Consider the following 115,343-nt stretch of genomic DNA (forward strand, 5'->3'; position numbering starts at 1 on the left):
ACCTTTCGCAACGTCCACCTCCTCGGATCGGAAGCGCGGCCGGACGGTGAGGCGATCCTCCAATGCGGTGCTCGGGAACCATGCATGGCGACCGCTCCCGGGCATCGGCGGGCTTGGCAACCTCAGGCTCCAAGCCTGAGGGCCGGTCCTAACGGGACCGGCCCTCAGGTTCAGTTTTCGAATGAACGAACTCGGCGGCTCAGTGGCCAGTGGCGGCGCGGCGCTTCTCGTACGCGTCCACGAGTCGGCCGAGCTTCGCGAACTTCTCGGTGTAGGTGAACGGGTAGATGCCGGGCGGGGTCGCGGGACGTCCGGCGTCGATGTACTGCGTGCCGAGGTTCGAGAAGACGACGATCACGTAGTGGCGCCCGCCCTCGCCGCGCAGGGCCCGGACGATGCCCGCGTCACCCGCCGAGTTGTTCACCCAGCCGGTCTTGTGCGCGAACGAGACCTCGGCCTTCTTGTTGCAGGGACGGACGTCGCGCCCGAACTTGTTGCCGTCGACGGTCACGGTGCCGTCCGCACCGACCCACCGCTTCGGGGCGGCGTTCGGGAGTCCGGCCGCCGGGTACTTCCCGCCGCACCAGTTCGTGCTGGACAGCATGTCGTTGAACCCCTGCTGCGCCAGCTCGGCACGGAAGAACTTGCGCGACGCCGGGCTCAGCACATCATCGCTCTTCACCGGCTTGCCGCTGGGAGCCGTCCACACCGTGCCGGGCGCGCCGTTGATGAGCGTCAGCAGCTTGGCGGTGTCGAGCGAGCTCATCGTGATCTCGTTCGACCACCGGCCGCCGTTGGACGCCCTGGTGCCCTTGAGCTGCAGCGTCTCAAGCCCGAGGTCCTGGAACGTCTGGTTCAGCGGGTCGATGGCCTTGTGATCGTGCAGCAGCTTGATCAGCGCGCAGGACGCGGCGTTGGACGACCAGGTGAGCGACGCGTCCACGTACTTGCGGACGGTGTTGCTGCTGGCCTCGCCGCACAGCGGGCTGATCTCGGTCGGCTTGTAGGCGTAGGTCTCGTCCAGCGTGATCTCGCCCTTGTCGACGAGCTGCAGCACCCCGAAGCTGACCATGAGCTTCAGAACAGAAGCGGGGTAGTCGAGCATGTGGTCGAGCGGCGCGCCCTCCCTGCCCGGCACCACGTCGATGGTGCCCTGCCCCTTGTTCTTGTACCAGCCCGCGTCGTCCCACTGGCGCCACCGCACACTCGTGGTGGACAGATTCCGGTCGACCGGCACGATCACGCCGTCCTTGTAGGACGGGCTCATCAAAACGGTGCCGGACGACACGGGACGGCCGCGCTTGTCCAATTCGATGATGGTGGCGTCCATCTGCGGCTGCTGCACGATCGGCTTGGGATCGGCCGCGGCGAACGGCCGCGCACGCTGCGCTTCCTTGTCCACGGGGTTCCCCATGGTGCGCAGTTGTGCCGTGCTGGGTGGCGCGGTGTCGAGAACCTCCTGAAACCGCAGCTCGTTCATGATGAGCCGCAGCCGCTCAGCGACTGGGCTCATCTTCCGTGCATCAGCGACATTGGCCGCCTCCACCTGGACCGGCCCCGCGGAACACCCCGCCAGGGCCGCTGCGGTCAGTACCCCTATGGCCCCGTACATCCACTTGTGCTTCACCGGTTTCCCCTTCCCCGTCGGCGAAGTTGATCAGCATAGAGGGGACAAGCGTCAGGGGAAAGCGATGTCCGAATCTTGGACTTGAAGTTCCGACCGGACGAGTTCCAGAAGCCGTCCCACCCAGTTGCGGCCTGTTCCCCCGTCCGTGTTCCAGTGGCGCGACTCCATGCCCGTGTATGCGATCGGCGCATCGCGCGTTCCGAGCAGCACTTCTGCCAGCTCAGGATGCTGCCGGTATTTCGCCCGGATAAGTCCGGCCATCACCGCCGTCCGGATTCGCGGCCAGTTCTCGACCCGGGGAGCCGTTTCCGCGAGCTTCCTGGCATCGAAGCCTCTCTCAGCTGCACGAATCCGCTCACGAACCGCGGAATCCCCCGTGGACAGAGCCCAGTAAGCATGCGCGACCGACGGATACGAGACACCCCCGACCTCGATCGGTGACGGATAGTCATTCTGCAGGACGACAATCCCTGGATCCTCAGGCCAGCCCTTAGGGAAAACAGTTCCACCTACATAAATGGTCCCGGCAACCGGCTCTTCTCCATCATCCGCAGGCCGCTGCGCCGCCGCCTCAGCCCTGTCACGGGCACGCCGAGCAAAGTACTCAAACGCCCACTCCCGCTTGGCCTCAGTGACGACGTCCTCGTCCCGAGCCCGCCCCCCAACAGGAGGCTCACCAATATCACTACACAGATAAACGAGTGGACGATCCTTGTTGTCCATGTCCCCCAACGAATAATGACGACGATGCTCGGGAATAGCCAGATAAGCCTCCCGCAGGGCCCGCCGGTCGTCCTCCTCCCGCGATTCCAGATACCGCTCGAGCACAGCCCGGCACCGACCAGCAGAATCCGGACGCCCGTTGAGCCGATCCAGGTCGTCGGCCACCTCCCCCAGGAGCATCTCCGCCGTAAGCCCGAACCTGGCTTCCGCAGCCTTCCAACTCCCAAGCCCGTACGCACTGACCTCCGCCCCCTCGGGCACCTGCGTAACAACCCATCCGCTTTCGAGCTTCTCCCGAAGCCCATCCAAATCAACCCAGTCCCAGCAGTTAATGGCCCCGTCCGCAAACACCAGCAGATCCGTAAGATGATAAGAAAAGTTATGAATAAAGATAGGACGAGCAACCCCTTCAACACGCCGCCCATCCACAACCCGATAAACCCGATTCGACAAGACGCCCAAGCCTCCTTCACTTCCCCGCCACCAAACCACGCCCACCCCCTCAACCGCATCCCCACCCCCAGAACACAAGCAATAACCAACCCTCACCCCAACAACGCCGCAGCTCACACCCACAACACACGCCTCCCACCCAGACCCCCGACGCACCACCCGGCCCTCACAAAGCGCTCAACCAGACCACCCGAGACCGCAACAAGCCACCAAGGTCCCCACACGAGACGACCGCCGACAACGCCACCGTCACTCACACACAACGGTCACCCAAGCGATCCGAGACCAGAACAACCTGCCGAGGCCACACGAAACGACCGCTGGCAACACCGCCGACACTCACACACATAGCTCACCAAGCCCGGAACCTCCGCGCCACCCGGACCTGCACGCGACACCCAACCAACCAAAACCACAAAGCCCGCGGATAACACCGCCGACACTCACGCACCAAGCCCGGGGCCTCGACGCATCACCCGGACCTCCACACGACGCTCGACCCGAACCGCCTAAGGCCGGCCACGTAGCAACCCGCCGCACCATCGGCAGGGCCTTTGAGCACCCAATGAGCTTTAGCCGCGACATGCCCGGGGCTCTACGCGATGCCTAGCCGATCGTCGCCGGGGTCCTGGCCACAGGTGTTCGCCGCAACAGAGTTGGTGCGCTCGTTCACGGCGGTCGCTCGAATCTCATCTCCTAGGACCGCACGGCGGGCGGGGGCAAGGTGGGTGTGGACGAGTCTGGAGGTCGGGGACGAGGTGCTTGAGGGCGTCGTCGTCGGGGTTTCGGCAGGTTAGCGGCGGATAATGGTTGGGCTGCTTCGTCGGGCTTCGCGTAGGTTACGGGCGTGCGTGATGTGTTGGGGCTGCCCAAGGCCCATCTGCACGTCCATCTGGAGAGCACTGTGCGGTGGGCCACGCTTCGGGAGATCGGCGCGGCCAATGGCGTGCCAGTGCCTGACGACGCGGGCGCCTTCGGAAGCTTTGCCGCCTTCTTCGCGCAGAACGACCTCGTACGAGCGTGTCTGCGGCGTCCTGCGGACTTCCGGAGGGTCGCCTACGAGTTCTGCGAGGACGAGGCAGGGCAGGGCGTCCGGTACGCCGAGGTGTCCTTTACCGCGGCCGGCCATGGCGAGCGGCTCGGTGACCTCGACATGCCGCTGACGGCCGTCCTGGAGGGTCTGGACGCCGGGCGCGAGGCGTTCGGGATCGAGTGCCGTGTCATCCTCGACCACTCCCGGCGTCGCTCCGTCGAGCGCGCCTGGCGGACGCTCGACCTCGCACGCCGGCATGACGGCGTCGTCGCCGTAGGGCTCGCCGGTGATGAGGCCCACCCCGGTGACCCGTTCAACGAGGTGTTCGCCGCCGCGCGAGACGCGGGCCTGCATGTCGTGCATCACGCGGGAGAAGGCGAGGGCCCGGCGAGCATCCGCCAGGCGATCGGCCCTGGCCGCACTGAACGCCTCGGGCATGGCATTCGCGTCCTGGACGACCCGGACCTTGTCGCCGAGGTCCGCGAACGCCAGATTCCCCTGGAGGTGTGCCCGTCCTCCAACGTCGCCCTAGGCTTCGCCCCCTCTCTCGAAGACCATCCCCTTCCCCGCCTCCTGGACGCGGGGCTGATCGTGTCCCTCAACACCGACATCCCCGCCCTGATCAACACGCCGCTCGCCACCGAGTACGCCCGCGTCCGCGACGCCTTCGGCTACGACGACCGAACCCTCGCCGGTCTGGCCCGTGCGGGTGTCGAGGCCTCGTTCGCGCCGTCCTCGACCAAGTCCCAACTCCATCTGGGAATCTCCGCCTGGCTGTCGAACCCCTAGGGCTGGAGGGTGATGCGGGGGGCGTTGCGGATTTCGCGGAGGAAAGGGTCGTTGTCGTCGTGCCATTGGGCCGGTGTGCGAACGACGGGATGCACCGGGAGGGCAAGGCGGGCTGCGGCTTCTTGGGCGGCGTCGAACGCGACGTCCGGGGGGACGTGCCCGATGATCAGAACCTCGACGTCGGCCGGGTGGACGCCCGAGGGGTGCTCGTAGCGTTCCGCCCAAGCTCCGAAAATCTGGATCTCCTGGACGGACGGCAGCCGCCCGAACTCCTCCGCCACCACCGCCGCCGGGCCGAAGGTCAGCATCAGGAGGTGGGCGAGGGGCTCGTACAGCGGGCTGTCGCCGTCGCGCCTGACGAGGCGTCCGGCCATGGTGCGGCGCAGGGCGAGGATGCCCGCCCGGGCCAGGCGCTCCACCTCGCGCATCACGGAGGCGAGGTCGGTGTGCAGCATCACCGCCAGGTCGAGCATCGACATCTCGCGCTCCGGCCCCAGCAGCAGCCGCGCCAGGAGTTCGCCCTGCAGGCGCGACCGGAAGATCGGAAGCTGGGCCGGCGCGGGAGATCGGACGTCCCGCAGGAACGCCTGCGCGACGTGGGCCTCGCGAGCGCGCCCTTCCCGTCGAGACTCCGCATTCGATCGCATGTTCGAACACTATGGGCCACCTCCGACATCCACGGTCGCGTACGGCGGCGGCCGAAGGCAGTAGAACCGCGTTCTGTGGATTACGCCCCGGCGCCGGGCGAGAGAGGCTCCTCCGGCTCTGGGAGGAAGAGACAGAACGGGTGTCCGACGGGGTCGAGGTAGACGCGAACGTCCTCAGCGGGCTGGAAGTCGGCCAGGACGGCACCCGTCGCTTCCGCGTGCTCGCAGGCCGCGTCCAGGTCGTCCACCTCGATGTCCAGGTGGGCCATGATCTGCTGGGTGTCCGCAGAGGCGGGCCATGTGGGCGCCTTGTAGAGAGGCTCCTTCTGAAACGACAGCCCGGTTCCGCCATTGGGCGGTCGTAGCTTCACCCAATGTGGCTCGTCCTGCACGACCGTCCACCCCAGAAGGTGCCTGTAGAAGGTCGCCAGGGCGTGCGGGTCAGGGGCGTCGAGGACGGGGGCAGACAGAACCATGCGCGGCGGGTGACCCATGTCGGCTCCTGCAAGTCGTTCGGATATGCGAACGGACCCCGCCAGCCATACGGCAGCAGGCCGGTGGCGCAGGCGGCCCGTGCACTCTGACAGCCGTAGACGCATGCTTCCCACAGGGACGTCGGCGATGCGACCGCAGCCTCACCGCAGCCACCAGCCACAGCGCAGCCATGCGCGCGCAGGACCCAGGTAGGCGCCCGGAGGGATGTGTCCGGGCACATGACCGCCGCAGAGCTGCCAGGCGGGCACAAGCCAAGCACCGACGCCAGGCAGCCCGCCCGGAGCGCCGGATACGTGACCGAAAGGGCGTCGAGTGTCGGGTGTCGGGTGTCGGCCAGAGGGCGCCGCCATCCGGGAGAAGGGGTTCTGGGGTTCGGCTCGGAGGCGTCGGGCGTGCGTTCAGAGAGTGCTGGCGGGCGGGCCAAGGGGCTGGGCACGCGGAAGGGCCCGCACCGGGTTGAACCGGTGCGGGCCCTTCCTGGACGTTCTCAGTCCTTGTTGAAGTTGACCGCGCCCTCGATGGGCGGCGGGCTGTCGGGGACGGTGGTCGGCTTCGGCACGCCCTTGAACGTGAACTTGGCGGTCTCCACCGTCGCGTCCTTGTTCTCGGGGTCGAAGCCTTCCGCGCCCACGAGCACGATCTGGCCGGCCTTCAGCTCGTTGTAGAGGATCTTCTCGGAGAGCTGGTCCTCGATCTCGCGCTGGATGGTCCGGCGCAGCGGCCGGGCGCCGAGGACGGGGTCATAGCCCCGCAGCGCCAGCAGGTCCTTGGCCTCCTGCTGGAGCTCGATGCCCATGTCGCGGTCCTTGAGCCGGTCGTCCACCTTCGCGATCATCAGGTCGACGATCTGGATGATCTCGGCCGGGGTGAGCTGGTGGAACACGACCGTGTCGTCGACGCGGTTGAGGAACTCGGGGCGGAAGTGCTGCTTGAGCTCCTCCGACACCTTCGCCTTCATCCGGTCGTACGAGCCCTGCTCGTCGTTCTGGCGGGCGAAGCCCATCGACACGCCCTTGGAAATGTCCTTGGACCCCAGGTTCGTCGTCATGATGATGACGGTGTTCTTGAAGTCCACGACACGGCCCTGCGCGTCGGTGAGGCGGCCGTCCTCCAGGATCTGCAGGAGGCTGTTGAAGATGTCCTGGTGGGCCTTCTCGATCTCGTCGAACAGGACCACCGAGAACGGCTTGCGGCGCACCTTCTCGGTGAGCTGGCCGCCCTCCTCGTACCCGACATAGCCGGGCGGGGAGCCGAACAGCCGCGAGACGGTGTGCTTCTCCATGAACTCGGACATGTCGAGCTGGATCAGCGCGTCCTCGTCCCCGAACAGGAACTCCGCGAGCGTCTTGGACAGCTCCGTCTTACCGACGCCGGACGGGCCGGCGAAGATGAACGAGCCGCCGGGACGCTTCGGGTCCTTCAGGCCGGCGCGGGTACGCCGGATCGACTGCGAGAGCGCCTTGATGGCGTCCTCCTGGCCGATGACGCGCTTGTGGAGCTCGTCCTCCATGCGCAGCAGCCGCGTGGACTCCTCCTCGGTCAGCTTGAAGACCGGGATGCCGGTGGCGGTGGCGAGGACCTCGGCGATCAGCTCGTCGGTGACCTCGGCGACGACGTCCATGTCGCCGGCCTTCCACTCCTTCTCCCGCTGCGCCTTCTGGCCGAGCAGCTTCTTCTCGCTGTCGCGCAGCGCCGCGGCCTTCTCGAAGTCCTGCGCGTCGATCGCGGACTCCTTGTCGCGCCGGACGTCGGCGATCTTCTCGTCGTACTCGCGCAGGTCCGGCGGAGCGGTCATCCGGCGGATGCGCATCCGCGAACCGGCCTCGTCGATCAGGTCGATCGCCTTGTCGGGCAGGAACCGGTCGCTGATGTAGCGGTCGGCGAGCTGCGCCGCGGCGACCAGCGCGCTGTCGGTGATCGACACGCGGTGGTGCGCCTCGTAGCGGTCCCGCAGGCCCTTGAGGATCTCGATCGTGTGCGACAGCGACGGCTCGGCGACCTGGATCGGCTGGAAGCGCCGCTCGAGCGCGGCGTCCTTCTCCAGGTACTTGCGGTACTCGTCCAGCGTCGTCGCGCCGATGGTCTGCAGCTCGCCGCGCGCCAGCATCGGCTTGAGGATGGACGCGGCGTCGATCGCGCCCTCGGCGGCGCCCGCACCGACCAGCGTGTGCAGCTCGTCGATGAACAGGATGATGTCGCCGCGGGTGCGGATCTCCTTCAGAACCTTCTTCAGGCGCTCTTCGAAGTCACCGCGGTACCGGGAGCCGGCGACCAGCGCACCCAGGTCGAGGGTGTAAAGCTGCTTGTCCTTGAGCGTCTCGGGCACCTCGCCCTTGACGATCTTCTGCGCGAGCCCCTCGACGACGGCGGTCTTGCCGACGCCGGGCTCGCCGATGAGCACAGGGTTGTTCTTGGTACGGCGGGACAGCACCTGCATGACCCGCTCGATCTCCTTGCCACGCCCGATCACCGGGTCGAGCTTGCCCTCGCGCGCGGCCTGCGTCAGGTTGCGGCCGAACTGGTCGAGGACGAGGGAGGTGGAGGGAGCCGACTCGGAGGGACCGCCGGAGGCGGCCGGCTCCTTGCCCTGGTAGCCGTGCAGCAACTGGATGACCTGCTGGCGCACCCGGTTGAGGTCGGCGCCGAGCTTCACAAGGACCTGGGCAGCGACGCCCTCGCCCTCACGGATCAAACCCAGCAGGATGTGCTCGGTGCCGATGTAGTTGTGGCCGAGCTGCAGCGCCTCGCGCAGTGACAGCTCAAGGACCTTCTTGGCACGCGGAGTGAACGGGATGTGGCCCGACGGCGCCTGCTGGCCCTGGCCGATGATCTCTTCGACCTGCTGGCGCACCGCCTCAAGGCTGATCCCCAGGCTCTCCAGAGCCTTGGCAGCGACACCCTCACCCTCGTGGATCAGGCCCAGGAGGATGTGCTCGGTGCCGATGTAGTTGTGGTTGAGCATCCTGGCCTCCTCCTGGGCCAGGACGACAACGCGCCGCGCGCGGTCGGTGAACCTCTCGAACATCTCGTCGCTCCTCACAGAGCGGTTGGGCAGAGTCCGGAACGTCCGGAACTGTCCTTCCGCATGCTAGCCCGCCCCGAGGAGGCCGCCCGGTGCACTCCCACCAGGAGACGTTCCCCAGCTATGCGCTGTTCAGTCTCATCCAACTACCGCAGCGGCGCGTCATGTTCCCGCTACGCCCCAAGCGAACGAGGGCTTTCCGCAGGTGGATCAAGGCGCGGGGCCAGAGTGTCGTATGGGGGCATTGGTCCACCCGCGCGGCGGATTTACCTCGTCTGGCGCACGCGCAAACCGCCCGGCCGCTACGCCACAAGCGAACGCCGCCGAGAGGACTCCTGCGGCCGGACGACGCCGCTGAACGAACGCCGGGCCCATGCCCTGCTCCACCAGGGAGACGGACCGCACTCTGGACACGTGTCCAGAAGCCAACTCACGGGCACCTTTGGCTGGGACGGACCGCGCACATGGAAACACCTACCGTAGTCAATGGGTGGACCAGGCGGCCCAGGAGGACGGACCGCGCGCGGGGACACAGCTCTAGCAAACTTCGGGGGTCTCCTCGCGGGCACGTGAACGCAACATCGACCTGCCCGGGGTGGAGGTCCAGCCGGTGTCGCCGCGTGCGCGGGGACGTGCTCCAGCGGGCGGTCCGCTTCGCAAGTGCCGGGGCGGTGTCCCCGCGTGCGCGGGGACGTGAACGCCGCAATCGCGTGGACCGAATTTGATCTAGGTGTGTCCCCGCGCGCGGGGACACAGCGAGTCTCCCCGACCGCGACCTCGCTCCCCCGCCCACGTGCCTGCGCACACGGGGACACGGCCGACATCGCCCCGGACGCGCGCCCGCGCTCATTCGGCACGTGTCCCCGCGCGTGGGGACACGTGCAGCCTGCGGGCCTTGGCGCGGTGGTTCCGGACCACGTGTTCCGCGCGTGGGGACACGTGCGGGGACACACGCGCGGGAACGTCGGCACGTGCCTGCACGCGCCGGGGGCATGGCGCGGGGTTCGCGAGTTAGCTTGCAAACCCCTGGCACGTGCCTGCGCGCGGGGGGACGCGTGGGGGACACGTGCCGGACGGAGCTTGCACGCCACGCGGAGCCCTAGCTGAGTCCAGCGGACGAGCGCGCATGCGGGGGCGCGTACAGGGTGCGTGGGCGGTGGACGTCGCGACCGTGGCCGATCCAAGGACGGGCCGCACCGGGTGCGCGTCTGGGTGATCGCTCGCAGTGCGTGCCCGCGCGGGCGCGCGTGGCGCCTCACTGGCTTGGGGTGGTGGGTCGGCGGGAGGGCGGGCCGCGCGCGTGGCGGGGCGTGTGTGGGGCCGTTCGGTTTCGATGTTCCAACGGGGGCGTGTGAAGCGGCCGAGCCCGTATAGGGCTCTCTTGGAAACGACGCCGCGGACAAACTGATCAAGTGAAGGGCGGCGGCAACCCAAACGACGCCGCGCGCGAACTCGTCGGGCGTACTCGGCTCGCGTACGGGAGCGTGAACGGATCGCGCGGAAACGACGTACGGGCGGATCGGTCAAGTGAACGGGAGGCGCGAGCGAACGCCTCTCGCGAACGGGTTGCAAGTGAAACGGTGCCGCGGACGAACCGGCCGAACGAACCGGAGCCTCAAGGACGCCTCAAGCGAAACGGGCCGGGGGAATCGAAGCCGGGGAACGAGGCGGGCAACGGGCCAAGGAACGAACCCGGAACGGCGGCACAGGCGAACTCGAGCCGACCGAACTTCGCGCGAGGGAACCGGCGAAGTGAACCGACTGAAGTGAACCGTCAACGGGGGCCTGCAGGCGAACGGCCCGTCTCGCGAACTGAGACGGGCCGCTGGTGGCCGAGGGTCAGTTGGCCGCCTCGTACTGCTCGATCACATGTGCCGGGATCCTGCCGCGCTCATTGACCTTGATGCCATTGTTCTTGGCCCAGGCGCGGATCTCTGCGCTGCGCTCGCGGCTGGACGCGCCACGCTGCCGGCGACGGCGCGACGCCGTGCCCGCCTTGCGCGACTTCTCCACGAACGGCTTTAGAGAATCCCGCAGCTTCGTTGCGTTGGCGCCACTCAGGTCGATCTCGTAGGAGGCGCCGTCGATCGAGAACGCTACGGTCTCGTCCGCCTCGCCACCGTCGAGGTCGTCGACGAGAAGCACCTGAACCTTCTGTGCCATGGGGACAGACCCTTTCGGCTTGAGCAAACTGCATTCGGTTGACAAACATATACCGAGAAGCGCGCGGATGACAATTCCGCCGCCGTCCTTCGGACCGGCACTGCCCGGCGAAGTCCCCTTCCAGGCCGTGACCGGGTGTAATCGCGTGGTCGTTTCCGGCACGTCCGGCGGCGCGCCAGGGTCTGCCGGAGGCCGCCCAGCGAATTTTTTCAAGGCGGGGCCGCCGCGCGGATTTCGGACGGGCCCTGTGTCGCGACGCACCGCGCTGACCTGCGTCGATGGTCCCACATTGACCAGGTTTGCGGACGGCTCGGCTTTCACCGGGTAGGGCCGTCCGGGGCACAAAAGGCTCTGCGGACATCCTTAACGGCCGGGGCACACGGACACCGCGGCCACCGATTAACTCTGAAGTAACGGGGGTCGGCGCACCGCGAGCGGGAATGCGACCAGGAGCCGCCGACACCCGGCGTGGCGCCTGATCACCGCACCCGCCGAGCGATGTCGATGGATAACGGCCGGTCCGCCCGCGCCGAAATCTGTTGCCACCGCCCCGTGACGGGAAGTCACCGGCCGGGCTCTCCGCGTGGAAGCGGCGGGTACTCGACCATCCCGAAATCAGGAGATTGCGACACAATCCCACCTCCGCCCCACTTCTTCAACCCGCACCGGAGGGAGGTCCCGGAGCCGCGTGGTGGGCTCCTCCGATGGCTAGGAACACGCGGAGTGAAAGGCCCGTTCCAAGCGAGACGGTGTCCCATCCGGAGTAAGTCCTGAGTCCTATGCTGGTCGGGACACAGGGCGAAGACCAGGGACACGGAAGCGGCCCTTCAAAACGGAGGACGCGTCCGGGACGAGACACATCTCACTCCGATTCGGGGCCGTAACCGGAGCGAGCTGGCATTAACCGGCCGAACGCCGGGCGTCCGAAACAGAGCGAGGATCTCCGCGAATAGACGGCATGACCGGACACGCCCCCTCCGCGCGCCGCGGGATCATGAGCTTGATGCGGCCGTGCCTCACGGACGAGCGAGCCCGAGAAGGATCTCAGAAGGCCGACGAATCAGTGGGCGGGCGTTTTACGACCAGCGTCCCGATGAGCCTGTCATGGACGGCCTGGCGGCGTGTGCCCTCGTACAGGGCAGCCGCGTTCGCCAACCAGAAGATGCTCAGGAGGAGCCCGGCAACGGGAATCGGACGGGCCGCGATCGGTAGCGAATAGACAGCGGCTCGCACAACGGCACGCACAACGTCCAGACGGGCCTGCCCACCGATCAACACACGAACCGTCTCGGCGGCGTCCGGCGTCGGCTCCTCTTCGCCTTCCGGCCCTTTCCGTAGATCGGCACCGAGTACCGGCTCCGCGCCCGCATCAGAATCCTGCGTGGGCCATGCCTCGTCTTCCGACGTTTGCGCCCGCCCGCCGTCCTGGGGCGTCTGCGCCAGCGCGCCGCCCCGCGTTCGTTCTGGACCAGCATCGGACGGTGGCCTCACCGCAGAGGCGGCTTCAGGAGCCTCCAGGGGGACAGGTCCAGAGCCCGGCTCGGCCTCCGCGGCGAAGGCGACCTCCGCGACCACCCCAGGCGCCGCCTCCGAGACGGCCTCAGCAGCCGCCTCAGCGGACAACTCAGCGTCCGTGCCTGCTCCAGCCTCGGTTCCCGCTGACATCAGTTCAGAGCTCGTCTCAGCGCCGGTCCTTCCGGATGTCGAGAAAGGGGCGGCGGCCGTGCCTGGGACGGCGATGGCGACTTCTATGCCGGTATGCCGGCAACGCGCTTGCCGAGTGTCCGGCCCCAGAGGGCGAGTTGGATCGCCTCGTAGAGCAGCATGCAAGCGGCCAATGCCGGTGGGGCGACGACGTCCACCGAGGGCCCGGACACCACTGCGCGGACGACGAGCATGACGGGCACACCGACGATGAGGGTGTCGACGATGCGAGCCAGGAGGCGCTGGCCCGGCTCGGCGAGCGTTGCCTCCCTCACGGGCCTACTCCGCGTATTCGGCGTACTCGTCGTATCCGACCCGCTCATCGATGACAAGAGTCCCGGCCAAGCGGTCGTGGAGGGCCTGGTGCAGGGGCTGGTCCCAGATCGCCCAGAGGTACGCCATCAACGCGCCCGCCCAGACCAGAACCATCCCGTACGCGGCGTAGTCCCAGACCATCACTGCGATGGCGAGGAAGAAGAAAACGCCGATCTGGTAGCCCACGTGGACGATCCCTGCACGCCAAATGGCTTGCGTGGTGGTCAGCGGTTGCCCGGCTGGTGCCTGAACGATGCCGATGCCCATGATGCGCTTGCCGAGCGTCCGCCCGGACATGGACAGCTGGACCGCCTCGTAGAGAAGCGGCAGGACCGACAGGACACAGAAGAGGGTAAAGATGATGGGCCAGTTCCACACACCCCCCTCGTCCTCGGTCTTGCTGCCGGCTTTGCCCAAGCCGAACGCACCGACCGTGATCGGCAGGACGAGCGCGAACCCGAAGACCGCAACAAGCCCGTTGTCGATAAGCCGCGCGGCTGCACGGCGGAGTATCGGCGCCAGTGCCGGCTCGCCGCCTCCGTACTCGTCATAGGACGCGTCGTACTGCTCGTTGTACGGCTCGTCGTACGCCGGTTGCTGCCCCCACTGCTGCTGTTGTGGCGGCTGCTGCTGCCATTGCTGCTGAGTGGGCCTCTGCTGCGGTGGCCTTTGGGGCTGCTGCTGCGGCTGCTGCGGTTGCTGCCTAGGAGGACCTTGGTACGGAGGTGGCGGGCCGTAGGAGCCCTGCCCCTGCTGCGGTGGGTACCGCCGCCCGCGGTCCTGGGAATCGCTCATCGGGTCAGTCCTCCAGGCGAAGCAACATCCGGGTGTTGCCCAACGTATTGGGCTTGACCCGATCGAGGTTCAAGAACTCTGCAACGCCTTCGTCGTAGGAGCGGAGAAGCTCCTCGTACACCTCTGGCGCTACCGGAGTCCCCAGGATCTGCTGGAAGCCATGGCGCGCGAAGAACTCCATCTCGAAGGTAAGGCAGAAGACCCGCCGCACGCCGAGTTCCCTAGCGGTCTCCAGCAGACGGGTGACAATTCGGTGGCCGATGCCGCGCCCGCCGTACTCCTTGTCCACGGCGACTGAGCGGACCTCCGCGAGGTCCTCCCACATCACGTGCAGCGCGCCGCAGGCGACGACCCGTCCCGGTGTCCCGTGCTGCATGTCCTCGGCGACCCAGAACTCCTGGACGTCCTCGTACAGCTTCACCGTGGACTTCTTCAGCATGCGTCGACCCGACCCGGCGTACAGATCGACCAGCCTTCGGATCTCCTGAACGTCGGCGGTACGCGCTCGCCGGATCACGACCTCCACAAACAGGCGAGATTATCGAACGTTGCGCCTTTACCGACTGCCGGTGGGTCTCTGCATGCGGCGACACCAAGGCCAAGTGACTAGATATAAGCGACTAGGCATTGCCGACCGGCGCCTAAAAAGTGAGCAAGAACACACGGAGGTGACGGGGGCGCAGCGGACGGACCGGCGTGGACGTGCGTCACCACCTGCGATTTCACAGGTTCTGGTTGGCATCCAATGCGGCTTCCGTTAGTGTCCTGCGCTGACGTCGGCCTACCGCAGGACGGAGGCCGCACCGCCGAGTCCGCGGGTCGCAACCAGCGCCCCGAGGAGCCGGGGACCCACTTCCGGAGCGTTCGGGGATCGCCCCCAAGGCGCACACCGCGAGGGGTGAATCCGTAGCCCGTGTGGAACCGATCCACACGCGCGCCTGCGGACGGGCTGCTCCAGCCCCAACCCGTCAGCTAACTCGGTAGGCGGACGAGGAGAGGAGAATTCGTGGAGCCATCGCGCCCTGCTTCCTTTTCACGATCTGCTCGTTCGAGCTCCCGGCGACCGTCGCCGGGCCGGACGACGACCGCCCGGCTCCGTGTGCGGGCGATCACCGTGGCCGGTGTCCTCGCCGCCGCCGTCACGGTCGCACCACTCACGACCGGGGTGGCGCACGCCGACCCTGAGCCGTCCACCAAGGAACTCAGAGCGAAGGCCCTCAAACTCGCCGACCAGCTGGAGCAGCTCACCGAGCAGTACAACGGGCTGAAGGTCAAACTCGCCCAGTCGCAGCGTGCCGCCAAGGTCGCCACAGAGAACGCCCAGCGGCAGGAGAAGACTCTCGAGAGCATCCGCCAGAAGGTCGGTGAACTGGCCGCCACCAGCTACATGCAGGGCGGTTCCGACCCGACGGTTTCGTTCGTCGCCTCCCAGGACCCGCAGTCCGTCCTCGACCAGGCCGCCACGCTCAACTACTTCGCCAAGCGGGACAGCAGCAAAGTCCTCGGTCTGATGCAGGCCATGCAGGCCGCGCAGCGCGCCCGCAAGTCCGCGGACGAGCGCGCCAAGCAGGTACAGGCGCTGCGCACACAACTCGACTCGCAGCGCAAGAAGGTCACCGCCACCTACGAGAAGGTCCGCGGGACCCTCGTCAAGAGGGACCCCACCCAGCTCGCCAAGCTCCCCGTCGTCGGCACCGGTAAGGGCGCGCAGGCACTGCGCTACGCGATGAGCAAAATCGGTGTCCCATACGTCTGGGGCGCCGCAGGGCCGAACTCCTTCGACTGCTCAGGCCTGACGATGTGGGCCTACAAGCAGGTCGGCATCAACCTGCCGCACTACACCGGCGCCCAGTGGAACGCCGGCACCCACGTGTCCCGCAGCGAGCTCCAGCCGGGCGACCTGGTGTTCTTCTACTCGGACCTGCACCACATGGGGATCTACGTCGGCGGCGGCAAGATGCTCCACGCGCCCCAGACCGGCGACGTCGTGAAGATCGCGTCCATGTCCGGACGCCCCTACGCCGGCGCCGTCCGAGTCGCCTGACGGGCGGTCGGGGTCACCTGGCTCCAGCGCCTGCCGACGCGACTCGAGGCATCCGGCGATCACGTCCCAGGAACGGCGATCACGGGACAATCGCCCTCGAACGCGACAGCACTCGAACACCACGCACATCATCTCGCCATGCGGGCAGGATCGGCCCCCATCCACCACCGCACAAGGCCGTCCCGGCGCGGCACGCATTACCCGACTGTTCTGAGTACGTGCATGGGCGTCCTCCAGGTTCGGCATGGACGGCATCAACCTCGTCCAACCGCAATTCCCGCACGCACGGCGTAATGGCGGCCGTCAAGGCGGCTCTCCTGAGTTCCCCGCCCGGACGGCCCCACGACGCTCGGTGGATACCCCTGAGCGCTCGCGTACGGGCCGTGTGACAGTTGTCACGGCGGTCACTGGGGGCGACTGGGGGACGCTCGCTCGGAGGGGCGAACGGCCGCCTGAGGCCGCCTGAGTGCGCGGAGCGCCAGGGGCGCGGAGGCACCTAGGTCGAAGGCAGATGCGCGAGCGCGGAAGCGGGGGAGCGTCCGGCGGCAGAGTCCCCGCGACCTCGTGAGCTGGCGCGGGGTGCGGCGGGGCGGGGCGCGTGTGCGTGTGCCTCGTGAGGGCGACCTCGGCCGGATGTGGACGGGTGCCGAAAAAATTGAGAGCGCGCTTAATCCAGAGCGCGCTCAAGGGGATCTACGGCGTGGTTTGAACACCGTCCGCGGCGACGCCTCCTGCAGGGACCTACCTGTCAGGACGCGGGCGCCGCCGCTGCGGGGTCGGACGGGGGGTTCTGAAGATTCGCCGCCTGGGTTCTTGTGACGCTCGCCGTCCCCGGGCGAGCGTCCTGGGGGTCGCTGCTAGATGAGCTGCCTTCGGGCCGCCCACACCACGGCCTCGATAGGGGTGTTGACCTCCAGCCGGTCGCAGATGGTCCGCAACCGGCGTCGCAAGGTTCGTGCGCTCAACTCCAGCTTGCGTGCCGCCACATCGGCGGTGACACCGCTGGCGATCTGGGCGAGCAACCGGATCTCCTCCTCGCTCAGCCCGAAATCGTCGGTGCCACGACGTGCGAGTGTGGCCTGTTCCACTCCGTCCTCCCTCGTCCGTGGTGATGACCGCGGGGATGCAGCCGTCCGCTGCACAGGCACGGGTTGGCCTCGATCTGTACGCGCGTTGGGTTGCCGGGTCCGGAGCCCCTCCGGACTTAGATCATCGGGTTCCTGTTCTGTCTCACGCGCTTGGCCGGAGGTGGCCGTTGGGCCGATTGCTGGGTCGCACGGGGGAACTCCGGGTGACGATTCACTCGTTGGCAATCCGAGGGAGACGGGATGAGATCGCCAGTCATCCGTGCCCGTCCCTTCTCGTTGGACTCGCCCGATCTTGTCTTGGTCGAAGATCGTGAATCGTTTCAAGCTACGCTTCGGCTCGGAACGCTAGGCGGCCGGATCCGGCCCGTCAAGCGCTGGTTCAGTGCAATGTGCGTGCCGATGGTCGCGGTCTGTGACCGCGCATTCGCGGATGCACTTTGCAAAACTCCACTACCTGGGGAAACAAGCCTGGGACGGGACGAGGAGCGAGTTGCCACAGACCAGTATTCGTGAGGTCGCGAGGCGTGCTGGAGTCTCAGTTGGGACCGTTTCGAATGTCCTAAACCGGCCAGACCTCGTGGCCGAAGCTACCCGTGACCGTGTTCGCGCGGCGATCGAAGAGCTCGGATTCGTCCGGAACGAGTCCGCTCGCCGGCTCCGCAGGCGCCCCGAACGCACCGCCGGCGAGTTCGGCGACGAGCCGCGCCGCGCCTTCGGCGTCGTCGTCGAGGACCTCACCAACCCCTACGCGACCGACGTCGCCAAGGGGGCCGAGGCCGCGCTCAACGCACTCGGCCATGACGCGCTCTGGCTCTCCAGCGACCACTCCGCCGCCAAGGAACGGCGATCGGTGGAACTCCTGGAGGAGCAGAACGCCGCCGGGATCCTGATCATCCCGGTCGGGCTCGGTTCCCGTGACATCGCCCAGCTCCGCGCCGCCGGGATGAGCGTCGTGCTGATCGACCGCGACTCCGCCGAGGTCTGCTCCGCCCAGGTCGACCATGTCGCGGGCGGTGAGATCGCCGCCGCGCACCTGCTCGGCATCGGCCGCGAGCGGATCGCCTTCGTGACCGGCGTCCCCGAGCCGCAGCCCTGCGTCGAACGCCGCGACGGCGCCGCCCGCACCATCGTCGAGGCGGGTTTCGGAAAGCCCCCGACCCTGATTCAGGAGGCGCTGAGCCCCACCGAGGGCCAGGCCGCCGCCCACGAGATCCTGGCGATGACACCGCAGCCCGACGGCGTGTTCTGCGCCAACGACCTGCTCGCGATCGGGTTGATCAACGAGCTGCTCCGGCTCGGCGCCCGCGTCCCCGAGGACATCGCCGTGATCGGGTACGACGACATCGAGCTCGCCGCGAGCGCCGCCGTGCCGCTCACCACCATCCGGCAGCCCCGCCGCGAACTCGGCTGGGAGGCCGCCGAACTGGCGCTGGCCGAAATCGGCGAGGGCCCGTCCCATCAACACCGCCAGGTGGTTTTGAGACCCGACCTCGTGATTCGTGAAAGCGCCTGAAAGCGTTTGACCGTCCGGGCATCGCCCGGAAGGCCATGGCCATGGACCGCTCTTTTCTGCGAGCCCATGGCCTTTTACATGGCCGGCATCGAGGGCCAGGCTGCATCACATTCAGGAAGTCGTTAGCCGCAGCGGATCGATTCCAGTGGGCTCGAACACCTCGCCGCGGACGTACGCCTGAGTCGACCACCCAACCCCTACGAACACGCCATCGCCCCAGGCGACCAGGCACGCGTGCACTCGGATGCCCGGCGCCCAGGCACGGAGCGTCCGGGCATGGAGCGCCAGGCATGGAGCGCCCTGGCACAGAGCATCCGGGCAGGAGCGCCCAGCGGCGGCTGGGCGTGGGGTGCCCCAGCGGCGGCCCGGGCGCGGGGATGACCGGGCCAGGCGCGGACCCCTCCGAGTGTTATTCGGGCTTGACCAGCGGGAACAGGATCGTCTCGCGGATGCCCTTGCCGGTGAACGCCATGATCATCCGGTCGATACCGGCGCCCATTCCGCCGGTGGGCGGCATCGCATACTCCAGGGCGCGCAGGAAGTCCTCGTCCAGCTGCATGGCCTCGGGGTCGCCACCGGCGGCCAGCAGCGACTGCTCGGTGAGCCGGCGGCGCTGCTCGACCGGGTCGATGAGCTCGGAATACGCCGTGCCCAGCTCCGTCCCGAAACCGATGAGGTCCCACTTCTCGGTGAGCAGCGGCTCCTCGCGGTGCTGGCGGGTCAGCGGCGACGTCTCGACCGGGTAGTCCATGACGAACGTGGGCTGGACGAGGGTGTGCTCGACCAGTTCCTCGAACAGTTCCTGGACGAGCTTCCCCTGCCCCCACTTCGGGTCCCAGGAGATACCGCGAGCGTCGGCGAGCTTCCGGACGTGCTCGATCGGCGTGTGCGGCGTGACCTCCTCGCCGAGCGCACCCGACACCGACCCGTACAGCGTGATCCGCGGCCATTCCGGCACGCCGAGGTCGACCTCGACGCCGTCATGGACGACCACGGTGGTACCGAGGGCGGCGACGACCGCCTTCTGGTACATCCGCTGGGTCAGGTCGGCCATGTCGTTGTAGTCGAGGTATGTCCCGTAAGCCTCCAGCATGGTGAATTCGGGGTTGTGCGTGGAGTCCGCGCCTTCGTTCCGGAAGTTCCGGTTGACCTCGAAGACCTTCTCGATGCCGCCGACGACGAGCCGCTTCAGATACAGCTCGATCGCGATGCGCAGGTAGAGGTCCATGTTGTACGCGTTGATGTGCGTGGTGAACGGACGTGCCGTCGCGCCGCCGTGGATCGGCTGCAGCATCGGCGTCTCGACCTCGAGGTACCCCTCGTCATGCCAGAAGTCCCGCACCGCACGGACGGTGTCGCTGCGGAGCCGGGCCATCTTCCGGGCCTCGTCGTTGACGATCAGGTCGACGTAGCGCTGCCGGACCCGCGCCTCCGGGTCGGTCAGGCCCGCGTGCTTCTCCGGCAGCGGCCGCAGGCACTTGGACGTGATCGCGAACCGGTCCGCCATGATGGACAGCTCGCCGCGGCGGGACGTGATGACCTCGCCCTCGACGCCGACGTGGTCGCCGAGGTCGACGTCCCGCTTCCAGGCGTCCAGCTGCTCCTGCCCGACCTTGGCGAGCGACAGCATGATCTGGATCTCTCCGCCGCCGTCCCGGATGGTCGCGAAGCACAGCTTCCCGGTGTTGCGGATCAGCATGACGCGACCGGTGACGCCGACCTTCTCGCCCGTCTCGGTGCCCGGCTCAAGGTCCGGGTGTTTCGCGCGGACGTCGGCGATCATCGCCGTCCGCGGGAAGGTCACCGGGTAGGGATCGATACCGCTCGCCCGAAGCCGGTCGAGCTTCTCCCGGCGCACACGCATCTGCTCCGGAAGCTCGTCGAAGGTCTCGTCTGTCACGCCCTAAAGGCTATCGACCCCGCCGGATGCCCCGCGAACGACTTACCGCCACCTGCTGAGGGCCACGCTCGTGACAAGCACATTCGACGCCGCGATCAACGGACACGATCGACGAACGAGACCGACGGACGAGACCGACGGACGAGACCGACGGACGCGCAAGGGCCCGTCCCAAACGAGTGCGCATGCAGGTTAGGGCATGCCTCAAAGTCGCGTCAGAACGCTCGCCTGGCGTCTAACACCAGGCCAGCTCCCGAGCGAGCGCGACGACGCGTCACCAACACCCGTCAATGCTCGCTCGTGACCACTCCGCCGTCCCACCGCCACCCGGCTAAGCGAACCGAACGCTCGCGCGTAACCGAGGGGCCCACGGCGGGACGCGCTCAGACGGTGTTGCGCTCGTAGATCAGGCGCAGGCCGATGAGGGTGAGCCACGGCTCGAACGCGTCGATGCTGCGGGACTCCTCCAGGACGAGGGGGGCGAGGCCGCCGGTGGCGATGACCGTGACCTCGCCGGGGTCGGCGGCGAGTTCCTCGGACATCCGCTCGACGATGCCGTCCACCTGCCCGGCGAAGCCGAAGATGATCCCGGACTGCAGCGCCTCGACGGTGTTCTTGGCCACCACGCTCCGCGGCCTGACCAGCTCGATCTTGTGCAACTGGGCACCGCGCGACGACAGCGCGTCGATCGAGATCTCGATGCCGGGCGCGATCGCACCGCCCACGTACTCGCCCTTGGCGGAGACGGCGTCGAACGTCGTCGCGGTGCCGAAGTCGACGACGATCGCGGGACCGCCATGGGTGTGGACGGCTGCCAGCGCGTTCACGATGCGGTCGGCGCCGACCTCCTTCGGATTGTCCATCCGGACGGGGACGCCGGTCTTGACGCCGGGCTCCACGATCACCGCCTGCACGTCGCCGTAGTAGCGGCGGCACATCTCCCGCATCTCGTGCAGGACGGACGGAACCGTGGAACACAGGGCGATGCCGCTGATGTCGGTCTCGGCCAGCAAGGGGCTCTGCTGGACGAGCCCCTGCAGGACCACCGCGATCTCGTCGGCGGTGCGGCGCGGATCGGTGTTGATCCTCCAGTGCTCGATCACCTCGTCGCCCTCGAACAGGCCGAGGACGGTCTGGGTGTTGCCGACGTCGATGGTGAGCAGCATCAGGTCCCCGCTGATCAGGTGAAGTCAAGGCCGATGTCGAACACGCGCGCCGAGTGCGTCAGCGCGCCGACGGCAAGGTAGTCCACGCCGGTCACGGCGACGTCTCGGGCCCGGTCCAGCGTAAGCCCACCGCTGGCCTCGAGCTCCGCCCGCCCCGCGACAAGCCGTACCGCCTCGGCCATCTCGGCGTCGGTCATGTTATCGAGCAGGATGCTCTGCGCGCCCACTGAGAGGGCCTCTTCGACCTGGACGAGAGTGTCGCACTCCACCTGGATGTGGAGCGACGGGTACACGGCGCGAATGGACTCGTAGGCCTTGGTGACGCTTCCTGCGGCCGCGACGTGGTTGTCCTTGATGAGTGCGGCGTCGTACAGGCCCATCCGGTGGTTGACGCCTCCACCGCAGTGCACGGCGTACTTCTGCAGTGCGCGCAGGCCAGGCAGCGTTTTTCGCGTATCGCGGACCCTGGCCTTGGTACCGGTCATCGCGTCCATCCATTTCCGGGTGACCGTCGCGATTCCGGACAGGTGGGTCAGCAGGTTCAGGGCCGTCCTCTCAGCGCGCAGCAGCGCCCTGGTAGACCCGCTCACCGAAATGAGCACCTGTCCTGGGACGACCCGTTCCCCATCTTCGACCTTCGCCTGGTAGGCCAGGTCCAGGACCTCGAACACGACGCATGCCACAGGAACACCGGCGACCACGCCGTCCTCACGGGCCCTGAGGTCCCCGGCTGCGGTGGCCTCTGGCGCGAAGATCGGCATGCTGGTGACGTCGACTTCGCCGTCCTCTGCCAGCGCCGTCCGGACGAGGTTATCCACAGCTTGTGGATCGAGCCCGGCGTCGCTCAGCTTCTGCGACAGTTCCGGTGTCATGAGCGCTTTCCTTCCAGAGGTTCGTAGGTGGTCGTCAGGACGTTCCCTTCCAACCGCGTCACCAGATGCCCGCGCCAGTCCTCGTCGCGCCGGTCGGGGAAGTCGTCTCGCCAGTGGCTGCCCCGCGTCTCCTCCCGCCGCCGCGCCGCCGCGACGATCGCGGACGCGACCGTGTGCAGATTGGTGGCCTCCCAAGCCTCGACCCCCGGTTCCGCCCCCGGTGTCGCCCCTGGCTCGAGCCCCGATTCCGCCGCCTCCCGAGGCAATGCGGCCAGTTCGCGAGCAGCGGCCTCCAGCCCACCCGCCCCGCGCAGCACACCCGCGTAGGACGTCATGATCCGCTGAATCTCTCCCCGCGCCTCGGCCCCGACCAATCCGCAATCTCCCCCGGAGCCGCCCACCATGCCCGTCCCGCGCGCTCCCCCAGCAACCACCAATCCACCCATGGCCGAATCGTCCGCCCGCGCATGCGCACTCCCACTCGCGCCCACAGAGGCCGCTCCCAATTCGGCCTGAAGAGCAACGGCGATGCGTTCGGCGAAAACGAGACCCTCCAGAAGGGAGTTGGACGCCAGCCGATTCGCACCGTGGACACCAGTGCAGGCGACCTCGCCGCAAGCGTAGAGGCCGGGTACGGACGTCCGTCCGTGCAGGTCCGTGCGAACGCCCCCACTCGCGTAATGCGCAGCGGGGACGATCGGGATCGGCTCGGTCACGGGGTCGATGCCGTGGTGCCGGCAGGCGGCCAGAATGGTCGGGAACCGCTTCTCCCACATCGTGGCGCCGAGGTGCCGACCGTCCAGCAGCATGTGGGACGCGCCGGTCTCGCGCATCCGGTTCATGATGCCCTTGGCGACGACGTCCCGCGGAGCGAGTTCCACGAGGTCGTGACGTCCGACCATGAACCGTTCCCCGGAGTGGTCGACGAGATACGCGCCCTCGCCCCGCACCGCCTCCGAAATCAGCGGCTGCTGCCCAAGTGCCCCCTCGCCGAGCCACAGCACGGTCGGATGGAACTGGACGAACTCAAGATCGGCGACATCGGCTCCCGCCCGCAAGGCGAGCGCGACACCATCGCCCGTGGAGACCTCAGGGTTCGTCGTGGCCGAGAACACCTGCCCCAGTCCCCCGGTCGCGAGCACGACCGCACGGGCCCGAACGGCACCGACACCACCCGGCTGCCCTTCGCCCATGACGTGCAGGGTGACGCCTGCCGCGCGTCCACTGTGGTCCTTCAACAAGTCGAGGACGAGCGCATGCTCAATGACCTCAACACCAGAGTCCTTGATAGCGGCGAGCAACGCGCGACTGATCTCCGCGCCGGTGGCGTCACCGCCCGCATGAGCGATCCGGCGCCGGTGATGGCCTCCCTCCCGGGTCAGCGCGATCTCCCCACCACCAGAACGGTCGAACGCGGTACCCAGTTCGATGAGCCCACGAACGGCGTCCGGCCCCTCGGACACGAGCGCCCGGACCGTGTCCTCGTCACACAGCCCAACCCCGGCGACGAGCGTGTCCGCGAAGTGCTCCTCGGGACTGTCGTCGGGCGCGAGCGCCGCGGCGATCCCGCCCTGCGCCCAGCGAGTCGACCCCGCGTCCAGAAGGGCCTTGGTGACGAGCAGCACCCGCCCATGCGGCCGGCACCGCAACGCGGCGACCAGCCCCGCGATACCGGACCCGACAACGACGACATCGGTCTCGGCGATCCAGCCTGGATCGGGCGCGACGAGAACGGAAGGGATCATGAACCCTCCTCGGGATCGATTCTCGTCATTATGACCCTAACCTCCCCCCAACCCGAACGCCCACCCCCCACATTTCACGCAACCCCCAGAAACCAACACACAAACACGCCCACCCCACGACCACCCACCGCACCGGCCAGATGCATCCCACAAGCCAAGCCGCTCGATCAAAGAGCAACCACACACAGGCGAGGCCGCCGCACCACATCCACGAGCACCACATGGGACAGGGGCCCCCGACGACGAAGTCCACCGAACCAGGTCTGCGGTCTGGCAGGTTGCCCGGAGCCTGCTCAGCGAAGGGTCTGGTCTCCGCGGATTTGAGAGGTGCCTGGGACGGGGGCAGCCGGGTCGGAGTCCAGAGCGATGATCCTGTTGGATCGATCGACGTGGACGACGCGAGGGACGAACTCGCGGGCCTCGGCGTCGGTGAGCTGGGCGTAGCTGATGATGATGACGAGATCACCGGGCTGGACGAGCCGGGCGGCGGCACCGTTGATGCCGATGACGCCGGAGCCGCGCTCGCCGGCGATCAGGTAGGTCTCCAGGCGGGCGCCGTTGTCGATGTCCACGATCGAGACCTGCTCTCCTGGCAGCAGGTCGGCGGCGTCCATCAGGTCCTGGTCGATGGTCAGCGAGCCGACGTAGTGCAGGTCCGCCTGCGTCACGGTGGCGCGGTGGATCTTCGACTTGAACATCGTCCGGAACATCAGGACTCCTCAGGAAACTGGAGGGGGACGTTGTCGATCAGGTGGGTGGCACCGACGCGGCCGGCAACGGCCAGAACGGCCGGACCCGCGTAAGGCGGCGTTATGGCTGTGAAGGTCGCGGGGTCGACGAGGACGAGGTAGTCGAGGAGGAGCGGCGGGTCGGCGGTCGCGGCCTTGTCGAGGACGACGTTCGCCGCGGCAATCACCGCCCCGGGTCCGCCAAGCGAAGCGTCGGCGCCAGCGCGAAGCGCGCGCGACAGGGCGAGGGCGGTCCGGCGTTCGTCCTCGGAGAGGTACCGGTTACGGCTCGAGAGGGCCAGCCCATCAGATTCCCGCACCGTCGGACCGCCGACGATCTCGACGGGCACGTTCAGATCGGCGACCATCCGGCGGATCATCGCGAGTTGCTGCGCGTCCTTCTCACCAAAGACGGCCACATCGGGACGGACGAGGTTGAGCAGCTTCAGCACGACGGTGAGCATCCCGTCGAAGTGGCCAGGCCGGCTGGCGCCCTCGACGACCTCGCCCATCGGGCCTGACTTGATCGTGACCTGCGGATCATCCGGATACATCACCGAACGGGATGGCGCGAAGACGAGGTCAGCACCCTCGGCGGCACAGATATCGAGGTCGGCGGCGAGTGTCCGGGGGTAACGGCCGAAATCCTCGTCCGGGCCGAACTGGAGCGGGTTGACAAAGATGCTGACCGCGACCGCGTCCGCCCTCCGGCGGGCCAGCCGAATCAGGGAGCGGTGACCTTCATGCAGCGCCCCCATGGTCGGAACGAACGCCAGGGTTCCTTTGACCCCAGATCGGGCCTCGATCAGCTCGTCCCGTGTCCGGGCGATCGTCGGTGTCATCATGTCCCCTTCACGTCCGCCGTCTCGGAGGGCGTCGGACCAGTCACACATACCGGACTGCCCGCCGCCGGAGTCCGGATGCCAGCGGACGGTGACCTGTCGGCGACTGTCGGACTTCCCGCGTGCACGGCACCTACCGCAGCTGTTGAGGCGGCAGCCAGCTCTGGGGCTCCGGCTGATGCGTGCAAGCCAACGGCGGCTGCGTTTTCTGTGGGTGTCGAGCGAGTTGCGCGTGGCGGGCTGGCCGCGAGCGGTTGCCCGCCGATGGAGACTGACTTGCGGGTGTGAGCTGGGGATTCGTTGGGTCTCGAGTCGGCTGCGGGCGGCGTGGGGTCCGCCGGGGACCAGGTCATAGGCGGGGCTTGGGGTGCCGAGGATTGCGTGGCGGCCGGGGCGCCGACGGCTGGGTTCGGTGGTTGCACGGTTTGTCCTGGTCAGTCGGCCAAGGCTTCTAGGAGGCGTTCGGCGTCCTCGGGCTTGAGCATTCCGGCTGCCAAGGCGCGGTCGGCGGTGAGGCGGGCCAGGGCGATGTAGGAGCGGCGGCTCTCGGGGGACACCTTTGCCAGTTCGGCGACGTGGTCGGAGACCGTTCCGGCGTCGCCGCGGGCGACCGGGCCGGTGAGGCCGTCGATGCCGAGGCGGAGGCCGTTGTCGAGGGCGGCGCCGAGGAGGGGGCCGAGCATCCGGCCGGGTTCGGCCACGCCGGCGAGGCGGAGCAGGTCCATCGACTCGACGACCAGGGTGACCAGGTGGTTCGCGCCTCCGGCGAGGGCCGCGTGGTACAGGGGGCGCATGTCCTCGGTGATCCAGACGGGTTCGCCGCCCATCTCCACGACGAGCGCCTCCGCGACCGGGCGCAGCGGCTCGGGAGACGTGACGCCGAACGAGATGCCGGCCAGCCGGTTCACATCGTCCGGGCGGCCGGTGAACGTCATGACCGGATGCAGGGCGAGGGGGAGGGCGCCGGCTCGGGTGAGCGGGTCGAGGATGGCGGTTCCGTAGCGGCCGCTGGTGTGCAGGACGAGTTTGCCCGTGACCGGGACGCCTGCGGACACCAGGCCGGACGCCAGTTCGGGCAGCTCGTCGTCCGGCACGGTCAGCAACACCAGGTCGGCGGCCGCCACGACCTCCGGCGGGGTCGCGACGTTCGCGCCGGGGAGGCGTTCCGCCACGTGGGTCCGCGACCGCTCGGACACGGCGGTGGCGGCGACCACGCGGTGGCCCGCGCGGGCCAGCGCGGCGCCGAGCGCCGTGCCGACGCGGCCGGCGCCGACGACGCCGACCGCGAGCCGAGCCGGCCTGTCCTCCGGGCTCGGCTCCGGCCCGTTTCCGGGCGCGGCGGAAGAAGGCGTGGCGTGTGGGTCCATCGGTTCGTTCCAGTCCTCAGGTAGGTACCGGACGTGCGCGAACCAGGGTACCCGCGGGCCTGGGTCACGCCGCCCGGCGGGTGGCGGTGGGGGGCGGTGGTCGCCGCCCCGCACCCCATTCAGTCATGCGAGAGGGACTCCACGATGGACGTTCTCGCGGCGCGCCGCGCGGGCATCACGGCGGCGGCCGTCCCGGCGAGGCCCGCGAGGACGACGAACGCGACGACCTGCAGGTAGGGCAGCGAGAAGACGGAGTCCGACGCCATCGCGTTGGTGGCGGCCCAGCCGAACACCACGCCGAGCACGACTCCGGTGACCGCGCCGATCACGGCCATGACCAGGGCCTCGACGGACAGCATCCGCCGGAGCTGGCGTTTGGTGAGGCCGAGGGCGCGCAGCAGCGCCGACTCGCGGGTGCGTTCCACGACGGAGAGGGTCAGCGTGTTGGCGATGCCGAACAGCGCGATGACGATCGCCAGGCCGAGCAGCCCACCGAAGATCATCAGAACCATGTCCACGGCCTTCGTCATCGACTCCTTGAATTCGGCGCTGGAGATCACCTTCGCGGCCGGATAGGGCTGCGCGGCGCTCTCGACGGCCCGGCGGGCATCGGACGCGGCCACGTCGTCATGGGTGTTGACGTAGATCGTCGCCGGGTCGCGGGCACCGAAATACCGGGTGAAGTCGGATTCGGGGACGACGATTCCGTCCAGGCCGGCGCCCGGCGCGTAGATCGCGGCGATCTTCACTGGGACGGTGCCGTGCACGCTTCTCACCTGGACCGTCTTTCCTACGGCAAGGCCGAGGGTTTTGGCCGTGTTCGCGTCCACCATGGCGGTTCCCGGCTTTTGCGCCGCGTCCAGAGAGCCCTCCGTCATCTCGGGTTTCACGATCGTGCCGAGGGCGGACGTGGTGACGGCGGAGACACCCTCGTCCTTCCCGGCGGCCTTGGTCTGCCGGTGCAGCTCGATGACGTCGGCGACTTCGGGACGCTCGCGCAGGGTCGCGGCAAGCGCGCGCGGGACGGTCCCCTCGAAGTCCTGCGTCTGGATCTGGAACTCGACGGGGAACTGTTCCTCCAGCTTGTGGGTCGCGGTCGCCTTCCCGCTCGCCGCGACCACCGCGAACAGGCTCATCAGCCCGACGCCGACGGTCAGCGCGATCGTGGTGGTCGCGGTGCGGCGGGGGGCGCGCTGCGCGTTCGCCACCGCCAGCCGTCCAGGCACTCCGCCGAGCCGCGCCGGGGCCGCACCCGCGAACCGCCCGAGCGGCCGGACCAGCGCCGGCATCGCCGCGATCACCGCGAGGAAGAACACGCCGCCGGCGAGCGCGACCACGAACATCGCGGCCTCGCCCTTCGGCATGGCGAGCGAACCGGCCGCCCCGATGACCAGGCCCGCGATGCCGAGGAGAACGGCGATCACCGTGCGCGGCACGCCGAGGCGGAACCGTCCGCTGCCGGGCTCCAGTTCCGAGCGCAGCGCGGCGACGGGTGCGACGCGCGTCGCCGCGCGGGCCGGCAGGAGGGCCGACACGACGGTCACGATGACGCCGACCGCCAGCCCGATCATGATCGTCCGCGGGGCGAGGGACGTGCCCGACGGCCCCGCCGGGGCGAGTCCGGGATCCAGCTGCCTGATCCCGACGAGCGCGCCCGCGCCGAGCCCGACACCGGCGACGAGGCCCAGCAGTGAACCGACCAGGCCGACCACCACGGACTCCACGACCACGCCGCCGAAGATCTGCCGGCGGGTCGCGCCCACGCAGCGCAGCAGCGCCATCTCCCGCATCCGCTGGGCGATCAGGATGGCGAACGTGTTGTAGATGACCAGGGCGGACACCAGCATCGCCACCAGACCGAAGATCAGCAGCCCGGTGCGGATGATCTTCGTGTCGGCACCCGCCGCCTTCGCCAGCTTCGTCCCCAGCTCCGCACCGCTGTAGACGCGGCCGGACGCCGCCCCGCCCGCGTCACCCGAGTCGCCGGCGCCGCCGGCCCGCGCGGACGCCTGCACGGCCGCCTCGATCGCCGCCCGGTTCCCGCCCGCGACGTCGATCTCCTCATACGTCCTCTCGCCGGTCATCGACTTGGCGGTCGCGGGGTCGAAGCCCACGCCGCCACGGAAGCCCGCCTCCCGGTCGATGCCGAAATCGACCAGTCCGACGACGGTGAACCGGTGCGGCCGGTTCTTCTCGTCCAGGACCGTCACCATGTCGCCGACGGCGTAGCCCTCCCGCTTGGCCAGTTCGGTGTCGAGGACGGTCTCGGCTCCGCCGGACGGAGGTCGCCCCTTGTCGAGCTCGTAGCGCAACAGCTTCCCGGACGGCACGGACATACCGACAGTGGGGAAATCGCCGACCGCCTTACCGTCCTTGCCGACAAGGGCTGCGTCGCCCTTGACCATGCCGTGCACGTCCGTCACGCCGGGTACTGCGCGAACCCGGCTGAGCATGTCGGCGCTGAGCCCCTTCTCTGCGTCGTCGTCGGGGAGCACTGCGAAATCGACCTTGTCGGCGGAACGCGCGAACGTCTTGGCGACGCCCTTGTCCATCGTGTCGGTGAGGACGAACGTCCCCGAAATGAATCCGACGCCGAGCGTGATGGCGACCGCCGTCAGCAGAAACCGCAGCTTGTGGGCGCGCAGGCCCGCCAGTGCCGTCCTCAGCATCACGCCCCCAGGTTCTTGAGCCGGTCGAGGACGGCCTCGGGCGTCGGCTGGACGATCTCCGACACGATCTCGCCGTCGCGCAGGAACACCACCCGGTCGGCGTACGAGGCGGCCACCGGGTCATGGGTGACCAGCACGATCGTCTGCCCCATCTCGCGGACGGACGCGCGCAGGAACCCCAGGACCTCCGCGCCCACCCGCGAGTCGAGGTTGCCGGTCGGCTCGTCCGCGAAGATCACTTCGGGGCGGGCGACGATCGCGCGGGCGCACGCCACCCGCTGCTGCTGCCCGCCCGACAGCTCGCTCGGCCGGTGCCGCAGCCGGTCACGCAGCCCGAGAACGTCCACGACCTGGCCGAACCACGCCCGGTCGGGTTTGCGGCCGGCGAGCTCCAGCGGGAGCAGAATGTTCTGCTCGGCCGTCAGCGTCGGCAGCAGGTTGAACGCCTGGAACACGAACCCCACGCGGTCGCGGCGCAGCATCGTCAGCTGCCGGTCGCCCATCCCGGTGATCTCGGCGTCGCCGAGGACGATCCGTCCCGACGTGACGGTGTCGAGCCCCGCCAGGCAGTGCATCAGCGTCGACTTCCCCGATCCGGACGGCCCCATGATCGCCGTGAAGGCGCCCTTCGCGAACCCGACGCTGACCCCGCGCAACGCATGCACGGCCGCATCACCGGACCCGTACACCTTCGACACGTCCTCGGCCGTGACCGCCGGCACGGCTACGGCCCCGGGGACGCCCCCGGGCGGATCGGTGAACGTGCTGGTCACGATGGCTCCTTCAGGCTCGGCCATGGCTCGGACTGGTCGATGACCACGCTAGAAATCGGCGCCGCGCCTGCCATCCGTCCGACGGCCACGATCCCCGTCAGCCTCGCGGCTACGAACCGCTTCCTTGTACGACTTGAGTCGTACGAACCGGTCAGACCTCCGCCCACTGACCCGCACCCGGGACACCCCACCCACCCTTGCCGGGCACGCCCGTGCCTGCCCGCCGAACACACTCGTGCCTGCTTCCCTTGCACCCTTTTCGTGCGTGCTTGCCTGGGCGCGCTCGGACGTGCTTGCCCCGACAGCCACCCACCTGGCAATGGAGCCAACGGAACGTGTGCTGGAACGCGGAAGCGCCGGAGACCCTTTCGGGTTCCGACGCTTCAGCGACGGGCGCGAACGCCCGGTTCATCAGGACCAGCGAGCCGTCCCAACGCGGCACAGTAGCCGCGCCTTTCGGCTCCTGGTCAGGATGAAGAGTTCAGTTCTTGACGGACGCACCACCCTTGCAAGCGGCCTGAGCCTCGCCGAAGACCCCGACCGCAACGCCGCAGACGTTCACCGGGATCGAGATCGGCGCGATCACCTGGGTGCCGCCCAGGATCGAGTTATCGCCACTGGTCTTGTTGTGGTTGAACGAGCCGTGACCTTTGCCGTGGCCCTTTCCATGGCCACCGCCGTAGACGCCGGCGTACGCGGGCGTCGAGGCCAGGGCGGCGCCGGCGACCGCGAAGCCGAGGATGCCGGTGGCGGCAAGCTTCTTGAACACGAGAGTCCTCCCGTACGTGGGCTCAGCAGGCCCGATCTGACAATTGCCGACGTCGCGCGATAAGGCGGCGTCGCGTACGGTAGTTACCCAGCTACTTTCTGCTAGATCGTTCTCAACCCCCATGATGATGGCAAATGGTCATCACGGAGTGACAATCTCACTACCCGGGGTCGTCCCTTTGGCCGCTTTTGACCAGGCCTGTCTCATAGGCGAACACGACCGCCTGGACCCGATCCCGCAAGCCGAGCTTCATCAGGATCCGTCCCATATGCGTTTTGACGGTGGCCTCCGAGACGTACAGCCGCTCCGCGATCTCCGCGTTCGACAACCCGCGGGCCACCAGCATCAGCACCTCACCCTCCCGCTCGGTGAGGCTCTCCAGCCCCCTGCCCGCCTTCTCCTCCGCGTCCGGCAGATGCACCGCGAACCGGTCCAGGAGCCGCTTCGTCGTGCTCGGCGCCACCACCGCATCCCCCGAATGCACGGCCTTGATGGCCTCGATCAGCTGCGCCGGTCCCGCGTCCTTCAGCAGGAATCCACCGGCCCCGGCCTTGATCGCCGCGAACGCGTACTCGTCGAGGTCGAACGTGGTCAGGATGACGACCTTCGGCCCCGACCGCGCCACCACCCTCCGGGTCGCCTCGATCCCGTCCATGCGCGGCATCCGGACGTCCATGAGCACCACGTCCGCCTCCGTCCCGCGCAGCAGTTCCAGTGCCTGCACACCGTCGCCTGCCTCACCGACGACCTGGATGTCCGGCTGCGCGTCCAGCACCATCGTGAACCCGGCCCGCACCAGTTCCTGGTCGTCGACCAGGACCACACGGATGGGCGCCACGCCGTCCATCTCCGTCATGCACACTCCCTATGGGACGACCTTGTCGGTCGGTTGACACTCACGCTGTCAATCAGAACGACACTCACGCCATCGATCGGGCAACGCTCGCGCAGCCGTCGGCCAGAGCGGCGCTCGCGCCTCCGGTCAAGCGAGGCCCGCACCTTTGCTCAGACGACCGTCGTACGGCCGGTCAGATGAGGCCCTGTGTCTGCACACGCGAGACTCTCGCAAGCGGCCAGCCGAGCCCCCTCCGCACGGAACAAGGTTCGCGCCTGCGCACACACGAGGCTCAGGCGCTCGGCCTCGTCCTCTCACGCCGCGTCCACCTCCTCCCGTACCGGGATCCGTGCGACGACCTCGAAACCGCCTCCCGGACGCGGCGCCGCGCGGACACTGCCCCCGTACACGGCGACGCGCTCCCGCATCCCGGCGAGACCATGGCCCCGGCCGTCATCGGGGGCCGCGGCGCCACGACCGTCATCGTCCACCCGGATCTCCAAGGCGTCGCCCTCGTACCGCAACCGGACCGACACGGCCGCGCGCGGACCGCCGTGCTTGAGCGTGTTGGTCAACGCCTCCTGGACGATCCTGAAGACCGTCAGCTGGCGTCCCTCCGACATCACCGCCGGTGTCCCGTCCACCGTGAACGTCACCGGAAGCCCGGACGCACGGACCTGCTCCACCAGCTCGTCGATCTGCGCCACTCCCGGCTGCGGTGCGAACACTCCCACATCGTCGTTCTCGCGCAGGACACCCAGGAGCCGCCGCATCTCCCCGAGCGCCAGCCGGCCCGTCGAGGAAATCGTCTCCAGGGCCTGCCTGGCCCGCCCCACATCGGTGTCGATGGCATAGGACGCGCCATCGGCCTGGACCACGATGACACTGACGTTATGGGCCACGACGTCGTGAAGCTCGCGGGCGATACGCGCGCGCTCGGCGGCCGTGGCCATCTTGACCTCGTTGTCGCGTTCACGCTCCAGCCGCTCGGCCCGCTCCTCCACCGAGCGTAGATACGCACGGCGCGTTCGCATGTGCAGGCCGAGTAGCCACACACCGGCCACGACCACCGCCAGCATGGCGAACGTGTACTTCCTGTCGTCGGCGCCATCCGGATAACGCCACGTCGCCATGGCTGCCCCCACCCCCGTGCTCAACACCGCCGCCAGCCCCCACCGGAAGGAGCAGCCAGCCGCGACCGTGTAAAGGCCCATCAGGACGGCGGCGTTCGCCAGCACTGGGATCACGTTCAGCACGCACTGGACGAACGAGATCAGCGCGACCACGGCGAAGACCGCGCGCGGGAAGGTACGGCGCAAGACGAGGGGGGCCATCAGAACGACCGTCATCAAGGCGTACGTTCCCTTGCCGATCCCGTACGAGTCCCCCAGCAGCCCGGGGAGGGAGAGGAACAACAGGGGCGCCGCGAAGAACGCGTCGACCAGGGGCTTCCTGCCCCGCAGCCAGTCCCACGCCCGCACGACCATGCGGACAGCGTACGTACCCGCAGCTCAGCCCCGGATCAACCGCAGGTCGGACCCCCGTCCACCTCAAGGATGGCAACCCACCCCCAGCCCCGTCGCCCGGCCCTTGTGTCGCCGGCTCGCCCGCCGGCCCCTCGACGACACCCGCCAACCCGGACCAGACCGCATCGGCTGAGTGCAGACTGCGGTCGGCTTTGGCGTTCGCATCGGCTCGTTGACGCTTGCCTGGTAGCCGTTTGCTCGGTTCTGCCCTTGTTGTTCTGGTGGGACGCCGATGGGGGTCTCGGGATCGCCGTCCGGGCGCCGTGGCCCACGGTAACGTCACCCTCGTGGAGGCGTTGGTTACCGAGTGGCTGCCGTGGCGCACCGCGATGGAGCGGGCACTGTACGGAGAAGGCGGTTTCTACCGGCGTGGCGAGCGTCCCGCCGAGCATTTCCGGACCTCGGTGCACGCCTCCCCGCGGTTCGCCCTCGCCGTCGCACGTCTCCTCGTCGAGGTCGACGCACTGCTCGGGCGGCCCGACCGGGTGGACGTCGTCGACATCGGCGCGGGGTCGGGGCGGCTGCTCAGCAACATCCTGGCCTGCGTACCGGCCGATCTGGCGTCCAGGCTCGCGCCGACCGCGGTGGAGATCGCGCCGCGTCCACCCGACACCCCCTCACAGATCGTCTGGCGAAGCCGGCTGCCGGAGCGCATCACCGGTCTCGCCGTGGCCAACGAGTGGCTCGACAACGTGCCCTTGGACGTCGTCGAACGCACCCCTGACGGCGTCCGTACCGTGCTGGTTCAACCGTCCACGGGCACCGAACGCCCTGGGCCCGCACCGTCCGACGAGGACCGCGACTGGCTTGAGGACTGGTGGCCCCTTCACGAACCCGGCGACCGCGCCGAGATCGGCCATCCGCGTTGCGCCGCCTGGGCCGCTGTGGTCGGACGCGTCTCGCGGGGCCTCGCGCTGGCCGTGGACTACTCGCACTATCGCGAGTCGCGTCCCGTGTACGGCACGTTGACCGGCTACCGCGACGGCCTTACCGTCCCCGCCGTCCCGGACGGCTCCTGCGACGTCACCGCGCATGTCGCGCTCGACGCCTGCACCGCGGCCGGCGAGCGCGCCGGCGCCACGTCCACCCTCCTGACGACCCAGCGCACCGCCTTGCGGGCGCTCGGTCTCTCCGGTGCCCGCCCACCGGTGGATCTGGCCCACCGCGACCCCCGCTCCTACGTGGCGGCCCTCTGCCACGCCGGCGAAGACGCCGAGCTGACCGACCCGTCCGGACTGGGCGGCTTCGGCTGGCTCGCTCAAACCGTAGGCATCCCCCTCCCAACCGTCCTGTGCCCGTAGCCACCATCTCTCCCTGACCTGCCCGCGGACGGGACCCGCTCCAGTGGCTGGCCGGGGCCTGTGGTCAGCGTTGGGTCTGGAGGTTGTCCGGCCCCGCTGGTCGCGGGGGCAGCTCCGCATGGTCGACGGTGTAGGACACGCTGGCGGCTTCTACGACGATCAACGTTCCACGTGGAGAGCCTTCAGGCCGCGTAGGACGAAGCCGGGCTTCCATTGCGGTTCGGCGGACAGACGGAGGTCGGGGGCGGCGCGGAGAAGCGCTCCATAGGACTCGGCGAGCTCGATCCGCCCGAGCGGGGCACCGAGGCAGTAATGGATGCCGAGACCGAACGTGATGTGCGGATTCGGGTCACGCGAGAGGTCAAGCCGGTCGGGGTCGGGGAACACCTCTGGGTCGCGGTTGGCGGACGCGAACTGCAGCGCGACCTCGGCCCCGCGCGGAATGGGAACGTCGCCGACGGTGATGTCCTCCAGGACCCAGCGCTCGAACATCGGCGCCGGTGTGTCATAGCGCATCAGCTCTTCGACGGCCGTGGGGATGAGAGAAGGGTCGGCCCTGAGTCGTTCCAGTTCGCCCGGGTTGCGGAACAGTGCCCACCAGCCGTTGCCGGTCGCGTTGACGGTCGCTTCATGACCGGCGTTGAGCAGCAGCACGCAGGTACCGATCAGCTCGTCCTCGGTGAGCCGGTCGCTCCCGTCCACGACGTGGGCGAGGGCGGTGATGAGGTCGTCGCGCGGCTCGTCGCGGCGGGTGCGGGACAGGCGGCGCAGGTACTCGGAGAACTCCGCGGCGGCGCGGACGGCCGTCCGCTGAACCTCCTCGGGCGGGTTCAGCTCGTACATGCCGCAGATGTCGGCGGACCACGGGCGCAGGAGGTGCCGGTCCTGCACGGGGACGCCGAGCATCTCGGCGATCACATTGACCGGCAGCGGTTCGGCGACCTCGGCGAGCAGATCACCGCCGCCCTTGGCGGCCAGCGCCCCCGCCAGCTCACCTGCGAGCCGCCTGATGGTCGGACGCAGCCCCTCCACCATCCGGGCGGTGAACGCCTTGGACACGAGGCGCCGCAGCCGGGTGTGCGTGGGCGGTTCCATGTCCAGCATCCCGGCTCTGACGAGGTCCCAGAACGGTTTGAGGAAGTCGGCCTCTGGCTCTTGGCCGAACTCCTCGTGGCCGGCGATGTGGAGGTACGTCCGTCCGAGCCGACGGTCACGCAGGAGAGCGTTCACGTCCTCGTATCGGCTGATCACCCACTGGCCGGTGGGTTCGTCGAAATACACGGGACGGTCGGCGCGGAGCCGCTCGAACGCCGGGTAGGGGTTCGCCACGAACTCCGGAGACCAGGGGTCATAGGCCAGAACACTCATGTCTATCGATGTTCGCATCTCACGCACTTCCCGGCCACACCTTTCCTCGCCCGACCTTCGTGAATTGAGAGCATCGACGTTCTAGGTGCGCCGATACCGCCGGCACACGCTCCACGTCTCGTTTGAAAGGGTGATGCACGCCCACTTGCAGACGAGCGCCGTGCAGCACGGCGAACTGGGTCGGCGACCTCGTGGCGCGTCATGAGCGCCCTGTTGTCCAATAGGAGTCCCATCCTCGTGCGGCCGCCGCGCACGATCTCGAATGTGATTCCACTTTGCCGACGCACGAGCGCAATGAGCGCCCGCCGACACCCGACGGCCAGACAGCCCGCATTCTGCGCGATCATTCGATACTCCCCGGTGAGGCGACGATGGGCGGTCGGCCCGCCCTCCCCCCGGCGAGCGGGCCGACCGGAATCCATGTTCGACGAGCGCGGCCGAACCCGGAAGTAGAACGTGATTCTGTGGATAACTCGGTCAGCGGGCCCAGCGGGTCGGGTCCCCGCCGGCTCGGCGGGCGGCCCGGGCCCGGCGCGCGGTCGATTCCACGATGGCGCGGGCCTCGCCCAGTTCGCGGTCGGTCGCGGCCACCTGCACCGGGCCGGGAGGCGCATCGACATGGACCGTGGCCAGCCCGAACAGGCGCTGGAACGGGTTCATGGTGAGCCGGACGCTCTGCGCGCGCGCGTGGGCGATCACGTCGGTGCGCCGGCAGGGCCAGCCGTGCCGGGTCACGAAGACCACGTCGTCTGTGCCGGCACCCTCCGCACGGTCGATCGCCACTGCCTTGGACGATGCCGGAATGAGCGAGACCGCGTCGACCTGGGTTCCGGGGAACACCTGCGAGACGAGATGCATGGCGACGTGCCGCGGGGCCACGGGCAGGAGGGTCGACGACAACGCCTGGCGCTCACCCGCGTAGCCCGCCACGGTGACCTCGACACGGGCCCAGCCGAGGGAGCGCCAGATCGCCGGTTCGACGATGCTGACCGCCTGGACACGTCCTGGAGGGAGCGTCTGCATCCGGGTTTCCAGGAGGCCATAGCGGAGCCGGATCCCGTCCGGCGACATCGCGACCGTGAAGTTGGCGTACATCACGAGTGGCGCGATCACGGCCCGGATGAGCGCGAGCAGGACCGGAATGGTGACCGCCAGAATGCCGCCCTCTGTGTACATCACCAGGAACAGCAGGGACGCGAAGAAGAGCAGGACCGTCCCAAGGACCGGCAACCGCACGACGAGCGACCCGAGCAGGGCTCCGAACGGAACGCGCCACACGTGCCGTTCCGGTGCCTCGGGTGTGTGGCCGGGCAGACCGGCCGCGCGCGCCAGCAGTTCGGCACGCAATTGCATGGCTGAATGCCGTCCCAGATAGCGGAGCGCAATCTCGCTGTGCGCGCCTCCGGCGAGTTCTACGCGCACTTCTGCAAGGGCGAACACACGGGTGACCAGAGGACGAACGAGATCTATGGCCTGGATACGCGAAAGCGGGATTCGACGCTTGTTCTTGCGGAGTACACCGGTCTCCACGACCAGGTCGTCACCGTCAACGCGGAAACGTACCGCGAGCCACGTCCAGAGGCCCGATCCCACCGCGATCAGGCTCATCGGAATGCTCACGATGAGGAATCTGACGATCACATCCGGAGTGAACGCCAGCGTTATACCGTCCCCCGTCTGGGTCAGCAGCAGAGGAAAGCCGAGCAAGACGAAGTAGATGATTAGGAAAATGAACGCGCGCAGTGGTGCCGTCGCCCAGTGGAGCCTGTGCGTGCCCTCGGAGAACCGGATCGGTGGACGAGAATCGTGCGGTGGACCGTAGCCGTAGGGAGGACGCGGCGGCCCGTACGGCTGGCCCGGAGGCGGAGAACCGTGGGGTGGCGGTTGCGGGCCATAAGGCGGGCGGCCGTTGGGCCCGTACGGCCGCCCGTGCGGGCCGGGCTGACCCGATGGGCCATAAGGACCGGGCCGGCCTGGCGGGCCGTAAGGGCCGGGCTGACCTGGGGGGCCGTGAGGGCCGGGTTGCCCAGGCCGACCATGCGGGCCGTGCGGGCCGTATGGGCCGGGTTGGCCTGGCGGGCCGTATGGGCCGCTCATAGGCCCATACTCCGTTCCTCGCCCTTCTGGGCAAGGCGGTCTCGCAGAAGGGCGGCCTCCGAGGCGGGCAGGCCGGGGATGGTGGCGTCCGTAGCGGCGGCGGCGGTGTGCATCCGGACGGTCGCGATGCCCATCCACCGCTCCAGCAGTCCCGCCGTGACGTCCACGAACTGCATCCGCCCGTATGGGACGACGATGAGCCGCTTGACGAGAACCCCATGGGTGACGATGAGGTCGTCCGCACGCTCGGCGTAGCCGAACGCCCGGCGGTCGAGTTCGGCCACCAGCCAGGTGAGGATGGCCAAGAACCCTACTGCGGCGACCCACATGGCGGCCGGGACCACGCCACCGTTCCTCCATACGATGAACCCGCCCACGCCACCCACCGGAATCGCCCAGAGGACGGCGCTGAGAAGCCTGTGCAAGGCATGGCGTTTCGAGATGGGGGACCAATGCAGGCCGCCGCCTGCCGCAAACGCCTGGTCCGCGCTGTAGACGGGCTGCCCGGACGGCCGATTCCGGTCCGGCGAGTAGTGCGCCGGTACCTGGCCCTGACCGGGAGGGCCCGGCGGTTGACTGCCGTGTCCTGGGCCGGAAGGCGTGGGCGGATGCGCCGCGCCCTGGGCTCCAGAGTTCGCGGCGGGCTCGAATGGCGGTTCGCCGTGGCTCGCGTTCATTGCCTCCTAGTCAATCGGATAACGAGTACCGCTCGCCATGCGACCATGAAGCGGTGACCGGAGCGGCGGAGACGCGACCATGACCACCGAACGGATCGTCGGTATCGGTGCGGGCGCCAAGGAGCTCGCCACCGAGGACATGACTTTGAACATCGGCCCCCAGCACCCGTCCACGCACGGTGTGCTCCGGCTGAGGCTGACCTTGGACGGCGAACGCATCTCGGCGGCCGAGCCCATCGTCGGCTACATGCACCGGGGAGCGGAGAAGCTCTTCGAGGTGCGGGACTTCCGGCAGATCGTCGTGCTGGCCAACCGGCACGACTGGCTGTCGGCGTTCTCCAGCGAACTCGGTGTCGTCCTGGCCGCCGAGCGCATGCTGGGCATGGAGGTCCCGGCCCGTGCCGTCTGGGCGAGGACGCTCCTCGCAGAGCTCAATCGCATCCTCAACCATCTGATGTTCCTCGGCTCGTACCCGCTAGAAGTGGGTGCCATCACCCCGATCTTCTACGCGTTCCGTGAGCGTGAGACGTTGCAGCGGGTAATGGAGGAAATCTCCGGTGGGCGCATGCACTACATGTTCAACCGTGTCGGTGGGCTGAAAGAGGAGCTTCCGGCCGGTTGGACGGCGCGCGCGCGGAAAGCGGTGTCCGAAGTCCGGGGCCGTATGAGCGACATCGACGACCTCATCATGGGCAACGAGATCTTCCGGGCCCGGACGAGAGGCGTTGGAGTGCTCACGCAGGAGCAGATCCTGCAGTACGGGGTGTCCGGGCCCATCGCACGCGCGTCCGGCCTGGACTTCGACCTGCGCCGCGACGAACCGTACCTCGCCTACGGGGACCTGGACGTCCGCGTCGTCACCCGGTCGGAGGGCGACTGCCTGGCCCGGTTCGAATGCCTGCTGGACCAGGTGCACGCCTCCCTCGACCTCGCGGACGCGTGCCTCGACCGCCTGGCCGAGCTCCCGCCCGGCCCCATCAATCAGCGGCTCCCGAAGGTTCTGAAAGTTCCGGAGGGTCACATCTATGCCTGGACGGAGAATCCGCTGGGCATCAACGGCTACTACCTGGTGTCGCGTGGCGAGAAGACACCGTGGCGCTTGAAACTGCGTTCTGCGTCGTTCAACAACATCCAGGTCCTGAAGGAGCTACTGCCCGGCAACCTGGTCGCGGACATGATCGCCATTCTCGGCTCGATGTTCTTCGTCGTGGGCGACATCGACAAATGACGGGCCCGGGGCCCTGCGACGACCGGACTGGGTCAGGCGCGGGACGCTCCACGGTTGCGTTCCTCTTCGTCCGGGTCCTTGGGCACGCGGCAGGCGTACTCCAGGAAGAATGCGGCGGCGACCAGGACCGCCGCGGCGAGGAACGTCCCGCCGCTGACGAAGAAGTCCTGCCGTGGCGTCGCCTTGTCGAGCGACGAGGCGAGGCTGGCGGCGAACCCGGCGAAGATGCCCGCTATGACCGCGGCGGAGTGCGCGCTGGCCTTGCCCAGGGCGGCGAGCCGCGCGACCGCCATCGGTTCCAGCGGTTTGGGCGAGGTCTTGCGGCGCTCTTCTGGCCGGCGTGCGGCGTCTGGCCTGCGGCGGAGACGGCGTAGCACGTTCAGGCCTGTGAAGGCCTCACCGAGCGCCAGCAGCAGCAGGGTGGGGACCGCCGTCCACGGCAGCGGCGGCAGCGACAGATAGGCGGAACGCAACACCGCCCAGGTGATCACCGCTATGACGACCACGAGGGCGACGAGGAACAGAGGGCGGGACGGCTTCATGCAGGCTGCTGAAGGGCCAGGTCCTCCCGGCGGCGAACGGTCGAGGGACCACCCTCCGACTGTTTGGCCTGGGCGAGGTCTCCGACGCGGCCATGCCCGGGAAGCAGGACGTCCGGTTCGATGTCGGCCCACGGGACGAGCACGAACGCGCGCTCGTGCGCACGCGGATGCGGAAGCGTCAGATCGGGGTCGGTGGACGAGACGTCCCCGAACACGACGATGTCGATGTCGAGTGTGCGCGGCCCCCAGCGGACCTCGCGTTCCCGCCGCATCGACGTCTCGATGTTCAGCACGCGTTCGAGGAGGTTCTCCGGTGGCAGCCGCGTGTCGGCGATGAGGACGATGTTCAGGAAATCGCCCTGCTCCGGCAGGGTCTCGCCAGGGGGCGCGTACGGGGCGGTCTCGTAGACGGGCGAAAAGGCCACGAAGTTCAGCCCTGGTGCGTCGAACAGCGCGTCCACGGCCTCCTGGATGTTGTCCAGGCGGTCTCCGAGGTTGCTGCCGATCGAGAAGACGACGCGGTGCTCGACCAGCATGTGGCCGCCGGTGGCGGTGCGGTCGGGCATGCGGTCGGACGCTGTCATGGGCGACTCCTCCTGATCTTCACGGCCACGTCCGTGAAGGGGTGCGGCACCGGGGCGCTCGGCTTGTGGACGGTGATCTCCACCTCGGAAACCGTCCCATCTTCCAGACAAATTGTCGCCAACCGGTCTGCCAGTGTTTCGAGCAGGTTGACGGGTTCTCCCTCGACCACGGCGACCAGGCGGCCGGCGAGCGTTCCGTAGTCGACGGTACGTGAAAGGTCGTCCCCGGCGGCGGCTGGGCGGGTGTCGAGACCGAGGACCGCGTCCACCACGAACTCCTGCCCGAGCTCGCGCTCCGCGGGCAGGCATCCGTGCCGTCCGCGCGCTCTGAGGCCGCGCAGCTCGATGCGGTCGAGACTCATTCTTCCTCTGCATCCGCGACGTTGAGGACAGGGGAACCGTGGTGAAGCAGGAGCCTCCACTCACCGTCCGCCCGTACGAACACGTTGGTGGCCACGATGCTTCCCCCTGCGAGGAATCCGGCCTCGGTGTCCTCGTCGGCGGTGAGAACGTTCTCCTTGCACGTCACCACCGCGTGGTCGCCGTAGACGTCGGTTTCCACCTCGGTCAGCACGAACTGGATGTAGGTGGTGTTGGCCATGATGAGCGCCCAGGAGCGCAGCACCTCTTCGCGTCCGCGCAGCATCGTCCAGCCGGGGTGCACGCAGGAGACGGCTTCGGCGTACGGGCCGTCCGCCCACACGTCGGACATGCGGTCGAGGTCACCGGCTTCGAACGCCGCATAGAACTCGGCGTGGACCTCGTCCACGTCGGCGCGGTTCACGGCATGGCTCATGGGCGGCGGCTCCCGTGGTGGGCGCGAACGTCAGCCGCGGCTTGGCCAGGACCGTCTTCGTCAAGGGGACGGGCCGCGCGGATGGCGGCCGCCACACGCACGGCATCCGCGTTCGGGCGGACGCGATGGACCCGCACACACCACGCGCCGGCGGCGGCGACCAGCGACGTGACGGCCACAGTGGCGTCGTCGCATTCGAGGAACGGACGGGGAGTCCCATCGGGCTCGGCCAGAAGCCTGGTGAGGAAGTTCTTGCGGGACGCCCCGACCAGGACGGGATAGCCGAGCGCGGTGAAGGCGTCCAGATGCGAAAGCAACGACCAGTTGTGCCCGGCCACCGGATTCTTACCGAAACCGAGCCCTGGATCGAGCACGATCATCGACGGGTCGACGCCCTCGGCCAGGACGGCGTCGACTCTGCTCAGAAGTTCGTCGCGCACCTCGCGCACCACGTCCTCGTAGACGGCGCGCGACTGCATGTCATGGCTGTGACCACGCCAGTGCATCACGACGTAGGGGACGCCTGCCGCGGCGACGACCTGCGGCATCTGGGGATCGGCCAGGCCACCGCTGACGTCGTTCACCAGCCGTGCGCCCACACCGAGGGCGGCCTCCGCCACTTCGGCGCGCATTGTGTCGACACTGACCGGCACGTTCTCGTTGTTGAGCGCTTCGATGACGGGAACCACGCGACGCAGCTCTTCGTCCCGCGACACGCGCTGCGCCCCGGGCCGGGTGGATTCACCGCCCACGTCGACGATGTCGGCGCCCGCCGCGACGAGGTCCAGCCCGTGAGCGATGGCCTTCTCCGGGTCGAACCAGGCTCCGCCGTCCGAGAACGAATCTGGGGTCACGTTGACCACGCCCATGACGAGGCAGCGCCCTGGTGCGGGCAGCCCCGGAACGGCGGCAATGGTCATGCACCCAACCCTATGCCTTGAACTCGCCCGGCCGGGGCGCGCCTCCGCTCGCCCACCCGGCCGAGCCGAAGCGGCGGCCCGGCCCGTCCGCCGCACCTGGCCGGGCGGAGCGGCCGCGCGCTCGCCGCGCCCGGACAGCCGCCCGATGGCACGCGAACGGGCCTCAGCGCAACGCTGAGGCCCGTTCACGCGTTCGATGCTGCTAGGTTTGGGCGGACGGTCAATAGCGCCCGAGAATCAAGCTCATCGCCTCGGAGCGCGTCTCGGCATGATCGCGGAAGTCGCCGCGAACCGCCGACGTCACCGTCTTCGCGCCCGGCTTCCGCACCCCGCGCATCGTCATGCACAGGTGCTCGGCCTCGATCACCACGATCGCGCCGCGCGGCTCCAGCACGCTCATCAGCGCGTCGGCGACCTGGCTGGTCAACCGCTCCTGCACCTGCGGGCGCCGCGCATACACGTCAACCAGGCGCGCCAGTTTCGACAGTCCGGTGATCTGGCCCTTCTTGTTGGGCGTGTACCCGACGTGGGCCACCCCGTGGAAGGGCACCAGGTGGTGCTCGCAAACGGAGTACACCTCGATGTCCTTCACCAGGACCATCTCTTCGTGGTCGGCGTCGAACACCGTCGTCAGCGCGTCCTCCGGCTGCTGCCTCAGGCCCGCGAACTGTTCGGCGTACGCGCGCGCGACCCTGGCCGGAGTCTCGCGGAGCCCGTCGCGGTTAGGGTCCTCACCGATGCCGATGAGGATCTCCCGAACGGCCTTCTCGATCCGGGCATGGTCGAACCCTGGCGGCTCCTCCAGGATCCGTGCCTCGCCTTCGACGAACGCGCGGCCGGCCTCACGCGCGGCCTTCGCCGTCTTGCCGGAGGACGGTGTCCCGTCCTCCGGCTCCACGTGCGCCGATCCTTCGTCCTGCGAATGAGCCAACGCGGTCAGCTTTCGCCCTGGGCCGGGTCGGCGACCTCAGAGGTGACGCCGCCCTGGCCGTTGTTCTTGGTCAGCTCGGTGACGTCCTGCGGGCCGAGCAGAGCCAGTTCCTTGGGCGTCATGATCGGCGGACGGTCCGACGGGAGCCGCTTGCCGTAACCGGTGTAGGAGTTCTGGTGCGGCCGCTTCTGGATGGGCTCGAAGATTCGCAGCACCATCTCCTTGGAGAGGGTCTCCTTCTCCATGAGGTTGACGACGAGCTCGTCCAGGACGTCCCGGTACTCCACGAGGATCTCCCACGCGGTGTCGTGCGCGGCCTCGATGTAGCGGCGGACCTCGTCATCGATCGCGGACGCGATGTCCTCGGAGTAGTCGCGCTCGTGCCCCATGTCGCGGCCCAGGAACACTTCACCCTGGCCAGAGCCGAACTTGCGCGCGCCCAGACGCTCGCTCATGCCGTACTCGGTCACCATGTTGCGGGCGATCGAGCTCGCCTTCTCGATGTCGTTGGCGGCACCGGTCGTCGGCTCGTGGAAGACCAGTTCCTCTGCGGTGCGCCCGCCGAGCAACATGGCGAGCTGGTCGTTCATCTCTGAACGGGTCGTGAGGAACTTGTCCTCCATGGGGAGGGTCATGGTGTAGCCCAGGGCCCGTCCACGCGGAAGGATCGTCACCTTGTGCACGGGGTCGGAGTTCGGCAGCGCGTGCGCCACCAGAGCGTGCCCGCCCTCGTGATAGGCGATGATCTTCTTTTCCTTCTCCGACATCACGCGGGTCTTGCGCTCCGGCCCGGCCATGACGCGGTCGATGGACTCCTCCAGGGTGTCCATGTCGATCAGCTTGCGGTCGAAGCGCGCGGTGAGCAGCGCCGCCTCGTTGATCACGTTGGCCAGGTCAGCGCCGGTGAAGCCCGGGGTGCGGCGCGCGATGATGTCCAGCTCGACGTCCGGGGCGAACGGCTTGCCGCGGCCGTGCACGCGCAGGATGCCCTTGCGGCCCTCCAGGTCAGGACGGTCCACGGTGACCTGGCGGTCGAACCGGCCGGGACGCAGCAGCGCCGGGTCGAGGATGTCGGGACGGTTCGTCGCGGCGATCAGGATCACGCCGCCCTTGACGTCGAACCCGTCCATCTCGACCAGCAGCTGGTTCAGGGTCTGCTCACGCTCGTCGTGACCGCCGCCCAGGCCCGCACCACGGTGCCGGCCGACGGCGTCGATCTCGTCGATGAAGATGATCGAGGGCGCGTTGGTCTTGGCCTGCTCGAACAGGTCGCGGACGCGGGAGGCACCCACACCGACGAACATCTCGACGAAGTCCGAGCCGGAGATCGAGTAGAAGGGGACACCGGCTTCACCGGCCACCGCACGCGCGAGCAGCGTCTTACCGGTACCGGGCGGGCCGTACAGAAGCACGCCCTTAGGGATTTTGGCGCCGATCGATTGGAACTTCGCCGGGTTCTGCAGGAAGTCCTTGATCTCTTCCAGCTCTTCCAGGGCCTCGTCGGCCCCGGCCACGTCGGCGAAGGTGGTCTTCGGGGTGTCCTTGGTGATGAGCTTGGCCTTGGACTTGCCGAAGTTCATCACCCGCGAGCCGCCGCCCTGCATCTGGTTCATGATGAACAGGAAGATCAGCACGATGACGACGATCGGCAGCAGGCTGAACAGCAAGTTCAGGAAGAAGCTCTGCTTCGGCACGTCGACGTTGTAACCACCGGACAGCTTGCCCGCGTCGGCCTGCTTCTGCAGCTGCTCCTGCAGGCGAAGGCCCTGGCCGTCGACCCAGGAGGCCTGCTGCTGCTTGCCATTGGTGAGCGTCAGCTCGATCCGCTGGTCCTTGTCAATGATCTTCGCGGACTTGACCTGACCCGCGTTGATCTCCTGGACCACCTTGGAGGTGTCGACCTTCTCGTAGGAACGGCCGGGGTTGACGCCCCACATGACGAGGGCGACCAAGAGGCCGAACAGCAGGATCCACAGCAGCGGCCCGCGAAAGTAGCGCTTCACGTCCATTTATCCGGTTACCCCTCCGGGGCCCCGTCCCTCCTGCTCAACGTCTGTGTACGATCCTCGTCCGTCCTGGGGGACGGACGCCGGGGCGACCAACAATGCGTCCCACGAGCGGCCCGACGCCCGGGGGCTCCGGAACCGCCGTGGCGGCTTCCCTCGTGTGGCTCCCCGACCCGAGGGTCCGGGACAACGACGGTACACCGCAGGATGCAGCAGACGCAGCCGACGCCGTTCTCCTGCATCCCATCCATATACCCGTCAACGACCTTTGCAACGATTCGTCACGGTCCCTTTGTTCCCTGAGGCCGCCCCAAGGCCCCCGCGACGTGCTAAGGCCCGCCGCGGACGCGCTAGGCGCCACCGCCGTACACGTGCGGGGCGAGCGTTCCGACGAACGGCAGGTTCCGATACTTCTCCGAGTAGTCGAGCCCATAGCCGATGACGAACTCGTTCGGGATGTCGAACCCCACGTACCGGACCTCGACCTCGGTCTTGACCGCCTCGGGCTTGCGCAGAAGCGCGCAGATCTCCAGCGACGCGGGGTCGCGCGAGCGCAGGTTGCTCACGAGCCAGGACAGGGTCAGGCCCGAGTCGACGATGTCCTCCACGATCAGGACGTGCCGGTCGAGGATGTCGGTGTCGAGGTCCTTGAGGATGCGCACGACGCCTGACGACTTCGTGCCCGACCCGTACGACGACACGGCCATCCAGTCCATCGAGGCGGGCGAGTGCAGTGCCCGCGCCAGATCGGCCATGATCATGACGGCGCCCTTGAGGACTCCGACGAGGAGCAGGTCCCTGCCCGCGTAGTCGGCGTCGATCTGCCCGGCGAGCTCCTGCACCTTGGCCTGCAGGTCGGCCTCCGGGATGAGCACCTTCGCCAGGTCCGTGCCCAGGTCCTTCTCGTCCACAAACCCCACCCTCATCGCTCAGACCTCGCCCGTCCGGTGGGACGGACATCACCGCGCGCCGTTTTCGCCGTTCACGCAGCGGGCGCGCCATGCGAGGCTCGTGTGACGATCCGCACACGGCGCGATGTCAAACCGGGCCGAACAGCAGCTTCCCATACCGCCGAACGGCTCGAAGCCCCCCGGGCAGATCCACGTGCCGCTGGCCGTGCCAGGCCGTGACCAGCCGATCGACTGCATCGACATGGACGGCCGCGAGCGTACCCGGTGGACTTCCCGCCTTGACCGCCGCCACCCGCATTACACGAGTACGAACGGCTCTGGGAAGTTCTTCGAGCCCTTCCAGGCGGAGCGCCACGGTGTAGCCGTCCTCCGGGGCCTCCAGGTCGTCGTAGGCCTGGGTGGCGAGTTCGTCGAGAGCGTCAGCGTCAGCGCGCAGCATCTTCGCCGTGCGGGCCAGGGCTTCGGTCACACCTGGGCCGAGAGCCTTCTCCAGTGCCGGCAGAGCCTCGTGGCGTACGCGCACGCGCGTGTAGGCGGGATCAACGTTGTGGGGGTCGTCCCAGGGTTCGAGGCCCATCGCCTCGCATGCCCTGCGGGTGGTGGCACGGTCAAGGTCAAGAAGGGGTCTCAGATAGCGGACGCTCCGCTCCCCCTGGCCCTGGCCTGTGGCGACATGGCGATTGAACGCGGCCGGCATGCCGGACAGCGATCGGGCCCCGGAACCACGCGCCAACCCCAGCAGGACGGTCTCGGCCTGGTCGTCCTGCGTATGCCCAAGGAGAACGGCCGCTGCGCCCAGCCGGCCGGCGGCCTCGTCGAGCGCTCTGTAGCGGGCGTCGCGAGCCGCGTTCTCCGGTCCGCCCGGCCCATCGACGGTGACCGCGATCGATCCGGACGGGTCCAGGCCAAGGTCAGCCATGGTTCGGACGACGCCGTCCGCACGCTCTGCGGAACCGTCCTGTAGGCCGTGGTCGATCGTGACACCGGCGGCCGGGCGTCCCGCCCTGGGCGCTTCAAAGGCCAGTGCCGCGGCGAGTGCCAGGGAGTCGGCACCGCCGCTGCACGCGGCGACCACCAGCGCGCCCTGGGGAAGATCGGCCAGAGCGCGCCGCACCGCGAGACGTACCGCCGCCACCGCCGGATCAGGGCCCATGAGAAACCTCTACCACCACGCGGCGTTCTGCGCGCGGCGGCGCTCACAGCCGCTCCCGGGTCAGCGCCTAGGCCGGGGCGTCGCTCTCGTACGGTCGGGCTGCGTCTCGTAGGGTCGGGCTGCGTCTCGTAAGGTCAGGCCTCGTTGGCCTTAGGCGGCACGTCGAGGGCGCGTGGGCCGACGACGCGGTCCATCCACAGGGCCGGCTCCTTGATCTCGTCGTGCGTGGGCAGCGTCTCTGGTGACTGCCACACCTGGTTGAACCCGCTCATGCCGACCTCGGTGACGACCCGCCGGACGAACCGCGAACCCTCCGCGTACTGCTTCATCTTCAGGTCGATGCCGAGCAGGCGCCGGATCGTCTTGTCGAGTTTCGAGCCGCCGTCACGCCGTCCCTGGAAGCGTGACCGGATCTGCTGTACGGACGGCACGACTTCCGGGCCGACGGCGTCCATCACGTAGTCGCCATGCCCTTCGACCAGTGTCATCACCGCGGTGAGACGGTCGAGGATGGCGCGTTGCTCCGGGCTCTGGATCGCGTCGATGAGGTTGGCGTCGCCACCGCGCACGGCGTCCGCGACCGCTTCGGCGGCGTCGCGGATGCGGTCCAGCATCACGCCCGGGTCAAGGTCGGACGCGAGAAGGAACTGGGTCATCTGGTCCTGCACGTACTCGCGCAGCCACGGGACCCCGGTGAACTGGGCGCGGTGCGTCTCTTCGTGCAGGCACACCCATAGGCGGAAGTCATGCGCCTCAACACCGAGTTCCTGCTCCACCTGCACGATGTTGGGTGCGACCAGGGTCAGCCGTCCTGTCGGCGCACGCCCGGACGGGTCGGGCGGCAGGAACAGCTCGTACTGGCCGAGGACACGGCTGGCCATGTAGGCGAGGATCGCGCCGACCTGCATCCCTGTGACGCGAGAGCCCACGGCTTGGACGACGACGTTGCCCGCACCACCGAGCGGCCCTGGCCCGCGCCGCTCGGACATCTGCTCCATCAGGGGTTCGAGCACCACACGGAAGCCGTCGACGTTCGCCCGGATCCAGCCGGGCCTGTCCACGACGGTCGCGGGATCCGGATCGAGTTCGGAGGCCATGCCCGTGAAGTCCCGGACATGCCCGTGGGCGATCTTCGACAGCGCGCGCAGCTCCGCCACGACCTCGCGGGCCTCGGCGTGGCTGACCTGCGGTCCCGGCCTGACGAGGCGGGTCCCGGCCTGGACCGCCACGTTCCAGTCGATCATTGAGGCGCTCATGTACTCCACCGTACGTTTCGGACACGGCGCCGGAGCGCCCCTGCACAGTCGTTCAACGAACAACCGTTCTGGTTATCTCCCGTACGGCCTGGCCCACACACCACCCCAAACCGCCAGGTGTCCGTAAGAGCAGCCAGATGTCCGATTGAGCGGTCAGCCACAGCCGCAGGCCGCGATCGCCGCCGCGAGCTGGTCCAGCTTTCCCGGATCGACCGGGCCCTTACCGTCTCCCGCCATGAAGGCGAAGGCGAGCAGCCCGCCGTCGGCGTCGTACGCAAGCCCGGCGAGCGTGCTGACCCCCGCCAGCGTGCCCGTCTTGGCGCGCACCATGCCCGCGCCTGCGCGGCTGGCCGCGCCGGTGTAACGCGGCGGGCTCAGCGTCCCCGAGAAGCCGGCGATCGGCATGCCGGTGACGAAAGAACGGAGCTCCGGGTTCTCCTCACCTGCGGCGATCGCGACGAGACGTGCCAGTGCGATGGGCGTGATTCGGTTCCGCGTAGACAAACCGCTGCCGTCGTTGACCGAAACCCCCTGCGCGATGCCCAGCTGGGCGAGGACGCGCTGGACGGCCTGCGCGGCGTCCGCGAACGTCGCGGGCAGGCCCAGCTTCATGGCGACCTGCCTGGCCACAGCCTCGGCCACGTCGTTGTCGCTGTCGGTCAGCAAATGCTCCACGAGCGCGGACATCGGCGGTGACTGGACCGCGCCGAGCCGCGCCGCCCCCTTCTGCGCGACGGTGCTACGACCCACCTTCGCGCTGACCCCGTACCTGGAAAGCAACCGGGCGAACTGCTTGACGGCAGAGGCCGCCGGATCGGAGACCCTCGTCTTCCTGGACGGGTCAGACGGAGCCACCCGGCCTTCGTCAACCGCTAGTGCGGTGACGGGAGCGACCTCCCCGTCAGGCACGTAGTTGGGTTTCCACCCCGCTGCTGTACGCGGGCCCTTGTAGGCGGACGTGTCGTAGTCAACGCGCACCCGTCCTACACCCGATGCCTTCAGCGCGGTGGCCGTCTGCCTGGCCAGGTCGGAGAGGGACGCATAGGGCGGATGGCCCGCGTCGGGGCGCGGAGGGAGGGCCGTCAATGTCGGGTCTCCGCCGCCGACCAGTACTATCCCGCCACCGGCACCCTGCACGACCTGCGTGGTGATCCTGTGCGCGGGCCCCACCGAGGCCAGTGCGGCCACCGACGTGACCAGTTTCGTGGTCGATGCCGGTGTCGCCGGCCGGTCGGCGCGCCACTCGAACAGTGGCCGCCCGGTCGCCACATCGATGACCACGGCGTTTATCTTCGCGCGCGGGCCGCCGATCAGCGCGGAGAGCCGCCCGGCCAGGACGGACGCGTTCGGCGGCCGTCCGTCCGCGGGATCGGCCGCGGGAAGCGCCGCGGACACGGGCGCCCGCACGAGGTCGCGAGAGGCCACGCTGGGCGGCTGCGGGGTCAGCCGCCGGTCAGGTGTGAGTTTCACCACTGCCGACCCGGCGGCGATGGCGAAAACGTTAAGGAGGCACAGCGACAGGACTGCGAGGGCACGGGCCCGTCCAGGCACGTGACCGCCCCTCTCCCACTCAGCACTCACCAACGTGCGACATCCTTATATAAGGGAAACACTCACCTGTGGGGACGGCCTCGCCCACGGGCTCCCGAAAGACTATTCACTGCGCGCGCGCAGGGAGCGGAGGACATCTTGGATTTCGACGTCACCATTGAGATCCCGAAGGGCCAGCGGAACAAGTACGAGGTTGACCACGAGACCGGGCGCATCCGGCTCGACCGCATGCTGTTCACCTCGACGCAGTATCCGGCCGACTACGGGTTCATCGAGCACACCCTCGGTGAGGACGGCGACCCCCTGGACGCGCTGGTGCTGCTGCAGGAGCCGACGTTCCCGGGCTGCCTCATCCGCTGCCGCGCGGTGGGCATGTTCCGGATGACCGACGAGGCCGGTGGTGACGACAAGGTCCTCTGCGTCCCCGCGACCGACCCCCGCATGGAGCACCTGCGCGACATCCACCACGTCGCCGAGTTCGACCGCCTGGAGATCCAGCACTTCTTCGAGGTCTACAAGGACCTGGAGCCCGGCAAGTCCGTCGAGGGCGCGAGCTGGGTGGGACGCGTCGAGGCCGAGCAGGAGATCGAGCGTTCCCTCAAGCGCGCGGCGGATCAGGGCGGCCACTGAACGTCGCCCTCAGCGGCCGACATGCCGCCTGGCGGCCTCCTGGGCCGAACCGGCTGCGCCAAGCCGGACGTGGTCAACGGTGCCGAATCCGCTCCCGCGCCGATGTGACACCGCGAAGAACCCTTCCGCATGGAGTCCCTGCGGAAGGGTTCTCGTCTTCGCGCCGGACGTGTGCTGATGTGTGCTGCTGTGCGCGGCCTTAGAGGGCGGGACGCGTCGCACCGATGAGGTCGTCTCGGTGGACGCTGGATATGCGCACCCGCGCACCGGTGTAAGGCGCCTCGACCATCCGCCCCCTGCCGACGTAGATGCCCACATGGTGAATGGTGCCGGGATCGGACGTGTCGGTCGCGAAGAAGACGAGGTCACCGGGGCGCATCTCGTTGAGGGGTACATGGGGCCCGGACGTCCACTGCGTGCCCGTCCAGTGGACGAGCCGTACACCGGCCTTGTGCCACGCGTACATCGCCAAGCCGGAGCAGTCGAAACCGATGGTTCTCGCCCCCTGCGCCACGCCGTAGCTCGGTCCGGCCACGGTGCCGCCGCCCCACGAGTAGGGGGTGCCGAGCCATTTCAGTGCTGCTCGCACCACGACTGCGCCCCGTGCCGCCGCGGGCAGGTCCCCGACGGGTCGTTTCGAACCTATGAATTCGGAACGAATCTTGTGCGATTCGACCTTTTCGAGTGCCCGTTCCCGCGCGCGCTTGACCTGGGCTGCGTGTGCCTGTGCGCTCCCAAGCCGACGCTCGAGACGGCGCTTTTCCGCCTCGATGCGCTGCACTGACGCTTGCTGGGTGGCAACCGCGTCCTGTGCCGCCTGCCTGGCCTCGTCGGCCCGTTTCGCCGCCGTGCTTTGCTCGGCGAATGCCGCCTGTGCCTGGCGGCGGAAAACGTCGGCGACGTTCCTGGCCGCCTCGACCCGTTCGACCATCGCGGCTCGTTGTTCAGCGAGCAACTCGACCGTCGCGGCACGATCCATGGAGCCCTGGGGGCCACCGCTGCCGGTAAGAGCCAGTGGCATTTGGTTGTAGCCGGTGTTGTAGCGGTAGGCCTGCGCGGCGAATGCGGCCAGTTCCGCCCGCTTCTCCTCTAGCCTTCGGTCGGCCTCGGCCACTCGCACCTGAGTGTCCTTGTACGCCTGCTGCGACCACTGCAGTTTGAGCCGCTCGCCGTTGTATTGCTCAATGGCGGCCTCTGCGGCGACCGCGAGCCGGTCCAGTTCGCCGTCCGCCCGGGCGAGCATGGCCTTGGTCCGTCCTACCTCGGCGGCCCTTTTCCTGACGCGGTCCTGGCTTCGTTCAACGTCGCGGGCGCTGGGGCCTGGGTCGGCAGCGGCGGGACGGGTAAACGCGGCCGACGACTGCATGCTCATACCGAGCGCAAGACTCGCGGAGAAGGCGATCAGCGGCAGCACCGCACCGCGGAGGGAGGACGCACCGCGGAAGGGCGACGGGATCGCGCGACGGGTCTTTGTTGCGCCAGGTGCCATGCGCACGTCCTCCCCCTGGCGTGCACTGCTTAGCGCAAACAATCTCCTACGAGGAGTAGTTGACTCGGGCAATGACAGGTACGTCCGCCCACGCCGCCGATCAGGTACTGGGCGTCGTGCCCGTACTGGGAGCGGTAGACCTGGTCGGCGAGGACGGCTCCGTTGACGGAGGCGGGTCCGGCGACGGATCCGATCCGCCGCCGGACGGAGGCGGCCCAGAAGGCGACGGCTCTGGGGACGACGGCGGCTTGGACGATGGAGGGTCGGAAGACGGGGGCCGGGACGACGGAGGCTTGGGCCTGGAGGGCGGCGGACTGGTCGGCCGCTGCGTGCCAGGCGGAGTGGACGGTTCTCCAGGGGCGGGACTCGTCGGCGTAGGCGAAGGTGTCGGATCCGGGTTTGGAGCGTCGGGGCGCCAGGTGACGTGCACCTGTTTCCTTCCCGGGAAGAACGTGATGGTGCCGCCGCCACGGGAGCCCGGCTGGCGCGATACGTGCACGCGCACGGTCACGCTTTGACCGGCCCTCAGATATCCCGACATGGGGTCGGCTCGCACAGGTGCGCGGCTGTTCGCCTGCCAGGATACCGGGCCACCTTCCGCGCGCAGCTCGACGGAACCGTCCGCGCCTCCTGCCAGATCCAGGTAGAGCGGGGAGAGCACCAGCGCGCCCTTAGCCCGGGAACCCGTCGAATCGACTGCGGGGCCGGACGGCACCGATGATGCCGGCAGGGCGGTCGGCGGTGCGGACGAGACCCGCGAGCCCAAGGGGAACGTTGCGGACACTGGAATGGAGTCCAGGTGCGTTCCAGCATCCGGACGGTCCGCGGGCGGCCCTCCTAGGCCCGGCTCCCGCGAAGCGCCAGGGAACGCGGTCGGACGCGGACCGGCCGCCATGCCCGTGTCACGTCGCCCAGCGTCGAACAGCCCATAAATGGAAGCGACCCCGCCCCCGGCAAGAAGGGCTATCGCCGTGAGCACCAGGACGACGCGAGTGGCATGGGCGCCAAGGCCAGTCGACTTGGGGGCGCCTCCTCCGGTCAGGGGCGCCTTCGGCCGGACGTCCTTCCTGCGGAAGCGACGAAGCCGGACAAGCCCTCTCGGCCCCGCACCCTTGAGCGGCCCCACCGGCGGTCTGGACTGGACAGGGAACCCGTCGGCGGTGAACTCCGCGACCCGGCTGGCGACGAAGAGTCTGTAGCCGACGAGCTCCGAGTCCATGAAGCAGCTCATGACCCGGTGCCTCAGTTCCGCCGCAAGGTCGGCGTCCGGCAGCAACCCGTACACCTTGGCGGCCGACACCGTGCGCGGACGGAACGCTCCGCAGACGGAGCATTCGTCTGCGTGCCTCATCAGCCGGCCGTTCAGGTCATGGTTGAACGCGCCGCGCCGTTCCCTCAGAAGCCGGGCACGCTGGGAGCAACCGTAGGGCCCCTGATGCGCGAGTATCTCGGCGGTCAGCGCCTCTTCCAACTCGGCGTGCGCGCAATCGAGCGCCGCCTGGGCATCCTTCAGCGGCACGTCGAACACCGCGGCGAGGTCGGGCACGGACAGTTGGTGCCTGACTCTCAGCTCCAGAATCTCCCGCGACATGGGCCGCAGCGCCAGAACCGCCTGCCAGGCCATGATGCGCTGGTCGACGTCCTCCTGGTCGTGGCTGGCCACCGGCACGTCCGGTGCCTGGTCCCTCGACGGCATCCGCCGCGCGCACTCCAGCCTTGCGATGGCGTAGAGCCACGGCCCGAACCGGTCCGGGTCGCGCAACTTGCCGATGTGCGCCTCGGCCACGATGAACGTGTCGCGGAGCGCCACCTGTGCGGCATCCCTGCAACGCAACTGGAACCAGCAGTAGGCGTAGAGGCGGTCGGCATGGGCGTCGTACACCGCGGCGGGGGCGTCGGCGTCTCGCTCACGCAGAGCCTCGACCAGGAGATGGTCGTCCATGGCACAGAAGGTAAGGGCTGCCGTCAGTATTCAGCGACTATTTCAAGAGATCAATCACTGATACTGAACTTCATTCCCCCGCTTCGCTCCCTCTTTTCCGAACTGTCGCAGAAGTGGAGTTCATGGCGCTTTGCCCAAACTTATGGATACACAGTCGATCATTGGACGACCAGGCTGTTATGTCGGAGAGAGACGGAGCTACTACACAGAGCGAAGGGTAGAGAAATCCACAACCATTCCGAACAAACTTGACCGTCCGCAATTGATCACGAGAGCCCACGCACCCTTCGGAACGGCACTCCCATTTGCCGCCACCAGACGCCCAAACCAACCAACAACACCCCCACGCCACCGATCGGGGCAGCGCACACGACTCCCGGAGTTGATCTTGAAATTAACTTGACACTGTAATCGCGACAGTGTCATCATCGGACTCATGGACGGCAACTGGACGATCACCGAGCTGGCGGAGCATGCCGCCGCGGCCCTCGCCGCGGACGGGTCCGCACAGGTCAGCGGCCGGGTGCGCGATCTTCCCAACGAGCGGCTGATCCGCTGGTACACCACGATCGGCCTGGTCGACCCGCCTCTCGGCCGCCGTGGCCGCACCGCCCTGTACGGCCCACGCCATCTCCTGCAGCTGGTCGCGGTGAAACGCCGTCAGGCCATCGGCCGCTCGATCGCCGAGATCCAGATCGAGCTCGCCGCCGCAACCGACGCGACCCTCGAACGAATCGCCGCTCTTCCACCCCACCCGGCCCCGGCCTCCGTCCCCACCCCGAACCCCGCGCCCGCCTCGCCGGGCGGCCGCCGTGCCGATCCCCCGGGCGCCGCCGCCACCGGTGCGGCAGATCCCGCCACTGCCGCGGAGCGTGACCTCGCCGCGGAACCTGACGCCGCCGCCCCCGCACGCCGCCCGGCCGGTTTCACCACCGCTTCGACAGCCTCTCCAGGCGCAGAAACCGCAACGTCCAGGAACTCCACGGACGAGCCGACGAACCACGCCGCCGCCTCAGAAAGCCCAATAAACCGGGAGGAGACAACAACCGACCATCACGAGAAGACCTCCCGCAGAACCTTCTGGAACACGCGTCCCGACGTCTACTACGGACCGGCGACCGTGGCCGACGACTACGGCACACCTCTTCCACCGGTCATCCAGGGGGTCCGGCTCGCGTCCGGTGTCACCCTCCTCCTGGACGTCCCCGTCCTGAACGGCGATGACCTCGCCGCCATCGAGAACGCCGCGCGGCCGCTGCTCGACGCGCTGCACCGGCGCGGTCTTCTCGTCCCCGCAGAAAGCCCCGCGTCCCCGTCCGCCGACCCTTCCCGGAGGTCCCAGTGACCGTGCGCATACTGCCGTTGCCCGAGACCGCGCCACCGGAGCCCGAGCACGGGCTGGGCGCGCTCACCACCGACAAGGGCAACCTGCCGCTCGACTCCGTCGACGTGCACGCGTCGATCAACGGGCTCGCCGCCGGCATCGAAGTCGTCCAGGGTTTCCGCAACCCGTACGACACGCCACTGGAAGCCACCTACGTCTTCCCGCTGCCCGACCGCGGCGCCGTCACCGCCATGCGGATGGAGGCCGCCGACCGGGTCATCGAAGGGACCCTGAAAGAGCGCGGCCAAGCCCGGCAGGACTACGACACCGCGATCGCCGCCGGTCAGCGCGCCGCCATCGCGGAAGAAGACCGTCCGGACGTCTTCACCATGCGGGTCGGCAACATCCTGCCGAGCGAACGCGTGACGATCAGGCTCGCCCTCGACCAACCGTTGCCGCACGAGTCATCGTCCAGCGCGACGTTCCGCTTCCCGCTTGTCGTCGCGCCCCGCTACATCCCGGGGACGCCGTTGGAGGGCGAGCGGGCCGGGCCAGGAGTCGCCGACGACACCGACGCCGTGCCGGACGCCTCCCGAATCAGCCCGCCCGTCCTGCTGCCGGGCTTCCCCAACCCGGTCCGGCTTGCCGTCACCGTCGACATCGACCCCGCAGGGCTGCCACTGACCCAGATCCGCTCGGCGCTGCACGTGGTGGCCGAGGAGGGCGATGCCGGGCGCACCACGGTGCGGCTGCAACCGGGCGAACGCCTCGACCGCGACTTCATCCTCCGGCTCGACTTCGCCGCGCACGAGAGCGCGGCCCTCACCCTGATCCGGGACGAATCCGGCGAAGAGGGAACGTTCCGCCTCACCGTGCTCCCCTCGGGGGCGACGCGGCCGAGCCCTCGTGACGTCGTGCTCGTCCTCGACCGTTCCGGCAGCATGCAGGGCTGGAAGATGGTCGCCGCCCGCCGCGCCGCCGCCCGCATCGTCGACACGCTCCGCAGCGAGGACCGGTTCGCCGTCCTGTCCTTCGACACTGTCATCGAACGCCCCCGCGACCTCGGCACCGGGCTGGTGGACGGCACCGACCGCAACCGGTTCCGCGCAGTCGAACACCTGTCGGCACTGAGCGCGCGCGGCGGCACCGAGATGCTGGCCCCGCTCGACGAAGGGTGCCGCCTGCTCGGTGACTCCGTCCGCGACCGGGTGCTCGTCCTGATCACCGACGGCCAGGTCGGCAACGAAGACCAGCTCCTCGCCCACCTCGAACCCCGGCTGTCAGGCGTCCGCGTCCACGCCGTCGGCATCGACCAGGCGGTCAACGCGGGCTTCCTGAACCGGCTCGCCGCCATCGGCCAGGGGCGCTGCGAGCTGGTCGAGTCCGAAGACCGCCTGGACGAGGCGATGGAGCACATCCATCACCGGATCGCCGCGCCGCTGGCGACCGGGCTCTCGCTCCACCCCGAGGGCCTGGAGATCATCCCCGGCACCGTGGCGCCGGGCCGGCTGGGCGCGCTGTTCCCCGATGTGCCGCTGGTGATCGCGGGCCGTTTCCGCGGCGCCGCGTCGGGCTCGCTGACCGTCCGCGGGACCGCGTCCGGTGGAAGCGCCTGGGAGCAGCGGGCCACGGGCACCGTCACCAAGAACCCGGCAGCCACGTCCATCTGGGCCCGCGCGCACCTGCGCGACCTCGAAGACCGCTACACGGCTCGCGGCCCCGACGACCTGGAGCAACGCATCGTGGACACATCACTCCGCTTCGGTGTCCTGTGCCGTTTCACCGCGTTCGTGGCCGTGGACAGCCGGGTCGTCACCGACGGCGACGCCCCGCACCAGGTCGTCCAGCCAGTGGAGACGCCCCGAGGCTGGGCGGCACCGACGCCCGCACCCCCGCCGAGCGCGATGCGTGCCGCCGCCTTCTCGTCAGCCGCCCCGCAATCCCTCTCGGCGGGCGCCCCCGCCCCCCTCCCGGCTCCGGGATCCCCACCTCCGTTCGGATATGGCGCGGCCCCGCCCGCGCGAGGCACCAGTCGCCCCCTCGACCGGCAATCGACCGCAGGCGGAAGCCCGCCGTCACGACGCCGCGCTCGCCCGGCATCCGCCGCCATCGGGTTCCAGCAGGAACTCGGCAACGTGCTCGATCGCCTCCGCCAGGTTGCCGACACGCATGATCAACGCGTCCACCACCTGCTGAGCGAACTCCTCCCCACCCTCGAGTCGATCATCCAACGAATGGAGGCACAGCAACTCGACACCTCGTCCCTGACCTCGCTACGTGACGACCTCCGCCGCCTGCACCCCACGTCGGACGAGACCACCGTCAACGACCTGTGGACCCGCGCACTCCAGGTCCTCAGCGACTTCACGGGAAAGCCGACACCCCGTCGCCCCTTCTGGAAGCGCAACACCTAGGACGTGTCTAGAAGCGCCTCGGCCATGCGTAGGCATCCACCTCCACCCAATCCAGCGACCCCGAAGCAGACGGAGGTGACACCTGCAGGCGTCCGGCCGGGCATGGCGGCAACCTGACCATGGGTGCGGGGACGCACTCTGAGTGAGTGCGTCCCCGCGTCCTGCGACAGAGTCAGGCGTGCTTGGGGCGGTAGCGGCGCAGCAGCGGCACCAGGTTCAGCGCCAAGCCGACCACGGCGACGGCACCGACCAGATTGACGCCCGGGTGGAACTCGCCGAAGCCATCGCCGCCGGCGGCTGTCCCACCCGCGACCAGAGCGGTGACCACGGCCAGGACCAGGGCAGCACCGACCTGTCCCGACGTCTGGACGAGTCCGGACGCCAGCCCCTGCTCGGAGTCGTCGATCCCGTCCGTCGCCTGCCCCATGATCGAGCTGAACCCGAACGCGAACCCGCCGCCCAGCAGGAGCATCGTCGGCAGGATCGTGACCAGGTAGTGCGGGGCGTTCCCGGCCGTGGCCAGGAACCATCCGTAACCGAGGGTCAGGGACGTCATGGAGCTGATGATCAGGCGAGGCGTCCCGTACCGGTCGATGAGACGGCCGACGAACGGGGAGCCGAAGGCCACGACGAGTCCGGCCGGCAGCAATGCCATGGCCATCTTCAGCGGCGACCAGCGCAGGACGTCCTGCAGGTAGAGCGTCATCATGAACTGGAAGCTCAGGTACGAACCGAAGAGCGCGACGATGCTCAGATTGGCCCGGACGATCGATCCGATCCGCAGGATGCCGAGCCGGATCAGCGGGTGCCGCACCTTCTTCTCAGTGACAAAGAAGGCGGCCAGAAGTGCCGTCGCCAGGGCGACCGAGCCCAGCGTGAGCGGGTCCAGCCAGCCCCGTTCGGGCGCGGAGACGACGGTGTAAACGGCGAGCAGCATGCCACCGGTGAGTGTCACGGCGCCGACGATGTCGTGGCCGCCGCCGGCCGCCGGCTTGTCCCGCGGGATCAGCGCAAGGCCCGCGACGAGGGCAATGAGGGCGAGGGGCACGGGCGTCAAGAACGTCCAGCGCCATCCGAAGCTCGTCAGGAGGCCACCGAGGATCAGGCCGGACGAGTATCCGCTGGCGCCGAACACCGAGAAGACCGACAGCGCACGGTTGCGTGCGGGCCCTTCGTGGAACGTGGTCGTCAAGATGGACAGGGCGGTCGGCGCGGTGAACGCGGCGGCGAGACCCTTGACGAAACGGGTGGCGATCAACAACGTACCGTCGTTCACCAGGCCGCCTACCAGCGAGGCGACGGCGAAAACGGCCAGCGCGGTGAGGAACACCTTCCGGCGGCCGAGCAGATCGGCGGTGCGTCCGCCCAACAGGAGCAACCCGCCGTAACCAAGGACGTAACCGTTCACGATCCACTGCAGCGATGTGGTCGAAAGGCCCAGCTCGGCACCGATGGACGGCAGCGCGACGCCCACCATCGAGACATCGAGGCCGTCCAGGAACAACACGGCGCACAGGACGGCGAGGACTCCCCACAGCCGGGGAGTCCAGGTCTGTTCGGCCGGTGCGCTCTCGGTGGCCGGCGCACCGACGGTGGAGGCAGGTGAGGTGTCAGTGATAGTCACGTCGAAGGACGGTACATGCGCATGCATCAAATGTCCACGCACTAAATTCTGCAGAATTTAATTCGGATGCATCAGATGCGCGCGCATGCTAGGATCCGCGACATGAAAGCGGAGGCTGCACTCGTCGACCGGTGGCGCGAGCTGGCGACCTGCTACAACACGGTGGCCTGCGCCCTCGACCGCGCTCTCCAGGACGCCCACGGCCTCAGCATGAGCGAGTACGAAACGCTCGACCGCCTCGTTGACGCAAACTGTGAGAAGCGCCGCATGCAGGAGATCGCCGCGGCCATGTACCTCAGTCAGAGCGCCCTCTCACGCACGGTCGCCCGCCTGGAGAAGCACGGATACGTACAACGCGGCCTCTGCGAAGCCGACCGTCGCGGTGTCTTCGTCGAGATCACCGACGCGGGCCGGCGATGCCACGCCGAGGCCCGCGAAACGCACCTGAAGATCCTCGCCAAGCACCTGACACCGGTGTCCTGACGGCGTTCAAACTCCCGGACTCCTGGCGCACAGCCACCCACCTGCCGTTCCACCACGGCCCACACCTGAGAGCAGCTCACTTCGCTGCACCGCTCGAACACCCCGGCCGCGACGCCCCCGACGCAAGCAATCCCACCCGGCCTGGACATCACCCGCTGGCGGGGGTGCGCCAGACGACTGTGACGAAGCTGGACGAGCAGCGCGCTTACTTGCCCAGGACGCAAGAAGGCCCAGATCAGCGACGCACGGTCGTCACCACACAAGGCGCATCGCGCGCGCCGCCCCAGGCCGGGCTCCAGCTCACGATCTGCGGCACAGCTCGTGTCAGCTTGGTTCGACAGTGCCGCCCCCTTCAAAAGCGCCCCATTCGTCGAGGCGCTGCACACCGGAGAAGGTCGTGTGGTTGAAGGCGGCGGTGTGGAGGTGGCAGTGGGCCAGGGTGAAGTCGGTGAGGGTGGCGCCCGTCAGGTCGAGGGAGATGTTGTCCCAGGGGACGTCGGCGGTGGGCTGTAGGTGGGTGTGCAAGAGGCGTTGTGCGGTGAGGCGAACCTGGTGCTCTTCGTGCGAGTCGGGCGCGGGCGGCCCGTCGGTTGAGGGGCGGGTTGGGCGGCGCGGTAGCGGGCGGCGGGCCGCCGGGCCCGTTCACGGTGTTCTACTTCCGGGCCGAGGCTGCGGGGCGGGGTGTAAGGCATGCGCAGGTAGGCGCAGGTAGGCGCAGATGATGTTGACGATGGTCTGCCGATGCCGCTCGTTATCGTTGGCCAGCCGTTCCAGGGTGTACAGGGCGGTAAGGCGAACCGTGGCCTTGTCGGAGCCGAGTTGCTCGGCGGCGACGTTGTACAGCTCGGTGACCCGCCGCTCGGCGGCATCCAGTTCGTCCAGGGCGGTGGCCAGCTCCTGGTGCTGCCGCCGGAACGCCAGCATCAGGCCGACCGCGGCACCCGCACCCGCACCCGCGGCCAGGCCGGTGCGGACCGCGTCCACCCGGAGCCTGGCCCGTTCGGTACCCGCCTGGCGTCGTCGGCGACCCCCAGCAGCCACGCGGTGGTCACCCAGATCGCCGCAGCCGCGGCCGCGCCGGCTGCCAGCACCAGAACCCGGCCGCCAGCGGCCTTACCCGCAACGGCCTGTCGGCGCGCCGATCCAGCGCGCGCTCCAGCCTCGCCATGCCCGTCTTAGTCCTCGTCCGACGCGTCCGCTCGCAGCCAATCAGTCAACAGCCTCCCGATGGTGGCGGCCGTCGGTGGCCAGTTTTGGCTGCGACGTCTGAGTCGAATCGATCGATTCTCAGACAGCTAGAACCGGGTGTACTTTCCACCCTCGCCACCGCCCGGATCTGTGACTCCGACAGGCCAGTCACCCCGCGCAGGTTCGCGTCTTCCAGGTTCGCGCCCCTCAGGGCCGCGCCGGTCAGTGCCCGCACGCCGCAGGTCCGCGCGCGTCCATCAGGTGCGCGTCTCCTAGGTCAGCGCGCCACAGTGGCCCTCCGCTCCCGAACGTGTCCCCAGCCGCCAGGTAGCGATGTGCGGTTAGGGTGGTCAGCTAGGCGGGGGGTGAACCGTACGCGCGAAAACCGATGGCCCGTGGTCGCGCACTCGGATGATCCTGGAGGGATGAACCTTGAGAACGCCGCGCGGGACTGGCGGGCCGATGGCTTCGTGATCCTCCCGGAGTTCATCCCCTCCGAGGAGCTGACTCCGGCGGTGAGCGAACTGAGCCTGCTGTTCCCCTCCGCCGAGGGCTTCCATGAGGGCACCGACCCGCGCCGCAGCCGCTTCATCGGCGACGAGTTCGCTGGAATCGACACCTTCCCGTTCGCCAGTACCGAGATCAGCCTGCTGGCGGTGAACCATCGCATCCTGGCACTCGCCCAGGCGCTGCTGGACGCCGCAGACGCTGGCCGGCATGGCGCTGCGGTACCCGGAACTCGACCTCACGCCCTGGTCGGCATCCGCTCCCGCACCACGCAGGTCTTGATTGCGCTCCACGCCCCCGTGGGTGCTGTCGGGATTGGTTCGATCCCCGGACACTAAGAACCGGGTGCGCTCGTCCACCCTCGCCACAGCCCGGACCCTCCTGCTCCAAAACGCCGGTCTCGCCGTAGCTTCAGGATTCCCGGGCCATGCCGTCGGGCAGCCCAAAGGGCCACCGCCCGGTCGCCAAGTCGAGCACGATCGTGCCGCCCTCGAACCGGGCACCGCGGTAGACAACCTCACCGCCCTCGAAGCGGGCAGCGCGGATGTCGGCCAGGCCGCCCACGAATCGGGCGCGGTGGAAGGAGATGCATGCGTTGCTGAAGACGGCGCTGCGAGAGTCGCCGCCGTCGAAGACGACGCCGGTGAAGTTCAGGTAGTGGCCGCGCCAGTAGACGTCGGTGTGGCCGTTGAGGTGGTTGCCGATGACCCGGATGATGGTGTGGCGGACCTCGCGGGCCTTCCGGTAGGCGGCGCGGGTCTCGGCGTGCGCGGCCATGTCCTGGCCGTCGGCAGGGATCTCTCCCGGGTCGGGCGTGTACGGCAACCGCAAAACGGCGCACAGCACGTCGATATAGGTCTGGCGGCCCTGTTCCAATCGTCGGCGAGTCCGGCCATGGCGTACACGCCAGCCAGCCGCACGGCAGGCTCCTCATGGCCGAGCTGGGCAGCGGAGGCCCGAACCGCTCATTGAACACCTGGGTCAGGTCATCCTGGGGCCCGCTGGCGCTCATGGGCCTGCTGGGCCGGATCCACCCCCTGCTGGTGGATGTGCGCGTGTTCCTGCAACCACTGACGGCGAGCGTTGAGAAACAACGCGAACCCGCCCCCCGCACCGAGCCCGACCGTCAGCGCGGTCCGGATCACGAACTCTACCGCGACCTCCTGACGGGCGGTGGCGAGGGCGGCAAACCGCTCGGCATCTCGACCGTCACGCGGACGCACGCGATTCTCCGCAAGTCGTTCGGTGACGCCGTCCTGGTCGACGAGCTCATACCGGCCAACCCCGTCGAGCGGGCCAAGCGGCCAAAGGCGACGCTGAACGAACCGGGCTCGGTGTGGACGGCCACGCAGCTCCGGACGTTCCTGGCTGCCGTTCGTCAGCATCGGCTGTTCGCCTTCTACCACCTGGGGGCATACACGGGTGCACGACGCGGGGAGTTGCTCAACCTGCGGTGGTCGAGTATCGACCTCGACGCGAAGCAGATCACGATCAGCGGCTCCACGGGCATCATCGCTGGCAAGCGCATCGAGGGGGCCACCAAGAGCGGGCGTTCCCGTGTCGTCAGCATCGACGACGAGACCGTGGCCGTCCTGCGGGAGCACAGCAGAGACCAAGCGGCTGACAAGCTCCTCGTCGGCGAGAGGTGGCGCGGCACGCAAGACGGCTACGTGTTCGCGACCGGGTGGGGCAACCCGATCCATCCCGACTCTGTCGGCTGGCTCATGACCAAGACCATCCGGGCCTACAACGCGCCGAAGGAGGGGCCGCGTCCGGCTGAGCAACTGCCCCATGCCCGGGTGCACGACCTGCGGCACATTCACGCGACCACGCTGCTCTTGGCTGGCGTCCCCGTCCATGTCGTGGCCGTTCGGCTCGGGCACGCCGATCCGGCGATCACGCTTCGGGTCTACGCGCACGTGATCCGGTCGGCCGAGGTGGCCGCGGCGGACGTGTTCGCGCGGGTCATGAACGAGGCGGCCTAGACGTCGCTGCTAGCAAGCCTGTTAGCAAAATGGCCCCTTCCAAGATCGGAAGGGGCCTTTGACGTGGGAGCCGCCTATCGGAATCGAACCGATGACCTATTCATTACGAGTGAATCGCTCTGCCGACTGAGCTAAGGCGGCGTGCCGTGCGGGGCACGGCGGGTTGCAGTCTACCGGGTCTCCGGGGCAGTGCGTACACCGGTTATTCAGCGGCAGGTGGTGCCGTCCTTGGGCGGGTCGGTGGTGATCAGGTACTTGTCGGCGGCGTCGGTGATGCAGCTGTTGCCCTGCAGATAGGCGGTGTGACCGTCGCCGTCGAGGGTGAGGAGGACACCGTTGGAGAGCTGCTCGGCGAGGCTCTGGGACCACTTGTACGGTGTGGCGGGGTCGCGGGTGGTTCCGATGACGACGATCGGTGGGGCGCCCTTGGCGGTGATGGGTTTCGGCTGTTGCTGGTTCTGGACGGGCCAGTAGACGCACGGCAGGCCGCCCCAGACGACGAACGGACCGAAGCGGGGGGCCGCCTTCTCGGCTTCGGTGGCGGACTTGCCGTAGGTCTTGAGGTCTGGCGGGTTGGGTTTGTCGACGCAGTTGATGGCCATGTTCGCGTCGGTCTGGGTGCTGTAGGTGCCGTCGGGCTTCCGTTCCACCATCTCGTCGGCGAGGGTCAGGAGCATCGTGCCGTCGGCGTTCTGGATTGCCTGGGTGAGGGCTTGGCGGAGGACGGGCCAGTACTCCTTGACGTAGAGCGCCCGTGCTATCCCCATGGTCGCTAGGGATTCCGTGACCTTGCGTGAGTCTCGGGTGTTCTTGAGCGGTGTTTGGTCTGTCTTGGTCAGGAAGGACGAGACCGTGGCCACAACCGCGTCGACGGAGTTGCCGAAGCGGCAGAAGCCTGCCTTGACACAGTCGCCGGCGAAGGCGCGCAGGGCCGTCTCGAAGCCTTTGGCTTGTTCGATCAGCATGTCGGTCGAGGACTGTCTGGGGTCGACTGCGCCGTCCAGGACCAGGGCACGGACGTTCTTGGGGAACTGTTCGGCGTAGAAGGCGCCCAGGTAGGTGCCGTAGGAGGCGCCGTAGTAGGTGAGCTTCTGGTCGCCTAGGGCGGCGCGTAGGACGTCCATGTCGCGGGCGGCGTTGACGGTGCCCACGTATGGGAGTTCGGTTGCCGCCTTGGTCTTGCAGTTGTCGGCGAACTGCTTGCCTTTGGCGGCGAGCGTGGCTGTCTCTTTCTGGTCGTCCGGGGAGGAGTCGGTGGCGAAGAAGTCGTCGAGTTGCGCGCCGGTGTTACAGCGGACGGGCTCGCTCTTGGCGACACCGCGGGGGTCGAAGCCGACGATGTCGAACTTGCTGCGCAGGTCGTTGCCGAACGTCCGGGCCGCCTGGCGGACGAAGTCCGTACCGGAACCTCCGGGACCGCCGGGGTTGATCAGGAGGGAGCCGATGCGGTCGGACTCATCCTCCGCAGGGAGCCTGATGACGGAGATGCCGACCTTTTCGCCAGACGTTTTGGTGTAGTCGAGAGGTACCTGGACGGTCGTGCATTGAAATCCGTCCTTGCAGTCCTTCCAGGACGGTTTCTGCTTGTAGAACGAGTCGAGGCCGGTTGGGACGCTCGCTGACGCGGTCGCCCTCTCACCGTCGTCGTCGCTACATCCGGTGACCGTCGCCATCGTCAGCACGGCGGCCACGCTGATGAACTTCGCTGCCCGCAACTGGAGACCCCGTCTCGTCGTAACACTACGTACGTCGTCGCCTACGGTACGTTGACACGGCCGCTGGAGCTACTTCTGGCCGTAGTCGTGTTCTATGCCGTCGAGCAGCCAGTTGAGACCCCGCTCGAAGTCCACGCGCCCGTAGAGGCCCCTCTCGAAGACGGGCTTGAGGTGCGGGAACTCTCCGCTCTCCAGGAGCAGGCGGATGTACTCGCGCTCCAGGAGGCTGGTGTGAGCGCGCTCCAGGCCGTTCTCACCGATCTCTTGGACGTGCTGCTCTCGCAGCGTGTAGCCCAGCATGTAGTGGTCGACGGTGGTGATGATGGCCACCATGCTCTCTGGGTCGTCAGTGAGCCGTGCGGCGGCGGCCAAGGACTGCTCTGCGTGACGCAGCCCGTTCGGCCCTACACGCGGGGAGCGGTGGGAGAGCTCGAACATCCAGGGGTGCTTGAGGCCTGTCTCGCGTTCCTTGTGGGTGATCTGGAGGAACGCCTCGCGCCAGTCGTCCGGCAGATCGCCCTTGACCAGCGTCTCTTCTGCGACCTCGTCGTACATGAGGTCGAAAATGTCCTCTTTCGCGTCGATGTGGGTGTAGAGGCTCATCGCGCGCACGCCCAGCTCGCTCGCGATGCGGCGGATCGACACGGCGGCCAGGCCTTCGGCGTCCGCGATCTTGATCGCGGACTCGACGATCGCCTCCCGCGTCAGCTTCGGGCGGCGCCCGCCGCGGGGACGCGTCCACACGTCGCCTGACCTCGCTGAACCTGCCACGACAAAGATCCTACGCGATACAGCGTATCGATACGGTGTACGGGTGGCGCGAGACGGTGTATGGTGATGCCGATACGGTGTACGGATTCAGGGAGGCGGCCGGATGACCAGCGCAACGACCGCACCTCCTGCCGACCGGGAGGGCATCGACCCGCACCTGCGCAACCTCGCGGTCGTCGTGCTGCTCGGCGCGATCATGACGGTCCTCGATTCCACGATCGTCAACGTCGCGGTCACGGCGCTGGGCAGGGAGTTCGACACCTCGCTGTCGACGATCCAGTGGGTGGTGACCGGTTACACCCTCGCCCTGTCCATGGCGATCCCGCTGTCGGGCTGGTCGGTGCAGCGGTTCGGTGCCCGGACGATGTGGCTCGTCTCGCTGGGGCTGTTCATCGGCGGCTCCCTGCTGTGCGGGCTCGCGTGGTCGACCCCCTCGCTGATCGCGTTCCGCGTCCTGCAGGGCCTCGGCGGCGGGATGCTGATGCCGGTCGGGCAGATGATGCTCGTCCGGGAGGCCGGGCCGGCGCGGATGGGCCGCGTGATGAGCATCGTCTCGGTCCCGGCGATGCTCGCGCCGGTGCTCGGTCCGCTGCTCGGCGGCGTGATCGTCGACAACCTGAGCTGGCGGTGGATGTTCTTCGTCAACGTCCCGTTCTGCGCGATCGCGCTGTTCGCCGCCTTGCGAATGCTGCCGCGCGACACCGACCGCAGCACGGACGCCCGGCTGGACGTCGTCGGCATGCTGCTGCTGTCCCCCGGTCTGGCCGCCCTGGTGTACGGGCTGTCGGAAGCCGGTAACGGGACGAGCCTCACCGGCCCGGGCTTCCTTTTCAGCGTCATCGCCGGAGGCGTCCTGGTCGCCGCATTCGTCGCGCACGCGCTGCGCAAGGGGCAGGGAGCGCTCATCGACCTGCGCCAGCTGGGCACCCGAGCGTTCACCGGCGCCACCGGAGGGCTGTTCCTGTATTGCGGCTCGGTGTTCGGGTTGATGATCCTGATCCCGCTCTTCGCGGGAATCGTCCGTGGTGAGTCGGCCCTGGAGGCGGGCTGGCTACTGGCGCCGATGGGCATCGGCGCGATGGTCACGATGTCGGTGTCGGGGCGGCTGGTCGACAGGTTCGGCGGACGATGGTTCGCCGTGGGCGGCATGCTCTGCGTCCTCGCCGGTGCGTTGGCTCTCACCACGCTCGCCCCGGAGACCGGCTCCGGCATGATCATGGGGGCGATGTTCGTCGTCGGGCTCGGCCACGGCATGATCACCCCCAGCCTGATGTCGATGGCCTACCAGGGACTGCCGCGCGAGACGGTGCCCGCGGCGACGACCGGCGCGACCATCCTGGTCCGCGTGGGCAGCTCGTTCGGCACGGCGGCGACGGCGGTCGCCCTGCAGATAGCCATCCGCGGCGAGATCCCCGGCGCGGACGGCGGCCTGTCCGAGGTCGCCGCACGGCACACGGCGGAGACGCCTGCCCTTCTGACCAGCGCGTTCACCGAAACGTTCTGGTGGGCGGCGGCGATCCTGCTCCTCGCCCTCCTCCCGATCTTCGCGGTCCCCCGCACCGTGACCGGATCCGGGCGAGTTTCGCGAAAGAGGTAAGGAGGCGGCATAGGAGAAGGGGCGACGGGGTTGGCCAGGCATGAGCACATCGCAGAAGACGAAGGTCCGGATCGAGAAGAGCGGTAAGCGCGTCCGGGCTTATCTCGGCGGCCATCTGGTGGCGGACACCACGGGTCCGTTCCTGGTGTGGGAGGTCCCCTACTATCCGACCTACTACTTCCCTGCGGCGGACGTGCGGGCCGAGCTCGTCGAGGACGGGCCGGGCAAGCGGTCGCCGAGTCGAGGTGACGCGACCGCTTACACGGTGAAGGTGGACGGGGCCGAGGCACGGGGCGCCGCCGTCCGGTACGCGGAGTCGCCCATCGAGGAACTGCGCGGTCTCGTCCGCCTGGACTGGGCGGCGATGGACGCCTGGTTCGAGGAGGACGAGGAGGTCTTCGTCCATCCGCGGGACCCGTACACGCGCGTGGATGTACTGGCCGCTTCGCGTCATGTGCGGGTCGAGGTCGACGGGGTGACGGTCGCGGAATCGTCCAGCCCGAGGCTGCTGTTCGAGACGGGCCTGCCAGTGCGTTACTACCTGCCAAAGACGCATGTCCGGATGGACCTGCTCGAACACACCGACACGGTGACGCACTGCCCCTACAAGGGCACCGCGGAGTACTGGTCGGTGCGCGCGGGCGAGAACGTCCATGAGGATCTGGCGTGGTCGTACCCGACCCCGCTGGACGAGAGCCGCAAGGTCGCCGGGCTGGTCTGCTTCTACAGCGAGAAGGTCGACATCTTCGTCGACGGCGTCCGGCAACCCCGCCCGACTAGCAAGTTTGCCTGATCAGGCATCACAGTGAGCTGCCTGTTCCGTCAATGTTTCGATTCAACAGTCGAATGGACCCAACTCAACCCTGACCCAACACAAGGAAAGCTATACGGCCTGGCCAGAGGGCATATAGCCGACATAACACAGGTCACCGAATAGTCCTTAGGAAGGTCAACTCCGTCGTTGACAGGTACGGCACCCGCCCGCCTGCCCGATAGGCGACCGGTGCCGTGTTGGCGGCGACCAGGTGGCGCACCGCCGCCGCCTGGGCCCGTCTCGCCGCAGGGGCACGCGAGGGGACGAATCGTCTCGCGTGGGGCTTGATCGTGAAGCGGATGTGCCCATCGCACCCTGGCGAGACGACACAGAGCCGCGGAGCCGGCCGGCATAGCCCTTGACCGTGAAGGTGATGCGCCCGTCCCGCCGCGGCGAGACGACACAGGGCTGCGCGGAGGCAGATCTGCCCGGCGCAGCCTCGACCATGCAGAGATGCGCCCCGTCCCACCTCGGCGAGACGGCACAGAGTCGCGGAACCCTTTGGCGCAGCCTTGAACATGAAAGGAATGCGGCCCGCCTCACCTCGGCGAGACGACACAAGGCTGCGCAAAGACGACGGAGCCGCCCGGCGCAGCCTTGAGCATGAACGGGGTGCGTCCATCTCGCCGCGGCAAGACGGCCCAGAGCCGCGCAGGGACGTAGCCGACTCGCGGCGGCTTGACCGTGATGCTGAGGCGCCCGTCTCGCCTCGACGGGACAGCACGGGTACGCGGAGATGAAGCCGTCCGGCGCGGGCCTGACCATGAAGGTGACGCGCCCGCGCTGGCGAGACGGCGCAGGGCCGGGCGGAGACGGCAGAGCCGTCCGAGGGCGAGCCTTGACCGTGAATGCGATGCCTCCATCCCGCCTCGGCGGGACGGCACAGGGCTGCGGAGCTGTTCGGCGCAGCCTTGAACGTGAAAGGAATGCGGCCCGCATCGCGTCGGCGGGACAGCACGGGGCCGCGCGGAGACAGAGCCGCCCGGCGCAGCCTTGACCATGAACGGGGTGCGTCCATTCCCCGTCGGCGAGCCGGGAGAAGCCTGCGCGGAGACGGAACGTCTGGCGCGGGCTTGACCGTCAAGGTGCTGCGTCCGCCTCGCCTCCGCGAGATGGCATGGGGCCGCGCGGGAGCGGAGACTGCTGGCGTCGGTTGACCATGAAGGGGATGCGTCCGTTTCGCCTCGGCGGGATGGCATGGGGTTGTGCGGGGGCGGAGGCGGCTGGCGTCGGCTTGACCGTGAAGCGGGCGCGTCTGCCCCGGCTCGCGGGGTGGCACGGGGCTGTGCGGGGGCTGGTGTGGGGTTGGCCGGGATGGTTTTGCGTTCGTCCCGGGTCGGTGGGGTGGGTGTGTGGTGGCGTGACAGTGGTGGATGGGACATTCTGTGGTGGTGTGATGCCCGTCGCGTTTTACGGTTGGGGGCTTGAACAGGTCCTTACGGCTTCGTAGGTTACGCAAACGTAAGTTAGCGTTCCTTCGGGAGGGACCTTGGCCACCTCTTCGCGGCGATACGTGGCGGCGCCTCGTGTGACACGCCGGGGGCTTGAGGCGGCTGTACGGCATCTGACCACGCCGCTCCTGCCCGAGGACTATCTCGGGCTGTTGAACCCGCTGTGGTCGACGGTGGAGCTTCGGGGGCGGGTCGAGGCTGTTCGGCATGAGGCTCCGGATGTGGCGACCCTGGTGATCAAGCCGGGGCGTGCGTGGCGGGGGCATCTGCCGGGGCAGTGGGTCAAGGTCGGGGTGGATGTGGGCGGTGTCCGGCATTGGCGGACGTTCTCGCTGTCGTCCCCGCCACGGCGGGACGGGCGCATCACCATCACGGTCAAGGCCACGGCAGACGGCTTCGTCTCCGGGCATCTCGTCAGGGTGGTCCGGCCCGGTGTGATCGTGCGGCTCGGGCAGGCGGACGGTGAGTTCGTCCTGCCCGCGAAGGTGCCGCGCAGGCTGCTGTTCGTCACGGCGGGGAGCGGGATCACGCCGGTCATGGCGATGCTTCGGCGGCTCGGCGGCTCGTCCGATGTCGTGGTCGTTCATTCGGATCGGACGGCCGGGCAGGTCATCTTCGGTGCCGAGCTGCGTGCCATGCGAGGGGTGAGGCTGCATGAACGGCACACGTTGGTCGAGGGACGGTTGAAGCCGTCCGACCTGGCGGGGATCTGCGCTGATTGGGCGGAGCGGGAGGCCTGGGTCTGTGGGCCCGGGGAGATGCTGGACGATCTCGTCGAACATTGGCGCGCTGCCGGGGTGGAGGACCGGCTGCGTGTCGAGCGTTTCCAGACTGTCTGGGGCGAGGCGGGCGGTGACGCTCAGGGCGGGCGTGTGACGTTCAGCAGGAGCGGTGTGGTGGTCGACGCGGATGGCGGTACGCCGCTGTTGGTGGCTGGGGAGGACGCCGGTGCGTTGCTGCCGAGTGGGTGCCGGATGGGCATCTGCCGCAGCTGTGTCGGCCGCCTGTGCTCCGGGAAGGTCCGGGACCTGCGGACCGGCGAGGTGCACGGGGAAGAAGGCGACATCGTCCAGACCTGTGTCTCGGCCGCGGCCGGGCCCGTGGAAATCGAACTCTGAAGGAGCACGAGGATGACCGCCACGACCATGAGCGCCGCCGTGTCCACGACCGGGCACCTCAGGGACGACGACTACGAGGCCATCGCCCGTGAGCTGGACGCGCTCCGCGAGGAGATCATCGGCGGCCTAGGGGAGCGCGACGCTGCCTACATCCGCCGGGTCATCCGGTGGCAGCGCGGCCTGGAGATCGGGGGGCGGGCGCTGCTGATGGCGTCCTCGCTGCCGCCCGCCTGGATCGCCGGGACCGCGACGCTGGCCGTCGCGAAGATCCTGGAGAACATGGAGATCGGGCACAACGTCATGCACGGCCAGTGGGACTGGATGCGCGACCCGAAGATCCATTCAACGACCTGGGAATGGGACAACGTCTCCCCCTCCGACCAGTGGAAGCACACGCACAACTTCGTCCATCACACGTTCACCAATGTCCTCGGCAAGGACCGGGACGTCGGCTACGGCCTTCTGCGCGTCTCGCCCGAGCAGGAATGGAGCCGCGCCCACCTCGCGCAGCCGCTCTACAACGTGCTGCTCGCGATGTTCTTCGAGTACGGCGTCGCGATGCACGACCTGGAGGTCGAGGAGATCCAGGAGGGCACGGACGACAAGGAGGTGACGAAGGCGAAGCTGCGCGCGATCGGACGCAAGATCCTCCGCCAGTGGGGCAAGGACTATGTCGCGTTCCCGCTGCTCAGCGGTCCGCAGTTCCTTTCCACGCTGGCCGCGAACTTCACCGCGAACGTGGTGCGGAACGTGTGGGCGCACACGGTCATCTTCTGCGGGCATTTCCCCGGCGACATCGAGGTGTTCGAGGAGGAACGGCTGGAGGGCGAGACGAAGGGGGAATGGTACGTCCGGCAGCTCCTGGGGTCGGGCAACATCGACGGCGGTCGCCTGTTCCATCTGATGACCGGGAACCTCAGCCACCAGATCGAGCACCATCTGTTCCCGGACATGCCGAGCAACCGGTTCGCCGAGATCGCGCCGCGCGTCCGGGCCCTGTGCGAGAAGTACGGCGTGCCGTACCACACGGGTTCGCTGTCCAAGCAGGTCGGCAGCACCTGGAAGAAGATCTTCCGCTACGCCCTTCCGAACGGGAAGACGGCCTCGGCCGTTCGGGCTGCCCGCTGAGCTCGCGAAGGCGTCCGGCCGGCTGCCATGCCATGCCATGCCACCGCTAGACGGAGGCTTAGGCGCTGGGCGCTGCGCTAGTCCTAGGCGTTGCTCCTAGCGCTAGGGCCGACCCCGGGCGCAATGGCCGACCCCGCGTGCTGGGGCCGACCCACGGGTGCCGGTGCCGGGTGCAGGGTGCCGGTGCCGGTGCCGGTGCCGGGTGCTGGGGGCTGGGTGCTGGGAATGCGGTGGTGGCGGGCGCCGGGGTCTGGAGGCGAGGGTGGTCAGCCTAGGGCTTGGGCTACGGGGACGTAGAGGCGGGACGGGTCGCTGTTGATGGGAGCGCCGTATTCCATGACCGTGGTGGTGAAGGCGGGTCGCAGGCCGTGTGCCTCCGCCCACGCGATCAGTTCCGGGTGGCGGTGGTCGACGTCCAGGCGCACTGGGCCTGGTGGGACGACCTCGTCCACGAGGGTTAGGGCGGTTTCGGTGTCCTGCGCGATGACCGGGCCGACCAGGGTCCTGTCCTCGTTCCACCAAGCTCCTCCGAAGCCGGCGATGCCGTGCCTGCGGCGGATGACGCGGAACGATTCGCAGAAGGACGGGAGGCCCTTGACGACCTCCGAGCGGTCGGCGCCGAAGACCTCTGTGTCGAGTTCGTGGACGGCGGGCATGTCGCTCGCCTCCACCGGGACGGACACTCCCCGCTTGGACAGCCCCTCGGCCACGCCCGTGTACGCCGTGCAGAGCGCCACGGAACGAAATCCCAAACGCTCGTACAGCGGACGGCCATAGTCGGTGGCGGTGAGGCAGAGACTGGCCGTCTCCGTGGTGTCCATGGCGTGCCGCATCAACCGTCCGCCCAGGCCGCGCCGCTCGTAGCGCTTGGCAACGAGGACCATGCTTATGGCGGCGACGTCCTTGCCGTAGGGCGTCGATATCACCGTGCCGGCGAGTTCGCCGTTCCCGTCGTCGATTCCGTAGACGTCGCCGACGGAGAACAGGAACCGCCACTTGCGGTCTTCGCGTCCCCAGTCGCGGTCTTCGGCGAGGCGCAGGCAGGCGGGGAGGTCGTTGATTCCGAGCGGCCGCACGGGGGTGTCCGGCAGCGGTGAGTCCATGGTCGGACGCTAGATCGGCAACGTCCGACCGCACAACCGAATTAGCCGCTGGCGGGTGTCGGCGGCTTGCGAGCGGCCGGGGCCGGGTGGCCACCGGTCTTCGGCTGCCGGTCGGGTGCCGGCCGGCCGTGCTGGTTCAGATGGCGATGGATGTGTTCAGTAGACCTCGGCGCCGAAGGCGTTCAGGACCTTGTCGACCGGCTGGAAGAACGTCGACCCGCCGCTGGAGCAGTGTCCGCCGACGCCGAATCCCAGACCGAGTGCCAAGGGACCGGAGAGGAAGGGCCCCGCCGGGGAGTCGCTGGGCTCGGTGCAGATGGTGGTCTTCACCAGTCCGGTGATCGTCCCTTCGGGGAAGGTGACGCTCGTGTTGAGCGCCGTCACGGTGCCGCACTGCTTGCCGGTGTCGGGGCTGATGCGGCAGACCTGCTGGCCGATCTTCGGGTTCTGCACACCGAGGACGTCATGCGATCCCGTGGGGGTGCCCACGCTGCCGGGCCTTTCCACGTGGGGGCTGACATAGCGGACGAGGGCGGTGGTGCCGTTCGTCACCGACACGACGGTCCCGAGTTTCATCATCAGCATCGGATCGGCGTAGAGCTTCAGGCCCACCTTGGCGCAGGCGCCCGTGGTGAGGAAGTAGTAGCTGTCGGCCTTGCGCACGTTGAAGCCCAGGGTGCAGCGGATGCCGTCGCGCGCGAAGATCGTCTCCCCGCCCTCGGGGTCCGGTGGGCCGAAGAGGCTGTGCGGCTCGTCCGGGTCCGGCTCGGGGTCGGGCTCGTGGGCCGGTGGAGGGGGGTCGTCGTCCGGCGAAGGGTCCGGGTCCGGCGTCGGGTCGTCGTCCGGCGACGGTTTCGGGTCCGGCGTACGGCCCTGGTCAGGCCCGGGGTTGGGCTTCGGTGCCGTGCCGGGGCCGCCGGGGGCGGGCGCGGCGACGACCGGAGGGGCGACGACGGACGCGCGTCCGTCCTCGTTCCGGCGGGCGTCGCCGTCCCGGCCGCGACCGCGCGCCGGGTCGGCACCGGAGGCGCGGGCACCGTAGCCTCGCGCGGACTGGTCCGCGGAGTCGCTTTCCGGGACGGGTTCGGTGTCGGGCACGGGCTCGGACTCGGGAGCGGGAGCCGGAGCCGGGGCGGGAGCGGACACGACATCTGGCGCCTGGGTGATCATGTACGGAGCCGCGGCCACGATGATGGCCGTGCCGCTCACCAGCATTGTCAGGGGGATGGGTCTCACGGGGCCTCCTGGGGATGGCGGGTGAGGGGGGAGTCGGCCCAGGATGACGACTTGCCGGAATAGTGCAGAAAGGACGACATCCGCAACAAGGGGGGAAACTGCCAAGATTTTCGGTTGCCGTCTATCAAATGCCAGGCGAAGACCAGTGAGATCGATGGAGGCCGTTGGACATTGGACAAGGACCGGGCCTGCATTAATAGCCAGTTGCCGCCAATTGCGTCACTGACCGTGAGCTCCGGCATGCCATTTGGAGTCGGGGCGGCTCATGGGCAGGCAGCCGGGCGGGTGACCGGGCGGCCGGGCGGGTCGCTCGGTGATGTGGACGGGCGTCGTCTGGACGTTCGTCCTCCGGCACCTCAGTACACGTTGACGTCGTAGGCGCTGAGGATCTCGTTGATCGGCTGGTAGAAGGACGTCCCACCGCTGCTGCAGTTGCCGCTGCCGCCGATCCCGACTCCGAGCGCCAGGGTGCCGGTGAAGTAGGGCGCGCCGGGGTTGTCGCCGGGCTCCGCACAGATGTTCGTCCTGGCCAGGCCGGTGATCGTCCCTTCGGGGAAGCTCACGCTCTGGTTGAGCGCCGTCACGGTGCCGCACCGCACGCCGGTGGTGGAGCCGCTGCGGCAGACCGGCTGGCCGACGGTCGCCTTGCCCGCGGCCGTGATGTCTCGGGACCCGGGGAAGCCAAGCACGCTGCCCGGCCTCTCCACATGCGGTTCGACGTAGACGACGAGCGCCACGGCGACGTTCATGACCGAGACGACGGTGCCGAGTTCGACGGTCAACCCCGGGTCGGCATAGATCTTCTGTCCCGATTTGGCGCAGCCACCTGCGGTAATGAAGTAGTAGGTGTCGGCCTTGCGGACGTTGAAGCCCAGGGTGCAGCGGACGCCGCCTTTCGCGAAGATCGGCTGGCCGCCCTCTCCGCTGGGCGGGGGCTTGGCGGCGGCGGCGCGCCCGCCCCCTTCCGTCGCGACGGCGTTGGGGACGGTTGCGGACGCGGCGGGAGCGACGGCGACCATGGCGGCCGTGGCCATGGCGGCTGTGAGGATCATGGAAATGCGGGGTCTCACAGGGCCTCCTGCGGAAGTGGCGGGGGGGTGGGATGCCCAGGATGACGACTTGCCGGAATAGTGCAGAAGAATGAAGGTCCTTACAAGAGGACGAATGTGCCAAGGATGATGGCAGTTTTGTATCAACTGCCATGCCATGGGCGGTGAGCGCGAGGAGCTCCGCGCCTGTCGGCGGACGGCGGCGCGACGCAGCGCGGTGCGGTGCGGTGCGGTGCGGTGCGCTGGTCAGGGCTGGGGGTCGTCCTTGGCGGCGGGGTCGTACATGGCCTCGTGTTGCTGGCGCGGCGAGCACACAGAGGCGGACGGGCAGGAGCAGCGGCCGCCGCTCGCCAGGCGGACGGTCACCTTGTCGGACGGGACGTTGCGTCCCACCACCTGGCCAGGGCCGTTAGGGGTGTCCACCCGAGAGCCCAGCGCGGGCATCGATTCGTGTGCCTTGACGTAGAGCGGGTGCTCGTACTTGAGGCAGCACATCAGGCGCCCGCACGCGCCCGCGATGCGCAGCGGGTTCACGGGAAGGTCCTGTTCCTTCGCCATGCGGACGGACACGGGCTCGAAGTCCTTCAGGAAGGTGGCGCAGCACAGGTCGCGGCCGCAGGGGCCGATGCCGCCCTGGAGGCGGGCCTCGTCGCGAGGGCCGACCTGGCGGAGTTCGACGCGGGCCTTGATGCCGCGGGCCAGGTCGCGGACGAGGGCACGGAAGTCGACGCGGTGCGGGGCGGTGAAGTAGATCTTGAAGACGTTGTCGTGGTCGAGGAAGTCGACGCCGATGACCTTCATGGGGAGGTCGTGCTTGCGGATGAGGCGCTTGGCGATCGAGCGGCCCTCGGCGCGGCGGCGGCGGTTGGTCTCGTCGCGGGCCAGGTGCTCGTCGGTGGCGGGGCCGGCGCATTCGGGGAGGCCGCCGATGTCGTCGGAGACCCATTGGGGCGCCCAGACGCATTCGGCGACCTCGGGGCCGGAGTCGGTGGGGACGAGGACCTTGTCGCCGACCTTCGGGCTGTGCGTACCGGGGTCGAGGTAGTAGAGCCGGCCGTAACGGGTGAAGCTCACTGCCATCACCATGCCCACGGTTTCGCTCCGTTCGCCCGGTTCCGTGCGACCCACTTTAGGCCGTCCGGAAGCCGGGCTCACCAGGCCGCGTCGGCGAAATCCTGCCCTGGGACGGCGGTGTCGGCCGTATAGAGGTCTCCGGCGGTCGCCAGTAGGGCCTTGCCCGTGTGCGCGGTGTCGAGGCTGGTCAGTTCTTCCTTCACCGTCTGGTTCCACAGAAGCCTGGCGGGTTGGCCCGCCACACTGAGCGCCTGCACGGACATCTGCGAGTCCTTCACGATGCCGGCGAATACGGTCTTGCCGTCACGGCTCAGGATCGCCGTGGTGCTGCCCTTGGGGAGCGTCAGGACGGCCTTGCTCAGCTTCAGGTCGCCCGTCGCGCCATCGGTGTTGAGCGTCCGGAGCTGGTGCTTGGACTCGGCGACCTCACCGCCCGCCGAACGGGCGACCGGGCTCCACACGAACGAGAGCATCGGGCCCGACCAGGACAGGCTGCTCACGCGGGCGGGCAGCTTCGTCGTCCACACCCTATGGACGCCGGTGCCGGCGGCGACGACGTCCACGCGGCTGCGGGCGCGCTGGTAGGTGACGTAGGCGATGCGGCCGCCGTCCGGGCTGACGGCCAGGTCCGACCATGACGTGGACACGCCGGGGACGGTGGCCTTCGGAATGTCCTTGAGGTCTTCGGGACGGCCGTCGTCCTGCAGCGTGAGGCGGTGGAACGTCACCGCGCGGTCGGCGTAGGACGCGACGACGTACGAGCCGTCCTTCAGCGCCGCGACGCGGTGGAAGCGGCGGCCCTGCGGCGCGGCGACGGGCAACCCGACGTCCTTGCCGCTGCGGACGTCGCGAACGATGAGCGCCGTGCCCGACGCGGCGACGCCGACGACGAACCGGGGCTCGGTCTTCTTGGCCCCGGCGGCGGGCGCGGCCTCGTGCTTCTTCTCGGTGGCGCGCTGCTGCCGGTGGACGACGTCCATCCCGCCGGCGACGACCAGCGCCCCGGCCGCGGCGATGGCGACGGGGATGAGCCCCCTCCAGGGTGGATTCTCGCGCCTGCCGTCCATCGGGCCGTCCCGCACCTGCCTTTCCGCTGCTCAGTAGACCTATCACACGCCACGGGCCGGGCGAGTCCGTCGCGCCCTGTGATCATTCCGCTTCGCGTCCGTGCCGCCCGTCGTTTCTACCTCATCTCCATCGCGACAAAAACCCATGAACGCGGAGTTACCACATCGAAGTGAAACCGGATCGGGCGTGTCAGCCAAGCGCCGTGTCAGCCGAGCGCCGTGCGGGCCGCTTCGATCAGGGAGGCGCGGTACGACGCGCCGAACAGCGCCACATGCACGAGGAGGGGATGCAACTGGTGCAGCGGGACGCGGGCGCGCCATCCGGCGGCGAGCGGCGCGGCCTCGTCGTAGGCGGCGAGGATCCGGTCCAGGTGCGGCGTTCCGAACAGCGCCATCATGGCGAGGTCGGTCTCGCGGTGGCCGCCGTGGGCGGCCGGGTCGATGAGCAGCGCGCGGCCGTCCGTCCACAGGACGTTGCCGGACCACAGGTCGCCGTGGATGCGGCTCGGCGGCTCGGGCGGGCCGGCGAGCGTCTCGATGTCCGCCATGACGCGTTCGACCAGGCGGACGTCGGCGGACGACAGGTGGCGGGCACCCAGGCGCAGGAACGGTTCGAGGCGGCGTTCGGCGTACCAGCCGGGCCAGCCCCAGCCGCCGCCGTCGCCGGCCGGTACCGGGGTGTTGTCGAGCGGGAGGTCGGCGATGTAGCCGTCCCAGGGGGCGCCGTAGGCGGCCGGGCGGGCGGTGGTGTGGAGCGCGGCCAGCTCCCGTCCGAGCCGTTCCGCGGTGGACGGGTCAGGCGGCGCGGACGTCAGCCACGGCAGGACGAGCATGTGCTCGTCCGCCGCGACCACGTCCGGAACGGGTGCCCTGACGCCCGGCTCGGAAGCGGCGGCCTCGGACAGCCAGCGCAGGCCCGCCGCCTCCGCCGCGAACACGCCGTCCAGGTCGCCGCTCCCGTTTCCCACGGATTCGGCCGCGGCCTTCACGAAAACGTCGCGGCCGTCGGCCAGGGACGCGCGGTGCAGCGTCCACGAGTGGCTGGCCCCCAGGCCGTGCAGGCCGTCCACCCCGACCCCGAGAAGGCGCTCGACCCGATCACGCAGGCCGGACGGCGCCCCGCCGCGCACGCGGCTCAGCGCTCCTTGAGCGCCGTGCGGATCTCCTCCAGGAGACCGGGAACGGCCGCCTCCACCTGCTCCAGGACGAGATCGAAGTCGGCCCGGCCGCCGTAGTACGGGTCGGGAACGTCGAGGTCGGCCGCGTCGGCGTCCGGGTCGAACTCGCGCAGCAGCCGGATCCTGCCGCGGGTCTCCTCGTCCGGTGCCATGGCGCGCAGCGCCTGCCGATGGCCCTCGTCCAGCGCGACGATCAGGTCGTAGCGGCCGAACCAGCCGGGCTCGAACTGCCGGGCTATGTGCGCCGACCGGTATCCGGCACGATGCAGTGCCGCGACCGTCCGCTCGTCGGCCTCGTCGCCGGCATGCCAGCCGCCGGTTCCGGAGCTGTCCACCTCGACATCGAGCCCCTCGTCCTCGACGTGCTGGCGCAGGACCCATTCGGCCATCGGCGAGCGGCAGATGTTCCCCGTGCAGACGAAAGTGACGCGATACGGCATCTCTCCATCATGCACGAGGCGCGAGGGGCTCGATGACGACCTTGTCCACGCCGGGGAGGCCATCGATCGCGGCTTTCACCGCCCTTGCGGCCCCGTCGTCCGCGACCTCCACGCGGAAAGAGTCGGCGAGGTCACCTTTCCGGGTCTTCGCCACGAAGTCGTCGTTGCCGGCGAAGCGCTCCTTGAATCTCGCGTACGCCTGCTCCTGCGACTCGTAGGTGAGGCGCCGCACCTGCGGCATGGCCTCCAGCCGCCGCTGGACGTCCTGCTTCTGGAGCTCGCTCGCGGCCTGCATGCCGCAGGCGGAATTGGAGGTCGTCGGAATGCACAGGAACACCGCCACCCTGCGCTCGCCGGCCACCGCCGCCGCGTTCTTCTCGGACCGGTCGCCGAACGTTCGATCCAAGGCGACGTAGCCGCCCGCGAACACGCCCCCAATGACCAGGACGAACACGGTGACCAGGGCGCCCACGACCAGCGGGCGCGACAACACCCCGGGCGACGGCGACCGGTCCGGGAACGGCGGCGGTGGCACGTCCGCCGAGTGGACGGTCTCCCCGACGTCTTTCAGCGCGTTCGTCAGGCGTTCTTCGGGTCCGTTCATTGCTCCTCCTTAAGAATCCGGGCCAGCGCGGCGATCCCCCGGGATGTGGTCGACTTGACGGTGCCGCGGCTCACCCGCATCGCGTCGGCGATCTCTTCCTCGGACAGATCGCAGAAGTAGCGCAGGACCAGGGCCTCACGCTGCCGGACGGGAAGCCGGTGCAGCGCCTCCATGACCTCCCGCCGGTCCTCCGCGACCATCGCCGCCGCCTCGGCCGACCAGACGGGCGGCTGGTGGACGGTGCGGAACGGCCTGCCGCGCCGCCGCAGCACCGTCCGCGACCGGTTCAGGACGGCGGACCGCACGTACGTGAGCGCCTTGTCGCGGTCCTTCAGCCGCGACCACCGCTTGTAGAGGCCGGCGAACGCGTCCTGGACGACGTCCTCGGCCGTCCCCCGGTCCCCGACCATCATCAGCGCGAGGCGCATCAGCCCCAGCGCGTGCCCTCGGTAGAGATCGGTGACCGCCGACGTCGCATCGGTTGACATCGCATCGGTGGACATCGCATCGGTGGACATCGCATCGGGGGACGTCGCGTCGGTGACGGGCGCCTCGCGCGGATGGTCCGGGGGGTGATCGGCGACCATCGGCTCAGCCCCGCTCATCCGAGACGCCTCGATGAGGCGGCCCCCAGGGGCGATCGGATGAGCGGGTCCGGTCCTTCATTTCTGAGAAGTTGACCTTCCATGTACCAGAGACGCCGTCGGCCCTCGCAGGTTGCTTTGCCGCGAAGGCGAAAGAAAGCGAGCAAGGCGGGCTCGACAAATTAGCGAAGCGGCCCAGGACCGGTCTCGGTCCTGGGCCGCTTCGCTATGCGATACGGGTCGGGTCAGCGACGCCCGCGTTACGGCGTCAGTGGCTGACGGCGTTCAGGGCGTCGACGATGCCGTTGCCGAAGAACCCGTTCCGGGCCTTGGAGCCCTCGCAGGTCTGCGTCGACGTGTTCTTCACCCACTTGCCGTCCACCAGCGTGTACCAGACGTACTCGTAGGCGCGCGGGCTCGGGCATTCCTTCGCGGTCGCGGTGCCGCGCAGCACCCCTTCCACGGCCCGCGGGTCGAGGGTGAGGCCGCCGCGGCCACGGTCGCTCTTGCCGTACTTGCTGACGATCAGCGCGGCGACGCCGACGGCGTGCGGCGACGCCATCGAGGTGCCCTGGATCGACTGGTAGTAGGCGCAGTCGTCGCCCTTGCAGCTGCGGATGATGTTCGGCGTCTTCGGCGTGCCGTCGGGGTTCAGCTCGCCGCGCTCCTTCGCGAGGCGCGCGGGGTAGGCGGCCCAGACGCCGGCGCGGTCGTCCGGCCGCTGGTCGGCCGTGTCGACCTTGTCGCCGCCGGGCGCGGCCACCGCGACGTACCCGTTGCCGTAGCTGCTGAAGTACGACTTGCGGGTGCTCGGGCCGGTCGAGGAGACCGGGATGACGTGCTCGCCCTCGGACGGCATCGACACGCAGCTCGCCGGGATCGTCCGCTCGTACGGCTTCTCACCGGGGACGGACGGGAAGTCGGGGCTGGTGTCGTCGATGTTCGTCTTGGTGTAGTCGACGCGCTCGTTCCCGGCGGCGGCGACCAGCGTGACGTCCCGCTCGTGCGCGAAGTCCAGCGCGCGCTGCACGGCCGTGGCGATCGTGCGCTGCTCAAGCTGGTCCTGGGGGCTGTCGGCCGGGTTGTTGCCGCAGTTCCAGAGCCACGGGTCGACGTAGTACGACATGTTGACGACGTCGATGCCGTTCTTGGCCGCGTACGTCAGGCCGTCCACGGTCGGCTGGGTGAAGAAGTAGCCGGAGTCCTGGCCGACGCGCAGGTTGACGATCGACACGTTCGGCGCGACACCGGCCATGCCGAGCCCGTTGCGCGGCGAGGCGATGGTGGACGCGACGTGCGTGCCGTGGTCGTTGTCGTCCCAGTCGTTGGGGTCGACGCAGCCCTTGAACTCGCACGGCCCGTCGACCTCGTTGCCGTCGGCGTCGGTCGGGATGTCGGTGGTGAAGTTACGGCTGAGCTGCCGGTTGAAGTTCGGCTTGATGTCGGGGTGGTCGCCGTCCACACCGGTGTCGAGGACGCCGACCAGCACGCGCTTGTCGCCCGGCTCCTTCTTGTACGAGCCGTCCGCCGTCGCGTGGATCTGCTTCATGTCCCACTGCAGATCGGCCAGCGGCTCCTTGTCCTTGGACGGCTTCCCGGCGAGGGACGCCCCGCGCTTCGTGCCGACCAGCTCCTCGACCTTCGCGGACTTCTTCTTCGCGGTCTTCGGCGCCTCGCCGATGATCCGGTTGTGCGCGGCGCCCACCAGGGCGCGCTCGTCCATGGCGTCCTGGATGAACGCCGGGTTGCCCGACCGGACGGTCGCGACGCCCACGTCCCGGTTCTCGTGGACGATCTCGCCCCCGGCCTCCCGCACCGCACGATGGGCTTTGCCGGTGGACACGCCCTCCTTGTAGAGGACGACGTATTCCGAAACCTCACCCTTCGTCTGCGCCGGGTTCGGAGCCGCTGACGCTGGGAACGCGAGGGCCGTCACCGTGGTGACGGCGCACGCGGCGGAAATCAAGGCTCGCCGCAAGGCAGACCTCCTGGCAGTGGGGGGAGCGGGCCCGCGATCGGGGCCCAAGCGAGGAGCAAGGTACGTATGTTCCCATTGAGAGATGCGAACGGTTATATAACGAAAAGGGAGACCTCTTGTAAGGCGCCGATTTCGGACGTCCGGACGGGAGTACACGGCCGTCCGACCAAGGGACTCAGGGGCCGGAACCCGAGTTCAGCCGGTGCGCAGGGCCAGGGTGAGCGCCTCGACGGCGAGCTGCGGGTTGACGTTCAGCTCCAGCCGCTCCCGGCACTCCATGATCGCGTCCAGCCGCCTGAGCGTGTCCTCGGGACGGCCGTCCGCCGCGGACGTCCGCAGCTCGGCGGCGAGATCGACGTTGCACAGCTCGCTTACGGCGCCGAGCTGGAGCGTCAGGACGTCCCGGTAATAGGAGGCGAGGTCGAGCAGCGTCCGGTCCAGGGCGTCGCGCCGCACCCGGGTCGCGCGCGACTTCTGCCGGTCCGCGAGCTCCTTCAAGGCGCCTGCCGTTCCGCGCGGCATGCGCCCCTTCTCGCTCTCTCCGAGCGCCTTCCGCAACGCGGAGGTCTCCTCCTCGTCCAGCTCCTCCGACTGGACCTGGGCCTCGTCCGCGGCGGCCTTCACGATCGCCTCCGCGGCGGCCACCGCCGAACTCACCGACGTCAGCCGGCGCGGGACGGCCATCACCGCGGCGCGCCTGCCGCGCGCCTCGGGGTCGGTGGCGAGCCGCCGCGCCTGGCCGATGTGGCCCTGCGCCACGCGCGCCGCCAGGTCGGCCGTGTCGCGGTCGACGCCGTCCCGCTGGAACAGCGCGTCCGCGACGGCGGCGACCGGTGGGGTGCGCAGCGTCACGACCCGGCAGCGGGACTTGATCGTCACCAGAAGATCCTCCGGCGACGGTGTGCACAGCAGCCAGATCGTCCGGGCGGGAGGCTCCTCGATGGCCTTCAGCAGCACGTTCGTGGCCGTTTCCGTGGCCCGGTGCGCGTCCTCGAAGAGCACGATCTGCCAGCGTCCGCCGCTCGGCGATGACGCGGCGCTGAGGACCAGCTTGCGAGCTTGGTCCGCGCCATAGGAGAGCCCCGTCGGACGGACGACCTTCACGTCCGCGTGCGTGCCCTGGAGGACCTGGTGGCAGGACGGGCAGTGCCCGCACCCGCGCGGCACCTCCTGGCACTGCAGCGCCGCGGCGAAGGCCCGCGCGGCCGTGGTCCGTCCGGCGCCGGGGGGGCCGGTGAAGAGCCAGGCGTGGGCCAGGCCCGCGCCGTCCGACGCCGCGGACGTCAGTTGTGCGACGACGGGCTCCTGCCCCACCAGGTCATCCCAGACGCTCATGAGTACGAGGCTAGCCGGGTCAGAGGTCGGTGATGATGGGGAACGTGCTCGTCACGTCCTCGGTTCCGGCGGGGATCGGGTCGGGGAGGATCTCGCGGATGCGGTACTGGATCTCGCGGCTCAGCTCGCCCTGCGGGCGGCTCGCGTCCAGGATGAGGTAGCGGTCCGGGTCGGCCTCGGCGAGGGCGCGGAAACCGGTGCGGACGCGCTCGTGGAAGTCGTGCGACTCGGATTCGATGCGGTCGGCGGGCGCGGACAGCCGGTCGAGCCCGGCGCGGGACGGGATCTCCAGCAGGACGGTCAGGTCCGGGACGAGGCCGCCGGTCGCCCAGGCGTTGACGCGGGCGATGTCCTCGACCCGCTGCTGCCGCCCGAAGCCCTGGTAGGCGAGGGAGGAGTCGACGTAGCGGTCGCTGACGACGATGGCGCCGCGGTCCATCGCGGGCTTGATGACGTTCGCGATGTGGTCGGCGCGGTCGGCGGCGTACAGCAGGGTCTCGGCGCGGTCGGACAGGCCGGTGGTGTCGCGGTCGAGCAGCATCGCGCGCAGCCGCATGCCGATCTTGGTGGCGCCGGGCTCGTGCGTGGTGACGACGTCGTAGCCGTGGTCGCGCAGCCAGATCGCGGCGAGCCGCGCCTGGGTGGTCTTCCCGGCGCCCTCGCCGCCCTCGAACGCGACGAACACGCCGCGCTGGCCCCGGTGGACGGGCTGGGCGGCGGCAGCGGCGGCCGCGGCCTGCTCCGGCGGCGTGTAGACCTCGCCGTGCAGGGCGGCGCGCAGGTCGGGGACGAGCGGGATGCCGCGCCGGTCGTCCAGCCGCTTGTAGGCGACGAAGCCCGCGAGCAGGGCCAGGACGGCGGCGATGAGCAGCGCGGCGCCCGTCCCGTCGAAGTCGTAGACGGCGCCGCCGAGGTCGAGGCGGTGCGAGCCGACCGCCCCGGCGATCAGCGGGACGACGGCGAACGCGACCACACCGGTGACGAGCGCGACGGAGCGCAGGTAGTCCGACGGCCGGCCGCCGTCCGCCGCGACCGGCGCGGCGGCCTTGTCGGGGTTGTTCAGGGTCGCGGTGGCCGTCGTCCAGGCAGCCCCGGCGAGCACGCCGAGCAGGCCGGTGGCGAACACGACGACCACGAGGTTCTGGACGAGCGCGAGCACCACGAGCGTGACCGCGGCGGCGAGGACGGCGAGGCCGAGAAGCCTGCGGCGGCTGAACGGGACCAGCACGCGCGGCCCGAGGAACAGCCCGGACGCGACGCCCAGCGTGAGCCCGGCGAGGATGCTGCCGTAGCCCGCGTCGCCGCCGCCCAGCTCACCGGTGTGCACGCGCGCGACCGCGACGACCGCGCAGGCCGTGAGGGACGCCGCCGTGACGGCCAGACCGAGACCGCGCACCGCGCCCGCCCCGGCCCCAGCCCCGGTGCCGGTACCGGCCTTGGGGCCCTGGAAGATCAGCTTCAGCGGCGACGCGACGTGGATCGGCACCGAGGCGGGGATGTCGCGGATCGCGGCGACGACGGCGGCCGAGACCAGGAACACGGCGGCCGTCACGAACGGGGCGAGGTCGGCGCGGGAGTCGTCGCCGAGCGTCCCCTCCGCGATGAGGGCGATGATCGCGAACAGCAGCGCGGCGGCGGGCGCGGGGCCGATCACGACGCGGATCGCCGACCGGTGGGCGCGGGCCCGCGGCTCCTCGTCGGCCGGGGCGAGCGCGGGCAGCGACGCGCGCGCCGCCGGGGTCCAGAGCAGGCCCACGCAGGCGATCAGGAACGCGGCGGCCATCGTCCACGGCAGCGTGCCGACGAGCGGGACCGTCACGAGGAGCACCAGCCGCAGTACGTCCGCGATGAGCAGCATGAGCCGGCGGTCGACGCGGGCGGCGAGCATCCCACCGGCCGGCGCGAGCAGCACCGCGGGCAGCAGCATCAGCGCGAGCACGGCGCCGACGGCCTGCGCACGGGCCGCGGCGTCGTCGTCGCTGGTCAGCGCGGCGGCCATCGCCGTCAGCGCCGGCACGCTGAGCCACAGGCCGAGACCGGACAGCGTCAGTGCGGACCGCAGCCGCCGGAACGGCCCGATCCACGATGGAGACGAAACGCCCGGCGGCGGTGACGCTGCGGGGTGCGGCCGGGATGCGCCCGTTCTGGTCATGTCGGTCAGGGTATCGGCGTAGTTGTCCCTAGGAGCCGGACTTCGCGGAGGTTCGACGGCGGGTTGCCGGCTTCTTCTTCCCGCCACCCGCGGCCACCTTCTCGCGACGCTCGGCGAGCAGTTCCGCGGCCCGCTGGATGGTGATCGACTCGACCTCGTCGCCCTTGCGGAGGCTCGCGTTCGTCTCGCCGTCGGTGACGTACGGGCCGAACCGCCCCTCCTTCACCACCACCGGCTTCTGGCTCGCCGGGTCGTTGCCCAGCTCGCGCAGCGGCGCGGCGGCCGCGGCCCGGCCCCGCCCGCGCTGCTTCGGCTGCGCGAACAGCTCCTTCGCCTGCTCCAGCGTGACGGTGAACAGCTCGTCCTCGGAGCCGAGCGAACGGCTGTCGGTGCCCCTCTTGATGTAGGGGCCGAAGCGCCCGTTCTGCGCGGTCACCGGCTCGCCGTCCAGCTCGCCGAGCGTGCGCGGCAGCGACAGCAGCTTCAGCGCGTCGTCGAGCGTGATCGTGTCGAGCGACATCGACTTGAAGAGCGAACCGGTGCGCGGCTTCGCGGCGTCGGCCTTCTTGGTCCGCTTCTTCTTCTCGCCCTCGGCGGGCGGCGCCGGCTCGGGGAGGATCTCGGTGACGTACGGGCCGAACCGTCCCGACTTGGCGACGATCGTGTGCCCGGTCGCCGGGTCGGTGCCGAGCTCGCGGTCGCCGGACGGCTGCGCCAGCAGCTCCTCGGCCCTCTCGGCGGTCAGCTCGTCGGGGGAGATGTCGTCCGGGATGTTGGCGCGCTCACCGTCGCGGTCGAGGTAGGACCCGTACCGGCCGACCCGCACCACGATGTCGGAGCCCTTGATCGGGAAGGAGCTGATGCCCTTGGCGTCGATGTCGCCGATGTCGCCGACGAGCTCCTTCAGCCCCTCCTCGCCCTCGTCGCCGAAGTAGAACCGCGTCAGCCAGCGGACGCGCTCCGCCTCGCCGCGGGCGATCTCGTCGAGACCGTCCTCCATGTGCGCGGTGAAGTCGTAGTCGACGAGGTTGCCGAAGTGCTGCTCCAGCAGGTTGACCACGGCGAACGCCAGGAAGGACGGGACGAGCGCCGTGCCCTTCTTGAACACGTACTCGCGCGCCAGGATCGTGCCGATGATCGACGCGTACGTCGACGGGCGCCCGATCTCCCGCTCTTCCAGCTCCTTCACCAGGCTCGCCTCGGTGTAGCGCGCCGGCGGGCGGGTCGAGTGGCCCTCCGCGTCCACGGAGTTCGCGGTCAGCGGGTCGCCCTCGGCCAGGTTCGGCAGCCGCCGCTCCTGGTCGTCGCGGTCGGTGGACGGGTCGTCCGCGCTCTCCACGTACGCCTTGAGGAACCCGTAGAACGTGATCGTCTTACCGGTGGCGCCGAACTCGGCGCGCTCGTTCTGGGTCGACAGCCCGGTCACGCGGACCGACACCGACTGGCCCGTCGCGTCCTTCATCTGGGACGCGATCGTCCGCTTCCAGATCAGCTCGTACAGCCGGAACTGGTCGCCGGACAGGCCCGTCTCCGCCGGCGTGCGGAACGTCTCGCCCGCCGGGCGGATCGCCTCGTGCGCCTCCTGCGCGTTCTTCACCTTGGAGGCGTACACGCGCGGCTTGTCAGGCACGTACTCGCCGCCGAACAGCGACGCCGCCTGCCGCCGCGACGCCGTGATCGCGGTCTCCGACAGCGTGATCGAGTCGGTACGCATGTAGGTGATGAAGCCGTTCTCGTACAGCTTCTGCGCGACCGACATCGTGTACTTGGCGGAGAAGTTCAGCTTCCGGCTCGCCTCCTGCTGGAGGGTCGTCGTCCGAAACGGGGGGTACGGGCGGCGCGTGTACGGCTTGCGCTCGACGGACTTGACCTCGTAGGGCCGGCCCCGGAGCCGCTCGGCGAGCGCGCGGGCGGCGGGCTCGTCGAGGTGCAGCGCGTCCCGCGTCTTCAGGGTGCCGTCGGACGCGAAGTCGCGGCCCTGCGCGACGCGCTTGCCGTCCACGGAGACCAGCCCGGCCTTGAAGACCTTCGGCTCGTCTTCCTTACCGGTGTCGAACTGCGCGGCGATGTCCCAGTAGTGGGCCGGGACGAACGCGATCCGCTCCCGCTCCCGCTCGACCACCAGCCGCGTCGCGACCGACTGCACCCGGCCCGCCGACAGCTTCGGCATGACCTTCTTCCACAGGACGGGGCTGACCTCGTACCCGTAGAGGCGGTCGAGGATGCGGCGCGTCTCCTGCGCGTCCACCAGCCGCATGTTCAGCTGCCGGGGGTTCGCGGCGGCGCGCTGGATCGCGTCCTTGGTGATCTCGTTGAAGACCATCCGGTGCACGGGGACCTTCGGCTTCAGGACGTCCTGGAGGTGCCAGGCGATCGCCTCGCCCTCCCGGTCCTCGTCCGTCGCGAGGTAGAGCTCGTCGGCCTCGGCGAGCAGCTTCTTCAGCTTCTGGACCTGCTGCCGCTTGTCGGAGTTGACGACGTACAGCGGCTCGAATTCACGCTCCACGTTCACGCCGAGCTTGGCCCACGACTCGCCCTTGTACTTGGCCGGCACCTCCGAGGCGCTGCCCGGGAGGTCCCGGATATGGCCGATACTGGACTCCACGATGTAGCCGCGCCCCAGGTACCCGGCGATCGTCTTCGCCTTGGCAGGCGACTCGACGATCACCAGACGGGTACCGGCGCCGTTGCCCCGGCCACTGTTCGCGGTGCCGTTCTTGGCTGGCACAGTCGCTCCAACCTCGCTGTCTTGGTCCTCGTTGAACAGGCTCTTTCGTACAGACTTCGTATAACGCCCGGGGACGGCGCGTTCATGCCCGCGGGTCGCCCCGACCGCCCCACGATCTTCGCTCCGCCCCCGCGGGCGAACGGGATTCTCACCGCCGCGCGCCCCAGACAGGATGACATGCCGCCGCCGGACGTGCGGACGGGCCCGCCACGGTACGGTGCCGCGTCCCTGGCAGACCACGTAATAATGGTCGCAATGGCGGAGTACACCTACCTCGTCCTGTCACTGCCGCGCGGCACCACGCGTGATACCGCCCGGCGGATCTTGACCGAGCACGCAGAGCGCGGCGGCTGGGAAATCGATCGGTTGCGCCTCTACCCGGACGGCCGCCGCCGTATTCAGCTCCGCCGCAAGGTCATTCGCGTCGTCCGCACGTTCTGACCGTCCGCACGCACGCGCCTTGACCGTCCGCGCTTCCGTCCTGACCGTCCTCCGGCCCCCGCCCGCCACCGATCGGCCGACGAGCGTCGCTCGACCGATACCGGCGGTCCGCCCGGGAGTGTAGCACTACGTACGTTCCCCTTGACGGACGGTGAATCCAAGGCTCCATGACGAGGCTTCGCCCGTCCCGGACCGCGCCTTCCGGGACGGGCGAAGCGTCCTCATCATCATGGCGTCACGACCGCACACCTGGGCGCCACGCCACAACGACATCTCATTCACCGGCCGGCCGGCGCGCCGCTCGGCTCGACGGCTCGGCCTGGGGGTTCAGTGGCGGGACGTGCGGACGCTGCGCATCAGCCCGAGCGCACCGGCCGCGGCGGCCAGCATTCCGGCCACCGCCAGCGTCCACAGCGACCCGGTCTCGGCGCCGTCCGCGATCGTCTCCTGCGCCGCGACGTGCTGGACCGCCCCGAGCCGACCCGCCGCCGGGACGGCCTCGGACACCGTCCCGCCGCCGACCACGCCGCCCGTCTGCGGCAGGCCCTTGGTCACCGTCTTGAGCTGCGGGACCGCCGGCTTCGCCGGCAGGACGTGCCCGCCCGGCACGCCGGGGACCTTCTGCCCCGCCACGTGCCGCGACCCGCCGTCCAGCAACGCGATGTTCCCGTGCCGGTGGGAGACCGCGCCCGCCTTCGGCAGGCCCCCGGCCGCGGGCAGGCCCTTGACCAGGCCGTCCGTCTTGGGGAGGGCACCGGTCTTGGGCAGGGAGGTCGCCGGGGACTGGCGGCCCGTCTGGGGCACACCGCCCGCCTTCGGCAGACCGCCGGCCTTCGGCAGGCCGTGGCCCTTGAGCAGGCCGTCGGCCTTCGGCGTGGCCGCGCCGCCGGCCTTGGGCAGCCCGGCGGCCTTGACCGGCTCGCGCTTGCCCGCCGCGGAGCCGACGGCGCCGTTCAGCCCGTCCACCTTGGACGGGACGGCCAGGGTGGACGTGCCGGAGAGCGGTTCACCGGCGCGGGCCGTCCGGTGGTGCGGGTAGCCGTCGTCGTCGCCGGGGCCGTCGTCGCAGAACGCGACGGCGAAGCCGACGATGGCGGCCGCGTTGCCGCACACCTCCGGCCCGACGGTGATCGGCGCGTTTCCCTGGTTGCCGGACAGGATCCCGCCGGTGCCGGACGTGAGCTGCTCGCCGGAGCCGCCGCCCGCGTGGCCGCCCGTGCAGAACGCGGCGGCCTCGCCGACCGCTGCGACGGCGTTGCCACAGACGACCGGGACGATGCTGATCGGCGCGTTGGCCTGGTTGCCCGAGAGGACACCGAAGGCGCCGTCGGTGAACTGGCCGCCCGAACCGCCGTTCCCGGCGGAGGCGCCGTCCGCGCAGCCAGCCAGCGCGTGACCGACGACCGCGACCGCGTTACCGCACACGGTCGGCGCGACGGTGACCGGCGCGTTCGCCTGGTTCCCCGAGAGGACGCCGCCCGTCCCGTCGCTGAGCTGGGCGTTCGAACCTCCGGGCTCGTCGCCGCGCACGCAGCCCGCGTGCGCGTGCCCGATCACGGCGGCGGCGTTGCCGCAGACGGCCGGCTCGATGCTGATCGGGGCGTTGGCCTGGTTCCCGGAGCCGATGCCGCCCGTCCCGGACGTCGCCTGCAGCCCGTCACCGTGCTCGTGGACCTTGGCGCCGCCGAGGGACCCGCCGGACGCGGCGCCGAGCGGCGCGGCCACGCCGTTGCCGCTGACGTCGGCCGGCGCGGAGATCGGCGCGTTGACCTGGTTGCCGCCGAGGACGCTGCCGCTGCCGTCGGTGATGCCGGTGGAGGCGCCGGCCGGGATCGCGCTGACGCCGAGGGCGACAACGCCCGCGGCGAGCACGGCGGCACGGGATGTGCCCTTTGCCCACGTTCGCATGATGCTCCGTTCATGAAATGGGGGGATCGAGACGCACGGTCGTGTGGGTCTCGTGGGGGGACGACATGCCGCGCAGAGATCAGGGCACGGCACGTCCCGTCCCGGACAGGAGGGGGCGCGGGCATGCCGGGCCGGCCCCTGCCGGGGAGTTCAGTGATCAGTGATCAGTCGGGCGCGAAGGACGGCTCGTCCGCTGCCGTGCGGACGGCCGGTGGCACGGCCCCGGGAAGGCGCCCGGACGGCGCGCGCGCCGGGACCGGTGCCCAGGCCACGGTGCCGGGAAAGCCCGCGGTGAGGCCGGGCATGGCGAGCCCACCGGCGACAGAGTGATCGTCGGGCCGCTCTGGCGCGGGCACGGGCGCAGGATGATCCCGGACGGTCCGCTGCATGCTCTGACCGCCGTCGACCTTGCCCGACCGAGGGGACACGGCTCCCGGTATCCACCGATGGAGCGGCGACACCGTGACGGACACATCGCCGGCTTCGGTCACGCTTTCGGAGATCTTCGGGTGGAGGGGCGCCGCATCGGGCGTCGCCGGCTCTTCCACGGGCTCCGCAGCGCCGACCTGCGGCGGGCTCTCGACCACGGCCTGCACCACGGCAGGCATGGGCGGACGCTCGGTCGCGGCCTCGACCGCCTGCTTCAGCGCGGGTGCTTCCGCGACCACGTCCGGCGGCGTCACGGGCACCTCGTCGGCGTGCGCCGACTGCGCGACGCAACCGAGGATCCAGCCCGCGATCAGCAGCCCGCCAAGAACGAGCAGCCGCCGGACGACCGCGACACGACGCGACGGGACGGCAATCGCCCCCGCCTGCACCGCGTCACGCGCCACCGGTCAACCTCCGTCGCGGATCGTCCCTCAACGAACGGTGACGTTAGCACCACGGAGCGCATTGATGCGGGTGATTTCAGGACCGATCAAGGAATTTGTCGAGGACCCGCACACCGAAGCGCAGACCGTCCACGGGAACGCGCTCATCGATGCCGTGGAACATTCCGGAAAAGTCCAACTCTGGGGGCAGTTTCAGCGGCGCGAAACCGAAGCATCGCATTCCCAGCCGGGCGAACGCCTTGGCGTCCGTCCCGCCGCTCAGGCAGTAGGGCACCGGCAGCGCGCCTGCGTCCTCCGAGGTCAGCGCCGCCTCCATCGCCGCGACGAGCGCCCCCTCGTAGTCCGTCTCGAGGGCGTGGTCATGATGCACGAAATCCCGCTGGACGTCCGGCCCGAGAAGTTCGTCCACCACCGCGAAGAACTCATCCTCATATCCCGGGAGGAACCGTCCGTCCACCTGTGCGGAGGCCGTCTGCGGAATAACATTCGTCTTATATCCGGCATCCAGCCGCGTCGGATTGAGCGTGTTCTTCAGAGTCGCGCCGATCATGCGCGCGATCGGCCCGATCTTCTCCAGGGCCTCCTCCGGCCGCTCCGGATCGAACTCCACCCCGTAGGCCATGCAGACCCGCTCAAGGAACGCCCGCACCGACTTCGTCAGCCGCACCGGGAACTCGTACGCCCCCATCCGCGCGACCGCCGCCGCCACGGCCGTGACCGCGTTGTCAGGGTGGACCATCGACCCGTGCCCGGCCGTCCCCTTGGCGGTCAGGTTCATCCACGCGATGCCCTTCTCCGCCGTCTCGATGAGGTACATCCGCCGGTCCCCGGGCACCGTCAGGCTGAACCCGCCGACCTCCCCCACGGCCTCGGTGCACCCCTCGAACAGCTCCGGATGCTCCCTGACCAGGTACTGCGCCCCCCACTTGCCGCCGGCCTCCTCATCGGCGAGGAACGCGAGCACCACGTCCCGCGGCGGCCGCCGCCCCTCCCGCAGCCGCTGCCGCACCACCGCGAGGATCATCGCGTCCATGTCCTTCATGTCCACGGCCCCGCGTCCCCAGACGCACCCGTCCGCTATCTCCCCGCCGAACGGGTCCCGCGTCCAGTCCTCCTTGCGCGCGGGCACCACGTCCAGGTGCCCGTGCAGCAGCAACGCGTCCCGTCCCGGGTCCTCCCCTTCGATCCGCGCCACCAGGCTCGCCCGCCCCGGATGCGACTCGAAGATCTGCGACTCCAGCCCGACCTCCGCGAGCCTCTCCGCGACGTACTCCGCCGCCACCCTCTCCCCCGGCCCCGAATGATCTCCCGGGTTGCTGGTGTCGATCCGGATCAGCTCCTGGCAGAGCTGGACGACCTCGTCCTCGGCAGTCGGCTGCTGGCCCACAATGCTCACCTCGTGTAGTCGCGTACCCGTCCCATGGTGCCCGCCGATCGACTTCGCCGCGACTCGCCACCTTTGGTATGGTGAACCCCGCCGCAGCCCACTGCGGCCTGCAACCGGTCCGGGTGGCGGAATAGGCAGACGCGCTAGCTTGAGGTGCTAGTGCCCTTCACGGGGCATGGGGGTTCAAGTCCCCCCTCGGACACCAACCATTTCCCCATATAGTGCGGGATCGAGATGCGCCTCGGCCCGCACTTTTTGCTGCTCGGGGTGGTAGGTGAGCTGTAGTCCGAGCTTGCCGTACAGGTCGGCCTTGTGCGCGGGATCGGCGGTGGCCAGCGCCTGGGTGTAGTCGGCGATCTCCTCAATGAGAGCGGCGATGTCGGCTTCGGTGAGGTGTCCCTGGCTCTGGGCAGGGCGCAGTTGCGCTTGGGCGGCTGTGCGCTGCTGCTGAACCTGGGTGATCCACCCGGCGATCATCGCCGGGTCGGTGCCCTCGTCCAAGGCATCCAGGGCGGCGCGGTAGCGGGCGAGTTTGCGGTCGCACTCGTCAATGGTCTGCCGCGCCAGGGCCGTACCGGGGTCTTCGCTGGCGCCGCCGCCTTGCGCGGCCGCGATCGCCGCGATGGTGTCGGCACGGCGATGGGGAGCGAAGTAGCGGCCCAACCACCGGTCCAGACGGGGCAGCAGGACGCTTTCGCGCAGATAGACATTGCGTGGATGCATGATCTTGTTGACCAGTGCGTACTCCTCGGGGAAACGGCAGCGGTAGTAGGGCGCGCCGTTGTTCCAGGAGCCTTCCATTTTGCGGTGGCAGATGCCGCAATGCAGGATGCCCCGCAGCATGTACAGATGACGGGCACGGTGTGGCTTGTGCCGCGCCGGTCCGTGACCTCGGGCTGCTAGCAACTCCTGGGCGGCCCTGAAGGTCTCCTCGTCAATGATCGGTGGATTGACGATGTCGTTGGACCACACCCATTGGTCCGGGGTGTTCCAGACCAGCTTGGTCTCGTGGCCGAGGGTGACGTCGTGGACGTCGATGAGGACTTCGCGTTTGCGCTGCTTGTTCCAGACCTGCCGGCCGGTGTAGCGAGGGTTGGTCACGATGACGCGGATGGCGCTCTTGGACCAGGCCAGGCCGCAGCGGTGCCGGTTACGCGCCCGGTCGTAGGCCGACGGCGACAGAATTCCGTCGGCGGTGAGTCCTTCGGCGATGGCGAAGAAGCCCTTGCCCGCCAGGAACTCGGCGAAGATCCGCTGGACCACCTCGGCGGTGTACGGGTCGATCTCCAGCACGTGCAGTCGCTTGCCGTCGGCGGCCTTGCTCGGATTGGGGTGCGGTCCCGCGTCGGCCAGCCGGTATCCGTAGGGTGGGCGCCCGCCGATGTGCCGGTTGGAGGTCTGTGCCAGCGCCGCCATGGTCGCCCGCACCCGGGTCTTGATCCGGGACCGTTCGCCTTTGCTGATGGATCCGAACGTCGACATGATCATGTCGTGGGCTTCGTTGGCGGGGTCGATGGCCCCGTTCACTTCCGGTACCCACAGCGGCACGTTGTAGTGCTCGAACAACGGGAAGGTGTTGCCGAACTGGTTGCCGTAGAAGGCCCGCTGCGGCTCACCGACCACGACGGCGTCGAAGGCCCGGTCGGGGCTGGCCAGCTCGGCCAGGAGCAGGCTGGCCTGGGGGCGGCGGGCCGGTGGGATGGAGCGGGACTTGTCGACGTCGAAGTACTCGGCGACGATCACTCCGCCGCGAGGGGTGACGAGTTGCTCGGCACGGGAGTACTGCCAAGCGCGGGAGGCTTCGGGATCTTGACGGTCTTCGGTGGAGCAGCGTCCCCAGAACGCTAGTTTGATCATGATTTTCCCTCGGTTGAACGAGATGCTTCTCAGTTCGTGCGCCGCTGCCGGATGGTGAGGAGGAGCCGGAGCAGTGCGCGTGCCGCCTCGGGCGTCAGAGGGGGTGGCTCGGCGGGCAGTTCGACGGACACGGCATCATCGGCCGCATCGCAAGTCAGATCGGCGCGTGGCTTGTCTGGCTTTGCTTCGGCAGCGTATTGGCTGTTCAGCGCCGTGCACCTTACCGAGTGGTGAGTGTTATGTGTCCTGCGGGCCATCATGCGTCACCGTCCCCATGGCGGCTGTCTCTCTGGAGTCGCTGCTCAGCGATGCGGCATAGGTCTGGGTTCTGTTCCACGCCGATGTAGGAGCGGCCGAGGTGCCGGGCGGCGAGACCGGTGGTGGCGTCGGCGGTGAACATGTCCAGCACGGTGCCACCGGGCTGGCATCCGGTGGCAATGCAGGTGAGCGGCACCTCGATCGGCAAGGTGTGCCGCTGTGGGCGTGGCGGCAACGACCAGACGTCGCCGGCGGGTGGGAGCGGCAACGGTTCACGATCGTGCCGTTTCCGCGGTTGGGTTGCCGCGCGGTGTCGGGTGCGGCAATAGCCGATCCCCTTGCCGCTCTTGCCGCTGCCGCGCTGGTGGAGGTGCCGCCTGATGTGCTGCCAGCCGCACCGGGGCGTCTGGCTCTGCCGCTTCTGTTCGGCGCTTGGGTTGTGGTCGAGGCCGAGCTCAGTGATCAAGCGGTTCAGGGGGCGGCGGATGGCGTCGCGGTCGAAGGTGTACTGATCTGTTTTGACCAGCAGGAGGATCAGCTCGTAGGAGAGCGCGAGCCGGTCCGCGGCTGAGGTCTTGGCCATGGTGGGCTGGTTCCAGACGATCACGTTGCGGATGATCCAGCCGTCGTCTTGAAGCGCGAAGGCCAGCTGCCAGGGCAGGCCGATCAGGGAGGTGGCGGGCACGCCGGTCATCGCGTGGTCGCGGATCCGGCGACGGTGGCTGCCTGCGGGCGGGCCGTCCCATCCGGTCTGGCCGGCATAGCGATCACTGGTGATCAGCCAGGCGGTCCCCTGCTCGCTCAGTACGCGGTGGGCTTGTGCGAAGATGCGGCGGAGGGCGGCGAGGTAGAGAGCCGGTGTGGGCTCGCGGCCGTAGCGGGTTGGCGTATCTGCGGCCGTATCGTGTGGCTGCGGTCTCCATGGTGGTGGGCTGGTGACGATGCAGTCGGCGGATCCGGCTGGCATCTCGGCCAGCACCTGGCGGGGGTCTCCGGCGTAGAGGGCGTGGGTCGTGTCGTGCCAGTAGGGGTCGCGCACCTGGTTCGTTCCCTCCTGTGCGTTCAGACCGGTTTCCGGTACGGACGCGATTGTCGGCACGAGCCTCATAGGAACCTCTTAGAAGCGGCCTCCACCTCGGGCGTTTGCCGTGCCGTTGCGCGCTGACCGAGGTTGCCGTTGCCGCTGCGCCGTTCCGTTCGGCGCCGGTTTGCCGGTCGCATTGCCGGTCGCATTGCCGTGCTCGCGGACGGCTGATCTGCCGTTGCCGCTGCGGCACGCCGACGATCGGCGTCTGCGCCATGCCGGGTGCGAGGGAAGCGGGACCCCTGGCCGAAGTCCGGCAGGCCCGGTCCAAGTCTGGTCGTGCCACGCGCTGCTCTGCGGCGGCGTGTGGCCGTTGGGGTCGCGGCGCTGAGATTTCGCATAGATCCCTCTGACCGAGACGGCGGGCCGCGCCTGTTGAGAGGTTTCTATGCGGGGGTGTGGCGTCCTGAGGGCGCCGGGGCCCCGCAGGCGGCCGATCCGCCCGCCCGTGCGGGCCGGGTCCCCGTCCCTTCGAGGCCGCGTGACCGTGGCCGGAAGGAGGTGATGGTCTCCGCTGGCCCGGCCCGCATCCTCCCCCGGTCGCTGCGGGGCCCCGGTCACGTCCATCAAGGAGGTGGCTGATGCGTTCCAAGTTGTCCCGGTGGGCGCCGCCGACCGCCGCTGTGCTGGTCGGGGTCCTGCTGGTGGTGTTTGCGGCGCCGGACGCGTTCGCCGATGCGCTGGCGGCGCCGCCGCAGGATCTGAACACGGTGATCAACCGGATTACCAAGTGGCTGGTGGGGTTGCTGGTGTCGCTGGCGACCTTGTTCTTGACGGTCGGTTTCATCCGGTACCTGCTGGCCGGCGGCGATCCGGGTGAGGTGGGCAAGGCCAAGAACACGTTGAAGTACGCCGCGATCGGCTACGGCGGCGCGGTGATGACACCGGTCCTGGTGACCATCCTCAAAGGCTTCGTGGGCGGCTGATCGGCGATGTCCACTGCTCTGCGCACCTGGCTCGCCGTCTTTTGTTGCTGCGCTGCCGCGTCGGTCGCGGTGGCACTGGCCGCCGTCCCCGCGCAGGCCACCGTGACGACCGTGCCGCGGGGCGCAGTGGCTGCCGAGCCGCCACCCTCGCCGAGTTCTTCGCCCCCGGCACCGTCGGGGACACCGACCAGCCCAAGCCCGTCGGCGCCCGGCGCTCCCAGCCCGAGTACCTCCGCCCCGGCCAACCCGAGTTCCTCACCGGGGACGCCGACCAGTCCGGAAGAGGATTCGGGTGGGTGCGGATGGTTCGACGTCGCGTGCAAGGCCAAGGAGGCGATCAACAACTGGTTCAAGGACCTGGTGTCCTCCGCGATCAATCCGGTGTTCGGGTTTCTGGGCTCATCACTGCTCGTCACCCCGCGGCTGGACCAGACCAGCCGGGTGCAGGGCTTGTGGACCGGATCGCTGGTGGTGGCCAACTCCTGTTACGTGCTGCTGGTGCTGGCCGGTGGGCTGACCTTGATGGGCCGCCAAACCCTGCAGAGCTCCTACGCGGTCAAGGACATCGCGCCTCGCCTGGTGGTCGGCATTGTGGCCTCCAACACCAGCCTGATCCTGATCGGGCAGTCGATCGAGTTCGCCAACGCGTTGTCGGCGGCGCTGCTGGGCCAGGGGGTTGATCCGCAGCAGACGGCCGATCAGCTCCAGAAGATCATCGTGCACTCGCTCAACCCCGGAGACGTGGGGATGTTCATCGTGCTGGTGACCATCTGGGCGGTGTCGCTGGGCGTGATCCTGCTGCTGATCTACATCACGCGGGTCATGCTCACCATCGTGCTGATCGCCGCCGCCCCGCTCGCACTCGCGTGTCACGCGCTACCACAGACCGAAGGGCTGGCCAAGCTGTGGTGGCGCTGCTTCTTCGGCGTGCTGGCCATCCAGGTCGCCCAAGCGCTGGTGTTCATCGCCGCCATGCGGGTGGTGCTCACCACCGACATGGTCACCATCCTGGGCTTTCGCACCCCCGGTGACCAGGTGGACCTATGGACAACGATCTGCCTGCTGTACGTGCTGGTGCGCATCCCGTCCTGGATTTCCCGCCTGATCTGGCAGGGCGGCTTGATCAGCCGCAGCCCGATCACCCGGACGGCGAAAATGATCGTTTCGTTCTTCCTGTTCCGCGGGCTGCTCGGACGGCTCGCCGGGGCCCGTGGCAGCGCGGGCAGAACGCCTCCCCCGCCCCCGCCTGCGGGGCGCTTCACAGGCCCGTCGGTTCCGACGCTTCCCCCGGGGCCGAAACCTCCGCCTCCTGCGGGGCCGGAAGAGATGGCACAGCCACGGTGGGGACCGGCGCATGGGCGGTGGATGCCCCCCGATCCGGCCTGGCACGAGCGCGTGCATCACGGGCGCCCGGCACCCGACAGCGTAGATGAGCAGCAGCGCTGGGGCCGCCCGGAGACCACCTGGACACCTCCGCACGCCGGGGACTGGCGCGCGCCGCCACCCCAGCCGACGCGCCCGCCGCCTCAGGCTCCCTATCAGCCCGACCCGCACCGCCCGTGGAAACGGCCCAGCTGACGGAGGTGACCAATCATGCCGCCCGACGAGCACAGCGTCCGAATCCCCGCCGATGTGGAAACCCCCGACAAGGTCCTGGCCGGCCTTACCGCCCGCCAGGTAGCCATCCTGGCCGCGACCGGTGCGGTGCTGTGGCTGGCCTTCACCGCCACCCGAACCCTGGTTCCGTTGCCGGTGTTCGCCGCGGCGGCGTTCCCGTTCGGGGCGGCGGCCGCCGTGCTGGCGCTGGGCCGCCGTGACGGGATGGGGCTGGATCGGCTGCTGCTGGCCGCGATCCGGCACGCCCGCTCCCCGCGCCGCCTGGTGCTGGCCCCTGAAGGGGTAGCCGCACCGCCTGCCTGGGGGCAGCAGAAGCAGCAGCCGCTGCCCGCTCCGCTGCGGCTGCCCGCAGCCGCGATCTCCGCCGACGGTGTGATCGATCTGGACGCCGATGGCGCGGCGGTGGTGTGCCAGGCCAGCACGGTGAGTTTCGCGTTGCGCACGCCGCAGGAGCAGGCCGCGCTGGTGGGGGTGTTCGGACGCTGGCTGAACTCGCTGTCGGGCCCGGCGCAGATCGTGGTTCGCGCTCAGGACGTCGACCTGGTCCCGCTGATCTCCGGGTTGCGCACCCACGCGCCCACGCTGGCCCACCCGGAGCTGGAACAGGCCGCGATCGAGCACGCCGATTTCCTGGCCGACCTGGCACGGCGCCGGGATCTGCTGCGCCGCCAAGTGCTGATCGTGCTGCGCGAACCGCACCATGGCCGGGCCGGTGACGGGGCCGCACAACGGGTGCTGCGCCGCGCCGACGAAGCCGTGCGTGCTCTGGCCGCCGCAGGCATCACCGTCCGCGTGTTGCCCGGCGGTCACGCCACCGCGGTGCTGGCCGCCTGTTGCAACCCCTGGCACACCACCCCGGCCGGGGCAACGGATCAGCGGGCGGCACCCGCCGAAACGATCACATCCGCTGGAGGATTGGGATGACACTGCTGAAATCCGCACGTTCGCGTTTGCGTCACGGCACCGGTACGCGCCTGCAAACGGGCCCGGGGACGGTGGGACCGGACGCGATCGAAGTCGGCACGCGCACCCTGACCCTGTCCGACGGCGTCTGCGCGTCGTTCGCGATCACCGGGTACCCCGCCGAGGTCGGCCCGGGATGGTTGGAGCCGCTGCTGACCTACCCGGGCCGGGTCGAGGTCGCGGTGCACATCGAGCCGACCCCGCCGACAGAGGCGGCCGATCGGCTGCGCCGCCAGCTCGCCCGGCTGGAGTCCTCGGCCCGCTCCGATACTGAACACGGCCGTCTGGAGGACTTCCAGGCCACCGCAGCGGCCGAGGACGCGCGGGGCTTGGCCGTCGCGCTGGCCCGCGGGCAGACCAAGCTGTTTCGGGTCGGCCTGTACTTCACCGTGCACGCCCCCGACCAGGAGGCGTTGGAGGCCGAATGCTCGCAGGTGCGGGCGCTGGCGTCCTCGCTGCTGCTGGACGCCGCCCCGGCCACCTTCCGCCCGCTGCAGGGGCTGACCACCACCCTGCCGATCGGGGTCGACGGGCTGCGCATGCGCCGCACCTTCGACACCCAGGCGCTCGCGGCGAGTTTCCCGTTCAGCTCGCCCGATCTGGACGCGCCGGTCACCGATACCACCGTGCTGTACGGGATCAACACCGCCTCCTCCAGCCTGGTGCTGTGGGACCGGTGGGGCCTGGACAACCACAACTCGGTCGTGCTGGCCCGCTCCGGCGCCGGCAAGTCCTACCTGACCAAGCTGGAGGTACTGCGGTCGCTGTACGCCGGAGTCGAGGTCGCCGTGATCGACCCCGAGGACGAATACGCTCGCCTGTGCGGCGCAGTCGGCGGGTCCTACATCTCGTTCGGCTCTCCCGGCGTGCGGCTCAATCCGTTCGACCTGCCTGCCTCCAACGCCGGGACCGACGCGTTCACCCGCCGCGCGCTGTTCCTGCACACCCTTATCGGCGTGCTGCTGGACGAGCCGCTGGACCCGGCTGGCAAGGCGGCGTTGGACCGGGCGATCGTTGAGGTGTACGCCCGAGCGGGCATCACCAGCGACCCGCGCACCTGGACTCGCCCCGCCCCGATGCTGGCGGACCTGGCCGCCGTGCTGCGCGATGACACCGAGGATCCCCGGGCAGGTGAGGTCGCCGCGCGGCTCGCCCCGTTTGTCACCGGGACACACCGTGATCTGTTCGACGGCCCCACCACCACCCGGCCGGACGGGCACCTTCTCGTCTTCTCGCTGCGGGACCTGCCTGACGAGCTGCGCGCTGCGGGCACGCTGCTGGCGCTAGACGCGGTGTGGCGGAGGGTGTCTAACCCGCACAACCGCCAGCGGCGCCTGGTTGTGGTGGACGAGGCATGGCTGCTGATGCGCGAGCCGGACGGCGCCAAGTTCCTGTTCCGCCTGGCCAAGTCGGCGCGCAAGTACTGGTGCGCCCTAGCGGTGGTCACCCAGGACGCCGCTGACCTGCTCGGCACCGGGCTCGGCCAAGCCGTGGTGGCCAACGCCACCACCCAGATTCTGCTGCGCCAAGCCCCCCAAGCCATCGACGCGGTGGGGGACGCCTTCCACCTGTCCGAGGGCGAACGCCAGTTCCTTCTGGCTTGCTCCCGCGGCGAGGGCCTGCTCGCGGCCGGCTCCCACCGTGTCTCCTTCCAGGCCATCGCCTCCCCCGCCGAACACAGCGTGATCACCAGCGACCCCGCGGAACTGGCCGCCCTTGACGCCAGCCCCCGTGTGGAGCTGGACATCGACGCCGACGACGAGTTGGACATCGAACCATGATCCTCATGACACTGGGCCTGGCCCGGCTCCGGCCCTCCCCGAGTCCGTCTCCGCGCCCGTCGCTGACGGAGCCGCCCGGAGGCCCATTCCTGCGCGACCCGGACGCGTTCATCCACAGCCTTATCCACAAGGCGCAGGACTTTGTGGGCAGCTACGGGTGGGCATGCGGCCTTCTGCTGGCCTGCGCGGTGGCGGCGTTCCTGACGGTGCGGCACTGGTGGTGGCAGCGCCGACACGACCGGCTCGCCGACGGGGCGCGCCAGATCACCGTGCTGCCGCCACCCGAGGTCGATCTCGACGCCGCGCACGAACTGTGGGCCAACCTCATCGGCCTGCTGCGCCCGGCCTACAAGCGGCTGCTGACCGGGCAGCCGCACCTGGCCTGGGAATACGCGTGGGACACCGCCGCGGTGCAGATCCGGTTGTGGGTGCCGGGCACGGTGCCGCCCGGATTCATCGAGCGGGCGATCGAGGCGGCATGGCCGGCCGCCCGCACCCACACCGCCCCGGCATCCGCATCCCCACTCCCAACGGGCGCTGTTGCGGTGGGCGGTCGGTTGCGGATGGCTCGCCCTGACTGGCTGCCGCTGCGCGCCGACCACCCCGCCGACCCGTTGCGCGCCCTGGTCGGCGCCGCCTCCGGACTGGCATCCGGCCAGCGCGCGATCATGCAGATCTGCGCCCGTCCCGCCACGGGTCGGCGGCTGGTCAAGGCCCACCGCGCCGCCGCCGCGCTACGCGGTAGCACCGCATCGCAACGCCCCTGGGCATGGCTGTTCGACCTGATCACCCCATCCGCATCGACGCGGCGCCCCGCAACCAGCGCGTACGTGGCCCACCCTGAGCGCGCCGCCGAGGTCCGCGCCATCTTGGACAAGGCCCGCGAACCGCAATGGGAGATGACGATCAGCTACGCACTGGCCGTCACCCCAGACACCGTTCCCGCCACCGCCTCCAACACGGCCGCGGGGAAGTCCTCGGTCAGATCGAACTCGGGCGGCACCGCTGCCCCCGAGACGGTGGACCGTGCGATGCGCCGTGAATTGCGGCGCGGGCTGCGTGGGCGTGCGCACGCGATCGCTTCCGCCTACGCGCTTTACGCGGGGCATAACTACCTGCGCCGTCGTCGGCTCTGGCGTCCCGAGACGGCCCTGGCGCGGCGGTGGCTGCGGCGCGGGGATCTGTGCTCGGTCACTGAACTGGCGGCCCTGGCGCATCTGCCCTGGGATTCGGCCGTCCCCGGCCTGTCGAGGGCGGGCGCCAAAGCCGTCCCGCCACCTCCGGGCATTGCCACGCCGGGTCCGGAGGCCAAGCAGCTGGGTGTGAGCGACGCGGGGATAGTGCGGCCGGTCGCGTTGGGCGTCACCGAGGCACGTCACCACATGCATGTGCTCGGTGCCACCGGATCTGGCAAGTCGACGCTGATGGCGCACATGATCCTGGCTGACGCCCAGGCCGGGCGCGGCGCGGTCGTCATCGACCCCAAAGGGGACCTGATCGTCGATCTACTCGCCCGGCTGCCCGAGCACGCCGCCGACAAGGTCGTGCTGTTCGACCCCGACCAATATCGCCGCCCGGCGTTGAACGTCCTGCAAGGGCCCGACGCGCATCTGGCCAGCGACAACCTGGTCGGCATCTTCCACCGGATCTACAAAGACTTCTGGGGACCGCGCACCGACGACATCCTGCGCTCGGCCTGCCTGACGCTCTGGCACGCTCCCGACGCCACCCTGGCTGACATCCCCCGGCTGCTGGCCGACCCGGCCTACCGGGCGCCCTTTACCGCCCGGGTCCGCGACCCGATCCTGGCCGACTTCTGGTCCTGGTACGACGATCTGTCGCCCGGGGCACGCGCGCACGCCACCGGCCCCGTGCTGAACAAGCTGCGCGCGTTCCTGCTGCGCGACTTCATCCGCTCCACCCTCGGATCGGGGACCTCCACCTTCGACCCCACCACGGTGCTCGACGGCGGACTGCTGCTGATCCGCGCCCCCAAAGGCATCCTCGGCGCCGACGCCTGCGCGGTGTTCGGCTCGCTGATGCTCGCCAAGATCTGGGAAACGGTGTCCAATCGGACCCGCTACGGCCAAAGCGCCCGCGCCGACAGCGCGCTGTATGTGGACGAATGCCACAACTTCCTCACCCTCCCGCACGGCCTGGCCGATCTCCTCGCCGAGGCCCGCGCCTACCGGCTCTCGGTCGTACTGGCCCACCAGGACCTAGCGCAGCTCTCGCGTGAACTGCGCGAGGCGATCTCGGCCAACGCCCGCAGCAAGGTCTTCTTCGCCGTCTCCCCCGAAGACGCCCGCACCCTGGAACGCCACATGGCCCCCAACCTCTCCCAGCACGACCTCGCCCACCTGGACGCCTTCCAAGCCGGCGCCCGGCTGATCGTCGACGCCGCCGAGACCTCCGCCTTCACCCTGCGCACCCGGCCACTGCCACCCGCCGTCCCCGGACGCGCCAAGCTGATCCGCCGCGTTTCAGCCGAAACCTACGGCACCCGCCCTCAGCAGCGTCCACATCGGGCACGCGCCGACGACCCGCGCGCCGATCCCCGCGCTGAACCGCCTCCCGCCCCCGACGCCACCTCCATCTGACTCGCCCGCCCGCTGCGGCTACCGCATCCCCGACGAGGAGGGGAAGACGATGACCACCCGCTACGTTCCGCCGGTTCCCCCGTCTGCTTCCGACGCCGCCACGGCGACCAGTGGACTCAAGCAGCTGGTGCCGATGCTGCTGGCCTCCCGGCTGACCCAGCGCGACCACTATGTCCTGCGCGCGCTGTGGGACCATCACGTGCTCACCACCCGGCAGATCGCCCAGCTCGCCTACCCCAACGCCGACCGCGCCCGCCGCGGCATGCTCCGCCTGACCAATCTCGGAGCCGTCGAGCGGTTCCGGCCCCTGCTCCCCCCAGGCCGCGGAACCGCGCCCCTGCACTACACCATCGGCGAAGCCGGTGCCTATGTGATCGCCGCCGACCAAGGCATCCCCTTCGCCGACCTGGGCTACCGCCGCGATCGGATCCTGGCCTGGGCACTGTCGCCCCAGCTCGCGCACCTGATCGGCGTCAACGGGATCTTCACTGCCCTGGCCGCCGCCGCCCGCCATCACCCCGCGGCCGACCTGGTCCACTGGTGGCCCGAACGCCGCTGCAGCAAAACCTGGGCGCCCTACATCCGCCCCGATGGATACGGCCGCTGGTGCGAACACGGCGTATGTGTCGACTTCTTCGTCGAGTACGACACCGGCACCCAGCGCCCTCTGAAGAAGGTCGTCGACAAGCTGCGCGGCTACGCCAACCTCGCCACCGCCGACGGCTTCACCACCCCCGTGCTGATCTGGACCAGCAGCCAGCGACGCGAAACCAACCTGCACGCCGCCATCGGCACGCCTCCCGTCCCGGTGTTCACCACCACACCCGACGCGATCAGAGACAAGCAGCTGGGGCCGGCCGGGCCGATCTGGCTCCACGCCACCTCTCGCGGCGGACCCCCGCGGCTGCGGCTCAGCACCTTGGCCCGCTACGCCCGCCCGTTCCCGCCCCACGGAGACACCAATGAGGAGATCTGAGCGCCCCCTCTCCGCTCACCGCCTGGCGGTCGCCGCCTGCCTGACCGCGTCGACGCTCACAGCATGCGCACTACGGCCACCGGTGAACGCCGGCCACCCCACCACACCTTCATCGACCGCCCCCTCGCCAGCCACCACCGCCGCAGCAACGGCCGAAGTGACCGAGTTGCTCCCGGTCACCCAGCAGCAGCTGACCGCCGCGATTCGGCTGGCAGTCGGCTTCACCACGGCCTACGGCAGCCACCGATACGACCGACCACCGCAGACTTACCTCGCGCGACTGCGGCCCATGACCACACCCGAGCTCTACGCGGTGCTGGCTCGCGCGGCAAGCACCCCTTCCCTTCAAACGCAACGCATACGCGACCACGAGATCGCCGCCGCGCACGCCACGGCGATCAAGATCCGCACCATCGGCCCGAGCTCGCTCATCGTTCTTATCGACCTGCAGCAGGACGTCACCACCACGGCGGGCCGCCGCCAGCGCACTCAGCATCTCGCCGTCACCACCGTAAAGACCGGCCAAGACGGCTGGGCCGTCCACGACATCCAACCCGCCAACGCTGGCAATGCCGGAGACACCGATGCGAGCCCCGGTTAGCCGCAAGAAGGTCGGGCGGCGCGCCCTGAGCGGTGACACCGGAGCGGTCCAACTTGGCTGGCCGTTGCTGTCGGGGCCCTCATGGTCCTGGTCGCGGTGTTCCTCGGCGCCGGAACCGGCAGCGACACCAGCCCGGCCGGTTGCCAACCCCAGCCCGGCACCTCAGATGAAGCCGAAGGCACCATCCCCGCCAACTACCTTGCCCTTTATCGGAAGGTCGGCAACGAGTCCGGTATCCCTTGGACGATCCTGGCTGGCGTTGGCAAGGTCGAATCCGACCACGGCGGCGACCTGCGCCCCGGCTCCGGAGTGCGCTCCGGAGCCAACTTGGCCGGAGCCGCCGGGCCCATGCAGATCGGTATCGGTGGTAAGGCCACCGACAACTGGGGCGGACCACCCCGCCAGCGTTGGCAGGACCGCCAACGAGACGGCGGATTCGCCATCGACGGCAACGGCGACGGCTGGGCCAACGTCTACGACCCCGCCGACGCCATCCCCGCGGCAGCCAACATGCTCAAGGCCTACGGCGCCCCCAACAACATTCCCAACGCCCTGCTGCGCTACAACGGCTCCACCGAGTACATCGGCAAAGTGCTGGCCTGGGCCCGCCGCTACGCCCACGACAGCGTCCAAACGATCACTGCGGCCAACAACGTCTCCTGCCAGCCCGGCGGTGTCCCCGCCCAGCCCGCCAGCGGCGTGGTCGCCAAGGTCATCACCTACGCCCGCGCGCAGCTCGGCAAACCTTACATCTGGGGCGCAGACGGTCCTGACGCCTACGACTGCTCCGGGCTGACCATGATGGCCTACCGCGCCGCCGGCATCAGCATTCCCCGCACCACCTTCGACCAATGGCGCCACGGCACCCACATCCGCCGAGGCAACCAGCAACCCGGAGACCTGGTCTTCTTCAACTCCGGCCCGGGCAGCAGCCCCAGCAATCCCGGACACGTCGGCATCGTCCTCAACGCCCACCAAATGATCAACGCCCGGTGTACCACGTGCCGTCCCGGGATCGCCGTCGACTCCTACGGCCGGCGCGCCGACCTGGTCGGCTTCGTCCGGCCCACCCAACGGTAAGAAGCGCTCGCCAGTAAACATCGGCGTTCATGGCCACCACGGATGCAGCATCTTGTGACTGCCCGCTTTGCGGAAGACCGTGCACGCCGTGACGAGCCAGGGGAACAGGGCTGGCCTCCGGCAATCCCCGCAGCTGTGTGGTCGAAGCCTCCGAAAACCAAAGAACTGATTCTGGCTTGGCCGAGTAAAGTTATCTTCTAAAGAATTTCCCAAGGCCTGGGCGAGGGCTCGATCAGCCCAAGCCGGCCGCTCTTGGTCGCCGTGCTGGGCGTGAGATAGGCTCCCCAAGCCTGAGAAAAAGCCGATCGGGACAGTCTAGGCATTGACCGTCCCGATCATTGCAGGCGTTTTCTCGCGCATGTGCCTCGCGGCTTACCTGGAGGCAGCCCGCCAGTTCAGGCCGGGCTAGCAGCAACGCGCCCAGATGCAATCGGCGCAGAGAACAGGAGCTCGGCCACCATTCGAGTGCCCTCTCGCTGTATTCACCAAAACGGACCTAGGAACCTGTAGTCCCCCTATTAGGGGACCCAATAGCCCGCCCACTTAGGATCAGGTGGGAGAACTGGCACATTTGACCAGTTCAGGACGTCTGAGCACACCTCTATGAAACCGCGACTAGCTAGTCAGAAGGACTATCTAGAAGCGGAGGCGGCCTGGTTGAGGTGGAGTGGGGCTTTGATGAGAGCTGAATGAATTGCGTCTCTTGTTGTTACGAGAGGGAAGGTTTTGCTGCTATTACTCCTTGATATAGCCCTAGAATGGACCCTGCGCCGATCATCAATCCTCCGACAATGATCAATGTGTGGCACGTGCGGCTCCGCAAAATGCCTGGTCACACGGCCGTCAATGGCCTTGAAATAACGGCTCCGGACATATTGCATTCCCGGACAATGGGAGGTTTAATAGTAGGTAGCAGATCACAAGAGTGACGCGCAAGCGTCACGAAACGATCGGAGTCGGATCGTGTCGAACTGGATTCCGGGAAGGGCAATCCCGATCAACGTTCCGGGTGATGATCTCACCCCAGAGGACATGTCCCGAGTGACCCCCGATGATTGGGCGGACGTGCGCACGCTGGCGCGTGGCTACTGCCGCGCGGTAGACGGGACGCGGTCACGGAAGCGTATGGACGGTAGCGCGACCGTCACGCGAAGCGGGCACGGCGTCTATGGCACGGATGACGTTTCGGATGACGTCACTCAAGATGCCGTTCTGATGTTCGCCTCACGTCTGCGGGACGTGCTGAAGTCCTGCCCTACCGCTTCGCTGTGGGTCGACTCCCGCGAAGTGGCTGCGTGGCAGTACCGCCGTAAGGACGGTCAGACCACGATCATCACGCGCAAGACTCTTCTGCGCTGGGCAGTGCGGGACGCTGCGGCGCGCAACGGGTACCGGCTGGACGTTCCGCCAGACGAGATCACAGAAACCCCCGGTGCTCAGCGCATGCGGGGAGTACCGCACGCCGAGAACGTGACGGCACTCGCAACGGCAACCGGCGTCTCACAGCTCAGCGAAGCGATCATGCGCAAAGCATGGGGTGACGGTAGCGAGTTCCCGACGCTGGCAAAGATCATCTTCCTGGCTAGCGAAGCGGACGATCTGAAGCGTGCGGGCGTCCTCTCTACCGTCGCGCAAGCCGAACACGGCGGAGCCTACGGGTCACGCTGGAACGTCCGCCGCACGCGGGACAAGGGACGTCGGGAGTGGGAGACGCTTTCCGAGCGTCTTGACGACGCGCGTGACGAAATGGTCCACACGAGCATGCGCCCGAGCGAAACGACTGGTCACGCGGAGCAGGCAGAGTAGAGGGAGAGCAGTAGGGAGGGACCCCCTTAGGGGGTCCCTCCCTAACTCTGGGAGGCCCCGAGCATGATCACTTACGGAGCTCAATCACGAATGCCGAACGGACAGTCATGATCAGTGCGTCACGGAGACGTATGACGTGATCCGTGACGATCGGCTGATCATCGGAGATATCACCTATTGGCGTCACCTCCATGTTTGGACGCCGGGTGATCAAAATCCGTACGCGGGCGGGTACCCTACGCGCGAAGCAGCAACCGAAAGCCTGTAACGGCTCTCCGACCGATACCAGGCCCCCTAGAGCATGCCCTAGGGGGTCACAACTGCGCTGAGAGCATGCCATCGGTCCAGCCGCTGTCATGCCCTGACTGGCCAGTCTGCGCGCATAGATGCGCACGCACCAAAAGGCGAACCTTGACCGCAGCCGTCCAGATCATCCCGCAAAAGAATCTTGAATTGTGCCGACGGTTCGGCCATTCCAGCGCCCGTATTATAGTGAGAGCGGATTTCACGCACAGCGCGGACAACGCGCTGACTGTGTACCGCTCACGGTATCGTCCGCGCGTATCGCGCGCGGCACGTCCCCGTTGTGCACACACACGGGAGACGGAATACGAGGTAACGGAGAAAGCCGTTCGCCGGGCGAACACAAAATCTTGAATGTCGCCGACGGTTCGGCCATTCCGGTGCCCGTATTCAAGTGAGAGCCCGAAACCGGGCGGCGCATGCCGCACGTGCCATGGCGCGTGCGGGATCGTCGCCGCCGGATATCGGGCTCGCTGTGGCTCTGGCCCCCGCTCGGGGAGGGATGCGTCCCGGTCTCCCCAGCGGCACAGCACCATTTGCGGGACGCCCACCACGGTTCCCGGCCGCGCGGTTCGGCGGGCCAGGGATCGCGCGCTGGGAGCGTGGTTGGACAACCCGTCTGCCTGATCGCCGGCACTGGAGGAGCAGACCGTCCCAGGCCAGCGGGCGGGCGGCGGCAGCGCAGCTCCTGGACGGCCATTCCGACACGCCACCTGGTTGTGGCCTGGGCATCGGGCCTGGGCCCCGCCGTTCAGGAGGCTGAAGTGAGTGTGCAGCAGGCGCTCGCGAACATGGTCAAGGACGACCTGAAGGCCAAGACCTTCTCCAGCGGGTCCAAGGGCTTCCACGCCACCGGCAAGATCACCGTGGACGGTGACCGGTACCAGGCGCAGGCCCAGGCCGTGCTGATCGGTTCGAAGGCCAACCCGAAGGTCAAGGTCCAGGCCAAGCGGGACGAGGCGGTCTCCGTGCTGGCGGCCATCGCCGAGAACCTGGCGCCCAAGACGTTCTCCTCAGGCCGGACCGGCCATTACGCCACCGGCAAGGCCGAGATCGGCGGGCAGCGCTACCAGGTGCAGGCTCAGGCCGTGCGGCTCTGACCGCAGGTTGCGGGCCGGGATGTCGCGTGTCTCCCGGCCCTGCCCCGTCCGACTGGAGGATCGCCATGTCCGCACCACGCGCCGGTAAGGACCGGTCGCCGTGGCGGGTGTACACCCGCAATCCGGCCACCGGTGTACTCGTCCACGATGGGCTGATCTACCGGGGCGAACGCTGCGCCCAGCGAGAAGCCCGCAAGATCAACCGTATGCTCGGCCTGCCCGCAGAAGCGCGGCCGGTCGACTGAACCCCATAGACACCCCGCCCGGGTGACCGTGCCCGGTCACCCGGGCTGGGGTTGGCTCATCCGCCCGGTGAGAGGCGGACGGGCTTACGGACCGAGATCAGGGCCCCTCGGTCCCGACTGTGCTCGGCGAGTCTCGAACTTGACTCCGTTCTAGGTGGCTTCCGGCACACCACCCGCGTACCTGCGGGCGGTGTGAGGTGCGGAGTTACGAGGCGGCGCGCAGTCTCCCGGCTAGTGGACGCGGCCAGTCCACGCCACCGGCTCCCGAGCACAACGCATCACGCGGCCTACGGCCTGCGTGAACGCCGACCTGCGAACAACCCCTCAGTTCCGCAAAGGAGGCGGTCCCGTTGCGGCCCCTGCTTCACCCTCACCTGCACCACGACCACCACCACCGCGCTCACCTGATCGCCCCGGTCGCCATCTTGCTGGCCGAACTGGCGATCATCCTGCACCTGCACATGGTGGCCCTGCACCTGGCCTTGGCGGTTGGCGCGTTCGGCCGCGAGACCTACATCAACCTGCGCCACCGCCGGACGGACAGCCCCGTCCAGTGACCCCATCCCAGCCTCCCGCCCGGGGCCTCGTCCCCCGGGCGGGAGTCCTCCCCTGCGTTTTGCGAGGTGATCGCGATGGGCAAGGTGTCCATCCGCTATGGCGTTGGCGGCCCGGACGGTCCCCTGGCCCGCCTTCAGCCGTTCGATACTCACGGCGCCATGAGCGCCGCGCCCTACGCGCCGTCCTCGACGGGACGGTTGCCGCTGCCGTGGGCGCGCCAGTACGACAGTGACGGTCGCGGGCCGGGGATCGTCTACACCGTCCGCTCCTACGCCACACCGATCGCCTGGGTGCGTGCCGACGGACGGACGGTCATCCCGCCGGTGTCGTATTCAGCGACCACGACCCGGCACCAGAACTTGTGCCGCGCCTGGCTGGGCGCCGCCGCTCCGGCAGAGGACGGAGCGGCAGCGGCATGACCCAGATCATCAGCCCAGTACGGGCCGTGCGGCACTACCACGTGTGCGACTCATCCCTCGGTTGCCTGCCCGAGTCTGATCCCTACGTCACCAACGACCTGGACGATGCGGTGGAGACGCTGGCGAGTCTGCTGGCCGACTGGGGTGAAAGCAACGACACGGCCGACGGCGCGCACGCCGCCGATGTCGCCGCCGCCTACCTGGCTCCAGATCAGGAGGCCAGCGGGAAGGGCTACATTGCGCTGAACCGCTTGGGGTGCGGCCACGAGGTGTGCGAGATCGTCGGGTCGCGGTCGTTCGAGATCGCCGTTTGCGACGAACATGATTGCTTGCGGTACTGCCCTGACGACCGGTGCCACACCGTCACGCCGGTCACCGACCCTGACCCGTGGTGCTGGTGCTGCGGCACCCGCTACGTGCCCTGGGACGCCTGTCCCTGGCTCGACTGACACCCACCGTGGCCGTCACCGGCCTCCCGCCACCTGTCCCGCGCACCCTTCCATTGAAGGAAGCGCGGGACTTGGGAGCGATTTCTCGTTCCCGAAGGAGACCAACCCATAAGGTTCCCGATAGCAAATGAACGAGACCAAGCGGCTGATTCAGCTACGAGAGCAACTGAACGACCTAGCACGGGATATCAGGGAGTGGGACGCGGATCGCTGGCGCATTTCACACAAGGAGAACCACGAAGGCGGTGCTTTCAGCGATTGGCACGGCTCGGATGACCAAGCCGTGGAGATCGTGCGCCGCGTGCAAGACATTCTTGGCGAACCAGCCCGAGCGAAGCCCGTGAAGATCTGCCCTCCGGATGACGAGTGTGAAGACTGCTCAGCTATTGCCGCGTAGCTAAATCCATCTGGCCCAGCAACACGAGACAGAGCAACAGTCGGCAATTGAAGCACGCCCGTTCCCCTCCGCCATTGTCGGCTCGGGCATTACCTCGACCACGGAGCGCCACGGTGCCCGTCCGCTCACCTCTCCACGTCCGCCAATACCGGTTCTCGGTCTAGACCCACCGTCTCCGAATTGCCGGAGGCATGAGTACGTCCGGTCCGTGACCAGGTCAAGGCGCGCAGTCGCCGCTCGCGTCTCGTGCGGGCGGTCAATCGAGAAGGGGGAATCCACAATGTCCACACCCACCGGCGACGCGATCACCGAGCAGTGGCTGTCGGAGCTACTGACCGGACTCGGTGACGGCCCCGATCAGATTCACACCGCCCTCCGCAACGCGAAGATCACTGGTCAGCGAGGCAGCCGGTATGACTGCCCCCTGGCCCGGTACGTCGCCGACCATGCCCGCAAGCGGGTGCCGTCGGCCCAGGTGAGGGTCCGTGTCTACGAGGGTGCAGTCGTCGTGGAGATCGAGGAATCCGACACCGGCGGGTACCGCGAGGTCGGCGTGGAGCAGCCCGAGGCCGTGAAGCGGTTCGTGCAGGCGTTCGACGGCGGCTACTACCTCGACCTGGTCGACCGGGAAGCCGCCTGAAGCCGACAGCTATTCCCGAGGTTCCGGCTCATGCGCCCGCGCGGGCGCGGTACGAGCCGGTCTGATCGTCCCGCAGGTCCCTGGCGAGGGGGTGGGGACCTGCGGGACCCCCGACCGATCGGTGCGCCGACGCTCGGCTTGGCGCACGCCGTTCAGACAAATGGGGGTTCTTGCGTGCCTATCAACGAGGCGATCACTGATCAGTGGCTGGCGCACGTGCTGAGCAAGCTGGGAAACACTCACTCAGCGGTCGCCGCAAGGCTGCGCACGGCGCTGGTCACCGGCCGCCCGGGAGACCCGTGCACGTGCCCCATCGCGCGCTACGTCCTTGCCCGGGTCCGTGCGCACGTGCCGTCCGGCCCGGTGCTGGTCACCGTCACCGACAAGGTGTTCGTCGACATCGATGCGCCAAGCGGTGACGGCTACCGGTCGGTCAGCGCGGCGGTTCCGGAGCCGGTCACCGAATTCATCACGGCCTTCGACTACGACGATCACGACGAGCCGCGCCTTTACGGCGACCTGATCGAACCCGGCTTCGCGTAAGCGCCCGTGTTGGTGCGCTCGTACGGGCCGACGCTCCTGAGCCCGCAACGTCCGGGATCTACACCGGGCCGCTACTGCCGCGAGCCCGCGAACCCACTCTTTTCCGATCCGGTCCCGCAGGTCCCGAAGGGGGGACGGGGCCTGCGGGACCTCCCATCTGCGGGAGGGATTACATGACCACGATCGCGGTGAGCATCGACGTCCACCGCACCGACGATGTGACCTTCACGGTCGACACCGGCGAGTTCCTGGAGGCGATCGGACCGGTCGACCGCAAGGTCGAGGACGCGCTGAACGAAGCGCTGGACTCCTACGTCGACGAGCACGCCTACTACCAGTCCGAACGGTGGTACAGCCTGCTCCACGAACGCGACTCACAAAAGGTGCTGCACCACGCACTGGCAACCGCGCTGGGCATCGACGCCGATGAGGTGTCCACCGACTACTCCTTCTGCACCTGCAACTTTGAGAACCACCTGTCCGAAGACCTCGGCGGCACCCTGTGGGATGTCGCCGACGGCCGCCGGTACCTGACCATCGAATCCGGCGAGCGCGGGTTCATGAAAGCCGCCGTCGAGGTGCGCGCGATCACGTGCGAGGAACCGGCCTACGTCATCACGGTCAACTCCACCGAGGTCCAGATCGGCTGCACCGCCTGCGACTTCGCGCTGGACACCGGACACGACCGCATCACCTGGACCGACCTGACCCGCATCGACGAGGACGGATGGGCACGCGACGGGCTGTTCTGCCCGCGCTGCCAGGCTCCGCTGACCGTCGAGGTGTGGATCTAGCCCGGACTTCCTTAGCCGAGCAGGCGCGCTCCCTCGGTGGAGCGCCCCATGGGGACGGAACTCGAAGGGGCGAAAGCCGCTGTCGGGAACGTGGTCCTGGGCGGATGCCCTGAAGGTGGGGTTCAACTCCCCCCGTCCCTCCGCA

98 protein-coding genes, 2 tRNA genes and 1 riboswitch are annotated in these 115,343 nt (G+C 68.9%); of the genes, 35 read left to right on the plus strand and 65 right to left on the minus strand.

Going from position 1 to position 115,343, the window contains the following annotated elements; genetic code table 11:
- Positions 1 to 199: 199 nt before the first annotated feature.
- Both ACH34S_RS38665 and ACH34S_RS38670 read right to left on the minus strand, forming a co-directional pair.
- Complete coding sequence (locus ACH34S_RS38665; RefSeq protein WP_395957889.1) at positions 200 to 1,513, minus strand: serine hydrolase; 1,314 nt, start codon at positions 1,511 to 1,513, stop codon at positions 200 to 202.
- Between the two features lie 165 nt (positions 1,514 to 1,678).
- Positions 1,679 to 2,812 (minus strand): NADAR family protein, encoded by a 1,134-nt coding sequence (locus ACH34S_RS38670; protein ID WP_395957890.1) that lies wholly within the window; start codon positions 2,810 to 2,812, stop codon positions 1,679 to 1,681.
- An 838-nt stretch (positions 2,813 to 3,650) separates the two neighbouring features.
- Between ACH34S_RS38670 and add the strand changes: the two genes are divergently transcribed.
- Complete coding sequence (add, locus tag ACH34S_RS38675; RefSeq protein ID WP_395957891.1) at positions 3,651 to 4,625, plus strand: adenosine deaminase; 975 nt, start codon at positions 3,651 to 3,653, stop codon at positions 4,623 to 4,625.
- On the opposite strand, the gene ACH34S_RS38680 is transcribed toward add, so the two are convergent.
- The 8 genes from ACH34S_RS38680 to ACH34S_RS38715 all read right to left on the minus strand — a co-directional run bounded on the left by ACH34S_RS38680 (position 4,622) and on the right by ACH34S_RS38715 (position 14,292).
- Complete coding sequence (locus ACH34S_RS38680) at positions 4,622 to 5,272, minus strand: hypothetical protein (protein ID WP_395957892.1); 651 nt, start codon at positions 5,270 to 5,272, stop codon at positions 4,622 to 4,624. The genes add and ACH34S_RS38680 overlap by 4 nt on opposite strands.
- An 80-nt stretch (positions 5,273 to 5,352) precedes the next feature.
- Positions 5,353 to 5,748 (minus strand): VOC family protein, encoded by a 396-nt coding sequence (locus tag ACH34S_RS38685; RefSeq protein ID WP_395957893.1) that lies wholly within the window; start codon positions 5,746 to 5,748, stop codon positions 5,353 to 5,355.
- Between the two features lie 506 nt (positions 5,749 to 6,254).
- A complete protein-coding gene (locus ACH34S_RS38690; RefSeq protein ID WP_395957894.1) occupies positions 6,255 to 8,792 on the minus strand; it encodes an ATP-dependent Clp protease ATP-binding subunit in 2,538 nt (845 codons plus the stop codon).
- A 1,836-nt stretch (positions 8,793 to 10,628) separates the two neighbouring features.
- Positions 10,629 to 10,952, minus strand: a complete 324-nt coding sequence (locus tag ACH34S_RS38695) for an Lsr2 family protein (protein ID WP_132179174.1) — start codon at positions 10,950 to 10,952, stop codon at positions 10,629 to 10,631.
- A 1,044-nt stretch (positions 10,953 to 11,996) separates the two neighbouring features.
- Positions 11,997 to 12,527 (minus strand): hypothetical protein, encoded by a 531-nt coding sequence (locus ACH34S_RS38700; protein ID WP_395957895.1) that lies wholly within the window; start codon positions 12,525 to 12,527, stop codon positions 11,997 to 11,999.
- A 173-nt stretch (positions 12,528 to 12,700) separates the two neighbouring features.
- Positions 12,701 to 12,931, minus strand: a complete 231-nt coding sequence (locus ACH34S_RS38705) for an RDD family protein (protein ID WP_395957896.1) — start codon at positions 12,929 to 12,931, stop codon at positions 12,701 to 12,703.
- Between the two features lie 4 nt (positions 12,932 to 12,935).
- Complete coding sequence (locus ACH34S_RS38710; protein WP_395957897.1) at positions 12,936 to 13,766, minus strand: RDD family protein; 831 nt, start codon at positions 13,764 to 13,766, stop codon at positions 12,936 to 12,938.
- A 4-nt stretch (positions 13,767 to 13,770) separates the two neighbouring features.
- Entirely contained in the window at positions 13,771 to 14,292 is a 522-nt protein-coding gene (locus ACH34S_RS38715; RefSeq protein ID WP_395957898.1) for an amino-acid N-acetyltransferase, read from the minus strand.
- Between the two features lie 293 nt (positions 14,293 to 14,585).
- A riboswitch (cyclic di-AMP (ydaO/yuaA leader) is annotated at positions 14,586 to 14,769 on the plus strand.
- Positions 14,770 to 14,865: 96 nt separating this feature from the next.
- On the opposite strand from ACH34S_RS38715, the gene ACH34S_RS38720 reads away from it, so the two are divergent.
- Complete coding sequence (locus ACH34S_RS38720) at positions 14,866 to 15,810, plus strand: NlpC/P60 family protein (RefSeq protein ID WP_395957899.1); 945 nt, start codon at positions 14,866 to 14,868, stop codon at positions 15,808 to 15,810.
- Between the two features lie 857 nt (positions 15,811 to 16,667).
- Here ACH34S_RS38720 and ACH34S_RS38725 read toward each other — a convergent pair.
- Positions 16,668 to 16,898, minus strand: coding sequence for a LuxR C-terminal-related transcriptional regulator (locus ACH34S_RS38725; protein WP_067902439.1), 231 nt, complete (start codon positions 16,896 to 16,898; stop codon positions 16,668 to 16,670).
- A 430-nt stretch (positions 16,899 to 17,328) separates the two neighbouring features.
- Here ACH34S_RS38725 and ACH34S_RS38730 point away from each other — a divergent pair, with 430 nt between their 5' ends.
- Positions 17,329 to 18,411, plus strand: coding sequence for a LacI family DNA-binding transcriptional regulator (locus ACH34S_RS38730; RefSeq protein WP_395958015.1), 1,083 nt, complete (start codon positions 17,329 to 17,331; stop codon positions 18,409 to 18,411).
- Between the two features lie 409 nt (positions 18,412 to 18,820).
- Here the strand turns inward: ACH34S_RS38730 and lysX are convergent, their stop codons facing one another.
- The 12 genes from lysX to ACH34S_RS38790 form a co-directional block, all read right to left on the minus strand.
- Positions 18,821 to 20,311, minus strand: a complete 1,491-nt coding sequence (gene lysX, locus ACH34S_RS38735; RefSeq protein WP_395957900.1) for a bifunctional lysylphosphatidylglycerol synthetase/lysine--tRNA ligase LysX — start codon at positions 20,309 to 20,311, stop codon at positions 18,821 to 18,823.
- A 383-nt stretch (positions 20,312 to 20,694) separates the two neighbouring features.
- Positions 20,695 to 21,477, minus strand: a complete 783-nt coding sequence (locus tag ACH34S_RS38740; protein WP_395957901.1) for a type III pantothenate kinase — start codon at positions 21,475 to 21,477, stop codon at positions 20,695 to 20,697.
- 14 nt (positions 21,478 to 21,491) lie between these two features.
- Positions 21,492 to 22,349 (minus strand): carboxylating nicotinate-nucleotide diphosphorylase, encoded by an 858-nt coding sequence (gene nadC / locus ACH34S_RS38745; RefSeq protein WP_395957902.1) that lies wholly within the window; start codon positions 22,347 to 22,349, stop codon positions 21,492 to 21,494.
- On the minus strand, positions 22,346 to 24,094 hold the full coding sequence (locus ACH34S_RS38750) for an L-aspartate oxidase (RefSeq protein WP_395957903.1): 1,749 nt from the start codon (positions 24,092 to 24,094) through the stop codon (positions 22,346 to 22,348). The genes nadC and ACH34S_RS38750 overlap by 4 nt, the downstream gene beginning before the upstream one ends.
- 293 nt (positions 24,095 to 24,387) lie before the next feature.
- The gene (gene panD / locus ACH34S_RS38755; RefSeq protein WP_395957904.1) at positions 24,388 to 24,804 is read right to left on the minus strand and encodes an aspartate 1-decarboxylase; all 417 of its coding nucleotides are present in this window, start codon (positions 24,802 to 24,804) and stop codon (positions 24,388 to 24,390) included.
- Positions 24,804 to 25,664: a pantoate--beta-alanine ligase gene (gene panC / locus ACH34S_RS38760; RefSeq protein ID WP_395957905.1), complete on the minus strand. Its 861-nt coding sequence runs from the start codon at positions 25,662 to 25,664 to the stop codon at positions 24,804 to 24,806. The genes panD and panC overlap by 1 nt, the downstream gene beginning before the upstream one ends.
- Before the next feature lie 434 nt (positions 25,665 to 26,098).
- Entirely contained in the window at positions 26,099 to 27,031 is a 933-nt protein-coding gene (locus ACH34S_RS38765) for a Rossmann-like and DUF2520 domain-containing protein (RefSeq protein WP_395957906.1), read from the minus strand.
- A 119-nt stretch (positions 27,032 to 27,150) separates the two neighbouring features.
- The gene (locus tag ACH34S_RS38770) at positions 27,151 to 29,700 is read right to left on the minus strand and encodes an ABC transporter permease (protein WP_395958016.1); all 2,550 of its coding nucleotides are present in this window, start codon (positions 29,698 to 29,700) and stop codon (positions 27,151 to 27,153) included.
- Positions 29,700 to 30,497, minus strand: coding sequence for an ABC transporter ATP-binding protein (locus ACH34S_RS38775; RefSeq protein WP_395957907.1), 798 nt, complete (start codon positions 30,495 to 30,497; stop codon positions 29,700 to 29,702). Before ACH34S_RS38775 ends, ACH34S_RS38770 begins: the two co-directional genes overlap by 1 nt.
- A 457-nt stretch (positions 30,498 to 30,954) precedes the next feature.
- A complete protein-coding gene (locus tag ACH34S_RS38780; protein WP_395957908.1) occupies positions 30,955 to 31,242 on the minus strand; it encodes a chaplin family protein in 288 nt (95 codons plus the stop codon).
- A 160-nt stretch (positions 31,243 to 31,402) separates the two neighbouring features.
- Positions 31,403 to 32,098, minus strand: coding sequence for a response regulator (locus tag ACH34S_RS38785; protein ID WP_395957909.1), 696 nt, complete (start codon positions 32,096 to 32,098; stop codon positions 31,403 to 31,405).
- A 293-nt stretch (positions 32,099 to 32,391) separates the two neighbouring features.
- A complete protein-coding gene (locus ACH34S_RS38790; protein WP_395957910.1) occupies positions 32,392 to 33,564 on the minus strand; it encodes a sensor histidine kinase in 1,173 nt (390 codons plus the stop codon).
- Positions 33,565 to 33,890: 326 nt separating this feature from the next.
- Here ACH34S_RS38790 and ACH34S_RS38795 point away from each other — a divergent pair, with 326 nt between their 5' ends.
- Positions 33,891 to 34,904 (plus strand): SAM-dependent methyltransferase, encoded by a 1,014-nt coding sequence (locus ACH34S_RS38795; RefSeq protein WP_395957911.1) that lies wholly within the window; start codon positions 33,891 to 33,893, stop codon positions 34,902 to 34,904.
- A gap of 159 nt (positions 34,905 to 35,063) precedes the next feature.
- Here the strand turns inward: ACH34S_RS38795 and ACH34S_RS38800 are convergent, their stop codons facing one another.
- From ACH34S_RS38800 to ACH34S_RS38810, 3 genes are all read right to left on the minus strand, one after another.
- Entirely contained in the window at positions 35,064 to 36,272 is a 1,209-nt protein-coding gene (locus tag ACH34S_RS38800; protein ID WP_395957912.1) for a cytochrome P450, read from the minus strand.
- A gap of 477 nt (positions 36,273 to 36,749) precedes the next feature.
- Entirely contained in the window at positions 36,750 to 37,979 is a 1,230-nt protein-coding gene (locus ACH34S_RS38805) for a PH domain-containing protein (RefSeq protein WP_395957913.1), read from the minus strand.
- Between the two features lie 386 nt (positions 37,980 to 38,365).
- Positions 38,366 to 38,713, minus strand: a complete 348-nt coding sequence (locus ACH34S_RS38810; RefSeq protein WP_395957914.1) for a PH domain-containing protein — start codon at positions 38,711 to 38,713, stop codon at positions 38,366 to 38,368.
- A 412-nt stretch (positions 38,714 to 39,125) separates the two neighbouring features.
- On the opposite strand from ACH34S_RS38810, the gene ACH34S_RS38815 reads away from it, so the two are divergent.
- The gene (locus tag ACH34S_RS38815; RefSeq protein ID WP_395957915.1) at positions 39,126 to 40,274 is read left to right on the plus strand and encodes an NADH-quinone oxidoreductase subunit D; all 1,149 of its coding nucleotides are present in this window, start codon (positions 39,126 to 39,128) and stop codon (positions 40,272 to 40,274) included.
- 32 nt (positions 40,275 to 40,306) lie between these two features.
- Here the strand turns inward: ACH34S_RS38815 and ACH34S_RS38820 are convergent, their stop codons facing one another.
- The 11 genes from ACH34S_RS38820 to dacB form a co-directional block, all read right to left on the minus strand.
- A complete protein-coding gene (locus ACH34S_RS38820) occupies positions 40,307 to 40,816 on the minus strand; it encodes a DUF3180 domain-containing protein (RefSeq protein WP_395957916.1) in 510 nt (169 codons plus the stop codon).
- Positions 40,813 to 41,400, minus strand: coding sequence for a 2-amino-4-hydroxy-6-hydroxymethyldihydropteridine diphosphokinase (gene folK / locus ACH34S_RS38825; RefSeq protein WP_395957917.1), 588 nt, complete (start codon positions 41,398 to 41,400; stop codon positions 40,813 to 40,815). Before folK ends, ACH34S_RS38820 begins: the two co-directional genes overlap by 4 nt.
- Positions 41,397 to 41,762: a dihydroneopterin aldolase gene (folB, locus tag ACH34S_RS38830; RefSeq protein WP_132178698.1), complete on the minus strand. Its 366-nt coding sequence runs from the start codon at positions 41,760 to 41,762 to the stop codon at positions 41,397 to 41,399. Before folB ends, folK begins: the two co-directional genes overlap by 4 nt.
- Positions 41,759 to 42,196 carry a nuclear transport factor 2 family protein gene (locus ACH34S_RS38835; protein WP_395957918.1) on the minus strand — a complete coding sequence of 146 codons (438 nt, stop codon included), beginning with the start codon at positions 42,194 to 42,196 and terminating at the stop codon, positions 41,759 to 41,761. Before ACH34S_RS38835 ends, folB begins: the two co-directional genes overlap by 4 nt.
- Positions 42,193 to 43,116: a dihydropteroate synthase gene (gene folP, locus ACH34S_RS38840; protein WP_395957919.1), complete on the minus strand. Its 924-nt coding sequence runs from the start codon at positions 43,114 to 43,116 to the stop codon at positions 42,193 to 42,195. Before folP ends, ACH34S_RS38835 begins: the two co-directional genes overlap by 4 nt.
- Before the next feature lie 220 nt (positions 43,117 to 43,336).
- Positions 43,337 to 43,924 carry a GTP cyclohydrolase I FolE gene (gene folE, locus ACH34S_RS38845; protein ID WP_395958017.1) on the minus strand — a complete coding sequence of 196 codons (588 nt, stop codon included), beginning with the start codon at positions 43,922 to 43,924 and terminating at the stop codon, positions 43,337 to 43,339.
- Positions 43,925 to 44,052: 128 nt separating this feature from the next.
- Positions 44,053 to 46,056 (minus strand): ATP-dependent zinc metalloprotease FtsH, encoded by a 2,004-nt coding sequence (gene ftsH / locus ACH34S_RS38850; protein ID WP_395957920.1) that lies wholly within the window; start codon positions 46,054 to 46,056, stop codon positions 44,053 to 44,055.
- Between the two features lie 347 nt (positions 46,057 to 46,403).
- Entirely contained in the window at positions 46,404 to 46,964 is a 561-nt protein-coding gene (gene hpt / locus ACH34S_RS38855) for a hypoxanthine phosphoribosyltransferase (RefSeq protein WP_395957921.1), read from the minus strand.
- A gap of 127 nt (positions 46,965 to 47,091) precedes the next feature.
- Complete coding sequence (tilS, locus tag ACH34S_RS38860) at positions 47,092 to 48,117, minus strand: tRNA lysidine(34) synthetase TilS (RefSeq protein WP_395957922.1); 1,026 nt, start codon at positions 48,115 to 48,117, stop codon at positions 47,092 to 47,094.
- Between the two features lie 134 nt (positions 48,118 to 48,251).
- Complete coding sequence (locus ACH34S_RS38865) at positions 48,252 to 49,361, minus strand: zinc-dependent metalloprotease (protein WP_395958018.1); 1,110 nt, start codon at positions 49,359 to 49,361, stop codon at positions 48,252 to 48,254.
- A gap of 165 nt (positions 49,362 to 49,526) precedes the next feature.
- Entirely contained in the window at positions 49,527 to 50,843 is a 1,317-nt protein-coding gene (dacB, locus tag ACH34S_RS38870; RefSeq protein WP_395957923.1) for a D-alanyl-D-alanine carboxypeptidase/D-alanyl-D-alanine-endopeptidase, read from the minus strand.
- 219 nt (positions 50,844 to 51,062) lie between these two features.
- Between dacB and ACH34S_RS38875 the strand changes: the two genes are divergently transcribed.
- Entirely contained in the window at positions 51,063 to 51,554 is a 492-nt protein-coding gene (locus ACH34S_RS38875; RefSeq protein WP_132182143.1) for an inorganic diphosphatase, read from the plus strand.
- A 199-nt stretch (positions 51,555 to 51,753) separates the two neighbouring features.
- On the opposite strand, the gene ACH34S_RS38880 is transcribed toward ACH34S_RS38875, so the two are convergent.
- Positions 51,754 to 52,968: an NlpC/P60 family protein gene (locus ACH34S_RS38880; protein ID WP_395957924.1), complete on the minus strand. Its 1,215-nt coding sequence runs from the start codon at positions 52,966 to 52,968 to the stop codon at positions 51,754 to 51,756.
- Positions 52,969 to 53,143: 175 nt separating this feature from the next.
- Complete coding sequence (locus ACH34S_RS38885) at positions 53,144 to 54,985, minus strand: hypothetical protein (RefSeq protein ID WP_395957925.1); 1,842 nt, start codon at positions 54,983 to 54,985, stop codon at positions 53,144 to 53,146.
- A 436-nt stretch (positions 54,986 to 55,421) separates the two neighbouring features.
- On the opposite strand from ACH34S_RS38885, the gene ACH34S_RS38890 reads away from it, so the two are divergent.
- Together ACH34S_RS38890 and ACH34S_RS38895 are read left to right on the plus strand one after the other, a co-directional pair.
- Positions 55,422 to 56,330: a MerR family transcriptional regulator gene (locus tag ACH34S_RS38890; RefSeq protein ID WP_395957926.1), complete on the plus strand. Its 909-nt coding sequence runs from the start codon at positions 55,422 to 55,424 to the stop codon at positions 56,328 to 56,330.
- On the plus strand, positions 56,327 to 58,723 hold the full coding sequence (locus tag ACH34S_RS38895; RefSeq protein WP_395957927.1) for a VIT domain-containing protein: 2,397 nt from the start codon (positions 56,327 to 56,329) through the stop codon (positions 58,721 to 58,723). The genes ACH34S_RS38890 and ACH34S_RS38895 overlap by 4 nt, the downstream gene beginning before the upstream one ends.
- 172 nt (positions 58,724 to 58,895) lie before the next feature.
- Here the strand turns inward: ACH34S_RS38895 and ACH34S_RS38900 are convergent, their stop codons facing one another.
- A complete protein-coding gene (locus ACH34S_RS38900) occupies positions 58,896 to 60,347 on the minus strand; it encodes an MFS transporter (protein WP_395957928.1) in 1,452 nt (483 codons plus the stop codon).
- Between the two features lie 102 nt (positions 60,348 to 60,449).
- On the opposite strand from ACH34S_RS38900, the gene ACH34S_RS38905 reads away from it, so the two are divergent.
- Entirely contained in the window at positions 60,450 to 60,830 is a 381-nt protein-coding gene (locus ACH34S_RS38905) for a MarR family winged helix-turn-helix transcriptional regulator (protein ID WP_395957929.1), read from the plus strand.
- Between the two features lie 324 nt (positions 60,831 to 61,154).
- Here the strand turns inward: ACH34S_RS38905 and ACH34S_RS38910 are convergent, their stop codons facing one another.
- The 3 genes from ACH34S_RS38910 to ACH34S_RS38920 form a co-directional block, all read right to left on the minus strand.
- Positions 61,155 to 61,355: a hypothetical protein gene (locus ACH34S_RS38910; RefSeq protein ID WP_395957930.1), complete on the minus strand. Its 201-nt coding sequence runs from the start codon at positions 61,353 to 61,355 to the stop codon at positions 61,155 to 61,157.
- 117 nt (positions 61,356 to 61,472) lie between these two features.
- On the minus strand, positions 61,473 to 61,871 hold the full coding sequence (locus ACH34S_RS38915; RefSeq protein WP_395957931.1) for a hypothetical protein: 399 nt from the start codon (positions 61,869 to 61,871) through the stop codon (positions 61,473 to 61,475).
- A gap of 172 nt (positions 61,872 to 62,043) precedes the next feature.
- Positions 62,044 to 62,253, minus strand: coding sequence for a pentapeptide repeat-containing protein (locus ACH34S_RS38920; protein WP_395957932.1), 210 nt, complete (start codon positions 62,251 to 62,253; stop codon positions 62,044 to 62,046).
- 190 nt (positions 62,254 to 62,443) lie between these two features.
- On the opposite strand from ACH34S_RS38920, the gene ACH34S_RS38925 reads away from it, so the two are divergent.
- Positions 62,444 to 62,863, plus strand: coding sequence for a hypothetical protein (locus ACH34S_RS38925; protein ID WP_395957933.1), 420 nt, complete (start codon positions 62,444 to 62,446; stop codon positions 62,861 to 62,863).
- Positions 62,864 to 62,936: 73 nt separating this feature from the next.
- On the opposite strand, the gene ACH34S_RS38930 is transcribed toward ACH34S_RS38925, so the two are convergent.
- Positions 62,937 to 63,401, minus strand: coding sequence for a hypothetical protein (locus tag ACH34S_RS38930; protein ID WP_395957934.1), 465 nt, complete (start codon positions 63,399 to 63,401; stop codon positions 62,937 to 62,939).
- 56 nt (positions 63,402 to 63,457) lie between these two features.
- Here ACH34S_RS38930 and ACH34S_RS38935 point away from each other — a divergent pair, with 56 nt between their 5' ends.
- On the plus strand, positions 63,458 to 64,510 hold the full coding sequence (locus tag ACH34S_RS38935) for a tyrosine-type recombinase/integrase (RefSeq protein ID WP_395957935.1): 1,053 nt from the start codon (positions 63,458 to 63,460) through the stop codon (positions 64,508 to 64,510).
- Positions 64,511 to 64,578: 68 nt separating this feature from the next.
- On the opposite strand, the gene ACH34S_RS38940 is transcribed toward ACH34S_RS38935, so the two are convergent.
- From ACH34S_RS38940 to ACH34S_RS38950, 3 genes are all read right to left on the minus strand, one after another.
- Positions 64,579 to 64,651: transfer RNA gene (locus ACH34S_RS38940), tRNA-Thr, on the minus strand.
- 65 nt (positions 64,652 to 64,716) lie between these two features.
- Positions 64,717 to 66,201 carry an alpha/beta hydrolase gene (locus tag ACH34S_RS38945; protein ID WP_395957936.1) on the minus strand — a complete coding sequence of 495 codons (1,485 nt, stop codon included), beginning with the start codon at positions 66,199 to 66,201 and terminating at the stop codon, positions 64,717 to 64,719.
- 93 nt (positions 66,202 to 66,294) lie between these two features.
- A complete protein-coding gene (locus ACH34S_RS38950) occupies positions 66,295 to 66,996 on the minus strand; it encodes a TetR/AcrR family transcriptional regulator (RefSeq protein WP_395957937.1) in 702 nt (233 codons plus the stop codon).
- 103 nt (positions 66,997 to 67,099) lie between these two features.
- On the opposite strand from ACH34S_RS38950, the gene ACH34S_RS38955 reads away from it, so the two are divergent.
- The 4 genes from ACH34S_RS38955 to ACH34S_RS38970 all read left to right on the plus strand — a co-directional run bounded on the left by ACH34S_RS38955 (position 67,100) and on the right by ACH34S_RS38970 (position 73,104).
- Positions 67,100 to 68,593, plus strand: coding sequence for a DHA2 family efflux MFS transporter permease subunit (locus ACH34S_RS38955; RefSeq protein WP_395957938.1), 1,494 nt, complete (start codon positions 67,100 to 67,102; stop codon positions 68,591 to 68,593).
- A 40-nt stretch (positions 68,594 to 68,633) separates the two neighbouring features.
- Positions 68,634 to 69,386 carry a DUF427 domain-containing protein gene (locus tag ACH34S_RS38960; protein WP_395957939.1) on the plus strand — a complete coding sequence of 251 codons (753 nt, stop codon included), beginning with the start codon at positions 68,634 to 68,636 and terminating at the stop codon, positions 69,384 to 69,386.
- A 1,510-nt stretch (positions 69,387 to 70,896) separates the two neighbouring features.
- Positions 70,897 to 71,976 (plus strand): ferredoxin reductase, encoded by a 1,080-nt coding sequence (locus tag ACH34S_RS38965; RefSeq protein ID WP_395957940.1) that lies wholly within the window; start codon positions 70,897 to 70,899, stop codon positions 71,974 to 71,976.
- A 12-nt stretch (positions 71,977 to 71,988) separates the two neighbouring features.
- On the plus strand, positions 71,989 to 73,104 hold the full coding sequence (locus ACH34S_RS38970) for a fatty acid desaturase family protein (RefSeq protein WP_395957941.1): 1,116 nt from the start codon (positions 71,989 to 71,991) through the stop codon (positions 73,102 to 73,104).
- A 266-nt stretch (positions 73,105 to 73,370) separates the two neighbouring features.
- Here ACH34S_RS38970 and ACH34S_RS38975 read toward each other — a convergent pair whose 3' ends face one another.
- From ACH34S_RS38975 to topA, 13 genes are all read right to left on the minus strand, one after another.
- The gene (locus ACH34S_RS38975; protein WP_395957942.1) at positions 73,371 to 74,207 is read right to left on the minus strand and encodes a GNAT family N-acetyltransferase; all 837 of its coding nucleotides are present in this window, start codon (positions 74,205 to 74,207) and stop codon (positions 73,371 to 73,373) included.
- Between the two features lie 156 nt (positions 74,208 to 74,363).
- Positions 74,364 to 75,443, minus strand: coding sequence for a S1 family peptidase (locus ACH34S_RS38980; RefSeq protein WP_395957943.1), 1,080 nt, complete (start codon positions 75,441 to 75,443; stop codon positions 74,364 to 74,366).
- 356 nt (positions 75,444 to 75,799) lie between these two features.
- Positions 75,800 to 76,513, minus strand: a complete 714-nt coding sequence (locus ACH34S_RS38985) for a S1 family peptidase (protein ID WP_395957944.1) — start codon at positions 76,511 to 76,513, stop codon at positions 75,800 to 75,802.
- A gap of 225 nt (positions 76,514 to 76,738) precedes the next feature.
- The gene (locus ACH34S_RS38990) at positions 76,739 to 77,572 is read right to left on the minus strand and encodes a stage 0 sporulation family protein (protein WP_395958019.1); all 834 of its coding nucleotides are present in this window, start codon (positions 77,570 to 77,572) and stop codon (positions 76,739 to 76,741) included.
- 71 nt (positions 77,573 to 77,643) lie between these two features.
- Entirely contained in the window at positions 77,644 to 78,633 is a 990-nt protein-coding gene (locus tag ACH34S_RS38995; protein WP_395957945.1) for a hypothetical protein, read from the minus strand.
- Between the two features lie 206 nt (positions 78,634 to 78,839).
- The gene (locus ACH34S_RS39000; protein WP_395957946.1) at positions 78,840 to 79,763 is read right to left on the minus strand and encodes a fructosamine kinase family protein; all 924 of its coding nucleotides are present in this window, start codon (positions 79,761 to 79,763) and stop codon (positions 78,840 to 78,842) included.
- Between the two features lie 5 nt (positions 79,764 to 79,768).
- Positions 79,769 to 80,251, minus strand: coding sequence for a low molecular weight protein-tyrosine-phosphatase (locus tag ACH34S_RS39005; protein WP_395957947.1), 483 nt, complete (start codon positions 80,249 to 80,251; stop codon positions 79,769 to 79,771).
- A gap of 7 nt (positions 80,252 to 80,258) precedes the next feature.
- A complete protein-coding gene (locus ACH34S_RS39010) occupies positions 80,259 to 80,855 on the minus strand; it encodes a permease-like cell division protein FtsX (RefSeq protein WP_395957948.1) in 597 nt (198 codons plus the stop codon).
- Entirely contained in the window at positions 80,852 to 81,460 is a 609-nt protein-coding gene (locus ACH34S_RS39015) for a SigE family RNA polymerase sigma factor (RefSeq protein WP_395957949.1), read from the minus strand. Before ACH34S_RS39015 ends, ACH34S_RS39010 begins: the two co-directional genes overlap by 4 nt.
- Before the next feature lie 247 nt (positions 81,461 to 81,707).
- Entirely contained in the window at positions 81,708 to 83,282 is a 1,575-nt protein-coding gene (locus ACH34S_RS39020; protein ID WP_395957950.1) for a S8 family peptidase, read from the minus strand.
- A 330-nt stretch (positions 83,283 to 83,612) separates the two neighbouring features.
- Positions 83,613 to 84,752: a DNA polymerase III subunit delta' gene (locus ACH34S_RS39025; protein ID WP_395957951.1), complete on the minus strand. Its 1,140-nt coding sequence runs from the start codon at positions 84,750 to 84,752 to the stop codon at positions 83,613 to 83,615.
- Positions 84,753 to 84,771: 19 nt separating this feature from the next.
- On the minus strand, positions 84,772 to 86,904 hold the full coding sequence (gene tmk, locus ACH34S_RS39030; protein ID WP_395957952.1) for a dTMP kinase: 2,133 nt from the start codon (positions 86,902 to 86,904) through the stop codon (positions 84,772 to 84,774).
- A 28-nt stretch (positions 86,905 to 86,932) separates the two neighbouring features.
- Positions 86,933 to 89,632 (minus strand): type I DNA topoisomerase, encoded by a 2,700-nt coding sequence (gene topA, locus ACH34S_RS39035; RefSeq protein WP_395957953.1) that lies wholly within the window; start codon positions 89,630 to 89,632, stop codon positions 86,933 to 86,935.
- 255 nt (positions 89,633 to 89,887) lie between these two features.
- On the opposite strand from topA, the gene ACH34S_RS39040 reads away from it, so the two are divergent.
- Positions 89,888 to 90,073 carry a DUF5703 family protein gene (locus tag ACH34S_RS39040; RefSeq protein WP_395957954.1) on the plus strand — a complete coding sequence of 62 codons (186 nt, stop codon included), beginning with the start codon at positions 89,888 to 89,890 and terminating at the stop codon, positions 90,071 to 90,073.
- Positions 90,074 to 90,400: 327 nt separating this feature from the next.
- Here the strand turns inward: ACH34S_RS39040 and ACH34S_RS39045 are convergent, their stop codons facing one another.
- The 3 genes from ACH34S_RS39045 to ACH34S_RS39055 all read right to left on the minus strand — a co-directional run bounded on the left by ACH34S_RS39045 (position 90,401) and on the right by ACH34S_RS39055 (position 94,210).
- The gene (locus ACH34S_RS39045) at positions 90,401 to 91,981 is read right to left on the minus strand and encodes a chaplin family protein (RefSeq protein WP_395957955.1); all 1,581 of its coding nucleotides are present in this window, start codon (positions 91,979 to 91,981) and stop codon (positions 90,401 to 90,403) included.
- 164 nt (positions 91,982 to 92,145) lie between these two features.
- Entirely contained in the window at positions 92,146 to 92,814 is a 669-nt protein-coding gene (locus ACH34S_RS39050; protein ID WP_395957956.1) for a hypothetical protein, read from the minus strand.
- A gap of 76 nt (positions 92,815 to 92,890) precedes the next feature.
- Complete coding sequence (locus ACH34S_RS39055; RefSeq protein ID WP_395957957.1) at positions 92,891 to 94,210, minus strand: M20/M25/M40 family metallo-hydrolase; 1,320 nt, start codon at positions 94,208 to 94,210, stop codon at positions 92,891 to 92,893.
- A gap of 107 nt (positions 94,211 to 94,317) precedes the next feature.
- Between ACH34S_RS39055 and ACH34S_RS39060 the strand changes: the two genes are divergently transcribed.
- A tRNA-Leu gene (locus ACH34S_RS39060) sits at positions 94,318 to 94,406 on the plus strand.
- Here ACH34S_RS39060 and ACH34S_RS39065 read toward each other — a convergent pair.
- Positions 94,385 to 96,058: a recombinase family protein gene (locus tag ACH34S_RS39065; RefSeq protein WP_395957958.1), complete on the minus strand. Its 1,674-nt coding sequence runs from the start codon at positions 96,056 to 96,058 to the stop codon at positions 94,385 to 94,387. The genes ACH34S_RS39060 and ACH34S_RS39065 overlap by 22 nt on opposite strands.
- A 256-nt stretch (positions 96,059 to 96,314) precedes the next feature.
- Positions 96,315 to 97,424 (minus strand): DNA-methyltransferase, encoded by a 1,110-nt coding sequence (locus tag ACH34S_RS39070; RefSeq protein ID WP_395957959.1) that lies wholly within the window; start codon positions 97,422 to 97,424, stop codon positions 96,315 to 96,317.
- A gap of 557 nt (positions 97,425 to 97,981) precedes the next feature.
- Here ACH34S_RS39070 and ACH34S_RS39075 point away from each other — a divergent pair.
- The 18 genes from ACH34S_RS39075 (at position 97,982) to ACH34S_RS39160 (ending at position 115,198) form a co-directional block, all read left to right on the plus strand.
- Positions 97,982 to 98,326 (plus strand): pilin, encoded by a 345-nt coding sequence (locus ACH34S_RS39075; protein WP_395957960.1) that lies wholly within the window; start codon positions 97,982 to 97,984, stop codon positions 98,324 to 98,326.
- 6 nt (positions 98,327 to 98,332) lie between these two features.
- Positions 98,333 to 99,904: a hypothetical protein gene (locus tag ACH34S_RS39080; protein WP_395957961.1), complete on the plus strand. Its 1,572-nt coding sequence runs from the start codon at positions 98,333 to 98,335 to the stop codon at positions 99,902 to 99,904.
- A 15-nt stretch (positions 99,905 to 99,919) separates the two neighbouring features.
- Positions 99,920 to 100,867 (plus strand): PrgI family protein, encoded by a 948-nt coding sequence (locus tag ACH34S_RS39085; protein ID WP_395957962.1) that lies wholly within the window; start codon positions 99,920 to 99,922, stop codon positions 100,865 to 100,867.
- Between the two features lie 71 nt (positions 100,868 to 100,938).
- The gene (locus ACH34S_RS39090; RefSeq protein ID WP_395957963.1) at positions 100,939 to 102,687 is read left to right on the plus strand and encodes a VirB4 family type IV secretion system protein; all 1,749 of its coding nucleotides are present in this window, start codon (positions 100,939 to 100,941) and stop codon (positions 102,685 to 102,687) included.
- 5 nt (positions 102,688 to 102,692) lie between these two features.
- The gene (locus tag ACH34S_RS39095; protein WP_395957964.1) at positions 102,693 to 105,287 is read left to right on the plus strand and encodes a type IV secretory system conjugative DNA transfer family protein; all 2,595 of its coding nucleotides are present in this window, start codon (positions 102,693 to 102,695) and stop codon (positions 105,285 to 105,287) included.
- Positions 105,288 to 105,336: 49 nt separating this feature from the next.
- Positions 105,337 to 106,263 (plus strand): replication-relaxation family protein, encoded by a 927-nt coding sequence (locus ACH34S_RS39100; protein WP_395957965.1) that lies wholly within the window; start codon positions 105,337 to 105,339, stop codon positions 106,261 to 106,263.
- 157 nt (positions 106,264 to 106,420) lie between these two features.
- Positions 106,421 to 106,864 carry a hypothetical protein gene (locus ACH34S_RS39105; protein WP_395957966.1) on the plus strand — a complete coding sequence of 148 codons (444 nt, stop codon included), beginning with the start codon at positions 106,421 to 106,423 and terminating at the stop codon, positions 106,862 to 106,864.
- 81 nt (positions 106,865 to 106,945) lie between these two features.
- The gene (locus ACH34S_RS39110) at positions 106,946 to 107,944 is read left to right on the plus strand and encodes an NlpC/P60 family protein (RefSeq protein ID WP_395957967.1); all 999 of its coding nucleotides are present in this window, start codon (positions 106,946 to 106,948) and stop codon (positions 107,942 to 107,944) included.
- A 963-nt stretch (positions 107,945 to 108,907) separates the two neighbouring features.
- Complete coding sequence (locus tag ACH34S_RS39115; RefSeq protein WP_395957968.1) at positions 108,908 to 109,750, plus strand: hypothetical protein; 843 nt, start codon at positions 108,908 to 108,910, stop codon at positions 109,748 to 109,750.
- Positions 109,751 to 110,817: 1,067 nt separating this feature from the next.
- Positions 110,818 to 111,153, plus strand: a complete 336-nt coding sequence (locus tag ACH34S_RS39120) for a hypothetical protein (protein WP_395957969.1) — start codon at positions 110,818 to 110,820, stop codon at positions 111,151 to 111,153.
- Positions 111,154 to 111,218: 65 nt separating this feature from the next.
- The gene (locus ACH34S_RS39125; RefSeq protein ID WP_395957970.1) at positions 111,219 to 111,398 is read left to right on the plus strand and encodes a hypothetical protein; all 180 of its coding nucleotides are present in this window, start codon (positions 111,219 to 111,221) and stop codon (positions 111,396 to 111,398) included.
- 350 nt (positions 111,399 to 111,748) lie between these two features.
- Positions 111,749 to 111,955 carry a hypothetical protein gene (locus ACH34S_RS39130; protein ID WP_132169200.1) on the plus strand — a complete coding sequence of 69 codons (207 nt, stop codon included), beginning with the start codon at positions 111,749 to 111,751 and terminating at the stop codon, positions 111,953 to 111,955.
- A gap of 75 nt (positions 111,956 to 112,030) precedes the next feature.
- Complete coding sequence (locus ACH34S_RS39135; protein ID WP_395957971.1) at positions 112,031 to 112,375, plus strand: hypothetical protein; 345 nt, start codon at positions 112,031 to 112,033, stop codon at positions 112,373 to 112,375.
- Positions 112,372 to 112,824 (plus strand): hypothetical protein, encoded by a 453-nt coding sequence (locus ACH34S_RS39140; RefSeq protein ID WP_395957972.1) that lies wholly within the window; start codon positions 112,372 to 112,374, stop codon positions 112,822 to 112,824. The genes ACH34S_RS39135 and ACH34S_RS39140 overlap by 4 nt, the downstream gene beginning before the upstream one ends.
- Positions 112,825 to 112,951: 127 nt before the next feature.
- Entirely contained in the window at positions 112,952 to 113,221 is a 270-nt protein-coding gene (locus ACH34S_RS39145) for a hypothetical protein (protein ID WP_395957973.1), read from the plus strand.
- Positions 113,222 to 113,501: 280 nt separating this feature from the next.
- The gene (locus ACH34S_RS39150) at positions 113,502 to 113,861 is read left to right on the plus strand and encodes a hypothetical protein (protein ID WP_132169192.1); all 360 of its coding nucleotides are present in this window, start codon (positions 113,502 to 113,504) and stop codon (positions 113,859 to 113,861) included.
- A 174-nt stretch (positions 113,862 to 114,035) separates the two neighbouring features.
- Complete coding sequence (locus ACH34S_RS39155; RefSeq protein WP_395957974.1) at positions 114,036 to 114,404, plus strand: hypothetical protein; 369 nt, start codon at positions 114,036 to 114,038, stop codon at positions 114,402 to 114,404.
- 173 nt (positions 114,405 to 114,577) lie between these two features.
- On the plus strand, positions 114,578 to 115,198 hold the full coding sequence (locus tag ACH34S_RS39160; protein ID WP_395957975.1) for a hypothetical protein: 621 nt from the start codon (positions 114,578 to 114,580) through the stop codon (positions 115,196 to 115,198).
- Positions 115,199 to 115,343 lie beyond the last annotated feature (145 nt).

The organism is Actinomadura sp. 3N508 (genome assembly GCF_044326375.1).
GTDB lineage: Bacteria > Actinomycetota > Actinomycetes > Streptosporangiales > Streptosporangiaceae > Spirillospora.

What these genes read in the sequence shown, in the direction of transcription:
- ACH34S_RS39015 (WP_395957949.1), bottom strand. Translation starts at nt 81,460, where the DNA reads ATGAGCGGGGCTGAGCCGATGGTCGCCGATCACCCCCCGGACCATCCG.
- ACH34S_RS39100 (WP_395957965.1), top strand. Translation starts at nt 105,337, where the DNA reads ATGACCACCCGCTACGTTCCGCCGGTTCCCCCGTCTGCTTCCGACGCC.
- ACH34S_RS38960 (WP_395957939.1), top strand. Translation starts at nt 68,634, where the DNA reads ATGAGCACATCGCAGAAGACGAAGGTCCGGATCGAGAAGAGCGGTAAG.
- ACH34S_RS39075 (WP_395957960.1), top strand. Translation starts at nt 97,982, where the DNA reads ATGCGTTCCAAGTTGTCCCGGTGGGCGCCGCCGACCGCCGCTGTGCTG.
- ACH34S_RS39070 (WP_395957959.1), bottom strand. Translation starts at nt 97,424, where the DNA reads ATGAGGCTCGTGCCGACAATCGCGTCCGTACCGGAAACCGGTCTGAAC.
- ACH34S_RS38770 (WP_395958016.1), bottom strand. Translation starts at nt 29,700, where the DNA reads ATGCTGAGGACGGCACTGGCGGGCCTGCGCGCCCACAAGCTGCGGTTT.
- panC (WP_395957905.1), bottom strand. Translation starts at nt 25,664, where the DNA reads ATGACACCGACGATCGCCCGGACACGGGACGAGCTGATCGAGGCCCGA.
- ACH34S_RS38690 (WP_395957894.1), bottom strand. Translation starts at nt 8,792, where the DNA reads ATGTTCGAGAGGTTCACCGACCGCGCGCGGCGCGTTGTCGTCCTGGCC.
- nadC (WP_395957902.1), bottom strand. Translation starts at nt 22,349, where the DNA reads ATGACACCGGAACTGTCGCAGAAGCTGAGCGACGCCGGGCTCGATCCA.
- ACH34S_RS38750 (WP_395957903.1), bottom strand. Translation starts at nt 24,094, where the DNA reads ATGATCCCTTCCGTTCTCGTCGCGCCCGATCCAGGCTGGATCGCCGAG.
- ACH34S_RS38665 (WP_395957889.1), bottom strand. Translation starts at nt 1,513, where the DNA reads ATGAGCCCAGTCGCTGAGCGGCTGCGGCTCATCATGAACGAGCTGCGG.
- ACH34S_RS38885 (WP_395957925.1), bottom strand. Translation starts at nt 54,985, where the DNA reads ATGGACGACCATCTCCTGGTCGAGGCTCTGCGTGAGCGAGACGCCGAC.
- tilS (WP_395957922.1), bottom strand. Translation starts at nt 48,117, where the DNA reads ATGGGCCCTGATCCGGCGGTGGCGGCGGTACGTCTCGCGGTGCGGCGC.
- ACH34S_RS39145 (WP_395957973.1), top strand. Translation starts at nt 112,952, where the DNA reads ATGAACGAGACCAAGCGGCTGATTCAGCTACGAGAGCAACTGAACGAC.
- ACH34S_RS38710 (WP_395957897.1), bottom strand. Translation starts at nt 13,766, where the DNA reads ATGAGCGATTCCCAGGACCGCGGGCGGCGGTACCCACCGCAGCAGGGG.
- ftsH (WP_395957920.1), bottom strand. Translation starts at nt 46,056, where the DNA reads ATGGACGTGAAGCGCTACTTTCGCGGGCCGCTGCTGTGGATCCTGCTG.
- ACH34S_RS39005 (WP_395957947.1), bottom strand. Translation starts at nt 80,251, where the DNA reads ATGCCGTATCGCGTCACTTTCGTCTGCACGGGGAACATCTGCCGCTCG.
- ACH34S_RS38790 (WP_395957910.1), bottom strand. Translation starts at nt 33,564, where the DNA reads ATGGTCGTGCGGGCGTGGGACTGGCTGCGGGGCAGGAAGCCCCTGGTC.
- ACH34S_RS38905 (WP_395957929.1), top strand. Translation starts at nt 60,450, where the DNA reads ATGAAAGCGGAGGCTGCACTCGTCGACCGGTGGCGCGAGCTGGCGACC.
- ACH34S_RS39040 (WP_395957954.1), top strand. Translation starts at nt 89,888, where the DNA reads ATGGCGGAGTACACCTACCTCGTCCTGTCACTGCCGCGCGGCACCACG.
- ACH34S_RS39085 (WP_395957962.1), top strand. Translation starts at nt 99,920, where the DNA reads ATGCCGCCCGACGAGCACAGCGTCCGAATCCCCGCCGATGTGGAAACC.
- ACH34S_RS38800 (WP_395957912.1), bottom strand. Translation starts at nt 36,272, where the DNA reads ATGAGTGTTCTGGCCTATGACCCCTGGTCTCCGGAGTTCGTGGCGAAC.
- ACH34S_RS38925 (WP_395957933.1), top strand. Translation starts at nt 62,444, where the DNA reads ATGAACCTTGAGAACGCCGCGCGGGACTGGCGGGCCGATGGCTTCGTG.
- tmk (WP_395957952.1), bottom strand. Translation starts at nt 86,904, where the DNA reads ATGACCAGAACGGGCGCATCCCGGCCGCACCCCGCAGCGTCACCGCCG.
- ACH34S_RS38815 (WP_395957915.1), top strand. Translation starts at nt 39,126, where the DNA reads ATGACCACCGAACGGATCGTCGGTATCGGTGCGGGCGCCAAGGAGCTC.
- folK (WP_395957917.1), bottom strand. Translation starts at nt 41,400, where the DNA reads ATGACAGCGTCCGACCGCATGCCCGACCGCACCGCCACCGGCGGCCAC.
- ACH34S_RS39045 (WP_395957955.1), bottom strand. Translation starts at nt 91,981, where the DNA reads ATGCGAACGTGGGCAAAGGGCACATCCCGTGCCGCCGTGCTCGCCGCG.
- folP (WP_395957919.1), bottom strand. Translation starts at nt 43,116, where the DNA reads ATGACCATTGCCGCCGTTCCGGGGCTGCCCGCACCAGGGCGCTGCCTC.
- panD (WP_395957904.1), bottom strand. Translation starts at nt 24,804, where the DNA reads ATGTTCCGGACGATGTTCAAGTCGAAGATCCACCGCGCCACCGTGACG.
- ACH34S_RS38865 (WP_395958018.1), bottom strand. Translation starts at nt 49,361, where the DNA reads ATGATCGACTGGAACGTGGCGGTCCAGGCCGGGACCCGCCTCGTCAGG.
- ACH34S_RS38765 (WP_395957906.1), bottom strand. Translation starts at nt 27,031, where the DNA reads ATGGACCCACACGCCACGCCTTCTTCCGCCGCGCCCGGAAACGGGCCG.
- ACH34S_RS39140 (WP_395957972.1), top strand. Translation starts at nt 112,372, where the DNA reads ATGACCCAGATCATCAGCCCAGTACGGGCCGTGCGGCACTACCACGTG.
- ACH34S_RS38785 (WP_395957909.1), bottom strand. Translation starts at nt 32,098, where the DNA reads ATGACGGAGATGGACGGCGTGGCGCCCATCCGTGTGGTCCTGGTCGAC.
- ACH34S_RS39080 (WP_395957961.1), top strand. Translation starts at nt 98,333, where the DNA reads ATGTCCACTGCTCTGCGCACCTGGCTCGCCGTCTTTTGTTGCTGCGCT.
- ACH34S_RS39025 (WP_395957951.1), bottom strand. Translation starts at nt 84,752, where the DNA reads ATGAGCGTCTGGGATGACCTGGTGGGGCAGGAGCCCGTCGTCGCACAA.
- ACH34S_RS38975 (WP_395957942.1), bottom strand. Translation starts at nt 74,207, where the DNA reads ATGGACTCACCGCTGCCGGACACCCCCGTGCGGCCGCTCGGAATCAAC.
- ACH34S_RS38695 (WP_132179174.1), bottom strand. Translation starts at nt 10,952, where the DNA reads ATGGCACAGAAGGTTCAGGTGCTTCTCGTCGACGACCTCGACGGTGGC.
- ACH34S_RS38775 (WP_395957907.1), bottom strand. Translation starts at nt 30,497, where the DNA reads ATGGCCGAGCCTGAAGGAGCCATCGTGACCAGCACGTTCACCGATCCG.
- ACH34S_RS39110 (WP_395957967.1), top strand. Translation starts at nt 106,946, where the DNA reads ATGGTCCTGGTCGCGGTGTTCCTCGGCGCCGGAACCGGCAGCGACACC.
- ACH34S_RS38835 (WP_395957918.1), bottom strand. Translation starts at nt 42,196, where the DNA reads ATGAGCCATGCCGTGAACCGCGCCGACGTGGACGAGGTCCACGCCGAG.
- ACH34S_RS38740 (WP_395957901.1), bottom strand. Translation starts at nt 21,477, where the DNA reads ATGCTGCTCACCATCGACGTCGGCAACACCCAGACCGTCCTCGGCCTG.
- ACH34S_RS38970 (WP_395957941.1), top strand. Translation starts at nt 71,989, where the DNA reads ATGACCGCCACGACCATGAGCGCCGCCGTGTCCACGACCGGGCACCTC.
- ACH34S_RS39010 (WP_395957948.1), bottom strand. Translation starts at nt 80,855, where the DNA reads ATGAACGGACCCGAAGAACGCCTGACGAACGCGCTGAAAGACGTCGGG.
- ACH34S_RS38995 (WP_395957945.1), bottom strand. Translation starts at nt 78,633, where the DNA reads ATGGACGGCAGGCGCGAGAATCCACCCTGGAGGGGGCTCATCCCCGTC.
- ACH34S_RS38990 (WP_395958019.1), bottom strand. Translation starts at nt 77,572, where the DNA reads ATGGCAGTGAGCTTCACCCGTTACGGCCGGCTCTACTACCTCGACCCC.
- ACH34S_RS38955 (WP_395957938.1), top strand. Translation starts at nt 67,100, where the DNA reads ATGACCAGCGCAACGACCGCACCTCCTGCCGACCGGGAGGGCATCGAC.
- folB (WP_132178698.1), bottom strand. Translation starts at nt 41,762, where the DNA reads ATGAGTCTCGACCGCATCGAGCTGCGCGGCCTCAGAGCGCGCGGACGG.
- ACH34S_RS39160 (WP_395957975.1), top strand. Translation starts at nt 114,578, where the DNA reads ATGACCACGATCGCGGTGAGCATCGACGTCCACCGCACCGACGATGTG.
- ACH34S_RS39065 (WP_395957958.1), bottom strand. Translation starts at nt 96,058, where the DNA reads ATGATCAAACTAGCGTTCTGGGGACGCTGCTCCACCGAAGACCGTCAA.
- ACH34S_RS39095 (WP_395957964.1), top strand. Translation starts at nt 102,693, where the DNA reads ATGACACTGGGCCTGGCCCGGCTCCGGCCCTCCCCGAGTCCGTCTCCG.
- ACH34S_RS38935 (WP_395957935.1), top strand. Translation starts at nt 63,458, where the DNA reads ATGGCCGAGCTGGGCAGCGGAGGCCCGAACCGCTCATTGAACACCTGG.
- ACH34S_RS38820 (WP_395957916.1), bottom strand. Translation starts at nt 40,816, where the DNA reads ATGAAGCCGTCCCGCCCTCTGTTCCTCGTCGCCCTCGTGGTCGTCATA.
- ACH34S_RS39125 (WP_395957970.1), top strand. Translation starts at nt 111,219, where the DNA reads ATGTCCGCACCACGCGCCGGTAAGGACCGGTCGCCGTGGCGGGTGTAC.
- ACH34S_RS38890 (WP_395957926.1), top strand. Translation starts at nt 55,422, where the DNA reads ATGGACGGCAACTGGACGATCACCGAGCTGGCGGAGCATGCCGCCGCG.
- ACH34S_RS38685 (WP_395957893.1), bottom strand. Translation starts at nt 5,748, where the DNA reads ATGGTTCTGTCTGCCCCCGTCCTCGACGCCCCTGACCCGCACGCCCTG.
- ACH34S_RS38730 (WP_395958015.1), top strand. Translation starts at nt 17,329, where the DNA reads ATGCACTTTGCAAAACTCCACTACCTGGGGAAACAAGCCTGGGACGGG.
- ACH34S_RS39150 (WP_132169192.1), top strand. Translation starts at nt 113,502, where the DNA reads ATGTCCACACCCACCGGCGACGCGATCACCGAGCAGTGGCTGTCGGAG.
- ACH34S_RS39135 (WP_395957971.1), top strand. Translation starts at nt 112,031, where the DNA reads ATGGGCAAGGTGTCCATCCGCTATGGCGTTGGCGGCCCGGACGGTCCC.
- ACH34S_RS38680 (WP_395957892.1), bottom strand. Translation starts at nt 5,272, where the DNA reads ATGCGATCGAATGCGGAGTCTCGACGGGAAGGGCGCGCTCGCGAGGCC.